83 protein-coding genes and 1 tRNA gene (2 of these 84 cut by a window edge) are annotated in these 115,343 nt (G+C 45.1%); 48 read left to right on the top strand and 36 right to left on the bottom strand.

From position 1 onward, the window contains the following. A protein-coding gene (locus tag CPIN_RS25655) for a hypothetical protein (RefSeq protein WP_012792776.1) crosses the window boundary here: on the bottom strand, window positions 1-231 show its 5' portion. The gene continues 759 nt to the left of window position 1, outside the view; the window shows 231 of its 990 coding nt (coding positions 1-231); its start codon is at window positions 229-231; its stop codon lies beyond the left edge, outside the window. Window positions 232-302: 71 nt separating this feature from the next. Next, window positions 303-677: a DUF7674 family protein gene (locus CPIN_RS25650; RefSeq protein ID WP_012792775.1), complete on the bottom strand. Its 375-nt coding sequence runs from the start codon at window positions 675-677 to the stop codon at window positions 303-305. Window positions 678-839: 162 nt separating this feature from the next. On the opposite strand from CPIN_RS25650, the gene CPIN_RS25645 reads away from it, so the two are divergent. Then, window positions 840-1,499, top strand: coding sequence for a dihydrofolate reductase family protein (locus tag CPIN_RS25645; RefSeq protein WP_012792774.1), 660 nt, complete (start codon window positions 840-842; stop codon window positions 1,497-1,499). A 120-nt stretch (window positions 1,500-1,619) separates the two neighbouring features. On the opposite strand, the gene CPIN_RS25640 is transcribed toward CPIN_RS25645, so the two are convergent. The 5 genes from CPIN_RS25640 to CPIN_RS37025 all read right to left on the bottom strand — a co-directional run bounded on the left by CPIN_RS25640 (window position 1,620) and on the right by CPIN_RS37025 (window position 7,779). Further along, window positions 1,620-2,516, bottom strand: a complete 897-nt coding sequence (locus tag CPIN_RS25640) for a Ppx/GppA phosphatase family protein (RefSeq protein ID WP_012792773.1) — start codon at window positions 2,514-2,516, stop codon at window positions 1,620-1,622. A 57-nt stretch (window positions 2,517-2,573) separates the two neighbouring features. Beyond that, entirely contained in the window at window positions 2,574-3,398 is an 825-nt protein-coding gene (locus CPIN_RS25635) for a hypothetical protein (protein ID WP_272867917.1), read from the bottom strand. A gap of 177 nt (window positions 3,399-3,575) precedes the next feature. Continuing rightward, the gene (locus CPIN_RS25630) at window positions 3,576-6,056 is read right to left on the bottom strand and encodes a hypothetical protein (protein WP_012792771.1); all 2,481 of its coding nucleotides are present in this window, start codon (window positions 6,054-6,056) and stop codon (window positions 3,576-3,578) included. Between the two features lie 155 nt (window positions 6,057-6,211). Then, window positions 6,212-6,775 (bottom strand): PhnA domain-containing protein, encoded by a 564-nt coding sequence (locus tag CPIN_RS25625; protein WP_012792770.1) that lies wholly within the window; start codon window positions 6,773-6,775, stop codon window positions 6,212-6,214. Between the two features lie 254 nt (window positions 6,776-7,029). Then, complete coding sequence (locus CPIN_RS37025) at window positions 7,030-7,779, bottom strand: hypothetical protein (protein WP_012792769.1); 750 nt, start codon at window positions 7,777-7,779, stop codon at window positions 7,030-7,032. A 448-nt stretch (window positions 7,780-8,227) separates the two neighbouring features. Here CPIN_RS37025 and CPIN_RS25615 point away from each other — a divergent pair, with 448 nt between their 5' ends. Both CPIN_RS25615 and CPIN_RS25610 read left to right on the top strand, forming a co-directional pair. Then, complete coding sequence (locus tag CPIN_RS25615; protein ID WP_012792768.1) at window positions 8,228-9,112, top strand: sugar phosphate isomerase/epimerase family protein; 885 nt, start codon at window positions 8,228-8,230, stop codon at window positions 9,110-9,112. A 549-nt stretch (window positions 9,113-9,661) separates the two neighbouring features. Beyond that, window positions 9,662-10,105: a cold-shock protein gene (locus CPIN_RS25610; RefSeq protein ID WP_012792767.1), complete on the top strand. Its 444-nt coding sequence runs from the start codon at window positions 9,662-9,664 to the stop codon at window positions 10,103-10,105. A gap of 136 nt (window positions 10,106-10,241) precedes the next feature. Here CPIN_RS25610 and CPIN_RS25605 read toward each other — a convergent pair whose 3' ends face one another. Further along, window positions 10,242-12,368: a hypothetical protein gene (locus tag CPIN_RS25605; RefSeq protein WP_012792766.1), complete on the bottom strand. Its 2,127-nt coding sequence runs from the start codon at window positions 12,366-12,368 to the stop codon at window positions 10,242-10,244. A gap of 250 nt (window positions 12,369-12,618) precedes the next feature. On the opposite strand from CPIN_RS25605, the gene CPIN_RS25600 reads away from it, so the two are divergent. Then, a complete protein-coding gene (locus CPIN_RS25600) occupies window positions 12,619-13,146 on the top strand; it encodes a hypothetical protein (RefSeq protein ID WP_012792765.1) in 528 nt (175 codons plus the stop codon). A gap of 124 nt (window positions 13,147-13,270) precedes the next feature. Here CPIN_RS25600 and CPIN_RS25595 read toward each other — a convergent pair whose 3' ends face one another. Together CPIN_RS25595 and CPIN_RS25590 are read right to left on the bottom strand one after the other, a co-directional pair. Continuing rightward, a complete protein-coding gene (locus tag CPIN_RS25595; protein WP_012792764.1) occupies window positions 13,271-13,699 on the bottom strand; it encodes an RDD family protein in 429 nt (142 codons plus the stop codon). 15 nt (window positions 13,700-13,714) lie between these two features. Further along, complete coding sequence (locus CPIN_RS25590) at window positions 13,715-14,101, bottom strand: hypothetical protein (RefSeq protein ID WP_148230642.1); 387 nt, start codon at window positions 14,099-14,101, stop codon at window positions 13,715-13,717. A gap of 381 nt (window positions 14,102-14,482) precedes the next feature. Between CPIN_RS25590 and CPIN_RS25585 the strand changes: the two genes are divergently transcribed. The 7 genes from CPIN_RS25585 to CPIN_RS25555 all read left to right on the top strand — a co-directional run bounded on the left by CPIN_RS25585 (window position 14,483) and on the right by CPIN_RS25555 (window position 21,660). Then, a complete protein-coding gene (locus tag CPIN_RS25585; protein WP_012792762.1) occupies window positions 14,483-15,553 on the top strand; it encodes a sensor histidine kinase in 1,071 nt (356 codons plus the stop codon). Window positions 15,554-15,556: 3 nt separating this feature from the next. Then, window positions 15,557-16,303, top strand: a complete 747-nt coding sequence (locus CPIN_RS25580; protein ID WP_012792761.1) for a LytR/AlgR family response regulator transcription factor — start codon at window positions 15,557-15,559, stop codon at window positions 16,301-16,303. A gap of 54 nt (window positions 16,304-16,357) precedes the next feature. Next, window positions 16,358-16,762: a hypothetical protein gene (locus CPIN_RS37020; RefSeq protein ID WP_012792760.1), complete on the top strand. Its 405-nt coding sequence runs from the start codon at window positions 16,358-16,360 to the stop codon at window positions 16,760-16,762. A 231-nt stretch (window positions 16,763-16,993) separates the two neighbouring features. Further along, entirely contained in the window at window positions 16,994-19,036 is a 2,043-nt protein-coding gene (locus CPIN_RS25570) for a S9 family peptidase (RefSeq protein WP_222838152.1), read from the top strand. A gap of 46 nt (window positions 19,037-19,082) precedes the next feature. Beyond that, a complete protein-coding gene (locus CPIN_RS25565; protein ID WP_148230641.1) occupies window positions 19,083-19,841 on the top strand; it encodes a response regulator transcription factor in 759 nt (252 codons plus the stop codon). Between the two features lie 88 nt (window positions 19,842-19,929). Continuing rightward, a complete protein-coding gene (gene mgrA / locus CPIN_RS25560) occupies window positions 19,930-20,964 on the top strand; it encodes an L-glyceraldehyde 3-phosphate reductase (RefSeq protein ID WP_012792757.1) in 1,035 nt (344 codons plus the stop codon). Window positions 20,965-21,087: 123 nt separating this feature from the next. Beyond that, window positions 21,088-21,660, top strand: coding sequence for a cupin domain-containing protein (locus tag CPIN_RS25555; protein ID WP_012792756.1), 573 nt, complete (start codon window positions 21,088-21,090; stop codon window positions 21,658-21,660). Window positions 21,661-21,691: 31 nt separating this feature from the next. Here the strand turns inward: CPIN_RS25555 and CPIN_RS25550 are convergent, their stop codons facing one another. Further along, the gene (locus CPIN_RS25550; protein ID WP_012792755.1) at window positions 21,692-23,563 is read right to left on the bottom strand and encodes a helix-turn-helix transcriptional regulator; all 1,872 of its coding nucleotides are present in this window, start codon (window positions 23,561-23,563) and stop codon (window positions 21,692-21,694) included. Between the two features lie 227 nt (window positions 23,564-23,790). On the opposite strand from CPIN_RS25550, the gene CPIN_RS25545 reads away from it, so the two are divergent. The 4 genes from CPIN_RS25545 (at window position 23,791) to CPIN_RS25530 (ending at window position 26,950) form a co-directional block, all read left to right on the top strand. Beyond that, window positions 23,791-24,768 (top strand): hypothetical protein, encoded by a 978-nt coding sequence (locus CPIN_RS25545; protein WP_012792754.1) that lies wholly within the window; start codon window positions 23,791-23,793, stop codon window positions 24,766-24,768. Beyond that, entirely contained in the window at window positions 24,749-25,438 is a 690-nt protein-coding gene (locus CPIN_RS25540; RefSeq protein WP_012792753.1) for a hypothetical protein, read from the top strand. The genes CPIN_RS25545 and CPIN_RS25540 overlap by 20 nt, the downstream gene beginning before the upstream one ends. Window positions 25,439-25,492: 54 nt before the next feature. Then, entirely contained in the window at window positions 25,493-26,323 is an 831-nt protein-coding gene (locus CPIN_RS25535; RefSeq protein WP_012792752.1) for a hypothetical protein, read from the top strand. Window positions 26,324-26,437: 114 nt separating this feature from the next. Continuing rightward, the gene (locus tag CPIN_RS25530; RefSeq protein WP_012792751.1) at window positions 26,438-26,950 is read left to right on the top strand and encodes a VOC family protein; all 513 of its coding nucleotides are present in this window, start codon (window positions 26,438-26,440) and stop codon (window positions 26,948-26,950) included. Window positions 26,951-27,365: 415 nt separating this feature from the next. On the opposite strand, the gene CPIN_RS25525 is transcribed toward CPIN_RS25530, so the two are convergent. Continuing rightward, a complete protein-coding gene (locus CPIN_RS25525) occupies window positions 27,366-29,066 on the bottom strand; it encodes a GH39 family glycosyl hydrolase (protein WP_012792750.1) in 1,701 nt (566 codons plus the stop codon). 261 nt (window positions 29,067-29,327) lie between these two features. Here CPIN_RS25525 and CPIN_RS25520 point away from each other — a divergent pair, with 261 nt between their 5' ends. From CPIN_RS25520 to CPIN_RS25485, 8 genes are all read left to right on the top strand, one after another. Next, window positions 29,328-29,906: an RNA polymerase sigma factor gene (locus tag CPIN_RS25520; RefSeq protein ID WP_245552143.1), complete on the top strand. Its 579-nt coding sequence runs from the start codon at window positions 29,328-29,330 to the stop codon at window positions 29,904-29,906. A gap of 53 nt (window positions 29,907-29,959) precedes the next feature. After that, on the top strand, window positions 29,960-31,201 hold the full coding sequence (locus CPIN_RS25515) for a FecR family protein (protein WP_012792748.1): 1,242 nt from the start codon (window positions 29,960-29,962) through the stop codon (window positions 31,199-31,201). Between the two features lie 217 nt (window positions 31,202-31,418). Beyond that, window positions 31,419-34,913, top strand: a complete 3,495-nt coding sequence (locus CPIN_RS25510; protein WP_012792747.1) for a SusC/RagA family TonB-linked outer membrane protein — start codon at window positions 31,419-31,421, stop codon at window positions 34,911-34,913. Between the two features lie 12 nt (window positions 34,914-34,925). Further along, the gene (locus CPIN_RS25505; RefSeq protein ID WP_012792746.1) at window positions 34,926-36,428 is read left to right on the top strand and encodes a RagB/SusD family nutrient uptake outer membrane protein; all 1,503 of its coding nucleotides are present in this window, start codon (window positions 34,926-34,928) and stop codon (window positions 36,426-36,428) included. 8 nt (window positions 36,429-36,436) lie between these two features. Further along, complete coding sequence (locus tag CPIN_RS25500; RefSeq protein WP_012792745.1) at window positions 36,437-37,258, top strand: DUF4843 domain-containing protein; 822 nt, start codon at window positions 36,437-36,439, stop codon at window positions 37,256-37,258. A gap of 19 nt (window positions 37,259-37,277) precedes the next feature. After that, entirely contained in the window at window positions 37,278-38,744 is a 1,467-nt protein-coding gene (locus tag CPIN_RS25495; protein ID WP_012792744.1) for a PKD-like family lipoprotein, read from the top strand. A gap of 87 nt (window positions 38,745-38,831) precedes the next feature. Beyond that, window positions 38,832-39,686 carry a peroxiredoxin family protein gene (locus CPIN_RS25490; protein WP_012792743.1) on the top strand — a complete coding sequence of 285 codons (855 nt, stop codon included), beginning with the start codon at window positions 38,832-38,834 and terminating at the stop codon, window positions 39,684-39,686. 4 nt (window positions 39,687-39,690) lie between these two features. Then, complete coding sequence (locus tag CPIN_RS25485) at window positions 39,691-42,204, top strand: zinc-dependent metalloprotease (RefSeq protein ID WP_012792742.1); 2,514 nt, start codon at window positions 39,691-39,693, stop codon at window positions 42,202-42,204. Between the two features lie 82 nt (window positions 42,205-42,286). Here the strand turns inward: CPIN_RS25485 and CPIN_RS39055 are convergent, their stop codons facing one another. Beyond that, complete coding sequence (locus tag CPIN_RS39055) at window positions 42,287-42,457, bottom strand: hypothetical protein (RefSeq protein ID WP_012792741.1); 171 nt, start codon at window positions 42,455-42,457, stop codon at window positions 42,287-42,289. Continuing rightward, the gene (locus tag CPIN_RS25480) at window positions 42,454-43,002 is read right to left on the bottom strand and encodes a glycosyl-4,4'-diaponeurosporenoate acyltransferase CrtO family protein (protein ID WP_012792740.1); all 549 of its coding nucleotides are present in this window, start codon (window positions 43,000-43,002) and stop codon (window positions 42,454-42,456) included. Before CPIN_RS25480 ends, CPIN_RS39055 begins: the two co-directional genes overlap by 4 nt. 169 nt (window positions 43,003-43,171) lie before the next feature. On the opposite strand from CPIN_RS25480, the gene CPIN_RS37450 reads away from it, so the two are divergent. Together CPIN_RS37450 and CPIN_RS25470 are read left to right on the top strand one after the other, a co-directional pair. Then, the gene (locus CPIN_RS37450) at window positions 43,172-43,600 is read left to right on the top strand and encodes an EthD family reductase (RefSeq protein WP_012792739.1); all 429 of its coding nucleotides are present in this window, start codon (window positions 43,172-43,174) and stop codon (window positions 43,598-43,600) included. Window positions 43,601-43,924: 324 nt separating this feature from the next. Next, window positions 43,925-46,294, top strand: coding sequence for a TonB-dependent receptor (locus CPIN_RS25470; RefSeq protein ID WP_012792738.1), 2,370 nt, complete (start codon window positions 43,925-43,927; stop codon window positions 46,292-46,294). Between the two features lie 71 nt (window positions 46,295-46,365). On the opposite strand, the gene CPIN_RS25465 is transcribed toward CPIN_RS25470, so the two are convergent. Next, complete coding sequence (locus CPIN_RS25465; RefSeq protein ID WP_012792737.1) at window positions 46,366-48,744, bottom strand: ABC transporter permease; 2,379 nt, start codon at window positions 48,742-48,744, stop codon at window positions 46,366-46,368. A 655-nt stretch (window positions 48,745-49,399) separates the two neighbouring features. Here CPIN_RS25465 and CPIN_RS25460 point away from each other — a divergent pair. The 4 genes from CPIN_RS25460 to CPIN_RS38725 all read left to right on the top strand — a co-directional run bounded on the left by CPIN_RS25460 (window position 49,400) and on the right by CPIN_RS38725 (window position 52,991). Further along, a complete protein-coding gene (locus CPIN_RS25460) occupies window positions 49,400-49,756 on the top strand; it encodes a BlaI/MecI/CopY family transcriptional regulator (protein WP_012792736.1) in 357 nt (118 codons plus the stop codon). Between the two features lie 6 nt (window positions 49,757-49,762). Further along, complete coding sequence (locus CPIN_RS25455) at window positions 49,763-51,352, top strand: M56 family metallopeptidase (protein WP_012792735.1); 1,590 nt, start codon at window positions 49,763-49,765, stop codon at window positions 51,350-51,352. Between the two features lie 253 nt (window positions 51,353-51,605). Next, window positions 51,606-52,529, top strand: coding sequence for a helix-turn-helix domain-containing protein (locus tag CPIN_RS25450; RefSeq protein ID WP_012792733.1), 924 nt, complete (start codon window positions 51,606-51,608; stop codon window positions 52,527-52,529). A gap of 360 nt (window positions 52,530-52,889) precedes the next feature. Further along, window positions 52,890-52,991, top strand: a complete 102-nt coding sequence (locus CPIN_RS38725; protein ID WP_222838151.1) for an NAD(P)-binding domain-containing protein — start codon at window positions 52,890-52,892, stop codon at window positions 52,989-52,991. A gap of 85 nt (window positions 52,992-53,076) precedes the next feature. Here the strand turns inward: CPIN_RS38725 and CPIN_RS25445 are convergent, their stop codons facing one another. After that, window positions 53,077-53,454 (bottom strand): winged helix-turn-helix transcriptional regulator, encoded by a 378-nt coding sequence (locus CPIN_RS25445; protein WP_012792731.1) that lies wholly within the window; start codon window positions 53,452-53,454, stop codon window positions 53,077-53,079. A gap of 105 nt (window positions 53,455-53,559) precedes the next feature. Here CPIN_RS25445 and CPIN_RS25440 point away from each other — a divergent pair, with 105 nt between their 5' ends. Together CPIN_RS25440 and CPIN_RS25435 are read left to right on the top strand one after the other, a co-directional pair. Next, window positions 53,560-54,303, top strand: a complete 744-nt coding sequence (locus CPIN_RS25440; RefSeq protein WP_012792730.1) for an SDR family NAD(P)-dependent oxidoreductase — start codon at window positions 53,560-53,562, stop codon at window positions 54,301-54,303. Window positions 54,304-54,423: 120 nt separating this feature from the next. Beyond that, window positions 54,424-55,215: an SDR family NAD(P)-dependent oxidoreductase gene (locus tag CPIN_RS25435; protein WP_012792729.1), complete on the top strand. Its 792-nt coding sequence runs from the start codon at window positions 54,424-54,426 to the stop codon at window positions 55,213-55,215. Between the two features lie 195 nt (window positions 55,216-55,410). On the opposite strand, the gene CPIN_RS25430 is transcribed toward CPIN_RS25435, so the two are convergent. Next, the gene (locus tag CPIN_RS25430) at window positions 55,411-56,076 is read right to left on the bottom strand and encodes an SMI1/KNR4 family protein (RefSeq protein ID WP_012792728.1); all 666 of its coding nucleotides are present in this window, start codon (window positions 56,074-56,076) and stop codon (window positions 55,411-55,413) included. A gap of 320 nt (window positions 56,077-56,396) precedes the next feature. Here CPIN_RS25430 and CPIN_RS25425 point away from each other — a divergent pair, with 320 nt between their 5' ends. The 6 genes from CPIN_RS25425 (at window position 56,397) to CPIN_RS25400 (ending at window position 63,138) form a co-directional block, all read left to right on the top strand. Next, window positions 56,397-57,344, top strand: coding sequence for a hypothetical protein (locus CPIN_RS25425; RefSeq protein WP_148230639.1), 948 nt, complete (start codon window positions 56,397-56,399; stop codon window positions 57,342-57,344). Between the two features lie 93 nt (window positions 57,345-57,437). Next, a complete protein-coding gene (locus tag CPIN_RS25420; protein ID WP_012792726.1) occupies window positions 57,438-58,394 on the top strand; it encodes an SMI1/KNR4 family protein in 957 nt (318 codons plus the stop codon). A gap of 322 nt (window positions 58,395-58,716) precedes the next feature. Continuing rightward, window positions 58,717-59,274 carry a hypothetical protein gene (locus CPIN_RS25415; RefSeq protein ID WP_012792725.1) on the top strand — a complete coding sequence of 186 codons (558 nt, stop codon included), beginning with the start codon at window positions 58,717-58,719 and terminating at the stop codon, window positions 59,272-59,274. 42 nt (window positions 59,275-59,316) lie between these two features. Further along, window positions 59,317-60,186 carry a hypothetical protein gene (locus tag CPIN_RS25410; protein ID WP_012792724.1) on the top strand — a complete coding sequence of 290 codons (870 nt, stop codon included), beginning with the start codon at window positions 59,317-59,319 and terminating at the stop codon, window positions 60,184-60,186. 593 nt (window positions 60,187-60,779) lie between these two features. Beyond that, complete coding sequence (locus CPIN_RS25405) at window positions 60,780-61,688, top strand: alpha/beta fold hydrolase (protein ID WP_012792722.1); 909 nt, start codon at window positions 60,780-60,782, stop codon at window positions 61,686-61,688. 649 nt (window positions 61,689-62,337) lie between these two features. Then, complete coding sequence (locus tag CPIN_RS25400) at window positions 62,338-63,138, top strand: DUF5694 domain-containing protein (RefSeq protein ID WP_012792721.1); 801 nt, start codon at window positions 62,338-62,340, stop codon at window positions 63,136-63,138. Between the two features lie 263 nt (window positions 63,139-63,401). On the opposite strand, the gene CPIN_RS25395 is transcribed toward CPIN_RS25400, so the two are convergent. Then, window positions 63,402-64,229: a helix-turn-helix domain-containing protein gene (locus tag CPIN_RS25395; protein ID WP_012792720.1), complete on the bottom strand. Its 828-nt coding sequence runs from the start codon at window positions 64,227-64,229 to the stop codon at window positions 63,402-63,404. Between the two features lie 56 nt (window positions 64,230-64,285). On the opposite strand from CPIN_RS25395, the gene def reads away from it, so the two are divergent. Further along, the gene (def, locus tag CPIN_RS25390) at window positions 64,286-64,903 is read left to right on the top strand and encodes a peptide deformylase (protein ID WP_245552033.1); all 618 of its coding nucleotides are present in this window, start codon (window positions 64,286-64,288) and stop codon (window positions 64,901-64,903) included. 208 nt (window positions 64,904-65,111) lie between these two features. On the opposite strand, the gene CPIN_RS25385 is transcribed toward def, so the two are convergent. From CPIN_RS25385 to CPIN_RS25340, 10 genes are all read right to left on the bottom strand, one after another. Beyond that, the gene (locus CPIN_RS25385; RefSeq protein WP_012792718.1) at window positions 65,112-65,600 is read right to left on the bottom strand and encodes an SUKH-4 family immunity protein; all 489 of its coding nucleotides are present in this window, start codon (window positions 65,598-65,600) and stop codon (window positions 65,112-65,114) included. A gap of 235 nt (window positions 65,601-65,835) precedes the next feature. Then, window positions 65,836-65,908, bottom strand: a tRNA-Lys gene (locus CPIN_RS25380). Between the two features lie 111 nt (window positions 65,909-66,019). Beyond that, entirely contained in the window at window positions 66,020-69,418 is a 3,399-nt protein-coding gene (locus tag CPIN_RS37015) for a carbohydrate-binding protein (RefSeq protein ID WP_012792717.1), read from the bottom strand. 299 nt (window positions 69,419-69,717) lie between these two features. Then, complete coding sequence (locus CPIN_RS37445; RefSeq protein ID WP_012792716.1) at window positions 69,718-72,897, bottom strand: Ig-like domain-containing protein; 3,180 nt, start codon at window positions 72,895-72,897, stop codon at window positions 69,718-69,720. 333 nt (window positions 72,898-73,230) lie between these two features. Beyond that, entirely contained in the window at window positions 73,231-75,771 is a 2,541-nt protein-coding gene (locus CPIN_RS25365; protein ID WP_012792715.1) for a zinc-dependent metalloprotease, read from the bottom strand. Between the two features lie 74 nt (window positions 75,772-75,845). Further along, a complete protein-coding gene (locus tag CPIN_RS25360; RefSeq protein ID WP_012792714.1) occupies window positions 75,846-77,288 on the bottom strand; it encodes a RagB/SusD family nutrient uptake outer membrane protein in 1,443 nt (480 codons plus the stop codon). An 11-nt stretch (window positions 77,289-77,299) separates the two neighbouring features. After that, window positions 77,300-80,548 (bottom strand): SusC/RagA family TonB-linked outer membrane protein, encoded by a 3,249-nt coding sequence (locus CPIN_RS25355; RefSeq protein ID WP_187294691.1) that lies wholly within the window; start codon window positions 80,546-80,548, stop codon window positions 77,300-77,302. Window positions 80,549-80,842: 294 nt separating this feature from the next. Next, window positions 80,843-82,060 carry a FecR family protein gene (locus CPIN_RS25350; protein WP_012792712.1) on the bottom strand — a complete coding sequence of 406 codons (1,218 nt, stop codon included), beginning with the start codon at window positions 82,058-82,060 and terminating at the stop codon, window positions 80,843-80,845. A 75-nt stretch (window positions 82,061-82,135) separates the two neighbouring features. Beyond that, window positions 82,136-82,750, bottom strand: coding sequence for an RNA polymerase sigma factor (locus tag CPIN_RS25345; RefSeq protein ID WP_044219683.1), 615 nt, complete (start codon window positions 82,748-82,750; stop codon window positions 82,136-82,138). Window positions 82,751-82,795: 45 nt separating this feature from the next. Then, the gene (locus CPIN_RS25340) at window positions 82,796-85,696 is read right to left on the bottom strand and encodes a triple tyrosine motif-containing protein (protein ID WP_012792710.1); all 2,901 of its coding nucleotides are present in this window, start codon (window positions 85,694-85,696) and stop codon (window positions 82,796-82,798) included. Window positions 85,697-85,977: 281 nt separating this feature from the next. Between CPIN_RS25340 and CPIN_RS25335 the strand changes: the two genes are divergently transcribed. After that, entirely contained in the window at window positions 85,978-87,207 is a 1,230-nt protein-coding gene (locus tag CPIN_RS25335) for a family 16 glycosylhydrolase (RefSeq protein ID WP_012792709.1), read from the top strand. Window positions 87,208-87,582: 375 nt separating this feature from the next. Here the strand turns inward: CPIN_RS25335 and CPIN_RS25330 are convergent, their stop codons facing one another. Beyond that, entirely contained in the window at window positions 87,583-89,856 is a 2,274-nt protein-coding gene (locus CPIN_RS25330; protein WP_012792708.1) for a hypothetical protein, read from the bottom strand. Between the two features lie 222 nt (window positions 89,857-90,078). Between CPIN_RS25330 and CPIN_RS25325 the strand changes: the two genes are divergently transcribed. Beyond that, the gene (locus CPIN_RS25325) at window positions 90,079-91,095 is read left to right on the top strand and encodes a serine hydrolase domain-containing protein (protein ID WP_012792707.1); all 1,017 of its coding nucleotides are present in this window, start codon (window positions 90,079-90,081) and stop codon (window positions 91,093-91,095) included. A 6-nt stretch (window positions 91,096-91,101) separates the two neighbouring features. Here the strand turns inward: CPIN_RS25325 and CPIN_RS25320 are convergent, their stop codons facing one another. From CPIN_RS25320 to CPIN_RS25310, 3 genes are all read right to left on the bottom strand, one after another. Continuing rightward, complete coding sequence (locus tag CPIN_RS25320) at window positions 91,102-91,722, bottom strand: MarR family winged helix-turn-helix transcriptional regulator (protein WP_012792706.1); 621 nt, start codon at window positions 91,720-91,722, stop codon at window positions 91,102-91,104. 194 nt (window positions 91,723-91,916) lie between these two features. Further along, entirely contained in the window at window positions 91,917-92,183 is a 267-nt protein-coding gene (locus CPIN_RS25315) for a DUF2024 family protein (RefSeq protein ID WP_012792705.1), read from the bottom strand. Between the two features lie 63 nt (window positions 92,184-92,246). Beyond that, window positions 92,247-93,011, bottom strand: coding sequence for a hypothetical protein (locus tag CPIN_RS25310; protein WP_012792704.1), 765 nt, complete (start codon window positions 93,009-93,011; stop codon window positions 92,247-92,249). A gap of 399 nt (window positions 93,012-93,410) precedes the next feature. Here CPIN_RS25310 and CPIN_RS25305 point away from each other — a divergent pair, with 399 nt between their 5' ends. The 3 genes from CPIN_RS25305 to CPIN_RS25295 all read left to right on the top strand — a co-directional run bounded on the left by CPIN_RS25305 (window position 93,411) and on the right by CPIN_RS25295 (window position 96,192). Continuing rightward, window positions 93,411-93,839: a hypothetical protein gene (locus CPIN_RS25305; RefSeq protein ID WP_012792703.1), complete on the top strand. Its 429-nt coding sequence runs from the start codon at window positions 93,411-93,413 to the stop codon at window positions 93,837-93,839. Window positions 93,840-93,859: 20 nt separating this feature from the next. Next, on the top strand, window positions 93,860-94,420 hold the full coding sequence (locus CPIN_RS25300; protein WP_012792702.1) for a group I truncated hemoglobin: 561 nt from the start codon (window positions 93,860-93,862) through the stop codon (window positions 94,418-94,420). Window positions 94,421-94,794: 374 nt separating this feature from the next. After that, complete coding sequence (locus CPIN_RS25295; protein WP_012792701.1) at window positions 94,795-96,192, top strand: aminopeptidase P family protein; 1,398 nt, start codon at window positions 94,795-94,797, stop codon at window positions 96,190-96,192. An 85-nt stretch (window positions 96,193-96,277) separates the two neighbouring features. On the opposite strand, the gene CPIN_RS38290 is transcribed toward CPIN_RS25295, so the two are convergent. The 3 genes from CPIN_RS38290 to CPIN_RS25280 all read right to left on the bottom strand — a co-directional run bounded on the left by CPIN_RS38290 (window position 96,278) and on the right by CPIN_RS25280 (window position 98,515). Then, entirely contained in the window at window positions 96,278-97,132 is an 855-nt protein-coding gene (locus CPIN_RS38290) for a c-type cytochrome (RefSeq protein WP_012792700.1), read from the bottom strand. 143 nt (window positions 97,133-97,275) lie between these two features. Then, window positions 97,276-97,869, bottom strand: a complete 594-nt coding sequence (locus tag CPIN_RS25285; RefSeq protein ID WP_012792699.1) for an inclusion body family protein — start codon at window positions 97,867-97,869, stop codon at window positions 97,276-97,278. A gap of 400 nt (window positions 97,870-98,269) precedes the next feature. Next, window positions 98,270-98,515, bottom strand: a complete 246-nt coding sequence (locus tag CPIN_RS25280) for a hypothetical protein (RefSeq protein WP_012792698.1) — start codon at window positions 98,513-98,515, stop codon at window positions 98,270-98,272. Between the two features lie 370 nt (window positions 98,516-98,885). On the opposite strand from CPIN_RS25280, the gene CPIN_RS25275 reads away from it, so the two are divergent. The 3 genes from CPIN_RS25275 to CPIN_RS25265 all read left to right on the top strand — a co-directional run bounded on the left by CPIN_RS25275 (window position 98,886) and on the right by CPIN_RS25265 (window position 101,122). Beyond that, entirely contained in the window at window positions 98,886-99,638 is a 753-nt protein-coding gene (locus CPIN_RS25275) for a hypothetical protein (RefSeq protein ID WP_012792697.1), read from the top strand. 146 nt (window positions 99,639-99,784) lie between these two features. Further along, window positions 99,785-100,378 carry a TetR/AcrR family transcriptional regulator gene (locus tag CPIN_RS25270; protein WP_012792696.1) on the top strand — a complete coding sequence of 198 codons (594 nt, stop codon included), beginning with the start codon at window positions 99,785-99,787 and terminating at the stop codon, window positions 100,376-100,378. Window positions 100,379-100,519: 141 nt separating this feature from the next. Continuing rightward, window positions 100,520-101,122 (top strand): TetR/AcrR family transcriptional regulator, encoded by a 603-nt coding sequence (locus tag CPIN_RS25265; protein ID WP_012792695.1) that lies wholly within the window; start codon window positions 100,520-100,522, stop codon window positions 101,120-101,122. An 89-nt stretch (window positions 101,123-101,211) separates the two neighbouring features. Here the strand turns inward: CPIN_RS25265 and CPIN_RS38720 are convergent, their stop codons facing one another. Further along, on the bottom strand, window positions 101,212-113,253 hold the full coding sequence (locus tag CPIN_RS38720; RefSeq protein WP_012792694.1) for a Calx-beta domain-containing protein: 12,042 nt from the start codon (window positions 113,251-113,253) through the stop codon (window positions 101,212-101,214). A 330-nt stretch (window positions 113,254-113,583) separates the two neighbouring features. Between CPIN_RS38720 and CPIN_RS25255 the strand changes: the two genes are divergently transcribed. Both CPIN_RS25255 and CPIN_RS25250 read left to right on the top strand, forming a co-directional pair. After that, window positions 113,584-114,615 (top strand): LacI family DNA-binding transcriptional regulator, encoded by a 1,032-nt coding sequence (locus CPIN_RS25255; protein ID WP_012792693.1) that lies wholly within the window; start codon window positions 113,584-113,586, stop codon window positions 114,613-114,615. Window positions 114,616-115,039: 424 nt separating this feature from the next. Further along, window positions 115,040-115,343: the start of a SusC/RagA family TonB-linked outer membrane protein gene (locus CPIN_RS25250; RefSeq protein WP_012792692.1), read on the top strand. It continues 2,663 nt past the right edge of the window; the window shows 304 of its 2,967 coding nt (coding positions 1-304); it begins with the start codon at window positions 115,040-115,042; its stop codon lies beyond the right edge, outside the window.

The following is a 115,343-nucleotide window of genomic DNA, read 5'->3' as shown; positions in this document are numbered from 1 at the left end:
GTCGAATACGATATACGTAAAACCACCGAGAAAGAACAATGCAAGTGTGATAAACAGAAACGATGCAAAGGGGGCTGTCCCAATAACGTTTTGCTCGCCCATCGCCTGGAAGGCGATAATAATTCCGGCGAAGATCAGGGCTAATACGCCTGCTAAAATAAAAAATAGGCCAAAGGGTTGAATGACGATCCTGTCGGATTCAATTTTCCAGCGGGTTTTTGTGATAGACATAAAGATGGTTTAAACGAACATTACTTACGTAAATATATACTTTCTGTTTGATAATACTATTGATGCTGGCGTTAGAACGTCTGGTACAACTTATCTATCTGTTTTACAAGGTCTTCGCCGACTCTTAAAACAAGCAGGTCCCGTATCTGTATATAAATGCTTCTCTTCACCCATTTGGGCATTTCCTTAAGGGTTTCTTCATTGTCTGCAAGATGCTCGTAAAAAGCGACGCCTGCTGCATTCCAGAGGTCTTTTTCCCGTTGGCTGAAACACCATTCCGCAAATGCGTAACAGCTTTTTAGTTTTGCGGTATCCTTTTGCCGGTGGGCGGTTCTTATCGCTGGCAGCAGTTCGAAGAATGCTTCATAGATAGAGCTCCCGGGGTTTTGCAGTTCGGCCCTGTTTTCGGGCATACATTCAATGGCTTTCCTTCTCCATACACTCATCTGTACATATTATCTGGTGGTAAACAGGATGCAAAGATATAATAATATGCATTATCATGTATGAGTCTGCTTTTGTCGTAAAATGCCTGTTACCTGTCTCAATTACCCCGTATAGGGGATGTGGCGATCCTGTAGCTTTGTACCATAAATAATCACACTGTTATGAGAAAGGTTATCGTTACTATGTTTATGACTATGGATGGCGTATTACAGGCTCCCGGTGGAGCGGATGAAGATACTTCCAATGGTTTTGAATGGGGAGGCTGGTCTTTCCCTTACGGAGACGACCTGACAGATCAGCAACTGGCGAAGATCATGTCGGAGCCGTATGACTTATTGTTAGGCAGACGTACTTATGAAATATTTGCCGCGTATTGGCCCTATCATGCCGATAATCCCATCGGGGAAATGTTTAACCGTATTCAGAAATATGTGGTCGCTACAACGCCTGTAGATCTGTCCTGGAAGCATTCAACATTGATCAGTGAAAATGTTGTTGATGCATTAAAGCAACTGAAAAGTGCAGAGGGGCCGGCGTTGTTGGTACATGGCAGCAGCAGACTTGTACAAACATTGCTGGCGGAGCGGCTGATAGATGAACTGCATATGTGGATACACCCGATCACTTTAGGAAAAGGCAAACAATTATTCCAGGAAGGAACGCGTCCGCAGCAATGGAAACTGGTAGAAACAGTAGTTGGCGATAAGGGTATGATCATAGCGAGTTATGTGCCGGACGGGGAAGTGCAGACGGCTTCCATACCGGATGGTGAACTCAATGAGGCCGAAATTGCCAGAAGAGAGAAACATGCAAAGGCTTGACCTACAGGTAGTCTAAAAGCCCGTATGATGACGTCTTTCAGATGGCCTGCTTAATAGTAGTACTTACTTTGAATGGAGCGTCGCCACCGCAGCCGGGCAGTGGACAAATGCTGACATCCATTATAATGAATACAGTACGCCCATCTTCAGGTCATATGTTGACAGACTGAGGGCATTTAGTTTAATTTCTTCCAGGATGTAGTTGGTGAGGATGGAGGCGATGACGATCATGTCTACCCTTAAAGAGATGAGTCCTTTCATGTGTGTCCTTTCTTCGTGCGTAGACGCAATCAGCCGGGTTGCCAGTGCTTTATAACGGTTGATATCCAGGGGTATGGCTGCTATATCGGTCACTTCTTCTCCGTTATTCAGCATGGCGGCAAATGATTCAAAGGCGCCGGCAGAACCGATCAGCATCTCAGGTTGATGTGTTGCGCAGACTGTCTTCAGTTCCAGCAAAGTATTGTCGAGTAGGTCGACGATAGATTGTTGTTCGTCCTGACTGATCGGATCGGAGTGGAAATAAGCCTGCATCAAGCGGGCGGCGCCAATGTTATAGCTTTTCTTCCAGATCTGTCCTTCTTTATTGCAGAGAATAAACTCCGTGCTGCCACCGCCGATGTCCATTACCAGCGAGGTTTGCTGAATGATGCCAGTGGCGCGTACGCCTTTGAAAATATAGGCAGCTTCTTCTTCTCCAGTGATGATATCTATATGGATACCTACTTCCCGCGCACTATCAACAAAGTCCTGTCCGTTTACAGCACTTCTTACTGCGGATGTGGCGGTCGCTTTTATCAATGTTGTATGATGCGCGTCAATGATGCTTTTGAAATTTCTCAGGGTATTGATCCCTCTTTCAAAAGCCTCGGGAATGATCATGTTTTCGTTAATACGGCCCTGGCCCAATAAGACCGGAACAGTGGTTTTATAGAGGATCTTTTTCTCCTCACCGGAAAGATCAGCGATGATCAGGTGGAAGGTGTTTGTACCGAGGTCTATGACAGCAGCTCTCATGAGATGGTTCAGTTTATCGTAAAGCTATTGATTAGTTTATTGCGTTGTGATCATTTATCAGGCCGATAACTGCAATGTGGCGATGGTCTCTTCCAGTTTCATCCTCCAGGTAGGATGGATGCTGGTATCGTTGGCTGATTGTTTATGCAGCTTTTTGAGATCAGGCAGAAACTCTTTGGTACCCAGTTCAGTAATGGCTTCAAATAACAATGTGCCGGCATCGCCCCTTTGTAATTCTTTGCGGATCAGGTCCATTACGCGTAGGTCTTTGCGGAGTGCCAGTCCGACGATCGCCTCCATGCGGGTATCCTCATTCGCTTCATTGGTTCTGGCCCAGAGGGCTTCCCGGATGGCTTTATTATTTCTGCTGATCTGTGAGCCGAGTGCAAAGGTGGCCCAGTCACGGATATCCGTGTCTTTATCGGCGGAGAGCGTAATCAGTGTATCGATAGCGGCAGGTTTGTCAACGCCTTTCAGTGCGCAGGCAACGCCAAACCTTATGACTGCATAGCGATGTGTTTTTAGTGCGGCCAGTTTTTCAGCGCTATGATTGTCCATTCCTGTATTGTTGTGACCGATCGCATGTAATAAGGATTCCAGGACTTTCAGGTCGGTTTCTTCAGGAAGGATACGAACGTACAATGCCAGTGTTTCCGCCTGATAAGGACGTGCTGCGCCACCCAGTTGTGAAAGTACATCTATCCCTATACGTCTTTCGCGTGGGACCTTTGACCTGGTCAGCGTAGCGCAACGTTTAAAGACAGCTTTTTCCGGGCGGGAACACAATGTTTTGATATTCTCCCAGTAGGTACGGGTGGACTGGTTATTTATTAACCGTTCGAACAATTTATCGTTTGTCCAGTCATTTCGGCTCATTCGCAGCAGGTTGTTTGGAATGCGAAGGTACTTGACTTTTGTTTTGTTTATATGGTCAAAAAGGGGTAAATTATTAATAGTAAGACATAAGTGAAGATATAGTTATGCTCCGTTAATGCTGGCTTTTGAAGGTAGCATTAACGGAGCATAAAGCCTATCAGACTATAGAAAGAGCAATATCAGCTACTCTTCATCCGGAACGGAGGTGTCAGAAGTTTCCTTTATCACATCATATTTTTCGCACCAGTCTATCCAGAACTCCACATCAGGGTGTAAAGGCGGAATATTTTCTTCTCCCCTAAATGTATGGGAAGAACCTGCTTTAAGGATCAGCCAGGATTTAAAGTCATCTATCCATTCCTGCCAGAAAGCGATGTCACCACGCTCATTATACAAGTAGTTCCATAATACAGGCGCACGGTCACGCAACAGATGCAGGGCTTCGGTGTTATTTTCTTTGGCGATGGCGAGCATTGCAGCAGCCACTTGTTTCAGCGACGCTTCTTCTTTTTCATCTGCGGCAGTGAAATATTTGGCATTGATACCCAATGCCTGCATCCGCTCTGTGGCCAGATCTATTTCATCGAGGTTCATACCCCCAAGAATATAGGACCTTGTGCCTATATCCAGTCGCAGTAATGCACCATTGACACAAAGCAACTCTTCGTTCTCTTTGCATATAAAAGCTCTGTCGATCGGCTTGTCCTCGTAACTTTCATCCAGTTCGGGACTATACCCCCAGGTGTATTCTGTCACTATATTGAGTGCTGCTACTCTTTCTGCCAGCGGGCCCTCAGTGGAGACTTCTGTGATCAGGCCGTTTGCGATCAGACCGTCCAGCAATGCTACTCTATGTATCGCTTCCGGACTTTGTGCCAGCCCACGTTCTTCACTGTTTTCAGCGAATGTGATGTAGACATAGGCAAAAGGGAAGAGGGCGCCGTGTATTACGCGTGTAAATACTTCATTGGCGATTCCGCGGAATTCATCATCATCCTGGTCATTTCTGAACATCCAGATCAGTGCCCAGAGTTCTTCATTATTGATGACTTTGATGTGCCTGTTATTCCAGCGTACTTTCCGGAAAATGATTGTCTCGACAGCGGTAAACTGTTCTGCGATCCAGCTTCTCCATTTAGGTTGTGCCGGTATCCATTCATCGTTGGCATCTTTCACCAGTGTACTGATGGTCTCGTCCTCTTCCATGTACCACATGAGATAGCGGTTCTTTTCGCTGTTGATCGCGATGAGTGAGGTAGCGACGGGTTCGCCGTCGTCGTCGATGTACCCACCTCTGTCTACGCTGATATACCAGTCGTCTTCGCTGAAAGCAAAGTTGTAGGACTGAGGCCCGAACAGGGGAATATTCATCAGGTTGGCCAGGTCTTCTTTGGTAATGATGTTACGCGAAGGCTGTTCCTTCAGCAAAGGTTTGCCTTCACGGATAACACTGTAATAGACAAACCATTCTTCTTCATCAAACAGCTCTTCAATCAGTTTTTCCCTGATAATGTCTTTATCATTGTCATCCGTAAACTCAAGAATTTTAACACCAGCCAGGTGTGTGAAGTAGAAGTGATAGTCGTCATTGATGACTACAGGACACCACACATACGACTGGGCATACATTTCACCATGGTTGTAGATACCCATGATCATCTCTTCAACAGCGAGATAACCGGTGATGTAGATGAGTTGTCCGCCGACACACATGTTCTTCGCCTTCAGGTTACCGAGTACGATCAGCGAGATAGCGCCATCTGTATCTTCACTGATTATACTGCCTTTTACATGGAGGTCGCCGATAACAATGATCCCCATGTATTCTTCGGTTACCAGATCCAGTTCATTGAGGATGGTCCTGCCTTCATACAGGAGGAATTTTTCCTTTCCCAGTTCCTGTTCAGATTGTTTTTCGGCGATGGCGAAAGGATATTCCTCGTATTCACATTTCAGGTCTTGAATGAGGGGCTTGATCTCTTTCCAGGTGACGACTCTGGCAACAGGGTTATGCTCCGCAGAGAAATTGCCTGCTTCTTTTTTGAAGACAGTGTCCTGGTCCTGCAGCTTTTTCAGCAGGCGGACATCGCCGGCAAAGAGATAATCGTTTTCATCCAGCAGTTCAGCTGCTACTTCCGGTAAGAGGATATCCCGCCAGTCGGTGTAATCTGCACCGCCTTTGATGTGCCATCCGCGGCAATAGGTAGTTGCGTTGGTTTTGCCATAGATGGAGATACCATGATCGTCTACGACCAATAGTCTTGCGTGCAGGTCACCGTCAATTTCAAGGGTACCGTGATTGTAAAAGGCTACGAGTGCTTCTGTGACATTGGCATCACCGCTTACCAGTATTTCTGCACATCCGGATGCCAAAGTATGACAGCTCAGGGAACCTTTTACCTGCAGGAAACAGGAATAGGTGTCAAGCTCGTAGTCGATAATGGTACCATTGACCGTGAGGTTGCCATTTACAATGATGCCGGCTACGTTTTCTTCATAAAAGAGGTCGTACAGGTCAATCGATTCATGCAGAACAGTGTCCCCCTCGTAAATTCTGACAAACAGCTCTTCTGATTCTTTCATGAGGGAGTCGAAGTCGGCCGCCAGAGAGGTTAACAATTTTTGTGCTATTGCGTCTTTGAGCAATAATGTTTTGAAGTTCACAGGATAAAAGTTTAATCGAGGCGTGAAGATAAGGAGAAAGTTGATAGATAGTGATGGCGAAAATCAGGGATGGAGGATGTTTTGCTTGTAGTTTTGTTAAAAAAAAGCCCCGCGAAAATCGCAGGGCCGTATTAGTATACAGTCAAACATTATGGCTACGATTTGCGCACATATTTCGTCAGGATCACAATGGTCTGGTCATTGATCTTTCCTTCTATCTGCTCTACGTTATCCGGCACGAGTTTAATCCTTCTCACGATTGTTCCTTTAGGCGCCATGAAATTGGCTCCTTTTACGTTTAGTCCTTGTGTCAGTACAACGGTATCGCCATGCAGCAGTTCTGTGCCATTGCTGTCACGGTGTAATTCCTTTACCTGAAATGCGCTTAACGCCCAGTTACTAACGGCTTCATCCAGTTCAACGGTATCAATGATCTCAGATGCCCATTCCTGGTCTTTGTGTTTGTAAAGCAGTCTGTAACTTAAAGCCTGTACGCTGGGTTCTGTGTTCCAGATACTTCCTGCGAGACAGTGCCAGTGCATAACGGCGTCCGGATTTTTCATGGCGTCAGCGCAGGTCTGACAGATAGCCACTTCATTTTCAATGACGTCGTTATTTTTAGGGCTTACAGCGAAGGCGATAGTCGCCGCTTCAGTGGTGCAAAGTTCGCAGGTACCGTTGCTACGGTCTTTTAAGGCAGGCGTAATAGTTGTGCTCATTTCAATGTATTGCGGTAAGAAAGCCGCAAAGTTAGGGATAAGGGCGGGGATATGACATACTTAATATCTATATCAGAACTGTCAAATGTCATTTTTTGGATGCTGCAGGAACCAGTAGCAGGTGCAGGCTTAGCGCGGTAATACTTCCCAGAGCGGTTCAAACTGAATATCGTCAAATGGTACAGGCACTGCGGCCGGTTATCCATGTCACCATATGATAAAACTGGCGGTTGGGTTTATTTACGTGTCATTTATTACATCACAAAATCGCCCCAGAACTTCACTTTTCTTACATCCGACTGGTCTTCATACAGGAAACTGGGTTTATATTCTTCGTTCAATACCCATTCCCACTGTTCATTTTCTACATCGTATCTGCGATGACGTATGTCAAGGTGTTCGTTAAATTCGTGTAGCAGGTATTTTCTGAGGTCGAGGCCATAACAGACGATATCTGCTCCCCATACGGACAATACCGGTTTTCTTTCCAGGGTAGCATCTGCCACGAGGTAACGGTGTCCGGTTAAGGGAATGACTTTAGGGGCTGTGTTATATAGTTCGGTGAATACGGTAGTTCTGTCTTCGTCGCTATCGGGTCTTTCTCCCCAGGTCCTGTTATGCCAGAAGCCCATACGTAATACATCATCCAGTATGGTGTTATAAGGGAAGTTTAGTTTTAGGCGGATGGCTTCTTCATCTTCCAGCCAGTTAAACAGGAAGGGCTGCTCGTAGTAATCGCCGCCTGCGTTGTATACTCTTTCCTTGCGGTCGATAGTGTGTAAGATCTTCAGAAATGCCCTGTGTTCCGGTGTAAAGACTACGGCGTATTTTTCCTGTACCTGGTCTATCTGTTCATCCGTCATGCCGATCCATTTAGCGCCCTGTATCCATTCCGGACATAATTTTTCTTCAGGTGACGCATCTCTGTCCTTGTTCCAGTATGTTTCTGTATGTTTCTTAAACCAGTGAAAAAATTCCGTATGATCTGTTGGAATGAGTTGCATTTATTGAGTTCTGATTAAGCGTATATTTTATTTTCCCTGATCTTATCAGCTGACATCTGCAGGAGCAGCAATGAGTGCTTTCGCATTTCATGACTGCGCTGAGACGGGGTATGTTCCAGTGGGCCGCATCCTTTGTGGGTCCTTAGAAAGAAAGAACCCGCGTAAGTGAATACGCGGGTTCTTTCTTTCTAAGTGAGGGTGTGGTATGAAGCCACAACGAGTCTCTCGTTTATAAAGGATTTTACAGCTTAAAGTAATTTCCGGCCACTATTCAGTCTACCTTCTGCGCTAAGAATAAAAGATCATTTGTGGCAAAAATGCCGGGCGGCAAAGATATAATATACATTACACACTGCAAATAGATTTCGACTGATGTGGGTAACTAATCACATATCTTGCATAATATCACAAATACTGTTATCTTCCGCTTCTCGAAAATCGATTAATAATGCATTCAAGAAGATCATTTCTCAAACAGGCGGGTCTCGCTACTGCAAGCGTTTTGTTGTTACCTTCACTGGCCAGCTTTGCCGGTTCAGGTAAGGTAAAGAAGGTGGGTATCCAACTGTATACGCTGCGTGATTTGCTGCCAAAGGACGTAAAAGGTGTTATCGGACAGATCGCAGCTGCCGGTTATAAAGAGGTTGAAACTTATGGTTATAACCCACAATCCGGATTCTGGGGACTGTCTCCTAAGGAGTTCAAAGCGCTGCTGAAGGCAAACGGACTGACCGCCGTAAGCGGCCACGTAAGTATCGACAGGTTCATTAAAGACGGTGATACCGCTGATCTGAAAGCCAATATTGAGGCGTTAAAGATCATCGGCGCTGAGTACCTGGTAGTACCTTGGCTGGGAGAAGAGCTGCGTAGCAGTGCTGACGACTATAAAAAGATAGCTGCAAAGCTCAATCAGGCGGCAGAACTGTGTAAGGCTTCCGGTCTGAAACTGGGATACCACAACCATGATTTTGAATTCACGAAGTATGGCGCTAAAACCGGTTACGATATCCTGTTGGAGGAAACATCTCCAAAGCTGGTGAAATTCGAACTGGACCTTTACTGGGCAGTACATTCCGGCAATGACCCTGTAGCTTTATTCGAAAAACATCCGGGCAGATTCCCGATGTGGCACGTAAAGGATATGGACAAGGCAAACCGCGACCAGAATACCGAAGTAGGTAAAGGTAGCATTGATTACAAACGGATCTTTGCCAAAGCATCCACTTCCGGTATGAAGCATTTCTTCGTTGAACACGAGAATAACTACAAACCGGACGAAATAGGATCTATTAAGGAAAGCTTCCAGTATATCCAGAAGAATTTGTTGTCTTAGGGACATTTCAATAAGCTTATTACAGCTCATTTATAGAGGTCCGTCCTGTGGTGTTCTAACACTAGGGACGGATTCTTCGTTTAGGGGATACTCAATACTTCACACTTTGTGCCTTTAATTAGATTAAAAATCGTACCTTCAATGAATATCAGGCTATTGCCCAGGCTTCTTCTGATTTAGGAATCAATCTTTTTCTTCTTCAGTCTGCGCTTTTCCAGCTGCCGTTTTCACGTATTAAAAAGTAGTAATAAGGACTATTTACGTGTTAATTTAAGCGGCCAGACTACAGAAAGTACTTATCTAACAGCATCTTAACTACGGTTAATAGAGGTAAAGCCCCGTAAAAAAGGGGGGAATATGTGTATATGATTTTAATTATATGTGGATATGTGCAGTAAGGTGTAAGTATTTTGACTGTACAAAAGATAGAAAAACCACATATCTGCAAAAAGCACCATGAGATAGCAAACTGATATTCGTTATTATATTACTTCATCAGGCCGTAGAATGGCCGTCTGCGATATTGCAGGATAATTAAACCAGAAAAATATGAGTGAGTCCTTTTCCAAAAAAGAGTTAAGAAATAAAAAAGCTAAGGCTAAACAAGACAAGGCCCAGAGAAAAGAGGAGCGCAAAGCCAACAATAATAAAGGCAAGTCGCTGGAAGATATGCTGGCTTACGTAGACGAAAATGGTAATCTCAGCCCGGTTCCGCCAAGTGGCAACGCAGGAGAGATCGCTTTGAGTGACATTAATATCGGTGCAACTCCCCGACCGGAGGAGGATCCCACCAGAACAGGAGTAGTTTCTTTCTTTAACCTTTCCAAAGGATTTGGATTCATCAATGATGATAGTTCGAAAGAGAGCGTATTCTTTCATATGAACCAGTTAGCGCATCCTGTAAAGGAGAAAGACAGAGTTTCTTTCCTGCGTGAGAAAGGTCCACGTGGATTTAACGCGATCAACGTTACGAAGATCACCTCCGCTAAATAGTAGGTCCTACACAAAACGAAAGCGAACGCCGGTATGTTTTGTATAGATGTAAGAAAATAATTCATATCCGACTGAGATTGACAGCCGGATATGAAATTATGCAAATCCCATCCTTTTTAAGCATCTGCTGCCTAAATTACTCAGGCTCAGCTATCCCCAGAAAGATCATCACACCATCTCCCCCCGGATTATCGGCCACATCTATAACAGCAGAAGGTTTCCAGTTATTCATACACCACAGATTGCCGGCACCGTCTATATTGGTAGATGTCAGACGCATAATAGGCTGATGACACCGCATCCGAACACTTACCTTTGTCGGCTTTTCATCCACAATGACCGGTCTGGTCTGTGTACCATACAAAGGCTGTCCGTTGGCCAGTGTAACTTCCGCTCCACCTGTCGGCACTGTAAGCAATCTGGCTGTTTCAGGGCGCGCAGGATCGCGTAACATGGTAACGCCAAAAGGCCCCTTTATGTCAAGCGTCTGGTCATCCGTATAATCAGATTTCTCGTGTCCGAAATTGGCAAGGAAAACCGTCCCTTGCCGATCGATCTTAACCCCCCAGGGCGCATAGGTATTACTATCATAATACCCCTTTACATGGGCCAGATCGTGACTGAGTACAGTCGCCCTGCTACTTGCTACACCTACTACGATAACGTCTCCCTGTCCATTTACAGTGACCTGCCGTAAAGATTCAAATCCTCTGTGGTCATTATCCTGGTTATAATAGTCGCTGAACCACCAGTTTTTTACGACCAGCTTTTTACCTTCCAGGGCCATTTTATAGACAGCTGACAGCACACAATTGTCAGGATTGTCTTTATCATAGTTCCCGATACAGGAAACATAGGCATTGCCTGCATGATCAGGTGTTACATCAAAGATCTTGAGATAAGGGGTCCGGGTAAATTCAGGTTCAGACAGGAATTTTTTTTTGACAGGAAACTCGTCGCAGATCACCACATTGTCTGCCGAAGGGTCTCCGTTCAGGTAGACCACTACAGCGCTGGGCTGGCTTTCAAAAGGGTATACGCCTGTCTTGGAGGGAGCAAAGGGATCCTGGCAGCCGACAGAAGCCATCCAGAGGTTACCGGCTTTGTCATAGTCCATACCCTGTACGCGGGAAAGCCCCAGTGTATAGCCATTCGGCGGACTTACCGGTTTACCGTCTTTATAGTAGAACCGCGAAACACTCCCTTCCTGTGGATTGTTCAGTTCTGGTCCCCATCCGAAATTACCAAAGGAGATATACTGTCTGGTAGGGTCTATTGCCACGCCAAATGCCACGCCTAATAGTCCGCCGCCCTGTACAGGGGAAAAACTCGCAGGACTGGCATCATACCTGTACACCGGACAATGTGTGCCGGAGAGGGCACTGCCTGCCCTGAAATTATTCGCTATCCAGGCATTATCATCTGCATCAAATACCACAAATGCGGCGCCCGCAGGAATGAAGTTCTTCGCCCCGGAGGAATTAGCTTTCAGCGTAAGCGTCCATTGATCCGGTACCTGCTTTGCTGCTGGTACGTGCATGGACGTGAGAGAGTCCTGGTAGATCTCTTTTTTGTCAGCCAGCATCCGGAAGATCTCCGCCGCGTTTGTGCCGGGATCATACAGCATGTTCCTGAGTGCCTGGAGAAAATTGTGATTCTGTTTGCCTTTCTCATGCCAGGCGTAATCCAGGAACTGATCGTAAAAGCTTTTGCTCAGCGCGGTCTTTTCATTGATCAGACAATAATAAAACAGGTTGCAGAGCGAATTGAACATCGGGTAGCTGTTCGTCTCAAAACCATTAGGAGAGTTGCGGATTATCTCTGCAATACCGCCTGCCGTCTTGTAAAACTGCTGTTTCATGCCATAAGCGATCTTCATGTTCCTTTCTGTACCCCGCATATGTACCCAGCCTTCATCTGCGACGGTGGTCATACGCGCAAAGGCATAGATGGATGCAATGGATGATTCCGGACAAACGATGACGGAATGAGCAACAGCAGGAAGGAGAAAGGTGGCCAGCAAACTAATCGGCTTATCTTTTACTGTGTGTTGCACATTGTTGTGCCGGTAGCTGTGTATGGAAACGGTGACAGCAAAATAAGCGGCGCTGCTGGTGTCGATGTCAGCGTGGAAACTGTTGCCGTTGAATGCTGTTTGCTGATGGGAGATATGTCCATCAACAGCACGCACAATTTCAAAAGCGCCTGCGGTGATCACAACGTCTTTGACGTTCACATCAAATTGAACGGGTTTGGTAGTCATAGTATATGCTTAGAGGTGTATAATAACGGGAATAAAAACATGCACATCAGACAAACAAAAAAGGGGCTTCAAATCGGATCCGGCAATTTTCAGGGTAACGGACCGGATTTCCGGCAACTAAATATAATCTTTATCTTTGTAACAACTTCCCCCAAAAGACGGGTACCCCTCAAACCGACCGTCATATCTTATTAAACTCCAGGACCACAACGTTTTTTGTAGCATATATCTGTACTTCTAAATCTTGGTTATGAAAAAGAACTATTACCTGTTGCTATTGCTCATGTTGTTCTTTTACATAAGTCCTCTGGAGGCTAAACACCTTTTCATCAGGATATTTGATCAACATGGTTACATGATTGCCAAAGGAAACCTCTTCACCACCACAGACAGCTCTATACAACTCCGGCGTGGCAAAGTCCCGGTGGAAATTTATGTAAGGGATATCGGTACCATTAAAACAAAACGATCTTTCGGGCATCCTATTTTAATCGGAGGTATTGTCGGGACCTTATCGGGTGCAATAACCGGATTGGCGGCACATGAGTCGCTTAACAGCGGCAGTGATTATTTCGATCTTGAGACGTCTGTAGGGGAAGACATGGCGGCTGTTGCGCTGGTTGGCGCTGCCGTTGGTGGGCTAATCGGCACCATTGTGGCGGCCACACAGAAGAGAACAGTCCTCACTATTAATGGAGATATGAATGAATGGCAGCAGCAGAAGAAAGTGCTGGATGCTATGCAGACAAAGTTAATGGAGGAACGAGGTTTGAAATGATAATACCGCCTGGCATGAGCTATGGGAGCTGACGCAGACAAAGCGGAAGATTACGCTTTTGTATGGTGCCAGAGACGAAGCGCACAACCAGGCGGTTGTATTGAAGGGTTTACTTGACAGGTGGTTATTTTCGCTCGATGAGGATCATGACACTGCCAGCCGCCAGGTCATGTATAGCTCTTCTTTTGCTGTTGCTGTGAATCGTCACAAAAGAGATCCATCCCAGCGTCACCTTCAGCGCGTATCTCAGTGCAGCGCGTAAGATATTGATGCCCTCACCGATGTTATTGTTATCCCGTACACGGAGACCTAAAACATAGTTGCCCAGCGTACAGCCAAATGTCACGCAGAGGGGTTCGTATATCACCCATATCAGTATAAATACCGACATGCGCAGCCAGTCGGGTACACTATCAAAACTGCTTAAAATAGCAGAAAAAGCGAAGGTGAGGCCGACGATAAAAACGGTATCAATAAATATCGATTGTACTCTTTTTACCAGTGTGGGGTAGGTAATACCGTCAGGTAAAGGGGCGTTTGTCTGTTCAGACATATAGGTATAGGTTTATTAATGACAGTTGTGATAAAGCGGATTGAATGCCAGGTTGTTGACAGCCGGAGTCGATAGCACTGGGAACGGAGCGCGCAAAATGTCCGACCCGCAGCCGTTGTTGTTACCACCGTTAAGCCCCAGGGCTGCCGTACCTAAAGCTACTACAATATCGGATTTTTCCGGACGATAGGCCAGTATTTTGGGCAGGCATTCATGTTTACCCTGAGAACTGGAAGGATTCCATTTAGCGTCCATAATATCCCGTATACACCAGAGTTCTATGGTGGATTGGCGGAATGAATCCCATACCGCCCGTGGTTTGGCAGTGCCCTGCGTGAAAGTCCATGGGTAGTGGAGGTGTGTAGGGTTGGGAAGGGCTACCGGACGGATTCTTACATTCAACAGGGCATTTAAAATAGGTTCTACTCCCAGGATTTGTTTCCGATTAATATAATCCTTTTCATAATGTTGTTTTAGATCGTTAGTGAATAGAGCAGAAAATAGCCGCAATAATTCTGGAGCTAATAGTTTTTTGCGGTGCAGGGCATTTCCGCATAATAACAGTAAAAAGAGCAAAAGGTTAAAAATTATCCTGTTATGCCGGTTTTTAACCCTCCGGAGCTACCGAATTAGCAGGAATAAGGTTGTTTGTGTCAGTAATCTGGCTGTTGTTGTATAATACTTTACCGGCAACGGCATATGGTCTAATATTGCATCATAAATGTGACTGTAGCGCCGCGCATAGGAGCATAACCGCTAGGGCGCATTTACAGAAAAATGTATATGAGTATAAAAGACCTTAACATACTGGCGCCGGTCAGGAAACATTGGCGGCAGATATTGATCATCCTGGCAATCTATACGACCTGGAGTGTAGCGGTATTCCTTTTTCTGATCGGACTACAGGGGCCCGAAACGACCATCAAACAATTTGGCGGCAGCCAGGCTGTTTATTTCAATTTTGGTCATGCAATCATCAAGGGAACGATCGTTTATTATATTCTGATCTATCACCTGGCGCTGCCATTGGTACAGACCAGGAAATGGAAAAGAGCATTGTTAAAGTGTATACTGTTTCTGATATTACTGACAGTCTATGAGTACTGCTGGCACTTCAAAAAAATTGATCCCGCCATCGGAGAAAACGTACATATTTCGCCGCATACTTTTCTGGTTACTACGGTCATCCTTGATGTCATTATGGTGATGGTATCGATTTATTTTGCCACCCTCATAACGTCCAATGAAGTGCACCGGCGAAAGGAGGAACTGGAGAAGCAAAAACTGCAGGCAGAGCTTTCTGCTATCAGGTATCAGATCAATCCGCATTTCCTGTTTAACTCGCTCAGCTTTATTTATACAAAGACACTGAAGACGAGTCCGGAAGCCGCACACGCCGTACACCTCTTATCAGAGATCATGAGTTATGCACTGGACGACTGGGGAGAGCTGGGTACCGTACCGCTCACGCTGGAAGTGGATCACATGAAGAAGGTGATAGAAATGAACCAGATCCGGTTTAATCACATGCTCAAGATCAAATACCAGGAGCATGTAGAAGAGAGCGAAATGCATGTGCCGACTCTGGCCCTTGTGACATTGGTAGAGAACGCGTTCAAACACGGTGATCTGAATGATGAACAGAACCAGGTGAGTTTTGAATTAAACGCAACAAAAAACCGTATCTCTTTTAAGGTGAGCAACAAGAAGAAAAAAGGCCCGAAAGAACCCTCCAAGGGTATCGGACTAAGCAATGTACAGCAACGCTTACAGCTTATGTATGGTGCGAAGCAGTCATTTGTGATTGAAGAAGACGAAAACTATTATTCAAACGAGATAATCATTAACCTGTAAGTCATGATCAATTGTATTGTCGTAGATGACGAAGCACATGCAATAGAATTGCTGACACTGCATATTGAGCAGACATCGTTTCTGAAGCTGGCAGGTACCGCGACCAATCCTGTGGAAGCCTTGCAGTTGTTGCATCAGACAGAGATGGACCTCATCTTCCTTGATATCCAGATGCCGGGTATGTCAGGGATAGAGCTGCTGCAATTGCTGAACGAAAAATATAAGGTGATATTGACGACAGCTTTCAGAGAATATGCGCTGGATGGATATGATCATAATGTGGTGGATTACCTGCTAAAACCCATTTTCTTTCCGCGGTTTCTGAAAGCGGTACAACGGGCACAGGAAGCAATCGCATCACCCAAAAAAGAAACGGATGATTTTATACTGGTCAAAACCGAGTATAAGGGAAAGCTCTTGAAGATAAATGTGAACGACATCATTTACATCGAAGGAAAAGGACGGTATGTCTGTTTTCATACCCGTGACAAAGAGCAGGTGATGGCACAGCTGAATATCGGCAGCCTTGAAGGGAAGCTACCTGGGGACCGCTTTCTGCGGATCCATAAATCTTTCATCATCGCTATCCCTTTTATCATCATGATTCATGGGAATATGGTTCACCTGGAATTTACAGAAGATCAGATTCCCATCGGACAAACATACCGTGATGTGTTTATGGGGCAGATGCTGGACAAGGTGATCACTAATAAAAACAAAGAAGACGCAGACCCGGGAGCGTCTGTTTAATATAGCAAGCAATAAATTATTTTAAAACCAAACAATCAGTTTACAACTCAAAAAATGAAAAAGTTATCATTATTTAAATCAGGTGTAGTGCTCGTGCTTTCATTGTTAACGGCATGTTCAGGACCTGCTTATCTTGGTAAAACCTATACGCCGACACAGCATGTAGATATTTATCTGGATGCAGCAGATGTGAAAAAGCCTTATGAGGTAATGGGTACATCCGAGGTTGGTCAGGGATTGAGTTCGCTGAACGCGGTACAGGAAAAGGTCATTAATCTGGGAAAAGGAAAGGGCGCAGATGGGGTGATCATGAAACTGACGGAAGAAGTGACGGGTAGCCAGAGGAATGATTTTGGCGCTATCGATAATGGCAAGAAGAAGAATACATATACCGGCGGTTCTGTAACAAACAATATCAAGGTTAAAAAGGTGCAGGCAACTTTTATCAAGTATCAGTAATCTTCCATTTCTCAAGATTAACCTGTTATACCTCAACTATTCCTGCCAGATCTGCAATTAAATACAGGGTATCGGGGCCCCACCCTGTAATCGCAACTCAGCTTTCTTTTATATAAATACTGTTTTCAGAAAGGCTTCTGGAAAAGAAAGGACTTTTATTGGTCAGTAGGAAAGGATCTTGTAGTGTTTTATCAATTTGATTATTAACGAGGCATAAACCCAAAAAGATTTTTGAAACAGCAACTTATTCTTTCATTAATAGGTACGTTTAGTATGACAATCAGTAGTGCTCAGATATCCCACCAGGTGGGAACAACCAGGCCGGGTAATCCGGCCCTGGTTTCTTCTGAGAGCGCATTACAGGAATTGATGGATGCGTCAGCGGGTAACTACAAATATAGTGTAGAAGACTATTTTGCACATCCGCAGTCCGCTGATTTTCAGTTATCGCCAAATGGCAGCTATATTTCCTTCAGAGAACGTGACGAACATGGTAAAAGCAATGTGATGGTCAGAGAAGTGAGTACGGGTAAAACTACCTGTGCGCTGAAAGAAACAGAGAACATTATCATCGGATACGGCTGGGCATCAGATAGCCGGCTGTTATATATGATGGACGATGGCGGTAATGAGAACTATCACTTATATGCCGTGAATACAGATGGTTCAGGTAATATCGATCTGACACCCTACGAAGGCGTACGGGCCACTATACTGAAACGGCTGCCGGAGCATAGAGAATTTATTATCGTCTCTATGAATAGAGACAATCCGCAGAATTTCGAACCTTACAAAATCAATGTTAATACTGGAGCAATGGTCAGATTGTATGAGAATAGTGATCTGACCAATCCTGTGAATCTATATGATTTTGATAAGGACGGCAATCTTCGGGCATTCTCCAGAATGAATAATAGAAAGGAGATGCAGTACTTCTATAAATCGAAAGATGCAAAGGAATATTCGCTGATAAAGACTATTCCCTGGTATAATAAATTCACCATTTTATCTTTTAATTATGCATCGGCTAATCCGGATGAAGCATATGTACTGACGAATCTTGAGGCAGATAAAGCACGTATTGTACTGTATGACCTGAAAGCAGGAAAGATCATCAGGGAGATCTATTCAAACAAAGACTATGATGTATCCAATCTTTCCTTGTCGCGAAAGAGGAACTGGGAAATTGATTATATAGATTATGAAGGAGAAAAGCATATCATTAAACCGGTCAGCAAACATTTCAGCAGTATCTATAAGCAATTGAAGAAGCAGTTTAAAGGCTACCAGTTCCAGATTGCTGCACAAACCGAGAACGAAGAGCAATACCTGGTGAAAGTAAGCAGTGATCGTTTATACGGCAGGTTTTACCACTACGACAGGAAGACGGGTAAAACAGCCTTGTTGTGTGATCTGATGCCACAACTAAGGGAGGCGGATATGGCCGTTATGCGCCCGATCACCTTTAAATCGCTGGATGGATTAACGATACATGGATATATCACTTTACCTGCCAACGCCTCAAAAAGAAAGAAGGTACCGCTGATTGTCGATCCGCATGGTGGTCCTCATGGTATCCGTGATACCTGGGGTTTTAATCCGGAAGCCCAGCTGTTTGCCAGCCGGGGCTATGCCACTTTGCATATTAACTTCCGTATCTCTGATGGATATGGCCTGGACTTTTTCCGTGCAGGTTTCAAACAAACCGGTCGTAAGATCATGGATGACCTGGAAGACGGTGTGCATTATGTCATTGACCAGGGTTGGGCCGATCGCGAAAATATAGGTATTTATGGCGGCAGTCATGGGGGATATGCCACGCTCATGGGACTGATCAAAACGCCTTACCTGTATAAAGCAGGCGTGGATTATGTAGGTATCTCTAACATATTTACTTTTTTTGATGCCTTACCGCCGTACTGGAAGCCCTTAAAAAATATGCTGAAAGACATCTGGTATGACCTGGATGATCCGGAGGAAGCTAAGATCGCGAAGGAAGTTTCTCCGATTTATCATACGTATAAGATCAATGCGGCCTTATTTGTTGTACAGGGGGCCAATGATCCCAGGGTAAATATCCTGGAGTCGGACCGTATCGTTGCCGCTGTACGTAAAAAGGGCGTAGAGGTGCCTTATATGGTGAAGTATGATGAAGGGCATGGTTTTCAGAAAGAAGCAAATCAGCTTGCTTTTTATAAGGCAATGCTGGGCTTTTTCAGCCTGCACTTCAACAAGCCGGCTCCGATTATTTTGGATGATTGGGATGTTTATTAAATTTGCGAACCCCTACACTATAGTGTAGGGGTTCGCAATGCTTGACATGAAAAATAATTCCCATTCAGGTCTCCTGACAAAGAACAAGTTGGACGAAAGCCCGGAAAGCAGCCAACAGGGCCAGCACTACATAGAAGTGGTGAAGGCTTTTGCCCGGCTCACCTACGAGAGCGTATATGTGATTGATTATACGGATATGTCTTTTGAGTATGTCTCGGACAATCCCTTGTTCCTGTGCGGACTCTCAGCGGAAGAAGTGTTAGGGCTGGGGTATGAGTTTTATTTCCGGCATGTGCCCGAAAACGACCTGACATTGCTGACCCAGATCAATGAGGCAGGATTTGATTTTTATGCCAACATACCGTTTGCGGAAAGAAAAGACTACAGCATTACCTATGATTTTCACCTGGTTAATAAAGAAGGGAAGCATATCCTGGTCAACCATAAGCTGACGCCGCTCTTTCTAAGCCCTGAAGGAAAGATGTGGAAGGCCATGTGTATTGTATCACTCTCACATCACCAGTCCGCAGGCAATACACGTATCTATAAGCAGAATTCCGGCGAGACATGGGAACTACATCCCGGTGCTAAAACCTGGCGTAAATCAGAAAAGCCTGTACTCACGGAAAGGGAAGTAGAAGTGTTGCGGCTCCATGCCCAGGGACTCAATATTAACCAGATAGCAGAAAGGATCTTTGTGGCGCCTGATACCGTTAAATATTACCGGCGCCGGATCTTTGAACGGCTGGAAGTCAGCAATATTGTAGAGGCATTGGCCTATGCGGTTAATGCCAAGCTGATTTAGCGTGCATGACTATCCGGAAAAATAGGTGGCATATATGGCCGGAAAATAGTAAACTGAGGGCAGAAAAACTGTTCAAAAAGGAATAAACATGAAATGGACACCTAAAGACGATCGCTACGATCATATGTTATATAATCGCTGCGGGAACAGCGGTTTGCAGTTACCTGCTATTTCGCTGGGCCTCTGGCATAACTTCGGAGACGATGTTGCACATGGTCGTAAAGTAGAAATATGTACGACTGCCTTTGACCTGGGTATCACACATTTTGACCTGGCGAATAACTATGGTCCGCAACCGGGTAGTGCAGAAATTGCCTTCGGTAAAATACTCAGGGAAGAGTTTGCCGGTCTTCGGGATGAACTGGTCATTTCTTCAAAAGCAGGATACCGCATGTGGCCTGGTCCATATGGTGAATGGGGCAGCAGGAAATACCTGATCTCAAGCTGTGACCAGTCCCTGAAGAGATTGGGGGTAGACTACGTCGACATTTTCTACTCACATCGTTATGATCCTAATACGCCGCTGGAAGAAACAATGCTGGCACTGGATCAGCTGGTACGTGCAGGTAAGGCGTTGTATGTAGGCGTATCCTCTTATAATACCGCAAGAACGAAGGAAGCATATGCCATCTTAAAATCATTGGGTACTCCTTTTATCATCCATCAGCCAAGTTATTCGATGTTAAACAGATGGGTGGAAACGGATGGTCTTTTGGATACTTTGACTGACACCGGACTCGGCTCCATCGTATTTTCACCATTGGCACAGGGTATGCTGACAGATAAGTATCTGAAAGAGATTCCGGCTGACAGCAGGGCTAGTCAGGGTAAATCATTGCAGCAGGGATTTTTAAGTGAGGAGAATATGGAGAATATCAAGGCGCTGAATGATATTGCAAAGAGACGTAACCAGACATTAGCACAGCTGGCAATCGCCTGGGTATTGAGACAAAAAGCAGTGACCTCCGCCTTGATCGGAGCCAGCAAACCACAGCAGGTGATTGATTGTGTGGGTGCCCTGAAGAATATCGCATTTACAGATGCAGAGCTCAATGAGATTGATAAGTATGCACAGAACGGACATATTAATATCTGGAGCCAGTCCGCAGAGATTGATAACTAAGCTGAAATAACACTCATTTATCCGCTGTTATTAATAGTAAAGACCAATGCCTGATACCGCTATGAACACCATGGGTATCAGGCATTGTTTTTCTGCACATTTATCATCAATAGACAAGATCATATGGATAGGAAAAAATTCATAGGTATTGTTGGTGTAGCTGTAACAATGCCCATCTCAACACTTTTTGCAACGATCAATATGGAAGCACAGCAATTTTACTTTAAGGATGACGGGAAGATCCCTAACAGCAAATACCCTTTATTACTTTATCGCAATGCGTTTAAACAAAGAGGGAGTGAGGGCGCTGCCTGGCTGGAGGAACAATTTGCAAAGGAAAACTGGACAAATTCCTGGCGGAATGGCGTGTATCCTTTTCACCATTATCACAGTACGTCGCACGAAGTATTAGGTGTTTATTCCGGGGAAGCTTTATTGCATTTAGGCGGAGAAGGTGGTGAAAAGGTAAAAGTGCAGGCAGGGGATATTATCGTCATTCCGGCTGGGGTAGGGCATAAAAATCTGGGTAGTGAAAACCTGGGAATAGTGGGTGCTTATCCTGAGGGCAGGAACTGGGACCTGAATCGTGGAGAACCAGGGGAGCGGCCGAAGGCAGACCGGAATATTGCCTCATTGCCGGTACCGGCGACTGATCCGCTCAATGGGAAAGGGGGACTGCCGCAGATCTGGAAATAAGCAGCCATTGATAATCCAGCAAGCGTGCATATCAGTCAGCTGATCTGGTGCCGTTTGCATTTTCTTTCAGGCTTTGCAGGAAGACATGAAGGTCCTGGTCTTTTTCAAGTCCGAGTTTTTGTTTGATCCTGTAGCGGCTCATTCTGACACTTTTGGCTTCTACATGCATGAGTTGCGCGATCTGACGTGTATCCATCTGAAGATAGAGGTATGTACAAAGCTTCAGATCTAGCAATGTAAGCTTCCGCTGTGCTTTCTCATTCAGTTGCGGGAAGAAGTCTGCATGTACCTGCTGGATCTGTAGTTTGGCTAATTCGAAATCATCATCCAGTATTAATTCTTCCTTCAGTACTTTCTGCATATTCACCTCATTTCCTTCTATCAGCTTGTCTTTCAGATTGTATAACACCTGGTTTTTATGTTCCAGTTGTAAAACATTAGCCATTACTTCTTTTTTCAGTTGTTGCTGTTGCAGCTCCATTAATTGTTGTTCTGCCTTTAGTCTCGCCTGTTCCTCTTTTTCAAGTTTCAGCTGTAGTGCGGCATCCAGTTTCTCCAGTTCCAGCTGTTTTGCACGTTGTATGGAGTAGCGTAATCTGAAATGATAAGAGCGGAACAGGAATAAGAGGAACAGGAAGGATACAATGGTCACGCAGATATATAACCAATTCTTTTGTTGCTGACTTTTCTCCCTTTCTTTTAAAAAGCGCACTTCATTATTCGCTTTTTCTGTCTGGTATTCTATCTCAAGCTGTTGGGACTTTAACGCTTTCTGTTGGTCGAAGCTTTTGCTGCTGTATTCATTGACGAGTTGCTGGAATTGAAAGGCACGTTGGTAATTTCCCTGGTTTTCATAGAAATTCGCCAGGCCCTTTGTTACGTTGATCATGGTGTAATAATAGGGCGGCTGTTGTGTTTGCATGACCTGGTAGGCTTCCAGTAAATAATGCTCGACATCGGCCGGCTTACCATCCCGTTTGGCATATTCGCTGAGTATACCCAGACTGCTGGCGATAACTTCCTGGCTATTGGGCGCGTCTTTCAATACTGTTCTTGCCCTGTTTGCATAGTAAATGCCTTGTGATTGTGCCTTGTTGCCGGAAGGAGTTCCAAACCGCAGGTAATAGCTGGCAAGATTAATACAGCTGATCGCATAGGCATAATTGCTGACCTGTCCCGGATGACGGGTATAAAGTTGTTCCGATTTATTAAGATAGTATAGACTACTATCAAGGGCTGTCTGCTCATGATGCATTTCATAGCTATAGTCATGAGCAGTTGACATGGCATTATAACAATTGCTGAGAAGGTTGTAATCGTTAGTGTTTGAAGCATACTCCATGGCCAGATGCGCATAATAGTAGGCTTTATCACCATTATTCCAGTTGGAATGGATAGCATATAACTGATAATAGATCTTGGCAGCAATATAAGGCGCCGGATTCTTTCCAAGAGCTGTCAGGGCCATCTGGCAATATTCCATGACTGACTCCGGATGATCGAGTGTCTTAAAAACCAGGGCTTGTCCATAATAAGCATAAGCCATCGCAAGCGGTGTTCCCGCTTTTTTGGCCGTTAATAGCAGCGTATCACTCAGCTGTTTTATCTGCCCCAGTTCCTGTGCACTGATCCTGCTGTTCAGTAAAACAAGATAAGCCTGGGCGGCCTCCGTAAAGTTGTTTATCCCAGCTGCAAGCGCGATACTTTCCCGGCTGCTTGTTATCGCTTTCGTATAGTCTTTATTGACCCGATAAAATTCTGCTGACCGGATTAACAAAACAACCTTTTCATGTTTGTCGGTGGAGGCGTGGTCAACAATTGATTGTTGACTATCAGTAGTCCCGGTTTGCGCAAAACTGCTGAACCAGGCCAGAGAAATAAATAGCCACAATAAGGATTTCATAACAGCAAATTACTATAAAGTAGTAAAAAGAACCGGAAATAATTCGGAATAGCGTCTACAAAATCATGTATAACTATTTGTTTAATAGTTAGTTGTTTTATCTGTAGTCGTTTTGTAGACGCCATTAAGGGCGGCTATATTCAGGTGAATGATGGTTATTGGAAAATGACATCCCATCTTTGTAAAGACAGGTAATGAACCTTTGATAATGAGATAAACATATCGCCATGAAACCCGGCTTTGCTATTTCTTTCTGGTCACTTTATACACTTGCATTTACAATTGTATTGCCCACTTTTTTGTATTACATGGCTGACAGTGTTGACAGACAGCCCCAGGAGAGTGCCGCAATGGCCTTTTTTTACCTTGGTTTGGGCGTGGTCAGCTGGTTGACATTGCTCTTTTTATTTGGGCGTTTTATGATCCGGCGGCTATTTACAGATAAACAACGCCTGGAGAAAAGCACCCGGGAAGGTACTTCCATTACTGCAAAAATTGTCGGGAAAATGCAGAAAGGCGTTATGGGGGATGGCAGTGTCGTACTTGAACTAAGACTTGCATTCAGGAACCTGGCAGGAACGGATGTAGAAATGTTATATGAGTTAAATGATAGCAGGCCCGCTGAGAAACGCTTTGAAGCGGGTAGCACTATTGACATGAAGGCGGGTCTGCAAGGGAAGGATGCCACATTGGCGCCGATGCAGATGCAGGTCGCACGTAACAGGAAGATAGTAGTATTATATGTTGTCGTCTTTTTCTTTTTTCTGCTGACAGCCATCATTTACCCGATTTTTTCCTATCGCCAGGAGAGTCAGGGTGCTGGCTGGCGTTTTCTTACGCTTTTCCATCCCTGGATTTCCGTCCCCCTGATTAACATTGGAGCAGGCTTATTTATAGGCAGCTTACTGCACCTGATCAGCAAGGCTTCCGGTGATCCGAAACAACCACTTCGTATGATCATGTATGGTATTAAAACCACCGGTAATATCCTGAATTACAGGCAGACCGGCATGTATATTAACGAACAGCCACAGATACAGTTTGAAATTGAATATAGCGACCAGCTGCATAATCATCATCACATCAACTATAAGAAGATAGTCTCGCTGCTGGATGTGCATAAACTTTCTGTCGGCCCCCAGGAGATTATGTTTCTACCCGAAGAACCTGAGAAAATTGTATTCTATGAAGATCTTAGTGTATAATATACTGATTGTAATGATAACGGCCTTATTGCTGGTGTCATGTAAAGAGATGCGGAAAAGTATCGAGGAAACGATTCATCCGGTATCCGGTGTAAAAGAAAAAGTGCCTGTCAATAGCGAAGAGTCTTCTTCAGTGACTGTTTCCTCCTCTGTCGTTATTTCGTCTACCGCTTCGGCGCAGGTGTTCACCAGTATTTTTGAGGATGCAGAAAGGCTTGACAGTATCCAGCAGGTATTGTATAATATGCCCCATCTTAAAGGGAAAAAACTGTTTTTCCTTGCCGGTATCTATTTTTATGATTATCAGGGAGGAATGATATCGGTCGACCTGCAGGACCCTGATAAACGGGAGAATGTTGATACATATACCTATAGCAATGGCCGCTGGGAGATACAAAAACCAGTTAAGATCAATGCAAACCGGCATTTTCCACTTGAAACCCTGTTGATGCCCCTGAATGAAATAAAATTCAGTACGGCAAAGAAGGTGTATGATTTTGCCCTGGAAAGGTCAAAAGGAATTGAAGGTGCGGAGGGTACGCATCATGTCTATTTCAATCAGCTGAAAGCCGCATCTTTAAAGGAATGGTATATCATAATACCTGCCGCAAGACGTAATTACCGCTTTGTATTTGATGTAGCGGGTAATTTCCTGTCAGTGCATGACTAGCTGATATCCTGGCCGGAATTCCGTAACTTTGCGGCTTTTCAAGCCATCTTTAGCGTGAACACCACAGCCGTCGCGGGAGATTATGCCCGGTCTATAGTTGCAACGGAACCGTCCGTTCCGGAAGCAGCCACTGCCTTCTGTCGTTTCGACGACCAGGAACGGGCGTTAGCGATGGCAGACGGGCTGGTATTCCACCTGGACGATACGATTCATCCCCTTTGTAAAATGGCCGCTGCCGCACTACAGGAACACCTTCAGCAGCAAAATGAATGGACACATAATTTCGGCCTGAACAATGCCGGGAACGGTGCGGTGATCGGTAAGATGTTTGGCGTACTGGTGGTAAGGAATAAGCACGGAGCCGTAGGGTATCTTTCTGCATTCTCCGGAAAGCTGGCCAACGGAAATCATCATAATAAGTTTGTCGACCCTGTATTTGATGGTATGAAAGAAGGAGGGTTTCTCAATGCAGGTATGAGCCGCCTGACAGCAATCAACAGTGAAATAGCTGCCCTGATGGTGACAGATGCTACGGGTAATCAGTCAGAGATCACTCGTTTGAAGGAGTTGCGTAAAACGCATTCCATCGCTTTGCAACGCCGGATTTTTGAGGAATATAATTTCAGGAATAAAGCAGGTCGTTTTAAGAACCTGGTAGACATTTTTACTACCCAGGGCTATAAACAGCCGCCTGCCGGGGCAGGAGAGTGTGCCGGTCCGAAACTGCTGCAATATGCTTTTTATCATCAGCTGGAACCGCTGGCTTTAGCGGAATTCTGGTGGGGCTTATCCCCCAAATCTGCTACCTGGAAACACGGAGAATTTTACCAACCCTGTAAAGAGAAATGTGCCCCCATTCTGGCGCATATGCTTAGCGAAAAATAGAAAATAGCTGCGGCAATTAGTCGCAAATAACCCTGATATTGGCGCAGACACCCCTCCCCGGAGATCTCTCTACGTTCTACCTTAGTGCTGTAGTTTATCTAAATAGAAGCACATATGATTACGAATAGTAAAATAACTGCCGGACTTGAAATGGCCCAGATCTGCTGGGTAGTTCCCGATATAGCTGCCGCTGTTAAATTCCTTGCTGATACATTGGGTATTACCGGATTCCCCCAACCGGAACAGGTGCGGGCACAGGATCTGGATATGACCTATTATGGCAAGGTAGTGGATGCCGGATGGCTGACCACACAGACATATAATGGCGGTTCCTTTCTTGAACTGGTCCAGCCTCTTTCTGGTCAGAGTATGTTTCATGATTATCTTGAGCGTCAGCCTGAGGGAGGTATCCAACACGTTGCATATCGCCTGCCTGTCAGCGATTTCGGACAAATTACCAGTAACCTGCGCGAACAGGGCTATGCGGTGATCAGTGAAGTGGATCATCCTATTGCAAGAATGGCCTTTTTTGATACTTATAAGACATTAGGTGTTGTTACTGAGATTATGGGTATTACTCCGGAAGGATGGACCATTGTCAGACAAATGGAGCAGGTAAAAGCATGACCTTTAAAAGGCATTGTTTTGATATTTGTCATCCTTCGTTCATCAAACGAAGGATGACAAATATCAAAACCTTATAATATAGCATAGTAAGAGGTACTCCCGACACCCTGTTTTAGCCTACTGTGCACACGTTTTTGCGTCCTATGCACACGTTTTTGCGCCCTGTGCACATTGCTTAAAATGCAATCAATAATTGCGCTAATATTGTATTCACAAATGTCGCAAATACTCTATGCTGTTGGTAAAGTGAAGAGGTACCACCGCTTAACTGATCAGCTGTCTATATAAATTTTATCTTTTACTGGTGTAGTGTACAGTGAGCGGACGATCTTTAACAAAGTACACGAAAGCTATTAAGGAATTATGCAAGCTGCCTGGCAGTTAAATCCCCGCCTGGTGCTATCTGTTTATGTTATTACCAGCTGAGTGTCACTAGTGCAACTGCCTGACGCTGCAAACGAAGGGGCAGCTGCACCTCTCCGTTCATGCTTGCTTTTTGTATTGTCTGTACAATCTGTAGCTTTCCTGCTTTTTCCAGTGTACTGATCTGCTTTTTAGTCGGATGCTGTGGAGATCCCATCTTTTTCCATACTTCGTAGGAATTGCTGTGATCACTATCTATAAGATAGGTTTTTATGATTACCTTTTGGGCCGGTACGTCTTTAAAAGTCAGATTCACCAGCTCAGCAGGGCCTTTTTTATCTTCATCATGATAATTCCATACCATTGCCGCTGCTGTGTGAGCTGCTTTGGAAGCCAATGCGCCGATTTCGGTCTGCTGCCCCCTGATACTGGAATCCAGGACCGTTTCCAATGGATACATGCGGCTGGAGGAAACGTTGACCCTGTCGCCGCGCATCATACCAAACATCCGGAATACATTGAGCACCGGTTTATCTACACCATTGGTAGCCAGGTCCCTGAATCCGTAAAACCAGGGTTGGTTTTCAAATTCAAATGACCAGGATACGGCGCCCAGGAAATTGATCGCGTATTGATCGGCCAGCAGGTATTTACGGGCAAAGGAGGCCGCTGTATAGCTGGAATATAGTGTACCGTTGCGATAGGCATTTTCAGGATTGGTAGCCATACCACAGGCAGCACAACCTTCAGGATCTGATTCCCCGATGATCAATGGCAGATTACGCGTCTGGGGATAGGATGCGGCAATACGGAAACCTGCTGCTATATCACGCAGTTGAGGCGACATATTCATCCTAACGATACCATTGACCAGTTTAGGATTTCCTTTGGCATGAAATAACAAGGCATCCAGCGGAGCGCCGGTTTTACCGGTAGCGTAATTGGTCCCGGAAATACAGTGCTCAATAAATTGTGTGGTCCATTCAGTAGCCGTTTTACTACTTGTACCAGCTATATTGATACCGCCGATCCTGGCAGTGGACAGGGCCTTTTTAATGCCATCAGCGGCATAGTCGTATAGTTTGAAGAACTCTTCCCGCGTACCTTTCCAATAGTGACCGTTTGGCTCATTCCAGACTTCCCAATACCAGCTTTCCACTTCCTTTTGGCCGTAACGCTCTACGGAGTGCTTAGCCCACTGATAGGCAAGCTCCCGCCATTTGTCATAGTCTTTAGGCGGATATGCCCAGCCGGTAATAATATCTGTATATGGATCACCGGGTTTCCAGTAGTGCCGGTAGGGCTCAGGATGGGTGGAGAGTGCCTGCGGCATAAAGCCGATCTGTGCCAGCGGTTTCATGCCGCGGTTGATATAGGTGTCGAAGATGCTGTCGATGATTGTCCAGTTGTAAACTGGCTGGCCGTTTGCATCTTCGGTATATACATTGGTAGAACCCCACTTGAGGGCGGCAACACCGTCTCCGCTTACCAGCAGACTATGCGTCCTGACATATACCGGTACCGGACTGAGTGCCGCAATTTCACTGAGTAACTTTTTCCCGTCCTTCATATAGGTATAATTCGGTTCATCGTAACCAAACCAGGCCCATACAGGTTTCATCGGACCAGTTATCTGCCCCAGACGTACCTCAATGGACGCAGGTATATTATCTGTTAAAGTAGTAGGGGTGGATTGGGCGGATAAAGTATCACCCAGGGCTATACAAAGGCTGAACAGTAAGATCTTTTTCATAACGGATACGTTGCTTCGCTAATATAAATATAATTTGATTGAATGTCCTGAAAACACTTATAATGCTTTTAATCCTTTGAGAATAAAGTATAGGTATACAAGCATTATATTAAAATTAGTGTTTCAGGGCATTATAAGAGGGGAATTTTCGGCGGACTGAGTAGGAAAAAGCGCTCTTTTTATGTGATTGTCTATTCCATTTTTTTTAATTTATTTATTATTTTGCGAAATAGACTTTCTAAAAAATCGATTTTGCCAGGTGTGTCACCATATGAGGAGGATGAGTTACTTGCAGCTATAGCAGCCAATGATACCGCTGCCTATTCCCATTTGTATGATGTTTATTATAACACCCTGGTATATTTTTCCCTCAGCATTATCCAGGATCAGCATCAGGCAGAGGACATCGCTACAGAGTCACTGCTTAAGTTATGGCAATCTCCTAACCGATTTGAGTCAATCGGGAAATTGAGAGCATATTTGTTTACACTGGCGAGGAATGCCAGTCTTAATTATCTGAAACACCTCCGTGTACGGGAAAAGCGTTCCCTGGAAATTTCGGAACAGGAACAAGGTGACGACAACAGCATCGCTTCGCTGATGGCGGAATCCGAGTTAATGCGCCTGATTTACCAGGAAATTGCCAGGCTACCGGACAATTACCGGGAGATCGTAGAATTATTATATCTACAGGATATGCCGTCGGCAGATGTAGCTGCCCGGCTGGACATTTCAATGGAAAACCTGCGGCAACGTAAAGCCAGGGCCATAAAAGAGTTAAAAACAGTACTCCTTAAGAAAGGGGTGAGTAGCCAATTTCTATCAATTTTATTTTTTTGAAAAATTTCTGTCACGTTTCGTAATGCTCAGTTGTTATACTGGAAATGACGGGAATGCCAACAGACGACTTTACATCGATGGAACATGCTTTTGACGAGAGGATTGTACGTCTGCTACATCAGCAGCTTACGGGAGAGGTATTGACTACCGAAGAACAACAGGAGCTGGATACCTGGAAAAATACGTCTTTGTCTAACACCGCCTTATACGAGAAAATAAATGATGAAGCCGCGGTACAGCAGATGCTGCAGACCTGGCATCAGATTGAACGTAACCGGGAACAGAACAAAATACGCTTTCTCGCCATGCTGCAACAATTGCAGCCGTCATCTATCAGCAAACGTCCTTTGCTGCGTTTTCTCAACAATCAGGTATTCCGCTATGCAGCTGCTGTTGTATTGCTCATAGGCGTGGTTACTTTCTTCTGGTTCAATCAGCATAAACCCCTTGAACCAGGTAATAAAGTAGTGTCCGTTGATAAAAATATGCCTATAGCACCCGGTCGGGACGGGGCCATACTTACGCTGGCGGATGGTTCTACCATGGTGCTGGATAGTACCGGCAACGGTGTGGTCGCTGACCAGAACGGCACCAGCGTTGTGCTGCAAAACGGACAACTGGCCTATAATACGGGTAACGGGGCATCCGGCGTGGCAGTATATAATACGGTAAGCACTCCCAAGGGCAGACAGTTCAAGCTGATATTGCCTGATGGTACTAAAGTCTGGCTGAACGCTGCCAGCGTTATCAGATATCCGACCTCTTTTGAAGGAAACGAACGTAATATATCCTTACAGGGGGAAGCCTATTTTGAGGTAGCCCGGAATGCCAAAACACCATTTAAAGTAACTACAGGCGAAGCCACCACCATAGAAGTGCTGGGAACCAGCTTTAATATTAATGCATACACCAACGAAAATACCATACGGACCACCCTCCTTGATGGAGCCGTAAGAATTAATGCCTATCACCAGACAGCTACGCTTAAACCGGGACAACAAGCGGCTGTTAAACCATCCAAAGGACAACTGGTGGTACTGAATGCAGTAAATACAGATCAGGTAATGGCCTGGAAAAATGGGCTGTTCAATTTTGATGATGCCAGCCTCGACGAAGTAATGCGTCAGCTGGAGCGCTGGTACGACATAGAAGTGGTTTATGAAAAGGGAATACCAACCGCGCATTTTGGCGGTGAGATTAACAAACAGAACACATTACAAGATGTATTACATATCCTGGAAGGGTCCAAAGTAGACTTTCAGCTGGAAGGCCGTAAACTGATTGTAAAGCCATAATTCCGGCCCATTCATGGCAGGAACCGGCAATATAAAGCCAATGTATGCACTATCGCTAACAATAAATATTCAACCGCAACATGACCTGAGTTTCTCAGGGAAACAGCAGCAAAAAAGCCGGAAGTGCTTGCGACACTCCCGGCCGGAGGCTGGGCTGATCCCTTAACAATTTCTAGGACGAAATGCAATTTTATCAACCCTAACCAACGTGTAAGTTATGGATTTTACTGCTTATCCCAAGCCGTACCTGAAAGCTATGCCTGTTCAGGAACCTGCGGCCCGGGGCTTATCAACCAAATCGCTGTCGATGGACGACCTGATAGTCAAGCCAGGTCGCCAGTACCGGACAGCCACAATATTTCTTGCTATGAAATTGACATTCATGCTGCTTTTTGTAGCACTTATTCATGTCAGGGCTTCCGTGGAAGCACAAACAGTGTCAGTGTCCGGCAACAATATGTCCGTTAAAGCACTCCTGCAAACCATTCGTCAGCAAACCGGCTACGTGGCATTCTACAACCAGGATATGCTCACCAATGCTAAAACGGTCTCTGTTAAAGGCAATATCGCCCTGCCTGAACTGATCAGCATTATGTCCAGAGATCAGCCCTTTCGTATGGAGCTGAAAGAAAACACAAAAACAATTGTCATCACGCCAAAGCCTGTTCCTGCTGAGTTGACAATGGAAAAGGTGAGTGCAGCACCTGGGAAAATTCTCGGACATGTGGCAGACAGCGTATGTAATTGTCCCCTGCCGGGAGCTACCATCCGGGTGAAAGGTAAAACAGCCACCACCTCCACTGATGCGCAGGGTAATTTTACCATTGAAGCTGAACAGGGCGATGTATTGCTGATTTCCTTTGTCGGATACCGGCCTACAGCTTATACTGTGCGCAGGGATAAAAGCATCTCCATCATCATGGCGCCTGCTGTATCTTCTATCAACAATGTGGTAGTAACGGGTATCTTCAACAAGGCAAAAGAGTCTTACACAGGTGCTGCCAAGACGATTACAGCCAAAGAGATCCAGAACTTTCAGGGCAGAAATATCTTTGTCACCATTGGCAACATCGATCCGTCTTTTTACATCGTTCCCAATAACAGCTTCGGCTCTGATCCGAACCATCTGCCTGATATCCAGATGAGAGGAAACAGGAACCTGCCTAATATCGATCAGCTGCAGGATAACACGTCTGCACTTATCAATACACCACTCATCATCATGGATGGTTTCCCGATCACCCTGCAACGTATGATGGACCTCAACACCAATGAAATAGCCTCCATTACTTTGCTGAAAGACGGTCCGGCGACTGCTATCTATGGTTCCAGAGGCGCTAACGGGGTCATTGTGATCACTACTAAAGAACCCGTACCTGGTAAGCTGCGCCTCACTTACAGAGGAGGCTTGAGTCTGAGTGCGCCTGATCTCAGTTCCTATCACCTGTTGAATGCACGCGATAAACTGGAACTGGAGAGATTGTCTGGTTTTTATTATAACTCGACGAAAAGCCCTGAACAGAATATCAGTCTGCAGCAATACTATAACCAGGTTAAAGCACAGGTCGAAAGTGGTGTAAATACTGACTGGATGGCAAAACCTTTACGTAATGGTGTAGACCAGCAGCACTCCCTCCGCCTGGAAGGTGGAGACGCCGCCTTCCGTTATGCCCTGATCGGTGATGTACATAAGATCAATGGTGTCATGAAAGGATCCGACAGAAGAACGATTAACGGAACCGCAGACCTCTCTTATCGTCTTAAAACGTTGAATTTCCGCAATAGTCTGACAGTAGGCAGCGTGAATGCGAATGAGTCTCCATGGGGTGTTTTCGGTGATTATGTGAAACTGAACCCATACTGGAGTCCTTACGATGCTGCCGGCAATATCGTGAAAACATTTACGCCGTTTAACTATGACTACTGGGTACAAAACAATGGCACAGGCGGAAAACCTTACCCTAACCCGATGTATGACGCTACACTGAATACATTCAACAGCAGTCAGTATCTCAATATCATCAACAATTTCCAGGTTGACTGGTCGCCATTCAAACACTTCACCGTAAGAGGTGCTTTTGGTATCAATGCGACCAATCTCAACTCCGATATATTCAAGCCTGCAGAACATTCTGCTTTCGCAGGTTACAGCGATGCAGACATCCTGCGTAAAGGTTCTTACGACTATGGCACCGGTAAGTCATTCAGTTACACCAGTAACCTGAATCTCCAGTATAGTAATCTCTTCAGAGGACTGCACTATCTGAGTATCGGGGCGCAGCTGGAAGCAGCTGAAGATAAAAGCACTAACTACAGTTTTTCTGCAGAAGGCTTCCCTGATGCCAGCATCGATTTCCTTGGTATGGCATTGCAGTATCAGCGGGATGGCCGTCCGGGCGGTACAGAAGCCACTACCAGAAGGGTGAGTGCCATAGGTAACGTGAGCTATAGCTATGATGACCGCTACTTTGCAGACGTGAGCTATCGTTTAGATGGCGCCTCTCAGTTTGGTACGAACAGTCGCTTTGCACCATTCTATTCTTTAGGAGCCGGTTGGAACCTGCATCATATAGATTTTATACATGATAATCTGCCGGTTGTAAACAGGCTGAAAATCCGTGGTTCATATGGTGTGACGGGTAACCAGGCATTTTCTGCTTATCAGCCTTTGGCCACCTATGGGTATATTATCAATGACCACTATAAGAACTGGCTGGGTGCCAGACAAACTTCATTGGGCAATCCTGATCTGCAATGGCAGAAAAACCAGAAATACAATGCAGGGGTAGAAGCGGACTTATTTCGTGGAAGGATTACCATGCAGGCCGATTTCTACAAAGAAAAGACCTCTAATCTCTTATCCTCACTGGAGTTGCCTTATTCCAACGGATTCACCAGCTACATTGAAAATATCGGACAGCTGGAACAAACAGGATGGCAGGCCAGTGCTACATTGATGCTGATACAGGATGACGCACGTCGTATCAACTGGTCTGTAACCGGTAACATTACACATAATACAGACAGGATCGTACAGCTGTCACAAGCAATGAAAGCCGCTAACGAGAAACTGGCATTGCTTACCGATGGTAGCACACCGAATAAAATTATCCGAGAAGGCGCATCACAGAATACCATTTATGCTGTTCGTTCAATGGGTATAGACCCTAGTACCGGCCGTGAATTATTCATGACACGTAAGGGCGAAGTTTCTTACTCCTGGAATGCGGCAGACAGGGTAGCAGTGGGATTAAATCAGCCTACCTATCGCGGTAACTTCAGTACGCTGGTGCGTTACCAGGGGCTTTCCTTTAACGCATCCTTCGGCTATCGCCTGGGCGGACAGATATACAATCAGACCCTGGTAGATCGCGTGGAAAGTGCGGATAAGTTCTTTAACGTAGATGCCCGCGTATTTACAGATCGCTGGAAACAACCCGGAGATAAGGCGTTTTTCAGAGGCATCAATGACTATTCTGTCATCTTTCCTTCTTCAAGATTTGTGCAGAATGAATCAACACTCACCTGTCAGAACATCAACATTACCTATAATGTGCTGAACAGAGCCTGGTTGCAACATGCAGGTCTGCAGGCATTGACGCTTTCCGCTAATACAGGAGAACTGTTCTACCTGTCTACGGTAAAGCAGGAGAGAGGACTGGATTATCCGTTCACAAGGCAGGTTTCATTTAATGTATTTGTCACTTTCTAAACCAGGATGAACATGAAGAAACTAATATCAACAACTATACTATTTAGCGCGCTGGCTTTCAGCAGCTGTAATAAATACCTTGACGTTACACCTCAGGCACAGACCACCAAAGATCAGATATTCAGCACAGAAAAGGGCTTCCGTGATGCGCTGACCGGCGCTTATATTCAGATGAAAAGTAACAATACCTACGGTGGTAGTCTGATGTGGGGGAATATTGAATTCATGGCCCGTAACTGGGATGTGGTATCTGCGAATAACGTCGCATTGAACAGCCTCGCCAACGCTAATTATACGGATGCGGTTGTAAGAAGCTGGCTAGATAATACTTATGCGGATCTCTATAAGGTAGTGGCCAGTGTAAACAGTATCCTGGAAAGAATTGACGCACAAAAGGGCATGTTTACCGGTAACAACTATTCCCTGATTAAAGGAGAAGCCCTGGCTTTACGTGCGTTTAACCACTTTGATGTGTTGCGCATGTATGGTCCTATGCCTGACAACCCTGGTCAGGGCCCCTTGCTGCCTTATGTGAGAGAAGTGACGCATGAGGTCATCACGCCTGTCGGTTATGCTGAATTTGCACAGCATATCCTTTCAGACCTGGATGCAGCAGAAGCATTGATGAAGGATACGGATCCCATCAGGACCTATTCGCTGGCAGAATTAAATCCGCCTACGAATATCAATACGCCTCCGGTAGTAGCAGACAACTTTTACATGTACCGTCAGATAAGGCTGAACTACTATGCAGTGCTGGCCTTGAAAGCAAGGGTATATATGTATCTCTCTACAACCGATCCTGCCAACAAAGTCAATGCAGCAAAATATGCGCAGATGGTAGTTGACGCGAGAGACCATTCTGGTTTACCAATTTTCCGACTTGGCAGGGAGAGTGATCGCGTATCCGGAGACTATCTCATGTCTTCAGAACATATTGCAGCCCTGAGCGTATACAACCTGGATGCTATTGCCTCCGGTACATTCGGCGAACTTGGTTCGCTGGCCCGTAGTGACTTTAACGTACAGGACGGCTTTTACTTTCTTAATAATCTCTTCCCTGTTGCAGAAAGAACTTCTGATGTAAGATGGAAAGAAATGTGGGTGTACAGGGTCAACAACCCTAGTTACGTGATGTACAGGAAGTTTAATCAGCGGGCGTCTAATCCTGTCTTACAGGTGCCTTTATTACGTCTTAGCGAAATGTATCTGATACTCACAGAATGCGCTGCCGGAAAAGAGGATGCAGAGGCTGCCTATGGGGCTTATTGTAACGAAAAGGGTATTCCTTTCCCTACAGGCTTCAATGCCTCCGGTTGGGAAGCAGACCGCAGGAATAAGATCATCCGTGAATATGTACGTGAACTTTATGCGGAAGGGCAGACTTTCTTCACCTATAAAAGGCTGAACGTAAACACCCTTCCTGCCAGCTGGACGGCTGCTTATTATACCGGCACTGCCGCCAGGTATGTCGTACCAAAACCGGATCGCGAAATTAATTATCACAACAACTAATGACGACCATGAAACAGATCATATGCTGCTGCTTTGCGCTGGTAATGGCTGCCGGCTGCAAGAAAGCACCCTATCTTACTTATTCCGACATCGCCCGTATTCAGATGGCTGATACGACTACCCAATCTGCTACTTTCGTATTTGAACCGGAGAATATCGTACAGGATACTGCCTATATCCAGGTGAACACCATCGGTGGCATTGCACCATACGACAGACAGGTGAAGTTTGTTCAGATTACAGACTACTCCTATACCTATAAACGGGACAGCGTTACTAATCAGATTATAGATAGTGTTGCTACCGAAACACCTTTCAGGGCTTTACCCGGTATACACTATGTCAACTTTGATGACAAAAACATGCAGTCTTTGATGGTGGTGAAGGCGAATGAGGCAAGTGCCCGCATCCCGGTAATCTTGCTGAGAGATACGAGTCTGGCCACTAATACCTATCGTCTCCATATCCAATTGGCAGAAAATTCAGAGTTTGGTTTAGGCGAAAGAATAGCACGCGAAAAAATGCTGACTTTTTCTGATCACCTGGAACGCTTCGACTCCTGGCGGGTGGATAGTTACCTTGCACCTGCATTCAGCTGGTTTGGCAAATACAGCGTTGGTAAACATCAGTTTATGATTGATGTACTTAAACAGAACATCGATGATCCATGGTTTAAGGCAGCCAGTAACAATGGTTCCCTGCGACAGTTTGTAACAGTGCTGAAGCAGGCATTAATCGACTACAATGGCAATCCTGACAATATTGCCAGTGGCAAAGCGCCGATACGTGAAACATCTTCACCAGCCAGTTCTGCCATCACATTCCCATAAACTATCAACCAAGCAGCTCATGAAACAGTTTAATATACTCGTCATTTTGCTGATCAGCCTACTGGCATTCAGTTGCCAGAAAGATGACAGTACTGACGCTACTAATCCCCTGCCTGCATTTGAGGTAGGAGGTATTGCAGATACCATCAATCTGTTTACGCACCAGGATACCCTGCGCCTTTCTCCTGCGGTAGCAGATGAAAAGTTATATGATTATTACTGGACGAACATCAGTGCAAACTTTGTCTCGTTAATAGGCAATCAGAATAAAACAGACACCCTGGCATTTACGAAGGATATCAGTTATCCGGTGATGCTCGACCCCGGACAATATTATCTCGTTTTGAACATACGTGATAAGAAAACCGGTGTGGTAAAGTTGAAAAAAATGATCTTTAACGTATCGACACTCAATAATGACGGTTGGTACCTCATTAAAGATAATAACGGCAAAACAGACATAGACTTTATCCATAAAAGAGGCAGAATAGACAACTGGATTGCGTTTTACAATAATGGCAAAAGTCTGGAAGGACATGCGGTAAAAGGTCTGTTTGCAGGCGGTATGCGCCGTACCCTGACTTCTTCTGATCTATACGGTGGTTTGATTGTATTATCAGATAAAGACGCCGGTATTTATCGCGTGAGCAATGGCGTAGAAACATATGCCTATGATAGCATGTTCTTTGGCAAACCTGCCAATCGTCGTCCGCAGAATGTTTTCCAGCCACAGGCCAGCGCGAATCTGATGCTGATCAATGATAACAAGGCTTATTGTATGAATAAGGGAGCATTGTTTACAGATCTGCCGCAAACTTACAAACCTTCACAGATGGCTGTAGTAGGCGCCATGGACCTCGGTTGGGACCTGAATACGAAATCCGTGTTTTGTTACAATGGAACCGCTTACACGGGTCTTGGCAGTAATGCCACTGAACTAAAAAACATGAATGCAGATCTTACCTGGATGGCCGGTTTCCCTGGCGTACGCAGCGTGGCATTTATGCTGTTTAAATTGCCTGATGGCAATGGGGTACTTTATAAACTCAATACCTTGTATGGTTTCCTGCTGGGTTCCGGTGCACTGATTATGGCACGTGATACGATCGCGTCGTCGCATGGACTGATGAATGCCGGTATGATAGCCGGTAACTATGACGCAGACTACATTTACTACTCCATAGGGTCCGATATCTTCATGACAGACATTGCTACTGCAACAGAACGATTACAGTTTACATTGCCGGCAGGCGAGGTCGTTACTGACATACAACATGTAAAATACCCGGTACCTGCAACGAATGTTGTATATACGGCCGATTACCTGGCTATCGCCACCTATAATCAGGGGCGCTACAAGGTATGGTTGCACAGGCTCAGCTCTACTGGTACTATTCAACCGCTATCTCAACCAACATTCGAAGGAGATGGCCGTATAAATACAGTGATCTACATGGAACAGGGACAGGGCAGCCGCGTCTTCTAAATCCAGCCATTATAGCTATTCTACCCGTTGCCGGTGCCTTTGCACCGGTAGGGGGGAATGCATGTATTCAAACGGAAAATAATAATCATGAAAAATATACTGCTACTCACGCTTGTCTGCGGTTTGGGCCTTCATACAGCCGCACAGGACACGACAATGCTTTCAGCACAAAAGAAGGAACTCACAGGTTTCCTGGCTGATGCTGATGCGAAACTGGCGACCTGCCAGCAACAATACTATGATGCACAGAAAGCCAAAGGTCATTATGATACGATAGGTCTTGGAGAATGGCGCTATCAGATGAAGTTGTTGAAATCAGCACGTAAGGCACAGGAGATCAACTTTATCCGGCAGCATCCGGATTATATGGTTAGTCTGGATGCATTAAAAGATGTGATAGGTCCGCTGCCGGACAATATAAAAAGCTATAATGCCCTGTACAATGGGTTGAAAAAGAATATCCGGCAGAGTGAAGCTGGTATCAACACCAAAAAGATGATTGATAAATACATGACCGTACGCGTAGGCGCCATAGCACCTGCATTTACGGCGCCTGATACCAGCGGACAGAATATAAGTCTGAAGGATTACAGAGGTAAGTATGTATTGATTGATTTCTGGGCCAGTTGGTGCGGACCGTGCAGGGAGGAAAACCCTGCTGTAGTAAAAGCCTACCAGCAGTACAAAGACAAAAACTTCGATATTCTCTCTGTATCGCTGGATCAGCCGGGAAAAAGAGCCGAGTGGATCAAGGCTATTCAGAAAGATGGTCTTAGCTGGCAGCATGTATCCGAACTTAAATACTGGGATAGCAATGTCGCGAAACTATATGCGATAAGATCTATTCCACAGAATTTCCTGGTTGATCCCAAAGGAAAGATCATCGCAAAAGACCTGCGGGGAGAAGCACTAGCAACAAAATTGGAAGAAATACTTAAATAGAACCATGCTTAAATACAACATTGCCTTAGCCGCCCTGATGGCTTTGGGCGCCGGTGCCCAGGCACAGAAGAATACACCGGCAAAGAATACGCCACCAGACAGTACCACCAGGAAGACAGACTCATTATCTGCCGGTATCAAGCCCTATGACCAGGTAATCACCGCTAAAGCGACCAGTTATGAGGGTTTGTTCAAGGTACATTACCTGAACAGCCGCTACTATTTTGAAATACACGATTCACTATTGACCCGCGCTATCCTGGTAGTGAATCGTATCGGGAAGGCTGCTACCAGCGCCCGACCTAATATGACCGGTTATGCCGGCGACCAGATTGCTGAAAACGTCATCCATTTTGATAAAGGACAGGATGACAAAATACTGTTAAAAGTAATGCGCTTCCAGGAACGCTCCGGTGATACCACTGAAAATGGTATGTACAGAGCGGTGATCAAATCCAACCTGGAACCTATTGCGGCTGTATTCCCGGTAAAAGCATATAACAAAGCGGCACACACCACTGTCATTGATGTTACGGATATCTTAAACACGGAAAACGAAATATTCCATTTCGGTACACAGGTGAAGACAGCACTGAAGCTGGGTGCGATCCAGTCGGATAAGTCTTTTATCACCGGAATGAAGGCCTTCCCGATGAACATCGAGATCCGCACCATGCGCAGTTATCTGTCAGCCACACCAGGTGCTACCATACCTGACACCTATGAGTTGAACAGCTCTATGGTGCTATTACCAAAGGAACCGATGCAGGCGCGTTATGCCGATGCACGCGTAGGCTTCTTTGCCAGGGGCTATATAGATTTTGATGCGGATCCACAAGGTGTCAAAGCACGCTACCTGATCACACGCTGGCGTCTTGAACCTAAGGAGGAAGATGTTGAGAAATATAAGCGTGGGGAGCTGGTAGAACCCAGACAGCCGATCATCTATTATATTGACCCGGCCACACCTAAAAAGTGGGTACCCTATCTCATTGCAGGGGTAAACGACTGGCAGAAGGCATTTGAGCAGGCAGGCTTTAAAAATGCTATTAAAGCTTTAACAGCGCCTGAGAACGATTCTACCTGGAGTATCGATGATGCACGTCACAATGTGATTGTTTATAAACCCTCTTCGGTAGCCAATGCCAGTGGTCCTCATGTACACGATCCACGTAGTGGTGAAATCATTGAAACACATATCAACTGGTACCATAACATCATGCAGCTGGTACATAACTGGTATATGGTACAGGCAGGTCCGCTGGATCCGAATGCCCGTAAAATGGAATTCGATGATAAGCTGATGGGAGAGTTGATCCGATTCGTGTCGAGCCATGAAGTAGGACATACACTGGGACTTGCACATAACTTTGGATCCAGCTCCACCGTGCCGGTAGAAAAGCTGCGCGATAAGGCATGGGTGGAAGCCAATGGCCATACGCCCTCTATTATGGACTACGCCCGTTTCAACTGGGTGGCACAACCCGAAGATAACATAGGGGATAAGGGTATTTTTCCGAGAATCGGCGACTATGACAGATGGGCTATTCAGTTCGGTTATCGTTGGTATCCACAATTTAAAACGCCAAATGAAGAAGTCGCGTTCCTGAACAGGTTGGTGATTGATAGTCTGGCGGCTAATAAACGCCTTTTCTTTGGCAGCGAAAATGCCGGCAGTGACCCGCGTAGTCAGAGTGAAGACCTGGGTGACAATAACGTTCTCGCGTCTAAATATGGTATCAAAAACCTGCAACGTGTATTGCCGCAGCTCAGGAACTGGACCAGCGTCCCCAATGAAGGCTATGACAACCTGAAGAACATGTATGAGACAGTACTGCGTCAATACATCCTGTTTGGCGCTCATGTAATGAAGAGTATTGGTGGTGAATACCAGACCCTGAAAAGTGTAGAACAGCCAGGTGTACAGATATCTCCGGTGAGCTACCAGCAACAAAAAGAGGCCATGAAATTCCTGAACGACTATGTCTTCACAACGCCTAAATGGTTGATCAATGATACGCTGACTGCACTTACCGGTATTGACGGCGCCACTTACATAGGTGTAGGCCAGTTCAATGTAATCATGCGTCTGATGGCATCTGGTGCTATCATGACGCTTACACGTGATGCGGAGCTCCATAAAGGCACTAAAACGTATACTGCAGGTGAGATGCTTGATGATCTGAGAAATAGTATCTGGAGTGAGTTATACAACAATAAGCCGATTGACCTGTATCGCCGTAATCTGCAAAAGATGTATATCGATCAGGCTAAAAAGGCATTCAGACAGGTAAATGAGATCGTTGGCAGAAACAATGGCAACGGTACCATCTTCTACATAAACCCGGATCCTACCAGCAACGATGCATCTTCATTAATGCGCGCGCAACTGGTAGTCCTGCGTGGTGATATCCGTAAGGCGATACCTGTGCAGACAGGTGTTTCAAAATATCATTTACAGGATATTGAAAACAGGATCACGATGATACTGGAAGGTAAAGAGGCTGAGAATAAGTAATTGCTAACTATTCCTATGAATAAACCGGCGGCTGTGGGGAGACCTGCAGCCGTTTCTCTTACCTGCTTGTCATGCGGAAATATCAAGAAATAAGCACTAAATCAGTTATAGCATAATTTTCCAGCTCCTTACCTAATCTGTCGGGGTAACCACAAAGCGCAAAACCATGGGCTATTGCAAAGACGATCATCACACCTCTCACATCGTCAATTTCCGGATCGGTGTGTCTGACTTTACTTCCTTTTGGTATCATACCAGGCTTTCCCTCCGTTTACTTAAATTAACCGCTCTTTCTATCCGTGGACGGTTGTATCGTTGAAGGAATATAGGATAAAGATTTAGCACGATATTTAATATAAGCAGCCATAGCGACTTGAGAATGCCGAATTTGATGGCCACGAATACATTAAACGGGAGGACTATCAGCAGTATAATTACATGATCTAACTCTGACTTTTTTGTCTTGTAATATAGATTGGTCAGGGATGCGGTGCTTTTTGCTATTGGACTGGATTTTCTAATCACTGCTTCCCAGCCTATAACAACCAGGAATTTTCTGAAAAGATTGATTCCCAGGTATTCGTATATTTTTCCTCGCTGTTCCCATTCCTTTTCATTGTAGTAGGAAGAAGTAAGCGGGCTTTTTTGTATTTCAGTAAAAACAGAGACGCATAGCATCAAAAGGAAGTTTAGGGCCCAGGCGAATGCGAAACCATCCATTCTGACATAAATAGCCAGGGCGTAAATGGCTCCGATTGAGGCTACCGCGATTGAAGTTAAAATTAGGGTCTTTCTCATTTGTTTATCGTTAGCAAGAATATAGGTACAACTATCTTTATATTGCTCTCTCAGCGTCGCTGAAATAGGGTTAGGATGATTGATACTGTAGCAAATTAATCAAAAAAACAAGCCATTTTCTAAAGTACTTTTAAAAGCTTAAATTTCTTACACTTAAAACTAACTTATCATGAAGTGTCAACTAATTTTGTCGTTATTGCTTTTAACCACTTGTTTTGTTGGATTTGGTCAGGAAAAGGGCGCGGGAAAATCAAAGAAACAAAATGCTGATGTAGTTGAAAAGGGCTTAACTAAGATATCCATCTTGTACCCTTATGCCGAGGGTAAAACCTTCGATATGGTGTATTATGAAGCCAAACACATGCCCATGGTAGCCAGTTATTTAGGCTCAAATCTGGTGAAATATACCATTGAAAAGGGACTTTCCGGTGGTGCACCTGATCAGCCTTTACTTTATATGGCTGTTGGCGCATTTTATGTAAAGAGTTTAAGTGAATATCAGGCGGCTATCAAACCAAATTTAGATGCAATTCGGGCGGATTTCGCAAACTATACCAATGTGCTTCCTGTCGTTTTGGTGAGTGAAGTCGTAAAATAACCCGGATCTCCATCGTCATTCCCGCTATATAGCCGCCGAACCTGCGGCAGCATAGACGTATGGGCCACATTATCAATGCATATGATTCTTTTTAAATGGCCGAACACTGTTATGAGGTAAGTGCTGCATAGCAAATATACCCCGTCCCTATAATCCGATGCTGGCCCGGATAAGATGATGCTGTGAGAAGCGTCTATTGGCGGTTAAAATAAGCTTTAAGCAGAAAATGGAAGGAAATTCCCAATTTGATAAAATAAATTCCGTTTTCGATATAACATATATCCGCCGACCTGTGCACTTTTGCAGCCTAATTTATCTTTTTATATGGGAAGGCATCTGGGGAAACTAATTTCAGGACTTGCACTAATATTATCATTTTTCTTATTTAATATACCTGCCATCTATGCCAATTATATAGATGACAAGGCAACGGTCATCTCTGGTATCGTTGTTACCAATAATGGAGAACCTGCTCCGGGAGTGACTGTCATTATTCAGGAGCTGTCAAAGGGGGCTATTACGAATGAAAACGGTTTGTTTAATTTCAAGAATATTCCGGTTGGTACCTATCATCTGAAAGCGTCATTAATAGGTCTGGAGCCTGTTGTGATAGAGGTGAAGGCAGAAGAAGGCAGGGAAAACCATATTAGAATAACATTGAGCGCTTCTTCGCAGAAACTGGAAGAAGTAGTGGTAACCAGTGGTGGTAACCGTTTTGGCAGAAAGGAAAGCGTGGATGTTTCCAAAATGCCCCTGGCCAATATGGAGAATCCTCAGGTATATACTGTTGTCAGCAAAGAGCTGATGAAAGAACAGCTGATCACAGACTATAACAGTGCTTTTAAGAATGTACCAGGCGCCGGTGTAGCAGAAATCAGAAACCAGGGTAGAACGACATTTATTTCAAGAGGCTTTCCGACACCTCAGCTGGTGCGTAATGGGGTGAGCAGCTTTACCTATACAACGATTGACCCGGTGAACCTTGAGCGTATTGAGGTAATTAAAGGGCCATCCGCAACATTATTCGGTAGTACGGTATCTTCTTTTGGCGGTCTGTTTAACAGGGTAACCAAAAAGCCGTTGCAGAATGCCATGGGGGAAATTTCTTATTCGGGAGGAAGCTGGAACCTGAACCGCCTCACGATGGATATCAACTCCCCGCTGAATAAAGAGAAAACTGCCTTGCTGAGGGTAAATACCGCTTTACACAGTGAAAATAGCTTCCAGGATGCGGGCTTCACCAGAAGTTTTCTGATAGCGCCTAGTTTCTCCTATGCAGTGAGCGACAGGCTGACGCTTTCCCTGGATGTAGAGTTCAGCTTAAATAAAGCGACTTCTCCGACGCGTCTGGCACCTTATACCAAAGGAACGGCTAAGAGCATCGGAGACCTACATATTCCTTACAAACTTTCTTTTGCAAACAACACCATCACCTATGGCAGCCAGCAGTATAATATCTTCGCGCAGGCGAAATATATACTTTCCAAAAGCTGGACTTCCCAGACGATTGTTTCCCGTACAAGATCTTCTTCTGATGGTAATGTGGTGCAGTTGACAATGACCTCAGATACTTCATTGCGTCAGTCTGTAACTAACCAGGATTTTCCTTATTATGGAACGGATATTCAGCAGAACTTCATCGGCGACTTTAAAATTGGCGGTTTAAGGAACAGGGTGGTTGCCGGTCTGGATTTTTACAGCCTCAGGTCAACCCGTAATGATGCTACTGTAAATCTGACGCCTATAGATGTCAGAAAGCCAGGTGCGGGATATAACAACTTTACATTAGAAAAGGTAAAACCGCTCTTTGCAAATGCTACATATTCCAATTTTGTAGCCGGCAGAGAAGAAACCTACAGCGCTTATGTATCTGATGTGCTGAATATTACGGAGAAATTACTGGTAATGGCTAGCCTGCGTGTGGACAGGTACATGAATAAGGGTACTTACTATCCTGCCCAGGATTCAACAGCAGGCAATTATAACCAGACAGCTTTGTCTCCCAAATTCGGGGCGGTATACCAGGTCGTGAAAGACAAGGTATCAGTCTTCGGAAACTATATGAACGGATTTAACAACGTTTCAGGATCTGATTTTGAGGGTAATACCTTCAAGCCAACACAGGCTAATCAATGGGAGGGAGGTGTGAAATTCGACCTCAACAAGGTGAGTGCAACATTGAGCTACTATAATATCTCTGTGACTAATGTTACCCGTGATGATCCTGAGCATGCGACTTATTCCCTCCAGGATGGTACACAGTTGAGCAAAGGATATGAGGTAGAAGTAATCGCAAATCCGGTAAAAGGGCTGAACATCGTAGCTGGTTATACTTATAACGATAGTAAATTCACGAAGGCGAATGCGTCTGTAGATGGGTTGAGGCCGACTACTGCCGGTTCTCCTAAAGTAGGAAACCTGTGGATCAGCTACCGTCTGGCGTCGGGAGCAGCTAAAGGATTGGGCTTCGGTTTTGGTGGTATTTATGCCAGTGAGTATTATCAGACGAATACGACTGCTTTCAAATTTACCATTCCTTCCTATACGGTGCTGGATGCGGCTGTTTTCTATGACAAGCCGAGCTACAGAATAGGCTTAAAGGTGGATAATCTGACGAATGAAAAATACTGGTCATATCGTCTGGCGGCACAGAATCCTACCCGTGTTACTGGTAGCGTGACGTTTAAGTTTTAGAGATGTTATTTACAAAGAATATCAGAGGCTGGCCATTGGTCAGCCTCTTTTTTATGTAAAACCATAGGTATTTATTCACTGCGCAAGCTCTTTACAGGATTTATCATGGCTGCTTTAATGCTCTGAAAGCTGACGGTCAGTAGCGTAATGAGTAATGATCCTGCTCCTGCAACTGCAAAAATCCACCAGGATATATTTGTACGATATTCGTATTTTTCAAGCCAGTTTTCCAGAAAACAATAAGATGCTGGTATTGCAATAATAAAAGCAATGATGACCAGCAATGCAAATTCTTTGGAAAGTAAACTCCAAAGGGTGAAGACTGATGCCCCCAATACTTTTCGGACGCCCATTTCCTTCGTGCGTTGTTCGGCAACAAATGAGGCTAAGCCAAACAAGCCTAAACAGCTGATGAAAATTGCCAGAATAGCAAATCCCCAGGCAAGTTGTCCAATACGCTCTTCGACAGCAAATTTTGATGCATATTGCTGGTCGACAAATTTATAATCGAAAGGGCTTCCGGGGTTGAACTTCCGGAAAACAGCCTCGATCTTTTTTAAGGACTCGTTTGCGCTGTTTTGAGGATTTAACTTGATGTTGATGACGCTTGCCCAATTATAATCCAACATGAAAACAGTCTGGTAAACCGGTTCAAACGGTGAACCCATCAACATATCTTTGACGATACCTATTATTTGAAAAGGCTTACCATTCCATTTTACAGTTTTACCCACAGGATCTTTCAATCCCAGGTACCTGGCCGCGCTTTCATTTAACACCATTCCTGAAGAATCAGTGGCGAATGAGCGTGAGAAATCGCGGCCCGCAACAAACTGCCAACCTATTGTTTTGCCAAAGTCATGGCTTATGGCGACCGTTCCCAGTTGCTCTCTGAGATTTGGATCTTTTCCTTCCCAATCAAATCCAATTTGTCTTGATTTTAAACTAGTTGTCGGTGAGGAAGAAGTTGACATTTCAATAACTGCACCTGTTTCAATAAGCTCTCTTCGTAACGCATTATAATGTCCATACAGCTCCGGCGTGTTCATGTCAATCGTGATCAAAGCCTCGCGGTTGTAACCTACAGGTCGGTTTTTGGCATATTGAATTTGACGGAAAACGATGATTGTGCCAATGACGAGTGTAACCGATACAGTAAACTGGATAACTACCAATACCTTCCTTGGTACTGAAGCAAACCGGCCGGCCCGAAATGTGCCTTTCAGTACTTTAACCGGTTGAAATGAAGATAGATAAAGAGCTGGATAGCTACCTGCAATCAGGCCGGTTAGTATACTAAAACTTAAACCCAAAACTCCAAAAAGCGGCTTGTTCCAGGGGAGAGAAAGTTGTTTGTCGGCTATTTCATTGAATAGGGGAAGTACCAGGAATGTTAGAAGCAGTGAAAGTATAAATGCAAAAGCAGTGACCATCAGTGATTCGCTGAAAAACTGACCGACCAGCTGCGAACGTACAGAGCCAACAGCCTTTCGGATACCAACTTCCTTCGCCCGCTTCTCGGAACGTGCTGTCGACAGGTTCATAAAGTTGATACAAGCGAGGAGTAGCACAAATACACCGATGATCCCAAACAACCATACATACTGGATTCGTCCATCTACTTTGCCAGATTTGTCCCACCCTGTATACAGATGCCATCGGCTCATAGGATGCAGGAATATTTCTGGATTGGAGTAAGCGGTTTCGGGGAGGTGAAGTACCCTAAGGTTCTTTATCTTTTTTGAAACGGTAGCAAAATCAGAATTTTTCGAAAGCTGAGCGAGAATTTGCCAGGAATTGTTTTGCCATCCGGCGGTATTCTTGATCCAGGGTTCGGAGGAAGCGTATAATTCCCAGGGCGCAATAAAGGTCATCTCCCGGAACTCAGTATTGTACGGTAAATCCTCGTAGACGCCGGTAACTTTGACACTGAACTTATTGTCGATCTTCATGATTTTGCCAATCGGGTCGATGTCATCGAAGAGCACCCGCGCAACTGATGAAGATAGCATAATCGAAGCAGGCTCTTTTAGCCCATCCATTGTGCCCTGGACCATTTTTAACGTTAACATTTCAGGCGCCTCCGAACTCATATAGTTACCTGTCTTGGTAATCTTTCGATCGCCATAAGCCAGGACGTGATTCTCCATCCAGGCTGCAATAACGACATGTTTAAAATCATCCTGAAACTCTGTTTGCAAAATGTTCCTTAGCGGAAGAGGCATATATTCACCTACTCCAAATTCTCCGTTAACAGAGGCACTTTGCATGACTTTTGCGATCCTGTTATAATTTATATGGTATTTGTTATAGGACACCTCATCATAAATCCAGAGACCGATAAGCATCGCTACCGCCATACCCGTGGCAAGCCCGGTAATATTGATGATAGAATACGCCTTCTGTTTGAGAAGGGTTCTGAACGCGATTTTGAAGTAATTACGTATCATTTCATGGCTTAAATAAGAGGTTGACGGATATGGGCATTGCTGGCCAGATCGGCATTGCTTGAAGCAGGCATGAGCCAGATATTATCAGTTCCGATCAGCAATTGTCCCTTACTGCTGAATCTACAATAAGACCAAATAGCCTGCCTGGATGTTGTGTTTATGTATTATATTGATATATAGCTACTTGTGAAATTTTTGTGCGATTAAAAGTGTCCGGTACTGGACATGCCCTGTCCGTCTACGGAACGCAGTTGCCGGGAAGGAGAGTGGGAAAGAAAATTGCTTAATAAAGGGCGTAGTTAACTTATAATTGATATTATATACGTGTGTATATAACATTCTTTTTTTCTAATTGACGGGTTAAATGCTCGTCTGCCCGCCAGTTTTGAGTTCATAATTACCGTGTGCGTATGGATACTCTTTATTTTTCTCCGTTGAAATTCAATGTGTATGCCTTATAATATTTAGGTCACAATCCATTGTTTCTCTGCAATAATACTGTTATTTGGTTTTCCGTCGATTTCAATCTGTTTTCAAATAGGCCGTTGCGAAAAAATATCTGCCTAAATAGGTGCTTTTCATTTTAATTTGGTGATTTACGAAAAGTTCGTAGATTTACGAATAATCGTAGTTGTTTGTTTCTAAAAGCATGTTTATGGAAAAGCTAACGCAGCAGGAGGAGCTGGCGATGCTCGCAATCTGGAAAACCGGTTCCGGGTCTGTAAAGGACTTTCTGGAGAACCATCCTTCGCCTCAGCCGCCATATACCACATTGGCTTCCACCATCAGAAACCTGGAAAAGAAGGCGTATCTCACAAGTCGCAAGGCAGGTAACCTCTACGAGTACACACCTGCTATTGCAGAAGAAGAGTACAAACAGAAATTCATGAATGGTTTTGTGAAAGATTATTTCGAAGACTCTTACAAGGCGTTGGTTACTTTCTTTGCAAAAGAGAAGAAAATCACACCTGAAGAACTCAGAGAGATTGTAAGAATGATCGAAAAAAAGTAACTGCTTATGCTTATTTATCTGTTAAAAGCCAACATCGTACTGATTCTTTTTTATCTGGCGTATCGCTTTGGATTAAGGCGACTGACCTTTTACACATTGAACAGGTTTTTCCTGATTGGAGGGATTGTATGTGCGGCTGCAGGACCATTGATAGACCCTTCTGTGTTTATTCAGCAACACCATGGACTGAATGCTGTAGCAGAAACGCTACCAGATCTTTCTATGTTTAAGCGGATTGAAAAACCGCTTATGCACGTGGTACTGGAATATATCTTCTGGGGTGGAGTAGGGGTGATGATAACACGATTGGCCATACAACTACTGTCGTTACTGAAGCTGCACCGAAATACAACAAAAACGCTGTACGGTAAAGAACAACTGCGCATTACGGAACGGCATGTCAACCCATTCTCTTTCATGCGTAATATTTATATCAATCCGTCCCTGCATAGCGCTGAAGAGTTGACCTCCATCATCAGACATGAACAGGTACACGTAAGACAGTGGCATACGCTGGACGTTTTGCTGGGAGAATTGACCAGGATCTTTTACTGGTTCAATCCCGGTGCGTGGTTAATGAGTATAGCTATCCGCGAGAACCTTGAGTTCATCACTGACAGATGTATACTCGAGCAGGGAATGGATGCAAAAGCTTATCAATACAGTCTGATAAAAGTAAGTGGGATCCCATATGCGACGGCCATCGCAAACAATTTCAATTTCTCACATTTAAAACAAAGGATCATGATGATGAACAAGAGAAGATCATCCCGCTATCATTTGGTGCGTTATGTAGTATTAGGCGCGGTCATGGGGCTCGCTGTGTTATCACTGAATTTCACCAGAGCAGCTGTAAAGGTGGAGACGTCTGCCAGACACATTGCTACGATGTTCTTTCAGTATGACACTGTTAAACCGGCGCCAGTTCCTTTTTCGGTACCGCCACCTCCACCGCCGGTACCACCCACTTCTGCCGTTAAACATGTAAAGGGTAAAGCAGTGCCGCCGCCTCCACCTCCGGCGCCTCCTGCTGCACCAGCGCAACCTGTTGTAGAAGAGATCAGAATGGAGCCTGTAACAACGCCTATTCCTGCGTCTGCTATGGGATCGCTGGTTGAAGACGTCGAAGAAACGCCGCTTCCCGGCGGAGGTGTGGCATTAAGGAAAATAAACCCGGATGTTAAAATGAAACCGGTGTTTTTCGTAGATGATATCCGCTATGGAGTAGAGCCACCTGCAGGCCTGAATAGTAATGATATCAGCTATATTAATGTCTTTAAGGGGGAAACAGCAGTTAAACTGTACGGCAGTGAGGCTAAAGATGGCGCAGTACTGATCTACACCAAGGCTTATAAAGGGGATGCCAGTATGAAGAATGCTCAGCCGTTAAAAACGGTCACTACTGTTGACGGTGTTAAGATTCAGACAACAGGAACAAATATCCCGGCAAAGGCTGTTGAGAACACCAATTACGATCCAAATCACAGTACCAATTACAACAATAAGCTCAATAATCTCAATGGTCAAAAAGCACAATCCGTAAACGGTGGCACCCATTTGACCAAAGTTCAGGCTACTGATGCAGCTAAACCATAAATTTATATAACGTCATTACTGCATAGGAATTGAATAACAAGGGGCTGCTCATTTTGCCGTGAGCAGCCCCTTGCTCTTTGCGCCGGTGCAAGTGATCCCGGAAACCCGTTTTGGCAATATAAATCCTCAATAAGGCAAAATAAAAGCAGGCATTTGTTCCGAATTTTGAACTTTTATGGCAAACAGATATCATTAATAGCCGGATTAATTGTCAATAGCAATGGTGTCAGTTATTCTCTTAAATTTATAGATCATGAAACAGGGGAAAGCAGTTACAGTAAATACGCGAAATTTGTCAGAGATACACCGGGATTACGGATTGCCTGTTCCCGCACATCCATTGATCAGTTTGATTGAATGGCCCAAACACCAGATACCGAAAAACAATTTCTCCGGAGCTATTGTGTCTGGATTTTACCGTATTACCTTTAATACAGGTTTGAGTGGTAAATCTAAGTACGGCCAGGGCTATTATGATTATTCAGAAGGAGGGATGACCTTCGTAGCACCGACTCAGGTGATCAGTCCCTGTGTTTATGATGTTGCCGATGACTGGTCAATGTACACGCTATTGATCCATCCGGACTTTCTTTGGAATTATCCAATTGCTAAAACCATCAAACAATATGGCTTTTTCTCTTATAACACCAATGAGGCGCTCCATCTTTCAGATAAAGAAAAAAGCACCATCATTGCGATATTTGAAAATATTCAGGATGAACTGAATAGCCGGATCGATGACGTCACCCAGAATGTTATTATCGCCCAGATCGAGTTACTGCTGAGCTATGCTGACCGGTTCTATAAACGACAATTCATAACCCGGAAGGTCGTTAACAACGATTTATTGCAAAAGATGGATGATATGCTGGATGATTACCTGAACAGCGACAAGACCCTCAGCGAAGGTATTCCTACCGTGCATTTCCTGGCGGAGAAGCTGAATGTATCGCCGAGTTATCTGAGTGATATGGTGCGGTCTGTTAATGGACAAAGTGCCTTAGGTATCATCCATCAGAAAATCATCGAAAAGGCTAAGGAAAAACTTTCGGGTACCAATATGTCTGTTAGTGAGGTTGCATATGAATTAGGCTTCGGGCATCCATCATCGTTTACAAAATTATTCAAGACAAAGACCAATCTGTCACCATTGGAGTTCCGAAAGTCGTTCAATTGATATTTTCATCTGCCTGTTTTCAATTGCCTATATAAACCAGAGATGTAGACAGTCTTCCCTCCTAAGTCTCTATAGAGCGCACCCGGCATAATCTATACGTTCATTACACTGTGCAGCTGGGGCATTATTTGTACCCTGTTGCCGAAGGCTTACGTGCAACCAATCGGACGTCGGTGTAATGCTGATGCAATTGGCGCTTAACTCCTTTCTGTTAAAATAATAGCCGTGGCAGCATCAAAGCCAAAAACGGCAATGTAATACCGCAAAATGGCAAAATCTACACGCGGGCATATGCTGAACTTTGTCAGCAAATAAATCAGGTGTGATTTCACACTTATTAAAACAAAATATAGGAATAAGATGAAGATTGGAATTTTGAATACCGGAAATATCGGTTCAAGACTTGCCAGGGCCTGGATGGCAGCGGGACACGAACTGGTCATCGCCCAGGATGGGGATTAAGGACTAGTATAAACATCACCGGAAGTAGCACAAAAAAGGCTTTGAGATCATTGATCTCAAAGCCTTTTTTACATAGGTAATTAGATTATGGCTGAGTGGGCTTGTTTTGAGTATTGTCTTGCCAGTCGCGTACAATGACTTCCCTGTGTTTTTTACCCCAATCGGAAAGGTCGTAAATGAGATTCTGTAGCGACCAGCCATATTCAGTGAGGTTGTATTTAACAGAAACGGGTTGGGTATCTAATACAGTACGCCTGACCAGTTTATTTTCTTCCAGATCCTTCAGCTCTTTACTTAGCTGTTTGTTGGAAATACCGTGAAGGTCATTCAGTATATCGGAAAACCTTCGCTCGTTATAGTAACACATAGACGAAATAATGGAAATTTTCCATTTTCCGTTCAGTACATCCATCGCGTCATGGATCGCCATGATGTCTCTTTTGGGACAAAGCTCTTCTGTCATAAGTTACTTAGTTACTTGAAATATACCGTTACTTTTAGTTACAAAGTAACCAAAATAAATTGATGTGCGCTAAGTTTGCTGGAAATAATAAAACATCTGAAAAAAATGAGTTTAGCAAACAAAAACGTAGTGATAACCGGTGGTAGTACGGGTATTGGATTAGCCACCGCAAAACAGTTTATTAAAGAGGGGGCAAATGTTTTGATCACCGGTAGAAGCGCAGGCAACCTGCAAAAGGCGGCTAATGAGATTGGTAGTCCGAACCTGAAAACGGTGATAGCTGACACCTCAAATTTTGAAGGAATCGAAGCCCTGAAAAAAGCAGTTGCTGAAAGCGGTCAAAAAGTTGATGTTCTTTTCCTAAATGCCGGTGTCGCTTCGTTTGCACCAATCGCGCATGTCAGCGAAGCCGATTTCGATACCCAATTCAATACAAATGTTAAGGGGCATTTTTTTACACTGCAAAAGCTGATCCCACATTTAGCGGATGGTTCGTCCGTCACTTTCACCTCTTCTGGTGTGGCAACTAGCGCTGCTGTAGCTACTGCTGTGTATTCCGCTACAAAGGCTGCATTGAATAAGATCGCAGACATAGCAGTAAATGAACTGGCAGAGAGAAAGATTCGTGTCAATATCGTCAGTCCGGGCCCGATAAAGACACCCGGACTGGATTCCGTAGCGCCTCCCGAAGCACAGGCTTACCTTGCAGCAAGTACCGCGCTTCAGCGTGTAGGTACGGTAGATGAGATCGCAGGTGCTGTTGTGTTCCTTGCCTCAGATGCGGCGGGATATATCAACGGAGCCGATATCGCAATTGACGGTGGTTTCATACAATACCATTTGAAATAATTTTTATCAGGTATACTGAAAATCTTCGGTATACCTGATTTGGCAAAGCATTGCCCTAAAACGGCAAAATGTAAGAGGGTAGCTTTGCTGAGATTTGCCATAACAAATCAAAAGAATGTTATGGCACAAGGAAATGAATTAAAAAATGACAAGATTTTAGCCAATGTAACAGCGCTCGTAACTGGTGGATCACGTGGTATCGGCCGTGCGATTGCAGAGCGTCTTGCAGCTGACGGTGCATTGGTTGCAATTACTTATAATGCAAGTAAAGCATCAGCTGAAGAGGTTGTTGCTGGTATAGAAAAAACCGGAGGTAGCGCTTTTGCACTATATGCTGACCTTGTAGACGCTACGGCAATTCCCGCTTTATTTGAACAGCTGGACAATGAGTTGAAGAAGCGAACCGGCAGCAACGCGCTGCATATCCTGGTGAACAATGCTGGTAACTCCGGCTGGGGTGGTCTGGCTGACGCGACACCGGTAAGTTGGGATACGATGTTCGCTGTCCATGCACGTGCACCTTTTTTCGTAATACAATCTGCTTTGAGCCGCCTCGTTGATGGCGGACGGATCATCAACATTTCATCAGGAGCAGCTACCCGTCCAATGTCGGTAGTGCCTATCTACTCAGCCGCTAAAGCGGCCATTAATAATTTGACACATTCTCTTGCAATCGAGTTGGGGTCGCGTGGTATCACTGTAAATGCAGTAGCGCCGGGCTGGGTAAAAACAGATATGAACGCTGCTGTACGTGAAAACGTGGACATTGTAAAGACTGTCATTGGCGATACTGCGCTGGGCCGCTTCGGCGAAACTTCGGACATTGCTGCCGTAGTTGCCTTTCTCGCCTCGTATGAAGGCCGTTGGGTAACTGCTCAGGTGATAGAAGCGAGTGGTGGCTATAAGCTATAACCATAGAGAATGTCAAAACAATTTATTTTATAGCAAAAAGGACCACAGGTGCTCTCTGACAATTGCATTCCCATAAAATAAAAGCCCGGCTTAGAAGAGTCGGGTTTTTATTTTATGCGCCCTTGTAAAAGAATTCGAACCAGATTATGAGATATTTCGCTAAGCTTATCTGCTCCTCTATTAAATCAGACGCTCTCAACTATACAAATCCAGCTTTTTCAACTGAAATGCTATATCCTGTTTGGCCTTTAGGAATGTTTTTAAGTCTATTTCTCCAGATTCTTTCTTTTGCCTGATACTGAGGAGTTGTTCGTTCAGACTCATTCTTTCTTTTTCTGTTGCTGACAACTCTTTTTGAGGATAAATTTTGTCGAGTTCATCTTCTACATTTGTTGTTTTACTCAATACCTCGTCAAGCGTATTCCCTAAATACACACAACTCTCATCATCTCCAATACATCCTGCCGGAACAAGAAGAATTGAGGGGCCGTTTTGAAGGTTTCTGAAATCATAGACATAAAATTTGCCACCACCATTGAGCGCGATCGGTAAAAGATCTGGCGCCCAGATTAAGAAACCGTATGTAACATACATTTCTCTGATCGCTTCAAGACTGAAAAATCCAAATTCTCTTTCGCCGTTTATGATACCACCGCCATTTGAATATGCTAATAGTTGCTTGTATTCTTCAGGTAATTGTAAATAAGGGGGGATCTGAAAATCAGTTAGTATCTTCCCCTCTGTATAGTTAGAAATACTATTAAACTCTTTTTCAGCGTATGGTTGAAGGAAATAATTATCTTGGATTTCTTCTTTTAATCCTTCTTCTTTGTTAAAGAACGTATATTTTGAGTACCACATTGGCTTGTATGATTATGCGTATTGATAAGAGTTCTTTCAGGCTAGTAAAGATAACCTTCTTTTTGTCAGATTCCTGTTCATGTAAGTATACAAGAAATGATTGTTTTCTTGTTGAAAGTTGTATTGATGGTGTCCATTTGGCGAAAATAATGAAACAGCTAATTGAAGAGCGTTAAAATAGTATAATGGCAGCTCTGGGTAATAACGCTACATATGACCGTCATATTTACTAGTAGTTTGTTAAAATAATGGCTAATAGTTGCTCTGGTCTTGAAAGATTCTATAATTTCCCATTTTCTTTTTCATCTAAAAAAACACAGTTGAAACTCCCTTTCAAATACCTCGTCATTTTTATCCTTATAAATCCAAATACTGTATTTGGACAATTAACAACTGTAGACTCAACAAAACTTTCGTTCATTGCTTATTGTGGCGGAAGAAATGAGAAGCCTGAAGATTCCACTCATTTAGATTGGGCAAAGCTTGACCAGGATATCATAAAAGAAAAAATCAATAAGCTACCAGCGATTGGCTACTCTGTTACTGAGATACAAAGGCTAATCCCTCATTTTTTAGATGGCAAATACAATTGCCTTAGTATAAACGAAGATTTAGGTTATGGTTTGAAATCAACAAAGTATACTATCTACGGAGGCTATGGTTCCTGCAATGTCGACGCTATCTATTGGGGGGACACTGTTCTGAAAATAAGATTGACGATTGACAATCATAGAGAAATAATAGAAAAATATTTGCTCAAAGAGATCCAACTACAATTTGAATGTGTGAACGGGCAAGTCTGTTATGAAAAGGTATATGTCGAAAACGTACAAAAGTATTTAAATGAATCGGGACAGCTAGTTTTAGAATCGGCAGATACCAATTATCGTAGGCAACAAGCGATTAATTATTTTACAGATGTTATGACGGGTGGGACTTTTGTCAAACCATTTTATATAACATATGGCTTAGGTAGTGAAACGTTTAATCATCTTCGGTTTTTTATTGTCAACAAAGATTATAATGCATTGGAAAGCATCCTATTTTCTCCAAGTCCGACCAGCAGACTTTTTGCTGCCCGAACATTGGTATATATGAAGGATAATTATAACTACAAACCTACCTCAATCACAAATAAACGAATGAAAGAAGCTTTAGCGAGTGCTCAATTAGTACGTAGTGGCATACTTAGTTGTTGGATTGGCAAATTTGAATATGATTACTATGATATTGTTGGAGATTTTGAGTGCCTTTTGGCGACGCAGTAACAGGCATATGAGGTGAGTATTATAAATACTGTCAAAAAAATATATTATTCTTACATTCAACCGCAAAATAATACAGCAACTAAAAAGTGCATTATGATATTTAAAGACTTTGACCTTTCTAATTTCTGGGAAGATAGCGAATATGCGTTGCAGGAATATGTTGGCCAGGCACCTTCCGACGAGCTTATTGCGAATATCGAAGAAGAACTGGGTTTTAAACTACCTGCTTCATATATTGAATTAATGAAGTTGCATAATGGCGGAATCCCTAAAAACACCTGTTTCCCGACCAGCGAAAACACTTCCTGGGCGGATGACCATATTGCTATTACAGCAATACTGAGCATAGGGCGGGAAAAACCATATTCCTTATGCGGGGAATTGGGCAGTCAGTTTATGATTGATGATTGGGGATATCCCGACACTGGCGTCTATATTTGTGACTGTCCATCTGCGGGACACGATATGGTAATGCTGGACTACTCAAAATGCGGAAAAGACGGGGAGCCCGAAGTGGTGCATGTTGACCAGGAATCGGATTATAAAAAAACCTTTTTGGCTAAAGACTTCGAGACTTTCATCAGAGGGCTTGTAAGTGAAGATATATACGATACTTCTGCACAAGACCTGATTGACACACTGGAATCTTTTAAAACAGGCCGATTCTCAGATACACTACAGCAATACTTTAAGAAAGAGACGGCAATTAACTTCGATTCTGTTTTAAGGAATCTTTTCACTGAGCTGAGTAAAGAAAAAGGGTACTTCGCTTTGCACGGTGATCCACTTTCTTATCTGGCCTACGATGTTCAATTTTACCTGTTAACGCTAAATAAGGAAATTAAGTCAAAAGCAGCTTTTGTAAAAGCATACCTGCCAATGGTAGCAATGGGAAACAACGAAATCTCAACAGGTGGGTATGCGGATTTTTTCAAGGATTGGTTTGATGAAAGAGTTGGTAATAAGCAAATAGTACAGACAGCGGGTAATTTTGAGTTTAGCGAGGACTACAAAAACCAGTTCTTTGAGCAGGTTAGGAAATATGAATAAGGGTCTGCTCCCAATTTGATCTTCTTCTTCCGGTCTCTTGGTAAAATCCTATCTCCGTTTAACGGGTAAGAATATCGGGTGCTCGGACATAGCCCAGGATTATCAACGGTGTATCCAGGAAAATGGGATTATTGGGAAAAAAACAAGCTCTGGCATATGGAAAGCAATTGCAGCTTTCTATGAATGTTTATTGCTTACGAGTGGAGATAATAAAGTTTGTTGTAACTTAGAACACCCTGTTGTGTCGCAAATTCGTATATCACCCTCGAATAAGGCGCATATGACCCTCATAATGACACCTTAGCCCCAAAATACTGTTACAATGGACACCATAATCATAAAAAGATCTACAGATCCTAATATTGAGGCAAGCCTTGGCTGGCTGCTGGTAGTTGTGATACCGGTTATCTTATTTTCGTATGCATTGTTTACAGCAAGGCATAGGCATGATGCTGTCGTGTATGGCATTATTATAATTGTTTTTCTACTTCCTTCTCTTGTCAATTTTCTTGCTACCCGCATTCCTTTAAAAGCCTCGATAATAATGTCAGATAGAGAATTGCTACTGTCGCCAGGCAAAAGTATTTATAGCAGCTTTGCTTTTTGGCAAAAGATCAGATCCGGATCTGAAAAACGTCTGCTATGGGGAGATATAACAGGATTCAGATTGATGACACGTGATAAAGAATACATAGTGTCTCCTACCGATGGGAGCGGGGCTGCCACATATACAGCAACCAGATGGTACCTTCATGTGGATGGTAAAACGAAAAATGACGAATTTATCTTTTGTATTCATGGTCTGGAAGAGGCTCCTGATAAAATATTGTCACTTTGTAATCATTTTTTAAAGGAGTATGAAGGCGCAGGAAACCGGTAAGCCAGTTTGCTTCAAAGAATCGCTTAAATAACCGCAGCTAATATGAATAACGGAAGGATGACAAGGGTTATCGCCCCAATTGGGGGAATCGGGTTCAGTAGTATTATTCTTGCTGTTGCAAGGATAATATTGTGTATCTATGTGTTAGGTACTGATCCTTTATCTCCTGGATTCGGATATCTCATAGTACTGCTGTTCTGTATTTCGGTAACAAGACATCTTTTTCTTTATTTTAATAAGGTTACACCAGATAACATACTTATTTTTTTTCTTGACCTGTTTACTCCCTGCTTATATGGATTTGTACTATACCATATGCTCTCCGTATATGAAGCTAAGTTTTTGTCGGTTTTAGTCAGTATTTTTCTGCCTGCGGTTGTTTACTACTATCTATTTGCCGGCGAGACTAATCATAGAATGGATAAAGGGATTTTTTTGGCCGGGTTGTTTTGTTATGTGCTGCCGTTTCTGCTTGTATTAAATTATTCATTCGATTTTTCACATCCTGTAATTGAGAGATATTTTCTAATAAACAAGTCTTTAGCAACTACCGGATCCGATACTGAAGGATATAGCGATAATTATTATTTCGACCTTATCCATACTGATAGCATTGCAACGATTGCCCATTGGGAGGATGTAGAAGAGAAGAGTTGTGCGTATTATAGCGATAATTGGATGTATAAAGTGATTAAACTTAGAAATGAAATATTTCTGATATCAGGCAAAACGACGCCACAAAACCGTAAGCCACAATGTTCTTTTTTACTACGGAGAATTAATGGTCCTGTCTTTAGAAAAGTTGCCACAGAACGGCAGTATTCACATTTCGAAAGAGGAGATACTTTGAATATGGAAAAACGTAAAGGGCTTTTGGGTATAGAGTGGTCGCAGCTTTTAATGATCCGGTGATAAAGATACAAACAAAAAGTCCGACTACTTGAAGCTGACCTTTTATACCACCTGGGCATTAGACACCCGAACCCAATATTTAGCGATTTAGCTATGCTGATGTAAGCTTCCGGTAGCCAGCATCTTCGGCATGTTGACGGGAAGATTCGATCCACGCGTGTTCATTTACAATATCGTAGATGAAGAATATTGTCATGCAATGGTGCTAATCCGATGTAAAGATGCAGGTGTTCTGTGAGGAAGATGAAATCGCTCTTTCTATGTTAAAAGAATTGGCAGAAGTAACTCGCCGCTCCTGTAAAGATGCTTCGACGAAAGAATCACATCCAGATCAAACTGTTAGACCGACAATTATTAATACGATACATCCATTTGCAGGGATAATATCGGCATTGGGTGCCAGGATCATTTTTCATTAAGCCGTTAAGTAATCATGTTATATAGATATTCAATCAATGCTTAGTATTTTAATTATATTCGTTTTAATCTAAACGTCTATTATTAAATTTATGTGTATTGACCTTACGACAACTAATTTCAGGGTGCGACATTCTCAGTATATTTCATTCATTCATGCGATAAATCAATTTATCATGAACATGTCAAAGATCGCCACCCTCTTCCTATTTCTCTTACTTACCACCAATCAGGTTTTTAGCCAGTTAAAAACAAAGCCTGACACCACTATTGTGACCAGCGATGGAGTAAAGTTATTTCTGAAGGTTAGTGGACATGGAAAACCCTGCATCTTTGTGCACGGAGGACCGGGTGCATGGAGTAAATCTTTTGAAGCCTTAGGCGGAAATGTGCTGGAAGAGAATCTCGCCATGTATTATTATGACCAGCGAGGGTCTGGCCGATCCACATCCCCGGCAAATAAAGATTATAGTCTCGCCCGGATGGTTGAAGACATTGAGGATGTTCGCCGGGTAACAGGCGCGGATAAGATATACTTACTTGCGCATTCCTTCGGTGGTATCCCCGCATATCAATACGCCCGGAAATATCCTGCGCATGTGGCGGGATTAATCCTGTTGAATGCTACCCTAAGTATCAATCATTCCCTACTTAACCAGATCGGCTATATCAACAAAATCTTGGGCACCAGTTTTACCACTGCTGATACCAACGCCATTGTCCCCACCTATGTCGCTGCAATTACTGCGCTTCGTGAGAAAGGCAGAGGCTTTCAGATGTTGTCAGATAATAGCAGTAATGTAGCACTGCTGGACAGCATAGACAGGTCTGCCCCGAGAAACTACGATTTCGGGCGTGTGGCTCTCTCAATGCCGGAATACTTCACAGATTTCAGACTTTCTACCGCTGATCTTAATGTTCCTGTGCTAGTCATTTCCGGTGCGGCTGACCATAACATTGGCCCTGACCACTACCGGTCTTTCCGCTTCCCTAACCAGCGTCTTAATATCATCCAAGGAGGCCACTTACTCTATTACGAAAAGAACACCGACTTTAAACGCGCAGTCACCCGTTTCCTGCAGTAGCAACTATCCACTGACTCCTGCGGGAGCGCCTTATCGAAAACATCATTCAGCAGGGCTTTCCCTACCGAACAAACAAAGGCAACATTTTTGTTGCATGTTAGATTTTTGTGTCTGAATTTGGATATCAGCATTATGTAAGGAGGAGTAAAAATGCGCAGTTAAGATTTGAATTCTTTTGTTAGGTAATCATGGCATTGTCATGACAAACTGGAACGATTCGAACTGCTTATTGATTGACAAATAGTATTTATACAAAGTCGCGATAAACAAAAACGCTTCAAGTTCAATGACTTGAAGCGTTTTTGTTTATCATGATTCCAGATATGAGGAACTTGAAACCAAATCTTTGATTTATTGCCATCATTAAGTGGCCTGTAATATTTTTTAGTCAAAATAGTACTACAAAAGTTCGAGGTTTATTTTGTGTTTTGAAAAGAAGGTGGTCGCTTTGCTATTGACAATGGTATTTATTATTGTGATTATATCTTAAACTTAATTATTTGTAAATGAAATATTCTTTATCTTACCCCGTATAGCCGAAAGCGATACTAAAAGTTGTATTGATGCCATTTTAGGGCTGGAATAACTAAGTTAACGGCTTCTGATACCCCTGAAACAAAAAAGTAACAACCAAGACACAATAAGATATATGAAATTAATACCGTTGATTTTTGCTTTAACTTCCGGGCTTACAGTATTCGGACAAACGCACAAAACAAAAATTTTATTAATTGGAACTATTCATTTTGAAACCCCGCATACAGATGAATTTGAATTAAAAGTGGGCGATTTTCTTAGTGCTAAGCGACAAAGCGAATTAGAAGACTTCACTGACGTGTTGTCTCAAACAAAAGCTACTAAAGTGATGATTGAAAGACCGATTGGAAATCAACATGCCACCGACAGCTTGTATGATTTATATTTAAAAGGTCTTTATAAACTTACAGTTTCAGAAAGAGAACAAATTGGCTTTAGGTTAGCGAAAAAATTAGAATTGAACCAGGTAAACTGTATAGACAAGTTCTATGGAATGTCACACGATAGCTTAATGGCTGCGACCGCAAAAGAAAATAACCAACTTTTTTTGCTAAAAGATTTAAGCACCAAGGCAAATGCAATGCTAAATGATTATGATAATAAATTGAAAAACGGCACACTAACCGATGTCATAAAATACTTGAATAAACCTGAACAGTTAAAAAGAAATTTATCGCTGTATCTAAAATTCTTGGCAAAAATTGGAGCAGGTAAAAATTTTGTAGGAGCAGAATCAGTATCAGATTGGTATTTAAGAAACCTTGCTATTTATTCAAATATTATAAATCAGGTTGAGCCTTCGGAAAAATATGTTATTCTAATCTTTGGCCAGGGACACATTCCGATATTAAAGCATTTTTTAGAAAATAATGATGACTTTGATGTTGTGGAACTTAATAACGTATTGAAATAACAGCGGCTAACAACCATTGTGCTCGTTGCGCAACTAGCCGGCACTTCCTACAAAACAAAAGCCCGACCTCTATTCGAAGCCGGGCTTTCGTGACGCCAGGTATCGGAAACTCGAACCAGATTATTGATGAATTAACTACACTCAATAGTAATTGGAACCAATGAGTTAAAATAGTATGAAAAAAGTTCGAGGATTACGCCTGGGGATTAATGCAATTAAGTTCTAGCAACTATCAGAATAAGTCGCAGCTATTTCAGCTAATTTTAATTACCACTTTTCAAATACTCCATCGGAGATTTTCCAGTTATCCTCTTAAACTCTTTTGTAAAATGAGTCTGATCATAATAGCCATTATCAATAGCAATCATAAGCAGGTCCTCTCCTTTGCTTGTTACAAGATCTGAATATGCGTTTATAAATCTTTGGAGCCGGGCAAATTCTTTTGGGGAAATTCCTATGTAGTTTGAAAAACTACGTTCCAGCCATTTATAATTCACTTTCAGGGATGATAACATTGTCTGTATTGACACTTTTCCCTTTTCTCTCATTATATATGATATAGCCTCTTCGAATACAAAATTCCGAGGCCATGTATTCCTGTCAAGTTCAAGCATAAAATGCTCTATTTTTCTAATTTTATCTTCAATGCACTTTGTTGTTAAGACGATTTGACATAATGCTTTAAAGTCTTCTCCTAATTGATCCAGCTCCCATGCATATTGATAGCATAGCGCCTTCGCATTAAGGTTAAATATTCGATGAAAAGCTATTGGATTAAAACGTATTATCAGTACAGGCTCCTTACTACATGAAGCTTTAATTTTAACGTTTTCAAGCACCCTGCAGCTTAGCCACGCCGATTGAATGCGATATAACCCACCTTCACCAGTAACTTCAATAAAGTCATTCTCGCCAGTCAAAAATGCAATAGTTGGAATGCCATCATTAAAGGCCAGACATTCACCGGTAATTTTATCCGATGGTAATAATATAAATGATTCGATAAACGCCTTTACAGCATCTACCGGAACCCTGGTAAACGAGGATCCATTGCTATTTTGTATAATATAATTGAACAAAGCGATCGGCATTGTACGAATTTACTTAAATCAGCCTTAGATAAAATGTCTAAAATTTACTACGCGCCATGAAGGCATTTCCTGAATTTTACCGAAAAGATGTTATGATAATGCCAATCGTTCCATACGGGTCTCCTATATTAAGAAAGCAATGCAGCCCTGTAGACAAAAATTACGATGGACTTGACAAATTAATCGAAAATATGTGGCATACACTCGAAAATGCAAACGGCAGCGGATTAGCTACGCCTCAAATAAATCTTCCCATAAGGATATTTATTATTGACAGCGAAACAAGCTTCAATACCATGAATCCTGAAGAACGAAAAGTACACTTTGAGGGGGATAATGGAATACGGGAAGTATTTATAAATCCTGAGATAACTGAGTATTCAGAAGCGAAATGTGACGACCTGGAGGGATGTTTAAGCATACCCGGTGTCGCCGCAATTGTTTCCAGACCCTATGCTGTTAAAATAGAATATTATGATCGCAATTTCCAAAAACATACAAAAGCGTTTAATGGGTTAACTGCAAGGATAATTCAACATGAATTTGATCACATTGAAGGTCGGCTATATCTTGATTATCTGTCATCATTGAAAATGAAGTTGCTTACTAAGAAATTGGCGCAAATAAAGAAAGGTAGGTATGCGTGTGAATATCCTATGCGTAGAATTAAGTAGCTGCCAGTTGATATAAACTATTCCCCCAAAAAAAAGCTCCAAGTCTTTAAACTTGAAGCTTTTTATTTTCGTGACTCCAAGTATTGGAAACTCGAACCAGATTATACAGGAATTAACAGAAATTACGGATATAAGCTTACTTCGGTTCGAGGTTTTTTTGGGATATTAAGCAATTAAGTTCAAGTAATTGACTGTTAGATCACCCCGCCTAAAGCAGGTCATCTTCTACCTGCTCCAATATCATGCTCCACCAATTATTTTCGTCTTGGATGGCCGCTGCGTCATTTTGTTTAAAGAACTGCTTCATGGCTTTAAACTCCCTTTTTCGATCAAATTTTTCCTTTTTTTGAGCCAGTGGAATTATAGTTCTATTCTTTATTTCCTGCAGTCGTTTTAGCATCTCATCACGGGAGTAGGTAACAATGGGTGTTTCGACTTCTGATTTACGTTCCTGGTATTGTTTATAATACTGCAGAAAAGTCAAAAAAGCTTGTAGGTCAGTATTGATAAATACCCGTGGTGTTCCTTTGGCAGTATTGATGTTAAAAACAGCTCCGGAATCTTCTTCCAAAGCAATAATGCTGACGGGCTCCCATTCGTATCCGATTTGCCAGCAGCTCTTTCCATTAAACTGAAGTTCCTCCAAGCTGCCTGGGAAATGAATGCCTAATACGATTTCTTCTGATGTTGCAGGCAATCCATTTTTTTCAGCCAGTTTTTAGTCGCAGCTGGCAGTCCTAGTGAAGGCATAAACCAATTGAAAAGAAAAACGTTCCATTAAGATTTGAGTCCTTGGGCTAGGTAATCGTGGAATTATCAAAGCACACCAATAATGACTCAAACTGCTTACCTATTGATAAATAATGATTTATATAAAGTCGTTAAAAACAAAAACGCTTCAAGTCTTTGAACTTGAAGCGCTTAAAATCCTGTGATCCCGCTGGGACTCGAACCCAGGACCCATACATTAAAAGTGTATTGCTCTACCAACTGAGCTACGGAATCATTCCCGTTGAACGGGGGTGCAATATTACATTACATATTTATAAACTCCAAACAAAAAATAAAAAAGCTGCCCCTTACGAGGCAGCTTTTCCCTTATAACCCTTGTCAAACCTACATCTTCACGAATTTCTTCGTTACAGGTTTTCCATTATTGGTGAATTTAAGTACATAAACACCTGGTGTCAGGTTGCTTACGTCAAGTATACCATTGGTCGCCTTGATGATGATCGTCTGTGAGGTAGCGACATTGGTAATAGTGAACAGACCATCGCCTTTCACGTTACCTACTGTCAGCAGATTCACAACCGGGTTTGGATACATTCTGATAGAAGGTTTCTGTTCTACTACGGCTGATGTTCTTGCCGCTTGTGTCGTAGCAGCGAATTCAATCCAGTTCAGGTTGAAGTCTGCATGTGACGCATATACACGTAATGTCTGTTTACCTGCTGTCAGGGAGACTGTTTTAGTGATAGTAGTCCATGCCTGCCATCCGCCGGTAGCTGGTACGTCAACAGTAGTCAGGATATTAGCGCCTGCCTGCAGCTGCAGCTGACCACCACCTGGTGCGCTGGCTACGCGGAAGGATGCGTTATAGCTACCTGCTGCGGTAACGTTAACGAAATAATCCATCCAGTCGCCGGTATCTACCCAGCCGATGTTTTCACCACCGCCGGTATCTCCGCAACCTTCTGTCTGGATGCCGGACATGGCATCAAAGCTTTCTGCTTCGATATGTCCTGGTACTGTTTTTTCAACAGCGGCAGCGGTTACGTTGATGGCGACAGGAGTGGAGGTAGCTGTCATCTGTGTGTTGTCGGTTGCTTTTGCAGTGATGCTGTAAGCGCCGGTGGCAACGCCTGTCCAGAGGAACTGGTAAGGAGCAGTTGTATCTTCTCCGATTTTAGTAGCACCCTGGAAGAATTCCACTTTTCTGATAGATCCGTCTGAATCTGCAGCATTTGCTTTCAGGAGGATATCGGAATTGGTGACAAAGGTTTCGCCATTCACAGGAGCGGTGATGTTCACGGTTGGTGCGTTACCGATTGCCAGATCGAAAGTGAAGTAGTTAACGTTGAAGTCATTTGCTTCCAGTACAATACGGAACACATGTATGCCGGCAGGCAGTGACTGTGTGGTAGTAGTTGAAACGGTCTGCCATGCCTGGAAACCACCGGTTGTTGGTACTGTTACGGTGCCGGTGATGTTAACGCCATCCATTTCTACGTGGAGGGTCTTGGCAGTACCCGGATTAGCGATGCGGGCCGAGAAGGTATATTTACCGGTAACGGTTACGTTGGCCGTATATTCCAGCCATTCACCGTTGTTGACATAACCGATATTGAAACCACCTTCAGCGCAGTTTTCGAGGTCTACGCCTTCAGTGGTACGGTATTGATTACCCTGATTGGCAGCGCTTTCGTCATGGTAGGCAATGCCTTCGCCACCATAGTCGAAGTTTTCGATCTCGATTTTACCTGGGATAGTGGAAGGTACGGCCGGGTCAGGGTATGGATTCTGACGGGAAGCACCTGCTTTATAGGTAGCACGGAAAACGGTATCTTTTGCTGGTACACGGATGGACTGTAATGCATCGCCGCCATGTGCCCATGACACGAAATCGTAGGTCGTGTCGCCGAGCAACTGTGGGGTAACTGCCTGCAGTGTAGTCAGGGAGTTTACCACCATTGTTTTGGTGAACGGTGTTACCTCTTTTGAACCCAGTACCAGACTGATACCAGGAATATTGCTGGCAGCAGTAACCTGTACTTTGTTTGGATAAACGTCAACGGAGTCTACGCCGGTACGGCCGTTAGAATCTTTTACAGTCAGCATCAGTCTGAACCAGATATTCGGAGAAGACTCACCAAGGTTGTCAGCAGTGAAGCTGCCTGTTTTTACGCCTTTCGTCAGGGTCGGACCAGGATGCCAGTGCTCACTGGTAGGGGTGTCTTTATGATAGAAACGTGCCTCCCATGTGTAAGCGGAATCAGGTAAGGTACCGTCTTCAGCATCGGTAGCTGTTGCAGAATAGTTAACGATGGTACCTACGTTCCAGGTCAGGGTAGCTGCCGGTGTAAGGATCTTCGGAACTGGTCTTGCATTGAATGGCAATACGGTCAGCTTCGCAGAATTACTGTTGATGGTGCTGATCGGATTGGTCACTACACAACGGTACTGACCTGAGTCAGCCTGTGTGGTCTGTGCAATGCTGTAGGTAGCAGCAGTAGCGCCGGCAATGTTAACGCCGTTTTTCTGCCACTGGAAAGATAATGGCGTACCACCGGAAGCAGTAACGGAGAAAGACACCGCGTCTCCCGCTGTAACGGTTTTATTTTCAGGTTGATTGACGATAGATGGCGCCTGGTTGTTATTGTATTCAATTCTATACAGACTACCATCTCCCGCATAAGAGATGTAATAAATGTTACCATCTATACCAACGCTGGTACCCAGGATCCTGGTGAAGTTCTTCGCTGAGAACTCGGTAAACTGAGAAGAAGGCTTCAGACCATTGATGTCCACAAACCTGTACCAGTCACGACACCAGTCTGAGAAGAAGAACTTATTCAGATACTGTGGCGGATAGTTGGTAGCAGGAGGATTGAAGAACACACCTGATGTGATAGCACATCCGCCTTTATCTTCACTGTGGTCATAAAAATAAACCGGAGGGATCGTCGTAGTGGTATCCGGCTGATAACCTGTTTTGTGATTCTGGTCCCAGCCATAGTTATATCCTCTGGCAGGATCAGGATTGGTAACATCGTTAATTTCTTCATAGTCACCGCCTACATCCACCACAAAGATTCTTTGAGACACCGGGTCCAGAGACATCCTCCACGGATTTCTCATACCGCGTGCCCAGATACTTCTCTGCTGACGGGTGGCGTTAGGGGTGTCATAATAAGGATTGCCCGGAGCTGGTTGTCCGTCTTCTGTCAGACGAAGGATCTTACCACGGTAAGTCGTCAGCTTCGGAGATTCGATCGCTTCATTGCTCTCGCCGATCGCTACATACAGCAGGTTTCTGCGGAATAACAACGCGCCACCATTGTGCGCGCCGTTGATGATCTGATCAAATTCCATTACTCTTCTGACAGAGTCGACACCGTTAGCCTGGTTGATAAACAAGATGTCCAGGTAATGACGTGTCATTTCCCTATTGGTGTAGAAAATGTAACAACGACCATTACTGGTGAATTGAGGGTGAAGTGTGATACCCAGTAAACCTTGTTCTGCATCGGTTACTGTTTGAGCGGTATACACGGTAGATACGGTTCCATTCTGATAAACTTTCACCTTACCTCCACGTTCAGCCATGAATATTCTGCCATCAGCAGAATGTGCCATTGCAGTAGCTTCAACGATGGAATTGTCGGTTAGTTTTTTCAGCGTAAAGCCAGTAGGCACCTGGCTGTAGGCACGGTCTGTGCTCGCTGCGAGCAGGGCGATTCCAAAGCAGGCCGTAAAGAACCGCTTATGAAATGTTAGCAGCAGGTTTTTCTTCATTGTCTTAAATGGTTTTTTGTTGAATACTAGGTTTCCCAGGTTTTTAAAATTGTTCTTCTGTAGATGCTAAGTCCAAAAAAAGGGAGTGACGTTGATCAAAAAGCGGGATAAGGTTTTCAAAAAAATTTTAACGATGAAATTTACAAACATTATTGGATACTCCTAGTGATTACTCATATTATTTTTATGTTGTACTTATACAAGTACGCACTGGGGCTCAAATACTATAAAAAAAAATAGCCGGTTACGTATGTCTAACGGAGACAGGTAAACGTACCGGCTATTTAAGTGATTGATATTTATTGTTTAACAAACTTCAGCAATAATGTCTGCTGCGCGTTGTTCTTTAACTGAATGAAATAAACGCCTGCTGGTAAACGACTTACATCTACACCATAGGTAGACGATACCTTGCCTTCCTGCGACAATTGCTGTGTCGACCAGGTACGTCCGTTGAGATCTACCACCCTGATTTGCTTCACTGCCTCACTACTGAGTAACTGTACCCTGTCATTGACTACCGGATTTGGATACAACGTTGCTTTCCAGGCCGTAACTGCAGATTGTTGTGTTGCAGGTGCAGTACGGGCGAGTAAGGAACTTCCTGTCCGCAGACTACCATACGCTTCCAGCTCAAAAATGGAATAGCCATACACTGTCGTTCTCGCCGTACCATAGATCCGCAGATAACGACCGTGGCCTGTCAGACCGGTAAACTCATTCACCAATGTACTGTTGTTGGTTACCGTACGCAACGGACTCCAGTTGATCGTATCATTGGAAACCTGTATGATGTAGTCTTTGCCGGCTGCCGTTTCCCAGGTGATCTTCACGCGGTTGATATCATAATCAGCACCCAGGTCAACCCGGATCGATTGTGGATCGCCAAAGCCACTGGACCAGCGGGTATTGATATTACCATCCACTGCATACTTTCCTTCCATAGCAATATTCTCGTTGGAAGTCGTACGGGTAGGTTTGTTCAATGCCAGGTTGGTCTGCGTAACCGGAGGATCTGAAGTCACGTAATAGATGTTGTCTATATAGAAACTCGCCGCTGCCGCCGGTGCATCTCCGGAGAAAGTAAATGCCTGCGACATCGTCGTCAGGTTGACATTGGTCAGCGAACTCACAGGAATGGTCACCTCATGCCATTGTCCGTCCCTGAGTAATCCCAGTTTCTGTTCGCCGGCCGCATAGTTGATCATCTGCTCACCGTTCTGTGAAATAATACTGAAACGGAATTGACCCTGGTAAGATGTTTTGAAGTGGAACTTCAATGAGCCATTGGCAAAATGCGTCAGATCGCGTACATCATGTGCCACGCCTAAACCAAACCAGTTGCCGGCTGCTGCCGTAACAGCTATTACCTGTGACCCCTCATAAGGCGCCGCACCACTGATCGTGGCCAGGTTATTCCAGATATACAGGTTCGCGTCCAGTCCGTAGGTCATCTTCTCAGTGATAGAAGCATCTTCGCTGTAGATACCATATTTGCTGGAAAGGATCTTGTTGTCCTGCACCGTGATCGTCACCGGGGCAGAAGTCGTACTCAGCTTGCCATTATCTGTCGCTTTCGCCGTGATGGTATACGTACCCTGCGGCACATTCTCCCACGTATAGTTAAATGGTGGTTGCGTCAGTGTCGCCAGTAAGGTACTGCCGTTGAAGAATTCCACTTTGTAGATAATGCCGTTGTCAGTAACATTGGTATTGATCATCACCTTGGCCGGTTTGCGATAAGGCGTACTGGCAGTAGGGGAAGTAATATTGATCTGCGGTGCGGTATTACCCGGTGCCGCTACCAGTACGGTGACCGGCTGCGAAGTGGTCATTTTATTTTGATTGTCAGTCGCTTTGGCAATCAGCTTGTAGATACCCTGTGTGGAGGTATTCCAGGTGTAATTGAAAGGAGCGGTGGTTGTGGTGCCCAGATAATAGGCGCCATTATAGAAATCCACCTTGCTGATGCTGCCATTCGGGTCGCTGGCATTCGTCTGTATCGCAATAGCGGCAGGTGTGGTATACACCGCCTCATTGGCAATATTGGTAATGGCGACCTTCGGCGCCGGATTCGCAGATACACCGCCGGTGTAATAGATATTGTCAAAATAGAAATCAGCTGCCGCCGCCGGTGCATCACCGGAGAACATAAACAACTGTGTGACCTGCATCAGATCCAGCGCACCGAATTCACTCACCGGAATCGTGACTTCATGCCATTGTCCGTCTCTGACAAGACCATGCTCATTACTGCCGTTAAACGTGATCCAGCCTTCCGCGCCATCCGAAGCAATACCTACTTTGAAGGTAGCGGTGGAACTGGTCTTCATATGGAACTTCAGACTACCGCCCGAATAGTTACTCATATTTTTCATGTCATTCGCCACACCCAGACCATACCAGGCGCCGGCATTGGCATGAAAAGCCCATACATTGCTACCCTCAAACGGTGAAGGGGTAGGAGAGGTGATGTTGGTGATGTTGTTCCAGAGATACAGGTTAGCGCCCTGACCAAAAGCAACTCTGTCGCTGACAGTGGTATTGTCAGTGAAAATACCATAATTGCCCTCCGGTGCATTGTTGCTCGCCAGTATCAGTTCTTCTCCCTGCCGGGGATCCTGATAAAGCCTGATGTAATCAACCTCCATCCGTCCGGGTAAGGGCGCAGTAATCCCTGCTGCAGAATGAATACCAGGATAATTACCGCCGACAGCAAGGTTCAGCAGGATGTAAAACGGATTATGAAAGGCTTCAAAGCCGTTTCCGCCGTTGATCGCAATTTTGTAATACGGACTATTATCCAGGAAAATAGTCAGGAATTGCGGATCCCATTCCAGTTTGTAGAGGTGATAATCGTCGCCCAGGTCAACGCCTGTAGCAACGGTATCTTTTGCATAGGTGGCATGACCGGTATAGCCACCCGGATTTTCCGTCCACCAGTGAGTAGCTGCACTCACCGTGTTGTTTGGTCTGCCGGCTGCAATAGCGCCCGCAAAACCCATTTCGAGGATGTCTACTTCACCGTTGTGCGGCCAGGTGCCACCTGTGGCGCCCAGCAACCAGAAAGCAGGCCATAAACCGTTCCCGACCTTCGGTACTTTGATGCGTGCTTCCAGTGAGCCGTAGCGGAAAGTAACCCTGCCGGCTGTTTTGATACGACCGGAAGTAAAAGGCTTACCGCCCATATCTTCCCGCCGCGCTTCGATCACCAGGTGACCGTTTTCAATTCTGACATTTTCTGTGCGGTTGGTGTAGTATTCCAACTCCGCATTGCCCCAGCCACAATTGCCCTTGGCACAACCATCACCTGTCTCATAGGTCCAGGTTTGCGCATTAAGGGTTGGACTGGTAAAACTTTCTTCCCAGACGAGGGTTCGCTGGGCATACGTGGAAACTGGTAAGAGTGAAAGACAGAGCACAGTTGCAAGCCATGGACTCTTTTTCACCTTTTTGTTTGGGTAAACCGGGTTCTTCATTTGGTCAATTTTAAGGTAACGTGAACGTGGTATCTAAAATTTTTAGGTACAGGATAACACTTTTCATAACATGGAGGAGGGTAGATGTACAGGGCTTAAAAAGCCGCTATCTGCTATACAAATTTAAGCATTTTAAGGCAGAATAAGTAATCCTTTTGGGTGAAAACAGCAGTAGTTACAGGTTAGCCGCAATACCGCAGCAGTCGTGTAATAGCCGGAGTTACAGCAGCCTGGATATTGATATAAAACCAGTTGTATATAAATAAAAAACGCGCGATAGAAATCGCACGTTTACAGTTTCAGAATAGAGCTCAGTATACTCGTTTACCATATCTATTTCCTGGGATGTAACCCATTATCAAGCCTGTCGTAAAGGTCCTGCAGATGACTGCGTGTCATCTCGTCTGTCGTCAGCGGAATGCTTGCCTTGATATGCTCTGCCAGTGCTTTCGCATGGGCTTTGATCAGCGGCAGGGCATCGCCGTCTTTGCTCAGACTTGGCGACGGCATCAGCGGATTTGATGGTCCTGATATCATCATCATGAGCAGCCTTTCTACATATACACGCTGTAAACCACGACGATAAGTATCGATCGTTTTATGTGCAGCGAGTTCGGAGAAAATTCCCTGTTTCAGTTCGCGTAAAAACTGCATAGCAGTGTAAGCATTCGCACCCTCTATATTCTCCTGCAATGACAATCGATCCAGCACATCAGGACTCAGTAACTGGAACAGCACCTTTTTCTGTACGTTGGTCACCACCGCAAAACTTGTTTTTGTCAGTCCAGCCAGTTGTGTGTCATTCAGCCACATCGGCGTAGTGAACAACTGCTCCTGCAGGAACGTCATTGCACGTTGTTGTTTGCTCTTAGCCGGGAACTCATATACGGGTCCTGCCTGTTCTACGGTCTTCGGTGTCGTCAGGATGCCGCCAATATTCGCCGCTGCATGTCCCATATAAAGATCAAACTGTTTTACCAGTTCGTTGTACATCTCACCGGCTTTGCTGTAATCCTCGTTCGGCTGACGGGTCCAGTCCATGAGATGTTTTTCTATCCGCTTCAGATTGGCGATACCATAAGCACCCGCTTTCATCGCATCATCTCCCAGGTCTTCGCGCTGATTGCGTGGATCGTATTGTGTCGCTGCTTCCCAGGGCACTCTTTCAATACCAAAGAAGTACTGTTTGCCGGACGCTAATTTTTCAATCACCAGCTTGTTCAGCAAAGGTGTTTCTTCTTCCGGTGTTTTAATTGCCGGTAACACACGGTATGCCCATTCAATCGCCCATTTGTCATAAGCGCCGATGCGTGGGAAAATACCTTTCGGACCAATATTATCTTCCGGCTGCGCTACATAATTAAAACGTGCATAGTCCATGATGGAAGGGGTATGGCCATTTCCTTCTACCCAGCGTTTACTACGCAGACTGTCCACCGGAACAGTGGATGATGCCCCCCAGTTGTGACGCAGACCCAGCGTATGTCCCACTTCATGTGAAGACACAAAACGGATCAGTTCTCCCATTAAGGAATCCGGTAATTGCGGCGCCTGCGCCCTCTTATCGATCGCGCCCGCCTGGATGAAATACCATTTGTACAACATATCCATCACATTGTGATACCAGTTGATATGCGTTTCCAGTATTTCACCGGTGCGCGGATCCTTAATGCTCGGTCCCATCGCATTGGCCATAGAAGATGGTTTGTATACCAATACAGAATGACGCGCATCTTCTATGCTCCAGGTACTGTCATCTGCCGGTGCCTCTTTTGCGATGATGGCTTCTTTGAAGCCTGCTGCTTCAAACGCCGACTGCCAGTCGTTTACGCCGGCAATAAGATAAGGTACCCACTTCTTAGGTGTCAGTGGATCAATGTAAATAATGATCGGTTTCTCCGGTGTAACCAGTTCTCCGCGTTTGTATTTTTCAAGGTCTTCTTTACGTGGTTCCAACCTCCATTTCCAGATCAGACTTTCGCTTTTGATGCCCTGTGGGTTGTCGTCAAAATCGATATATTCATCTGCAAAGAATCCCACTCTCGGATCAAAAAATCTTGACTTCATCGGAATAGAAGGAAGCAGTACAATAGAGCTGTTCAACTCAAAACTGTAGGTCTTCACTTCATTCGTAACAGGCATTGGTCTGCCGGTATAGGTGCGTACGCTCTTGATCTCGATGTTCATCGGATAGGCATGCACATCCCCGATATAAGAACGGTCCGCCGCCATCATATTCAGTCCTCCCAGCGCTTTGATACCTGCGTCAAAGAAGAAGACAGAATTATCATTGTTCAGATAGTCCGTCACATCGATCACACTACTCTTGCTGCTGTCGTTCACCGCCTTTACAGCAAACGCGGCCTGGATGGGTTGCAGACTGTTATTCATCAGGGAGCGGTACAGGCCATTCGAAGAACTGTCCGCCGCTCTTTCTCTGTAAGAGATGGTCTGCAGGAAGATCTTATTGCCGGTGCTTTTCTCAAAGCGGATCACCTTTTCTCCGATCTGATCGCCTGCATACGTAGGCAGTATCATCGGACGGTATTCTGAAGAGCCTTTGGAAATTCTGCTGACAACCAGCAGATCCCTGCCCAGTAATGAATCGGGTATTTCAAAATAGTACTTGTCGGCCGACTTATGTACCTTGAATAAACCACTGCTCGTGATCGCATTCGCAGGAATGACATCCCTGTAAGGCTTCAGTGTTTCCTGTTTCGCCGGAAACGCCACTTTCGCCAGCGCCGCGGCTACACTGTCTTTGTTGGGCGTCGCAGTATCTTTTCCCTTCTTGTGCTTCTGCGCGTTTGCTGGCAATGCTGCCGTCAGGGCACACAATGCCCCAAGCAAAACATGGGTTGTTGCTGATTTCATTGTAATGAATACTAGTTTACTGTGATGATGGCATATTCCCTTTGTGGGAGGGTTATGATAAAGGCTGTTTGTGATTAATTATACCCCGGATTCTGTTTCAGATTCGTATTGATCTGTGTTTCGCTGTACGGAATAGGCAGTATCTTATAATTGCTGTTCCATACACCTCCTTTCAGCGGCGTCAGTACACTCATGATAGAATCTACCTTATCCGTACGGATCAGGTCAAACCAGCGGTGTCCCCATTCTGCGAACAATTCTGATCTGCGCTCTGCCGCTACCACTTTCAGCATATCCGGCTGATTCGCAGCCTGTGTGTCAGGTAGTCCTGCTCTTTTACGGATCACATTGATGTCGGAGGCTGCACTGTTTGCGCCGGTTACATTCCCCAGTTTCGCCCTGGCTTCCGCGCGTATCAGGTACTGCTCTGCAAGTCGTAATACCAGCAGTGCTTCCGGTGTAGTGCTCAGGTTCTTCTGATATTTGAAAGGGAAGTAGTAATCCGTATTATTGATGGTAAAGGTGTCAATCCAGTTGGTACGACGGGCGTCTCCCTGCTCAAAACTGTCAAAGAAAGAAAGGCGGATCGCCACAGGACTCTGCGCACTGGTGCCTGGCGCTACCCTGGTCAGCATAAAATACTGTCCGTCAAAAGTCGAATAGTTGGTGGCCAATACTGTTTGCAAATACCAGATCGCTTCCTTGCTCGTGCTCACAAACACCTTGTTCAGATCTGTTTCAAGGGAATAGGTACCATCGTTGATGACACTCGTTGCTGCCGCTTCCGCATTCGCCCATTGTTCCATATATAGGTATGCCCTGGCCAGCAAAGCGCTGGCTGCCGCTTTATTGGGTCTTGCTCTCTCTGTGGTGCCTGCTGTAGTGCCTTTGAAATAGTCATTGCCCATCAGTGATTCCGCATCTTTCAGATCGGCAACAATCTGCTCATACACCCTGGCTTTGGGTGTACGAGACAGCGTGTTGTTAATCCTGTAGTCGGTGGTCAATGCCAGCGGCACATCACCGTACGTGTTCACAGCGTAGAAATAGATAAAGGCACGAAAGAATTTAGCTTCCCCCAGTAATTGCGCACGTACGGCATCTGATATGCCTGTAGAAGCAGTAACGCCTTCTATCGTGGCATTACAGGTGTAGATGCGCTGGTAGAATTCATTCCAGAAATATGGATTGGAAATATTGTATGTATTGGTATAAAATTCTGTCAAAGTAGCATCCTGTGAAGCAGGTAAGTAATTTACCAGTTCGTCCGAAGCCAGTGATTCCCTGGCGGTAATACTTCTGTTGCCGGATACAAAGTTCTGCGCCCCACTCATCATGTTACTATACATACCCGTCATCACCGAGGTGGCCGACATGTCATTGACGAATGCCTGTGAACTGACGATCTGTGTGCTGGGTGGATCTACCTCCAGCGCTTTTTTACAGCTGGCTGTCATTAACAAACCCAGTGTAAGTCCTGTATATAGTAAACGGAGTGGTTGATATGATAATGTCATGTTGTTGCTTTTTAGAGATTTACTTTAAGACCGCCGGTGAATGTTTTCAATGGTCCGAAATTGATCGCATCAGCTTCCGGATCGAAGTCACGGAATTCTTTTTTGGAGAATGTCAGCAGGTTCTGTCCCTGTGCAAAGACAGATACCTGTTGCAGCCGCAGTTTCTTCATCAGAGAAGCTGGCAGCTGATAAGCAATAGAAACATTCTTCAGGCGGAGGAAAGGCGCTCTGGAATAAGCCAGGTCACTGTTCTTTGCATATAAAGCCCATGGCAGGAATCCGAGAATGCTCTGTGTGTATTTCGGGATATCAGTGACATCGCCTGGTTGCTGCCAGCGGCCCAGTGCACGGCTCTTCAGCTGATTACCCTGGAAACCGGGAGGGAACGTACCATTGATCAATGGATTCCTGACAGTATGGTCCTCAAACTGTAACAGGAAATCTGCTGTCCAGCCTTTATAACGCAGGCTGTTCTGAAATCCGCCATAGTATTTAACGCTTACCGCGTCTAAGATCTTTGTTCTGTCTACCGGTGACGTTACTTTCTTACGCTCTTTATCATAGAAAGTGTATACGCCTGTCTGGGGATCTACGCCTGCATATTCATATACCCTGATCGTACCCAGTGGCTTACCGATGATGAAGGTTGGATCATCTGGTCCTACGCCCGGATAAGATACCAGTGTATTACGTGGCAACGCGATATTCAGGGAAGTACTCCAGTCAAAATCTTTGCTTTTGATATTCGTGGTGCGCAATTCAAATTCCCATCCGTTGTTACGGATAATAGCCGGGATATTACTTCTGATAGAACTAAATCCGGTGACTGCGGATAATGGCAGATTCTGTAACTGGTTGTTACTACGGTTGGTATAATAGCTGGCCGTCACAAGGATCTTGTCTTCAAGGAAACCCAGGTCAATAGCTCCTTCTATCTTACGGGTCGCTTCCCACTGTAATGCGGCATTAAACAGCGCCTGTGGTTGTAAACCATTGGAACCCTGATATGGGTAAGGAATAGAACGATACAGGTCAAGGAACGCATAATCGCCCGCAGCATCATTACCCGTCGTACCATAACTACCTCTCAGTTTACCAAAGCTCAGGAATGGCACGAGTGCTTTTACTGCTTTCTCCTGGGTGAATATCCATGCACCACCGGCCGACCAGAAGAAGTGGAACCTGTTTGCCGGACCAAAACGGCTGGAACCATCATAACGGCCATTTAAAGTCAGGATATATTTGCTGTCCCAGGTATATTTCACCCTGCCGAATGTAGCGTTGTAAGCATTCTCTGACATCCCGCTGCTTTCATTGATTAGCGTGGCCGCTGCTGCAGGATTTTTCAACAATGCATCACTCACATAATTACTACCGCTCTGTATCAATGATTCATTCAGTTCGTGTCTGAATGTTTCCCCTAACAAAGTTTCAACATTCCCTTTTCCAAAGCGGAAATTATAGGTAACCTGTGGTTCGATGTTCCAGATATTGTAATTGCTGGTGCCATAACGGGCGGAAGCAATCTTGTTGCCTGTCAGGTAAGGATTGATAATGTATAATGGCGTACCTGTATATTCTTTGATCGCGGTATTCTGATAACCACCAGCTACCTTAATGTCCAGTCCTTTGATCGGTCTGTAGCTCAGTGTAATGTTACCGTTGATGTTGTTACTGCGTCCCAGATAAGGTTGCAGTAGCGAAGAGTACGGATTACCAAAAGTGCCGTTCTCCCAGTTAAGCGTACCGTCGTGATTGAATGGTTCCGGTGCGTTCGGCGGCAGGTCTCTTACGGATCCTGTCGGATCGATGGGAGGGATGTCGTTGTTATTAGATACATAATAACCGCCTGCATTCACGCTGAATTTATTATCCTCACTGGTACCGGTGATATTAAAATGTGCGGAACCTTTTCTGGAAGATCCGTCAGTTGGCATTACCGGACTTTCCCTGTGATAACCGCCGCCAACAAGGTATTGTACCTGGTTATTACCGCCGGATACGCTTCCCTGTACATCAGAGACATGTGCGTTGCCACCCATAATGCGCTGCTGCCAGTCAGTGTATTTTGTAGTGTCCCAGGTGCCGTTTACGTCGTAGTCCGCCGGACCAGGACGCACGCCATCATTCGCCATCGCTTCTCTGCGCATCTGCAGATATTCCTGCAGGTTCATATACTCAGGCTTACGGGTTACTTTACTGATACCGGTATAGGCTGTTACATTAGAACGCATACGGCCGGGTTTCCCTTTTTTCGTAGTGATCAGGATAACGCCGTTGGCGCCGCGTGAACCATAAATGGAAGTCGCATCTGCATCTTTCAGTACGTCCACACTGGCGATATCTGCAGGGTTCACAAAATCCAGCAGGTTACCGCCGTCTAATGCAAAGTTGATTGAACTATAACCACCGCCCTTGAACGGCACACCATCAATGATATATAGAGGAGCTGAGCTACCGGAGATGGAGTTGAACCCTCTTAACTGTACATTGACGGCGCCACCTGGCAAGCCATTCACCTGATTGATCACCAATCCGGAAACTCTTCCAGCTAATGCTAGCAAGGGATTGCTGACAGGACTTCTTTCAATCTCCGCTGCCGTAACTGTGGCAACGTTTCCGGTACTGAAACGCTTGGTCGTAGTACCGTAAGCGATCACCTGTACCTGGTCCAGTTCACTGGTAGAAGCTCTGAGATATATTAATGTTGGCATGGCGTGTTTGATACGTGCCACTTTCGTGATGAAGCCTGTATAAGAGACAACTACTTCAGCACTGTCACCCGCCAGCTCACTGCGTATTTCGAAATAACCATTGGCATCAGTAGTAGCTCCTTTATTCGTGCCCTTCAATGACACTGTTGCTCCCGGCAACCGTACGCCTGTCATATCCGTTACCCAGCCTTTGATGACCTTGGGCGGTTCTGTGCCCATGATTAATGAGTTGGCAAGGCCGTGCAGCAGCTTTGGGTCTCTGGTAATGACGATAACATTATTGACTACTGAATAAGCCAATCCCTGCTTATTCAGCAGTTCCGGCAGAAACTCGCTGATCTCTTTATTTTTTACATTGACATCTACCGGAAAGGTATTTGCCAGTAGATTAGGATTCGCGATAAACTCACGTCCTGTCTGTTCACTGATAGCCTTGAAAATATCAGTTAATGCCGCCTTCTTTTTGTTGATCGTGACCTTCTGGCCATAACTGGCGCCGCTTACATGTAACACTGCCACGAGCATCAACGGAATGATTAGCTTCATAATCATAAATAATTTGGAAAAAGGAATTGGCATACCTTTGCCAGGTACAATGTTGTTCATACTTGTACATTTAGGGATTTACTGATTAAATGACGTAAGAGACATTTGAAGTAGCCCGCACAGGAGGGCCCCAGGTGCAACTGGGGTCCTCACTATTTTTAGTAATAGGACCTACAACTGCTGTTTTCTTGTTTGCTGATTTTTGGTTGTTGCTGTTTGTTTGTTTCTACTACATATGCGTTTGGTTGGTTGTTGATGTAAATGAGCGATTAGTTTCGGTTGTTTGTTCTCTGTTTATTTTTCAGCGCCGGGTATGACGCTGATATGATCCCCTGTTATACGGAAATGTACTTCTCCTGTTGCTGCGATTGTTTCCAGTAATGCCTGCGCGGTTACTTTGCGGGACAGCACACCCTGGAATTCTATATTGTCTACGTTCCCCTCGTAACTTACTTCTACGTCGTACCATCTCGATACCTGCCGCATAATCTGTTTGATGTTGGTCCTGCTGAAACGGAACTGTCCGTTTTTCCAGGCCAGTACCTCATCCAGATCCGGTTTGCTGATTGTGAAACCAGCGGCGCCTGTCTGTAGACTGGCCTGTGTACCTGGTGTCAGTATCGTTGTTGTTGCGCCTGCCGCAACCTTTACAGATCCGTTGACCAGCGTTGTACGTACAACATTTTCATCGGCATAAGCCATAATGTTAAACCCTGTCCCCAATACATGTACGTCCATTTTGCCGGTTTTAACAGTAAATGGTTGGGCGGCGTTTGGGGCTATCTCGAAATAGCCTTCTCCGGTAAGTTCCACATTTCTTTCAGTCCCCGTGAATGCGGTCGGATAGCGGATAGATGATGCTGCATTCAGCCATACATGCGATCCGTCTGGTAATGTTAGCTGGAACTGTCCACCTCTGGGTGTCGACAGCGTGTGGTATTGTATATTGCCTCCTGTGCCACTGTAAGCGATAGCACCGCTATCTGCTTTAATAACTGAGACGCCGCCTGATTCGGAAATAGTGCCTTTTTCGGCGTTATCTAATATGATCTGTTGCCCGTTAGCCAGCGTTAAAACCGCCTTATTGCTACCCGGCGTAAGCGTTGTTTTTTGTACGATCGCAGCTGGTTGTGGTCGCTGCGTACGTATCATCCATACGGCAGTACCGCCTCCCAGTAAAAGGAGGGAAGCCGCCGCAACCCACCAGTAATTACGTCCCCTGATCTTCCGGATATTATTGTCCTGCCCCCTTACTGCTGCCAATGCTGCTGTTTCTTCCTGATAGTAGGCCGTCAGCCGGCTATATATATTATTGACAATCTCCCGGTTATCATATACAGGCACTTCCTGCAGGCTCATCAGCACTGCTTCATGCGCCCGCGCAAGCGCCTGTAATTCTTCATCTGTTGCTTCAGTCAGGGTCCATAGCCTGAAAGCGGCTACTCGTTCTTCACTGACCGGAGTACCCTCAGCCAGTTTCGTCACGATAGTGATGGCTTCAGTTATATTCATATATGACATATATAGGTAAAGACGGTTCTTAATTCCGAATTTTCACCAGGACAGTAAAAAAAATTAAAAAAAATTTCAGGGCTGAAAGAAAAGTATCAATAGAAGAAGGGTAAAACTAATGCCATTGCGGGCCAGATAGTCTTTGAGCTGTTGGGTAGACTGCTGTAATGACTTGTGAACGCCGCCAACGGACATGCCCTCTGCATCCGCTATCTCCTGAATGGTCATTTCATCGCGTGTACGCAGCAGGAAAATACGACGCTGCTTTTCCGACAGTATATCCAGTCCCGAACGGGCAATGGATTCATACTGATCCGTGATCAGTTTATCGTCCGCACTATAGTGTGGTAAAACATAGTCTTTGCTGTAACCGGCCTGCTTCTGAAGTAATGCCTGCCGGGCTTTCAGGAAGTCGTTCAACGCATTCCTGGCCATGATAAATACATAGTTCTTAAAAGAACGTACCGTAACAAGTATTTCCCGCTTTTTCCAGACTTTCAGAAATACTTCCTGGCCGATTTCCTCTACGTCATGTTTGTCAGTAAGATAAACCTGCAGATAATGTATAATAAGAGGGGAATAGGCTTCATAAAGGCGCGTAAATGCCTGCCAGTCACCTGTCGCAACATTACTGAGTAGATGTCTTTCCTCTTCTTCCGTTATACGTATATGAACATTAAGCGCTGACAATGAAAATAATGGTAAAGGAGTAAGCCACAAATATAACCGTTTTCCTCATGATTGTGCCGGTCTTACCTGATCATCCGCCACCGCCAGCAGAAAGTCATATAGGCTGACCTCCGCCGGTAATTCCAGTTTCTTGCGCAGCCGGTATCTGCTTGTTTCTACTCCACGGACAGAAATCCCCAGTGACTGTGCAATTTCTTTCGTCGTCAGATTGATGCGCAGATATGCACAGAGTTTCAGATCAGTCGTACTCAGCTCCGGGTAACGACGTTTCAGCTTAAACAGGAAATTGTTATGCACTTCATCAAAATGCCGGGAAAATTGCTCCCAGTCCTCTTCATTGTTTTCCGCCTCTTCAAACAAACGCATTACTTTTTTAAAAGCCCCTTCCGGTGAGTCTAACTTCTTCATAGCACTCAACAGTTCTTCCTTGATATTCGATAAGACCTTGCCCCTGTGTAGCAGGTACATCGTAGCCGTCGCCAGCTCCCTGTTTTTAAAACGAACTTCCGCTGTCAGCTTTTCATTCTGCAGACTGATCAGGTCTTTCTCTCTTTGCTCTTTTTCAAACCGGTACCGTAAGATCAGCTGCTCCTGTTTCTGCTGATAACGCTTTCGCTGACGGATGAATTTTTTCTTCTGATAGATATAGCCCCAGAGCAGTAAGGCGAGTCCGCTCAACACATACAGACTTTTAGCGAGCCCTGTCTGATACCAGGCAGGTAATATCCGGAATGCATATACTGCCGGACGGGATACATTCCCCAGGTTGTCCTTCGCCCGCACAGAAAAAGCGTAATAACCATGCGGCAGATTGGTGTAGTCTTTTTCCGTTTTTACCGACCACTCACTCCATCCCTGGTCAAAACCGGCCAGCCGGTAACTGTAGAAGATGGTATTCCCCTGACTGTATATCGGTGAAGCATACTCAAAGTGAAAACCCGAAAATGCATTGGGCATCGCCTTGAAAGAATGCTTTCCCGGGGGATGATACCCGCCGAATAAAAGACTGTCCCTTTTCCCATGTGCGCTGACCTGACCAATCAGCACAACCGGCAACTCCCTCGAATGACGGTAATGCTTATAGTTAATGTGATACATCCCTTTCTCCGCACCCACAAAAATGTTCTCGTCGTCATATGGATAAAGGAACTCAAATCCGCTCACCACCTGACCTTTCAGTTCCGGGAAATACACAATACTATAAGGGTGCTCCGGTAACGGCTTGTGAAAATCAATTACACCCGGCATCTTATCAGAAACAAACCAGACATTACCCGTAGCATCTTCCGCCAGGTGTTGTAAAGGAATATTCTTTAGTACAGGATATAACCAGGGAGAAGGGACAAAATGCCGCTTCCTGGCATCATATTCATATACCCCTGCCTGTGTGGCCACCAGGGTCCGGTTCCTGATCCGGAATACAAAATTGTTATAGTCGGAAGGCAGACCGTCTTTGCTGGTAAAAAGCGTGTACTGTAGCAGACTGTCTTCTGCTACATGCATCCTGAATACCCCCCTGTAAGGATGCGAAGACCAGACAATACTATCGTCTTCCACTGTCAGAAAGCGGAACGATTCAAACAAACCTCGTACCCTGACAGCGCCACCTAGCTGACTACCATCCTCTTTGATCAATTGCAGTCCGTTATATCCTCCTGAGAGTATATGGGAAGAGAAGGGGCGGAACAACCAGCTTCCTGTCAGTTTGGAGACTAATCTGGCGTCCTGTCCGTCAATCTCAAAAGCGCCTTCATGATGCCCCATTAGTAAATGTGAGCCTATCTGACTCAGGTTCCATACCTGTCCCTGCGTATGTCTGATCCGCCGGAAATTTCCTTCCTGAAAACTCAGGTCTTTCCGGTTACCCAGCGGTGTCGCAAAAACGCCATCCGAAGTACCTATATACAACTGCTCCTTAAATATCGCCGCCGTATAAGAAGTAAGATATCGCTGGCCATCCGGCAGAATCTGTTTCACCGCCGTATTATACCGCACCATATCAATACCATTATCCAGCGTTAGCCAGATATTCCTGGCAGGATCTGTAAAGATCTTCAGTACACTGTTATGCTGTAAGCCTTCATCCACCGTAAACCGTTGGATAATATGCCCTGTAGTACTATTAATAATATAGCAACCACCATAGGAGGTGCCTACAAGTAATTGTTTGTCACTATCGCCCCAGTTCTTCGCACAGTAGATTTGTTTTTCGGTAAATATGCCATCCGCTGCTGTCCGGAACGGTAACAGCTCACCGCCATGTAATTTGAATAGACCGTTTTTTAAGGTGCAGATCAATAGGGTGTCCTTTCCGTAATCCAGGATTTCCCTGATCAGCAGGCGCTGACTGGCGATCGCTGTACAGACAGGTTGCCATTGGCCGTTCCGGAATCGTAATAATCCCCTGGCTGCATCCTGGGCATATAGTTGTCCGCCGGCACGGCGTAACACCTGCCATTCCGCCTGGGCGGGATAAACATGTAATGTTTTATGATCGTAGTGAAAGATCTTGTTAGTGCTTCTGAAGAAGATTCCGCTGTCGTCGATCACAATATCCCAGATATCGGCAAATTGATCCTTCCGGTTCCTGACGACCGGTTTGAGGGAGGTATACCGTAACACGCCATCCGCATCCGCCAGGTAATAACCGAAATCATCCTGTGCGCCGATATAGATCCGGCCGTCTTTAGCTGTTTTGACAGCCCTTAGCCGGGTATGGTTAGGAACGGGCAGTAATTTCCAGGAATGACCGTTGAAGGTCATCAGCCCTTCATTGTTGGCAAAGTAAAGGATGCCATTCCGGTCCATATCCAGGTCCCAGGTTTGCCCGCCACCAGGATATTGCTGACGGGTATAATTGATCACAGGCGGTAGCCCGATTATTTGTTGTGCGATGAGCAGGTTGCTCCATAGGATAGACAGCACAAGCAGAAAAAGCTTGTTCATTTTCCATAACGTTTCGCTAAAAATAGGGAATAATCCAGCGCGAAGTAAGGGTGACGTAAATAAGGTTTATTGATAATCAATAGACTACGTTATGCTTGTAGTAGATTAGACGTACCCCTTAAAAGAGGCAGGATAAAAATTAACCTCATCTTTGCGCTGATCAAATTAACCATTCGTTTCCGCGTTATGACACCTTGTTACTGAAACAGGCGTATTATTTACACCTGTCCGGCAGCGATAAGGCTATACCGTGGAAACAATGAAAACCAGAAAATTTAATTATGAAAAGGCAAACCCTCTCCACGTTGCTTAGCGTACTGCTGTTGTCAGGAGCAGTAACATCCTGTAAAAAAGAAAACAAGGCAGACCAGACGCCTAAATTGTCAGCTGATGACAACACCCTTGGCGCTGTATCGGCTGCCGCCAGATCTTACAACCTGATATGGTCTGATGAATTTGACGGTACCAGCCTGAATACTTCCAAATGGGGGTATGAAAATGGTAACCTCGGTGTCAACAATGAAAAGCAGTTTTACCAGACGCAGAACGTTGCTGTCAGCAATGGTAACCTGGTCATCACTGCCCGTAAAGAAAGCGTTGCCGGACAACCCTACACTTCCGGCCGTATTAACAGTAACGGTAAATTCTCAACCAGGTATGGTCGTATTGAAGCCCGTATCAAGCTCCCTGCAATACAGGGCTTATGGCCTGCATTCTGGATGCTGGGTAACAGTATCAGCACCGGCGCCGGCTGGCCTGCCTGTGGTGAAATTGACATCATGGAGCATGTAAACACCGGTAATACCGTGCTGGGTACGATCCACTGGTTTAACACCGTTTATTCCTATTATGGTGGTAACACGAACACCACACCGACTGACTATCACGTGTACGCGGTAGATTGGGATGCATCCGCTATCCGCTGGTATGTGGATGGTGTACAGTTTCATGAAGCAAACATCCTGAACAACATCAACGGTACAGAAGAATTCCATGCGCCTTTCTTTATCCTGCTGAACGTTGCCGTAGGGGGTAACCTGCCAGGTAACAATATCAACGATGGCGGACTGCCTGCTTCCATGCTGGTGGACTACGTAAGAGTGTACAGCATCACCGATACACCTGGTGGTGGTACTGCTCCGATCGGTTCTACTATCACGATCAAAGGCAGCAACGGTCTGTTTGCCAGCGGTGAAAATGGTGCACAGGCCATGACCTGCAACCGTCCGACCGCACAGGCATGGGAACAGTTCACCGTAGTAGATGCCGGCGGTGGTAAAGTCGCACTGCGTAGCCAGGGCATGTATGTTTCCTCCGAAAACGGCGCTCAGGCAATGACTTGTAGCCGTCCGACCATCCAGGATTGGGAAAAATTTAATTGGATTGATAATGGCGATGGTACTTTCTCTCTCCGTGGCAATAATGGATCATATGTCTCCAGCGAAAACGGTACCCAGGCAATGACCTGTAACCGTCCGACGATCCAGGGCTGGGAGAAATTCACCCGCTAGTTAATATTTTCTTTTCCCTCGATTAAACCCTTAGCTGGCCGTAACTATGCCGTTATCTCTACGTTCATGAACGTAGAGATAACGGCATAGTTACGTAATAATGGCGATGTAATGGGACATTCAGGGCAGTATCAACGAAGGGGAGGGCGTTTGGCCGGATTTTGGGTGATCCCCAGGTGATCAAGTCCACCTATACGTCGTGTATAAAGCATGTATGAAGCATGTATACGTCGTGTAGGACGTATGAAATGCTGGTATAGTCCTGATATAGGTTTACACGCTTGTTAAATAATCCTGTTTGAAGTTTACAAGTACAAAAAAAAGCGCCGGTACTGGACCAGCGCTCATATTGTATAATGTAAAAGTTTAATAAAACTAGTGTATAAGCTGAACCCGGATGGCCCTTAAACCAGATACCCCCTGAAGATCCTCAATATCAAAACGTTCGATTGTTTCGCCCAGTACGGCGCGTGATTGCAGCATTTTTATATACCCCAGGTATTCTTCCTCCTCTACCGCACTGGAATACACAATAGTGATCTTGCCCGACTGCGTGATACGCTCAGTGGTATCTTTGATACATGCCTTATCTATGCGCTTTTTAACGATCTCAAAACGGGCATTATAGCTCCCATCCACATCAAACCGCTTTTCATCCATCCTGAACCGGATAGAAATAGTAGAATTATATACTAAAATTAGTGTGGTAACATCCAATTGATAGGGAAGTTCTGGTTTCAGATGATGATGGGCGATTTCCATTTTACACAAGGTCTCCAGTTGCCAGAGCCGCAGCGTATATAGTCGCTGGATATCGAACTTAACTTTGGGGGCAATAGAAGCGCCGATATACAGGTTATGTTCCACGCCGTCGGTTTTGAACCGTTCAAAGTAATGGGGGAATGAACGCTGTGCTGCAAGTTGCTGTTTATCAATGATGCCGGTCATCCGGTCATTGATAGCAGCAATAGTCGCCTCATATTTCCGGCGATGCAGGTGAAACCGGCCATATGCCTTATCATTATCTGAAAAGTACGCCTCTACCTGCGGATCGGCCATAAAGGGATGTAGTTTAGGATGCACCTCACTCACTACATAAGCCGTGATATATTGTTCTGTGCCTGCCCTTAAAGGGAAAGACAGCTCTATCAGGTATTCCCTCAGCTGCTGCTGTATGGTATCAAAACCACCCAGTTGTTTGAGTATTTTGGATAGAGTCTTTACCTGTAATAAGAGGTCTTCCTGTACGCTGTTATTACGTACCTCTGAGGAGCCCTTTATATCGATCTGTCCATATAGCGGGTATACGTCGCGGAATACGATCTCATGTGGTTTATACTCTTTTCCTGCATGATGATGCGCGATGAATCGTTCTGCTTCTTTCCTGAATTTCCAGTATACACTCTCGTGAATAGCGGTATAATTATTCTGGATCACGGCCTGTACCTCGTTCTGCATCTCTGCCAGCAGTCTTTCCACAGTATCAGTCAGGAAAGGCATCACGACTTCAAGTTTGTTGGCATTGATGCTGTTGAGCTCTTTGGTCCTTACCGAGGCCATCTCCATAACGCCCAGCAATTGCCCGTTCTTCACCACCGGCGCCAGGATAAAGCTTTTAATCCCCTTTTTTGAAAGGAAACCGGCGAGGCGGTTTTCCGGATCAGCAGCCAGAAACTCAGGTACATTAGACACGGCGAAGTATTGTTTATGCTTCACCACACAGCTATACGAACTCGTACATAAAAGCTCACGCGCCTCGCTGTGTTTATGTCCCTGTACCAGGAAACTGTCCATCTGTTGTAAGCCGAAAGGATCGGCGGTAAAATGATCGTCTTCCGGGTTATAAAGTGTGAAACCCACCTTTATATCGGGGATGCGGTAAATAGACCGGAAGATAGACTGTATCTTCTCTTCAAAGCCTTCAGTATTCAATCCTAACAGCTTCTCCTTGAAGATAGATACGGCGTTTTCCACTGTCGCATCATACAGCGTCATGATGGCAAACCCTTTCAGGATCCAGCTTTCTTTCGGAAATTTGGATTTCCACAGGGCCAGGTCATCATAGTTATTCAGCAGCAGATCGATTTCCTCCTGGCTAAGCGTCGGTGCTTTATCCGTTGGGATGATATCGAGAAAATCTGCATTGTATAATATCCTGTAATGTTTGATAACGCCATCCGCAGTAGGAATGTCGTAGAAAAACGGTCTGCCGAAATCCAGGGACGTGCCGTAAAACTCATTGAGAATGATACAACAACTCAGCACATATGCCTGGTGTTCATCAAAGTCCCTGATGGCAAAGCTAAAGCCAGGACCCGCGGCCCGCAGTATGTTTTTAAACCGCTCTGTGTGATTGAAGATGAGATCTGCATAGGGCAGGTTAATGGCCTTTATCTCATTCATCGTGAGGGCTTCAGGGAAATAGTCCGCCAACAGGCGGCGTATCAGTCCTTCGCTTTTTTCTATCTGATCAGCTGACGTAATACCTTCGACCAGTTCTGGACTTTGCGCAATTTCTCCCAGCATGGCTTTGGCACGGTTGGCCGCCTCGCCTGCCGGTCCTGCTGCCTGTTTTTCCAGTCGCTCGGCTAACTGGTAAAAACTGAGTTGAATCTTAAACGGACTGTCCGGAATCGAATGCAGGTTCATGTTCTTATTATCTTACCGGTATAAAATTAATCATAATTTCCTAGCATTCAGGTATCCCGGGAACGCAGCCGGTATATTGCCTTTGCCTGCTGCTGTAAAGGCGGCACAGACCACGTGTTTCTGTGCAGCCGGCAGAAATATTTTTTAACGGCCGTTTAAATATCCCGCTAATTTCACGCAACTTGCAGTCAGAAGAAGTCTTCATGCCTAAAACTCCACCCGATGACCCAACGTATCCTGTTCCTCATTGCCATCTTATTTTCGTTCAACCATTTATTTGCACAGCAACAAACCATTAAACGTATTGACTCACTGCTCAGTGCTACGTCTCAGACGCCCTTCAACGGCGTAATTGTACTCAGTACCGGTGGAAAGACCTTTTACAGGAAAACAGCTGGTTTTGCCAACTTTGATCAGAAAAAAGCCATTACTAATGAGAGTGAATTTATTATCGGTTCCATCAGTAAACAGATCACGGCAGTGATCGTACTACGGGAACTGGATAAAGGACATTTGCGCCTGGAAGATCCTATCCGCAGATACCTGCCCCAGCTGACAGAAAAATGGGCAGATACCGTCACGATTCATCATCTGCTGACGCATACGCATGGTATTACAGCGTTAGATAAACCACTGGCGTTCAAACCTGGCAGCCGCTTTCAGTATGGCTTTCTCGGTTATGACCTGCTGTCGCAGATCGTAGAGAAAACATCCGGTAAGTCCTTTCCGGACCTTTGTAATGATTTGTTCCGCTTATGCGGGATGCAACATAGTTCGCACCCAAGGGGCCGATCTTATAAAAACCTTTGTAAGGGATATGTGCTTGAAAATGGAGAAAGGAGGGAAGAGCCGTCTTACCTGGATGTGTTTGCTGCTGCCGGCGGACTGGTATCCTCTGGAGAAGATCTCGTAAAATGGAATAATAACCTGCATGGCGGGAAACTACTGGTCGACAGCACTTACCAGCTCATGATCAGCAAAAAAGAAAATGCCTTTCGCGACCATGTTATTTTAGGGACGATCGATTACGGTTATGGTATAACGATTCCGTATCAGTTCAGCGTTCCTGAACTGGCTGTGACAGGCGTGGCACAGGGTTTTATCTCGCTGGATACGTATTTCCCTTTTACAAAAACAAGCCTGGTCATATTGGAGAATGTGGCTACCGATATGCAGGAACTGAAGAATAGTTTCTATTACCACGAACAGATCCTGAAGATCGTAAGGGAGGCACTGTAAAAGGTGCTATCCCGCTTTCTTTTGTTCATGCTCCGGACAATCCAGCCGAAGCGTATCCGCTACCAACGGGATACGCAAGAGATTACAGAAGTGTTTGTTGCCACTACCTGAGTAATGCGTACAGGTAAAACACATGCGCTGCATCGTGATGATCTGCTCATTGTGCAGCTGGAAGATAAGATTGAGTAATACTATTTTCAGTCCGGCCTTCTGCGTATCCGGCAACTGACTCACATACTTCAACAGCGTATTGGCGAAACCGCCCGCAGACTCCGCAATCCTTTTGCCTGCTGCCGTTAATTTGAGTACCTGTGCACGACTGTCCGCCGGATTATCCTTCTTCACCACCAGCTTCTTTTCTACCAGCACTTTTATCACATCGCTGATCGTGGCTTTGGTAACATTAAACTCCCTGGACAGATAGGTGACTGTCGCCATTGATTCATCGTGGGTATGCAGGAAGATCAGCGACTGGATCTGTATCGGACTCAAACCATGTTCCTTTGCCTGTTCCCACAGCATCACACGGAAAGATTCGCCTACCCGCTCCAGTGCCGCTACGATTAAGGCGTCATTAGATGTATTCTGTACATCCGGATTGAATGGTGTCGTGTTTGTATTACTCATTGTCTGTATAACTTATGCTTCCTGTATCGCCACGTAAGTCTTGCAGGGGAATACCTGACCGCGTGTAATTGATCCGCCGGAATAACAGGAGCAAACAGGCGCTGTTATCAGCACAGAGATGCGAACCACTGGCCCGCATCTCCGGAATGTACCTGTATCCTGGCATTCTTTTACGAAGGATAAAATTACATTCTTTAGTTATTACATTCCTGCATTTCTATAATGGAATATCCCTGGCGGTCAATATCGGCTACCACATTGTCATCTGCCTGTTCGATATGGCAGAAACGGCATTCATTGGTACTGAGCGTTTGTCCTTCCTGTCCTTTCTGTGCCAGATACTGACGTCCGTAGGTATGTATCTTTTCCAGGTCTTTAAGATCAGAAGGAACTAATATGTCAAAGTGCATAACAGCACCGTTTTTCTTCTGGACATACGTGTCGAAAACTGAAACTTTCATGATCGTTAGTTTTTATAGCAGTAAGCGGAGCGGAGTACACGCCGCTTACGATGATGTAATTGTTTATTTTACCTGGTAGGGAAGGGAGAGGTTCCTGGAAAGTACACTATATACTTTGTAGACGCCCAGCATAGGCATTTTACCACCCTGCGTATGGTCTCCTGCTTCTCCTGTTACGACCTGCATATAGGCTGCTACTGCATCGTATTTGAAATTGGTTTTGAAACGTACTCTGTAATCAGGTACCACGATCCTGATCGCCTTCCCTTCGGTGACTACCTGGAAGCCCGGAGAGTCCATGTACATCGGCATACCCGGATTGGTCTTTGGTAATACAACGGATTTATCAGCAGGATCAAATTCTTTTACGGATAGTCCGCCGGGAACACGTTTGTCCTCCACTAACACCACCCAGTGCGGATGCCATACGATTTTGTCATTTGTATAATCGCCATCACCGTTTTCATCCCATAAGGGAGTGTCATCAAAGTCAGGATGCGCTGTCAGTGCCAGGGCAAGAATTCCGGCTGTTTTACTGAACCCGACATCCTCCGGACTAAGCGTGGTAGGGAATACATAACCATCTACCGGAGCGCCGTTCATCTTACCCGCAGGTTTGGAGGTACTCTTACCTGCCTGTCCCTGCACGATGATCTCAAATTCAAGCTGTCCCCATTTTTTATTGTGTGTAACACTGGCGGATACGATCTTATAATCTGCTTCATTAACAGTAGACTTAGGTCTTTTACAAGAGTCACAATCCGGTCCTGCAAAGGCAGATAGTACAGTGAAAAGAACCAGTGCTACTGTAGCTGTAATGTGTTTCATGATGCTATGAATTAGTGTGATTGATTTTGATAATGCAAATATAGGTAGGAATCCTAACAATATGATATCTGGGTTTTCTATAAGTATATAGGACTCCTTTATAACTGTTATTCAACAAGTGATTATGAAATGGAAAAATCCGGATGCGTGTTATTTACGTAGTCATGTTTTTCGGCCAAGAAGTCCGCTATGACTCATAATAGTAGCTGAAAAATTCTTTCCTGTTTTTAAAACCAGTTGAAATAAATACACGTATCTAATCATGTACCGGTTCCAGACAATAGACATTGTACAGACTAACTCGCTGGAACCAGATAAGGAAGCAGATATAATATACATGCCAGTAATCCTGTCAGTGCACATGCACAGGACCTCACGTTAATTAATCAAGACCTTTTTATGATCACAAAAAAACTAAAGCAGATCCTGCTATGGGCCGGAGGTATATCCGTGTGTCTCATAGTAGTGCTTGCGGTGCATATCTATATGGTAACGCGACCCAAGCCACCGGGCGCTAATACCCGTATCATGGCCAGAATTGATATCAGGCAGGATATTTCGCAGCAGGATGCGGATAAGATTTCCGCATGGTTGTATCAGCAGAAAGGCGTGGACAGGGTGATGGTTAATCCCGCTACAGCGATTGTAGTATTTACCTTCTTTCCTGTGAAAACCAATGCAGGTAATATTGTCAGCGATTTCCAGACCACCTTTCATTATCCTGCACAACGTTATGTACCCAGTGAGGAAGAGATGAAAAGTGGTTGTCCGGCTATGGCACAATCATTTACTGCGAAGTTGTCTGGCGTATTCAAACATATTTTCTAATGGCTAATCAATAATATCATATGAAAAAATCAGCGTGGTTATTTATGCTTGGGCTTGTTGCCTTCGTCGGACTTATGGAATCCTGTAAAAAGGACGACGATGCCCCTATGGTTACAAAAATGTCTCTTTATGATTCCCTTGGCGGTTCAGCAATGGTAAATGATCCTGCCAATGCAGGCATGAAGATCGAACAAGGCAGACTCGGTATCCGTTCTGTGGTAGACAGCGCCATCTTTGTGATCGCAGGAGATGCAAAGATCAATGGTTTCTTTACTGTACTGCTGGCGGAAGTAACTACCGGTAACACCAGTGGTTTTGAAAGACTCAGTAAAAATCTGACAGACTTTATCTGCGTAGCTACCGGCGGAAAAGGCTTTACTTATGGTGGCCTGAATATGAAAGATGCACACGATCCTGCTAAGAATCCACGTATGAATGGAAAAGCTTCCAATGCAGATTTCGACGCCTTTATCGCTGACCTGGTAGTGGCTGCAAAAAAGAACGGTTTATCTGATCAGCTGATTGGTCAGGTAGGCGCCCTGGTAGAAACCCTAAGACCAGTGGTGGTACAGAAGAGTTAAAAAATTAAGAATAAAAAGGTAAGAATTAAGAATTGCGGAATAATTCCCGGTATAAGAATATATAAAACGTCTGGAAAAAGAAGTATAATATATAATTCTTAGATTGTTCAGGGCTTCGTCATTCGACGGAAGCCCTGAATCAGTTGAACATAACCATGCCGTGAGTAATGATGGCCGCTGATAATATCTCACCGGTTTCTGTAACATATCTGCCGCTAAATAATTAATCGCTGCTAAATCGTAATTCGTAATTTTTTTCTCATTTCCACCGCTATCAATTCTTCAATATTCCGCCCCTTCAAACCAATTCTTAATCCTTAATTCTTAATTTTTAATTTTTTTTCTCCTAACTTCGTCCGTCACTAAGAACATCTATGCATTTACATTTGTTTGATGAACTCGTTTACACCAAACGTAGACAAAAGCTCTCCGCTAATGTAGGAGACGGTCTGATTCTCCTGATGGGAAATGAAGACAGCAGCATGAACTACGCGGATAATACATATCCTTTCCGCCAGGATAGCACTTTCCTTTATTATGCAGGTATTGATATAGCCGGACTGGCACTTGTACTGGATACGGAATCCGGAGAAGAGACACTTTTCGGAAGAGAAGCTGGCATAGATGATATCATCTGGACGGGCCCATTGCCTTCTTTACAGGATCTGGCAACCAAGGTAGGTATTGCAAAGACAAAACCTTACGCCCAGCTGGGAGATGTACTGAAGAAAGCAAAAGATACAGGACGTCGTATACATATCTTGCCTCCTTACCGTCCGGAAAACAAGATTAAGCTGGCAGAATGGTTGCAGTTATCTATAGCCGGTTTGCAGGAAGTCGTATCCCTGAAACTGATCAAGGCAGTAATCGCACAGCGTGAGTGTAAAGATGCGAATGAGATAGCAGAGATGGAAGCGGCGGTATCTGTGAGCGTGGATATGCACCTGGCTGCTATGCAATATACCAGACCAGGCATGAAAGAATATGAGATCGCAGCGAAAGTGGAAGAAGCAGCATTGGCAGCAGGCGGTCGTTTATCTTATCCTACTATTCTGACAATCAATGGTCAGGTATTACATAATCACTTCCATGGCAACCAGGTAGCAGAAGGACACATGGTACTCTGTGATGCCGGTGCGGAAACAGCCATGCATTATGCGGGCGACCTCACAAGAACGTTCCCGGTAGGCAAACAGTTTACCACCCGTCAGCGTGAAATGTATCAGGTCGTACTGGATGCGCTGGATCACGCAGCTGGTTTGCTGCAACCAGGTATACAATATAAAGAAGTACATACACAGGCTTCTGTTAAACTGTTGGAAGGATTAAAGAACCTCGGACTGGTAAAAGGAGACCCCGCGGAAGCAGTGGCGGCAGGTGTACATACCTTGTTCTTCCAGTGTGGTCTGGGACATATGATCGGACTGGATGTACATGATATGGAAGATCTGGGTGAACAATACGTAGGTTATTCCGATACACTGAAAAAAAGTACAGAATTTGGCTGGAAGTCACTGCGGCTGGGTCGTGAACTGCAAACAGGTTTTGTATTAACAGTTGAACCGGGCATTTATATTATTCCTGAATTGATAGATCGTTGGGTTGCTGAGCATAAACTTAGTAACTTTGTTGATTATAACACGCTCGCAGGCTATCGCGATTTTGGTGGTATCCGTATAGAAGATAACTTTGTGATTACGGAAACTGGTAGCAGAAAGTTAGGTAAGGAATTACCAAAAACAATCGCAGCCGTTGAAGCGTTAAGACAATAGACTACAGACTAACCCATATATTATATCGTAAAGGAGTCCGCCGGTGGCGGGCTCCTTTCTTTTTGCAGGTGATAGGATGGCGGTATTACGAACGATGCAGATAAGCAATAGGTTCTGCAACAGGCGACGGGCTGAGACAGGCGATCACTACCAGTATCAATGCAATGACATTGGCTATTGTACGGATGGTATGCAGGTATATCCAGGGTTGCTCAAACTTAATCCGCATAGTTGCAAGATCTGCGCTTGTGGCGCCGGATAGTTGGACGGCATCCAGCATATTGTTCAGCGGTACATTGCCAAACATAGTCACCCCGAAAGTACCTCCCAGGTAAATAAGCGAGGCCAGTAACAGGAGCCAGAAACGGGCAGATAACACCGGACCATATTGTAGATAGGTACACAAGGGTAGCAGGAATACAGTGCCCATGAAACTCAGAAAGAATACAGGGTTGAGTATAGCCCTGTTCATCTGTTGCATGGCTTCCAGGTAGGTGCTGTCGGACACCTTTGCCAGACCAGGAATAACAGAACAGGACCATGCGTAGAACAACCCACTGATTAAGGCTGTTGTAACGGCAGTGGCGATCATGATGATATGCGGGAAGGTAAACATGGGATTAGTTTTTCTGCTTGTCATATAGCTGGTTCTAAAGCTTTTAATATAGTTGGCAATGGCTGTCATCTGATCGGGGGTGATGCGCTTTCTGAAAGCGGGCATAATCCGTCGGCCATTACTGATCTGCAGGAGAATAGCGCTATCAGATAACTGGCTTTTCTGCAGGTTCTTCGCCCCAAACAGGCCCCTTGCTCCATCCGTACCATGACAGCGTGCACAATGGTGGTCATAAAGCGCGCGACCTTCTTCCTCAGAAGCAGTGAAGGCGGCTGTCAGCAGCAGGCATAGTACAAAGGAGAGGGTAAGTCGTATTGGCTGCATTTCTTTTTTTCTCAAAATTAGGGCGGGGCAGAGGCGGAAAATAGAACAAAACCGTCAGGCATCAATTAAATGCAAAAAAGCAGTCCGCCCAAGGCGAACTGCTTTCTTAATACGTCTGTGTATGTGATGTGGAAGACCAGGGATTAATATACCGTGATGGTTGGATCCCACTGGCAGTAACTCCAGAGCTTCTGTGTCTGTGTACCGGCATCGAATAAGTAAAGACCGAATCTGATCACGAAATTTTCTGTGCCTTTAGCTTTCACAGTGGAAGTCAGTGCATAGATGTTACGTGCTTCTGTAGTTGCAGGTAATCCGTTAATGCTACCGGAAGGAATAACGCCACCAGGTAACAATGTCTGGTTCATGACAAAAGGATTAAATACATCGTCGGTAGGACCCAGGTTTGTATTTTTTTCTATATCATAGATGATGATGGCATCATGACCATTGTTAGAAAGAGAAGACCCCCAGAATGCTACCGTAGACTGGTTAGGTACGGAGAAGGAAAGGTCAGCAGTTCCTTGTTTTGATGGTTTATTGACGAAGGAACAGGCCATTACTTCTGAGTTGTGGTCAATAGGCATCGGTTTGGTGGGGTCGGTGCTGATGCCGGTTGTGTACTTCGCATAGATGTAAGCGGTATCTACCAGGAACATTACATGAACGATCTGGTCATTCACGTCCAGGATATTGCCCTGCGTTGCGCGACTGGTAGCTGTAGCGATTTGAGACATAAAATGTGGTTTAAAATTATTACCTACTCTTTTCAGGCTTTTCGGTATACGCCATTTAAAATTTGAGGGAAGCAGACAAACGAAGGACTGTATTTCCTGTAGGGAAACAACATATTACAGTGCGGGCAAACTGAGCTCCTGTCAGATAGTGCACTATCTGAACATAAGGGCTGCAATGCCATATAGGATCCTTTAATTAAGGAAAGGTAGCGCTGTGGTGTGCTATGTTTGTCATGATTGTCCTGGTGATTGTGGTCTTTTGCTGAATAAAAAACTGGTTATCTGAGTAATAGTTAACTGATTAAATAGTGGTCTCACAGCATTAATAACAGGACGAATGTAGTTTTGTTCGATGGCGTGCTTATAAATTCAGAAAATAGGTACAGGGAAGAGGACATCACTATTCTTTACTTGGCGTGACTTCATACAATCTGTTGGCAATTTCCTGTTCAAGAGATACCGGTACGGTAGACGCCACGTCACCTACCGGTGCATATCGCAATGTTTCTTCATCCCAGGCAAAAATGTATGTCTCACTGCCATTAAAACTTACATTATAACGTTGCTCATCATTAAAGGAAAATGGTTCCGCTTTCACCATGTAAGGAACACCGTCAACTAATAAGTTAAATGATAATTTGTTCATAGTTATCCATTTTCGGTTATGCACACAAGAATCAGACCTTAATGACAGCCCCGGCCGTTCCTGCCAGGATGCCTACTAAAACAAGTATTGACATATTTCCTCACAGTGAGATAAGGAGCGAGCCCTAAAGGCAACACGTTAAAGTAGAATTAGTTAGCACGCCTAAGGGAAATATTTTTGGCGTGTTGCGGTATGATAATTGCTGTTGGGATTGCGCCCCCGCGATGCACCGGCAGACGCATATTGAAGCCATCTATTCTAACTGAAAGACTGTAACCTTTTTCCGGCATCTCAGGGGAGGAATAACGTATCAACTGAAAGACCTTTCTTACCTCAATTTTTATTGGAAACACTTAAACCGATTTCACACATGAAAAAATCATTTATTCAGTTGTGCACAACTGTGACCCTGGTTGCTGCATTATTCACTGCGTGTTCGAAGCAGTCTTCTGATGAAACTGTAGACCCCGCAAAGCAGGAGGGTAATGCCACTGTCAACTATCAGATCCAGGCAGTTAATCCTACTGGTTCTATTGATGGTTCAGGGGCAGAGCGCCTGGGTAGAATCATTAATGACCCGTCTGCAGCATCTTTCCCCTCTTTAAGATTTGACCTGACCTGGGATAGTATCAAAGTAAGGTTCAGGGAACTGAAATTCGCTGCTAAAAGCGGAGCAGACGAAATTAACATGAGCATTAAGACAGACCGCTTTATCGATATTCTCGATAGCACATCATTGGGTAGCATCATGCTGCCGGTCGGCAACTTTGATCATGTAAAAGTTTATTTCCGTGCCCAGGGCGATAAGCAGAAACCTGCTATCCTGATGAAAGGCCGGATCACCTGGCAGGGTAATGACATCCCTGTTGAGGTAGTCATCGTAGGTAAAATTGAATTGACTGCAACGGGCAATGACGTGGCTATCGGCGCCGATGGTCTTTCGTTTGACGGCAAACTCAAACTGGACCTGAACCTGGTAATGTCTAAACTGCAGATAGGAGACTTTACCGGTACCTTCACTGGTGGTAAGATCGTGTTGAGCATCGATGCAGACGTCGATACCAACAACAGACTCAAATCTGCGCTGGAAAACAGCATGTCAGTTGAGCATAAGTTAAGATAGTCATGTAATTATAACCATTTTGGTAAAGAAAGGTGATGGCCGTCCACTTTTATAGTGGGCGGCCTTTTGTATGCCTGTCCGGCTCACAATTATTTGTCTAATCAGACTAATTAGTCTAATTTTGACAGAATCAATTATCTCTGGAGATGAAAAAGTCAGAAAGAACGAGGCAGTTGATAATAGAACAGGCTGCGGACATATTCAACGAAAAAGGCGTTGCAGGTACTTCTATTGATGAAGTGCTGCAAGCGGCTAAAGTGGCCAAAGGCTGTCTCTATGGACATTTTCAGAGTAAAGATGAACTGGCCCTCGCCAGCGCGGCATACCTGCTCGATAAGGTGGCTGCCCGCCGGATGAATATATTACAACAGCATAAAACATCCATAGACAAGCTACTGGCTTATGCTGAGATGAATGCCAATCCGCTGGATAACTCTTTTGTACACGGTGGCTGTCCCATTCTTAACTTTGGAGTGGACACAGATGATACCAATCAGGCCATCCGCGAAAAGGTACATTCAGTGATCAAAGCGGCTAACAGGAATCTGGTCACTATTATCAAAGAGGGTATTACAGCGGGGGAGTTATCTCCGGAGATCAATCCGGAAGAATTCGCTATCAAGCTCTTTGCTACGATGGAGGGCGCTTTCCTGATGTCCCGGGTGATGGGATCACCGCTACCCATGAAGACCGCAATCAGGGCAATGAAGAAAGAAATTATAGCATATAGTCTTATTTAATAGTATGAAACAGCCCGCCGATGGCTGTTTTTTTATTGCTTATAAAAAGACTAAATGGTCTATATGTATAAAAAGGATCTATATATTTTTTTATTATAAAATAGACTGAATAGTCTTAATACTACCACTAATATCATCGTCATGGAAGCTCAAGATAAAAAATCGCGACTGAAAGAAGAGATCCGTGCCAGTATACTGGACGCTGCATTCACGCTGGCAAAAGAAAATGGCTGGGAAGCTGTCAGCATGAGGAAAATAGCTACAATGATCGCGCATACCGCGCCGGTTATATATGACTATTTTCAGAATAAAGAAGCCATTATGAGAGAACTCGCCCGCGCTGGCTTCAGATTATTGGCCACTGCTACCACCGCCGCACAGCAGGAACAGGAACAACCGGAACAGCAACTGCAATCAATGTGGATGGCTTACCTGCATTTTGCGCAAACCGAAAAGGAATATTACCAGCTGATGTTTGGGATGGGTATTCCACTGAGCGCAGACAATAGCTCTTCTCCGGAAATTGACATATTTGCCGGACTGGTACAGGACGTGATCAGACAAACGGCCAACGGAGAGATCATTTCTACAGAGGAAATTGCCCGCAGGTATTTCCTTCAGTGGTCAGTCGTACATGGTCTTATCGGACTGGGACGCATTTACAAAGAGAATACCGATGCATTCAACGAGAGAGTAGTGCTGGATATGCTCAGACAAACTGCAACCGTCGCCTCAGCCGCATAATCCATTCATCATATTGTACAGCAAATGAATTAAAAGAAGAAGGGCTCCCCATTTGGAGAGCCCTTCTTCTTTTATAATAGCGTAAGTACTTATCTGATGATAATGAAATCACCTTTATACACTACTACGCCTTCCGGTTTCTTCACTTCGGCTACATAGATGTAGCCGCCCATTGGCAGATCCAGTGCTCTCCAGTCATTCTTATAATCGTTAGACTGATACACCAGTGAGCCCCATCTGTTGTAAACAAGCAGCTTGGACCCAGGGTATTTTTCAAGTCCCACAATCACAAAACGATTGTTTGCACCATTGCCGGGTCTGAATGCATTGATAAAGGCCAGGTCCTTAATAGAAGCAGCCGCGGTAGCAACTGCTGTATTGTTGGACAGATCGGTCTCCGTTTCATCTGCCTGCACATAAGCAGTATTGATGATCTCCTTATTATTAACACGGCAGGTGATAGTAATGGTGACATCCTCACCCGGCAACAGCTGATCAACACTTGTGACCACCTTTTTGGCCGCCGGACTCGCAATGATACTACCCTTGCTGCTGATATAATAAGTCGGCATGTCCAGTGACGCAGGCAGGGAATCCGTAATGGCGATGTTGGTAAATGTCTTCTCACCCACATTGCTCACCACAATCTCATAAGTGATATTCTCGCCCAGTATATAATGCTGACCATTGGTTGGCTGATTCACCGCACTTTTGCTGATCACCAGGTCGCCCTGTGGTTCACGTACAGGAACAATCGTCTGGTTACTTCCGGTACAATTTGGATCGGAAGGATCACATGCTAGGGTATTCAATGTAGTCGTACCATCGCTGATCTGTGCCACGTTGGTAATCTGCTGTACCCCGTTAAGGTTATCGTAAGTCTGTACAATAAAGCTCACCTGGCTGACAGCATTTGGTTGCAGGTCAACAATACTGAAATGTACATTATTGCCTATCAGCGCACCACCACTTACATAAGAAGTATAAGCAGGCACCGGATCCTGTACAGACAGCCGAGGGATATTGATATTACCCGTATTGCGGATGAAGATGGTATAAGTGATCTGTTCACCCTGACCGATCTTACCGTCTGTATTACCAGCAGGCAGGGCGGCTGTTTTCCAGGTTTCAAATCTGACAACACTATTGTCATCATCATTGATATTGACAGTCGCCTGTGCATTGGTCGTACTGATCGTCAAGGTACCCAGTGTAGCAGCAGACGCGCCACTCAGATTCACCATCACCGTTTCAGTACCCTCCATCAATCCGTCGTCAATAACAGTTACCGGCAGGGTGACGCTATTCTGTCCGGCAGGGATAATGAGACTGCCGGTTAAAGTAGCATAATCAATACCCGGTGTTGCCGTACCACTGGTATTGTAAGTAACGGTAATGTCTTCTACCGCAGTAATACCTGTTGGTAAGCTGATAGTGAAATTACCCGTAGTACCTGGTTCCGCAGCATCATTCAGTGTGGTAATGCTGATAGTCGTATTCGCCGCTGTGTTGTCGTCATCGCTGATCGTAACCGTAGCGGTATTATTGGTCATGCTGACAGTAAATGTACCAAGTGCAGCACCCGTACCGCCGGTAATAGTGGCAATCACGGTTTCATTCCCCTCAATGAGCTGATCGTCATTTACCATCATATCGATGTTCGCACTGTTCTGTCCTGCAGGGATGATCACTGATCCGCTGAGCGTCGCATAATCAGTACCCGCTGTAGCAGTACCACTGATGGTATAACTTACGCTGATGTTTTCAGTGGCGCTGATACCGGCCGGCAGACTTACCGTGAAGCTGCCATTAGTAGCAGGTTCCGCTGCATCTGCATTCCTGGAGATACTGAGCACTTTATTAGTAACCGTATTTTCATCATCAGCAATGATCAGGGTAGCGCTGGCAGTACCCGGGGTATAAGTACCCAGTGTAGCAGTCATTCCCCCTGTGATGGTAATAACCACCGTTTCATCTCCTTCCATCAGCAGGTCGTCGTTGACTACGATCGGCAACGTTACGCTGTTTTGGCCAGCAGGAATGGTGACGTTTGTACCGCTGGTGGTATAATCTGTAACCGTAGTAGCAGTACCCGCTAAAGTGTAGCTAACGATGATGTCTTCGGCAGTAATAATACCCGCAGGCAGACTGATCGAGAAATTACCATTCGTAGCAGGCTCGCTGCCATCATTCGTGTTGATGACATTCATGATCCTGTTGGCCACTGTATTGTCGTCGTCGCTGATATTTGCCGCTGCACTTGCATCGGAAGTGCTGACGGTGAAGGCGCCTGTAGTAATACCTGTACCACCTGTTACAGTAACGATCACGGTTTCTGTTGATTCAATGACCTGATCATCAAGTACCGGGACCGTCAGTATAGCACTGTTTTGTCCTGCAGGGATGATCACCGTAGTGCCTAAGCTGCTGTAGTCAGCGCCGGCAGTAGCCGTACCGGCAACGGTAAAGTTCACCGTTACATCTTCATTAACGCTTACACCTGTCGGCAGACTGATTGTAAACGCCCCGTTAGTAGATGGTTCTGCACCATCATTTGCAGCAACGATACTGATCACTTTATTGGCAGGCGTGTTATCATCATCGCTGATGTTCACAGTCGCTGTATTGTTTGTACCGGCAGTGAATGCGCCGGCGTTGGCAGCTGTACCACTAGTGATAGTAACGATCACAGTTTCTGTGGCTTCAATAGCCTGGTCATCTCTCACCGGAACAGCGAGTGTGATGCTGTTTTGTCCGGCAGGGATGATCACTGACGCGCCCAGGGCGGTATAGTCAGCGCCAGCGGTAGCAGTACCGATCACTGTGAAGTTGACGGTGACATCTTCATCGACGCTTACACCCGCCGGCAGACTGATTGTAAACGCCCCGTTAGTAGACGGCTCCGCACCATCATTCACAGCAACGATACTGATGACTTTATTGGCAGCAGTGTTATCGTTATCGGTAATGTTGATGGTAGCCGTTGCATTGGTGGCACTGGCTGTAAAGGTACCCGCCGCAGTAGCCGTACCACCGGTGATTGTAGCGATCACTGTTTCTGCGGACTCAATGATCTGGTCATCCAGTACCGGAACACTCAGCGTTACGCTGTTCTGACCCGCCGGAATGGTGATAGTGGTAGCCAGTGTGGTATAGTCAGGACCAGCAGTAGCGGTACCCGCAGTTGTAAAGTTGACAGTGACCGCTTCGTTGACAGTTACACCTGTTGGCAGACTGATTGTAAACGCCCCGTTAGTAGACGGCTCAGCCCCATCATTCGCAGCTACAATACTGATCACTTTATTAGCAGGGGTATTATCGTTATCGTTGATATTGACGGTGGTTGTCGCATTTGTTGCGCTGGCAGTAAAGGCACCAATACTGATCGTTGTGCCACCTGTAACAGTTACGATGACAGTTTCTGTTGCTTCAATGATCTGATCATCCAGCACCGGCACCGTCAGCGTCACACTGTTCTGGCCAGCCGGGATGATTATTGAAGTACCCAGCGCGGTATAGTCAGTACCGACAGTAGCTGTACCCGCTACGATGTAGTTGACAGTAATGTCTTCAGCAGCTGTGATACCTGTCGGCAAGCTCACCGCGAAGCTACCATTTGTAGCAGGTTCTGATCCGTTTGTTACAGGATTGATGCTGATGACCCTGTTGGCAGTTGTATTGTCTTCGTCAGCGATGATCACCGTAGCAGAGCTATTAGTGATGCTGACAGTGAATCCGGTGATCGTTGTGGCAGCAGCATTGGCGATACTTACAACAACGCTTTCAGCGCCTTCTATGATGTCATCGTCAGTTACTATCACAGGCAGAGAGATGCTGTTCTGTCCAGCCGGTAATATGATCGTACCGTTTAAGGCGCCGTAGTCAGTTCCATTGATTGCGGATCCCGCTATGTTGTAAATAATGTTCAGGTCTTCGCTGATACTTACACCCGCCGGCAGGCTGATACTGAATGCCCCGTTGCTGGAAGGCTCAGAGCCGTCGGCAGTGCGGGTAATGCTGATCACTTTATTGGCAGCGGTGTTGTCATTATCGGTGATGTCAACGGTGCTCGTCGCATTCGTCGCGCTGGCCGTAAATGCACCAGCCGCAGTAGCGGAACCACCTGTAACGGTAACAATGACTGTTTCTGTAGCTTCTATTACCTGGTCATCCAGGACCGGTACATTGAGGCTTACGCTGTTCTGTCCAGCCGGGATAATCACCGATGTCCCCAGCGTCGTGTAGTCCGTACCAGCAGTAGCTGTACCTGCCACGGTGAAGTTGACAGTGACCGCTTCATTCGCCGTTACACCTGTTGGCAGACTGATAGTGAAAGCAGCGTTGCTTGCCGGCTCAGCGCCATCATTCGCAGCGGTAATGCTGATTACCTTATTAGAAGGAATGTTATCATCATCGCTGATGTTGACAGTAGCAGTGTTGCTTGTACCTGCGGTAAATGCACCTGCGTTGGTAGCAGCACCCGCTGTTATGGTAACCGTGACGGTTTCTGTTGATTCAATAATCTGATCATCGAGTACAGGCACGGTCAGCATTACGCTGTTCTGTCCTGCCGGAATGATAATGGACGTACCTAAAGCTGTGTAGTCAGTACCCGCGGTAGCTGTACCTGCTACGGTGAAGTTGACAGTGACAACTTCATCTGACGTCACACCAGTAGGAAGGCTGACAGTGAATGCAGCATTGGTAGCAGGCTCGGAACCATCATTCGCAGCAACAATACTAATGACTTTATTAGCCGCTGTATTGTCGTTGTCAATGATATTGATGGTAGCGGTTGAATTGGTCGCACTTGCCGTAAATGCACCCGCATTAGTGGCGGAACCACCTGTTACGGTTACAATAACGGTTTCTGTAGCTTCTATAACCTGGTCATCCTGGATAGGGACATTGAGTGTTACGCTGTTTTGTCCAGCTGGAATGACGATGGAGGTTCCGAGAGATATGTAGTCGGTACCCGCAGTAGCTGTACCAGCCACCGTAAAGTTGACTGTGAGGTCTTCATCTACAGTTACACCTGTCGGCAGACTGATAGTGAAGGCTGCGTTGCCCGCTGGTTCTGCGCCATCATTCGCAGCAGCGATACTGATGATTTTATTGGCAGCGGTATTGTCATTATCGTTGATGTTAACGGTAGCGGTATTTGCCGTGCCTGCAGTAAAGGTACCCGCAACTGTAGCCGTACCGTCTATTATAGTCAAGATGACTGTTTCTGCTGCTTCGATGATCTGGTCATCCAGTACAGGGACAGTCAGTGTTAAGCTGTTCTGTCCTGCGAGGATGGTAGCAGTTGTACCGATTGGAGTATAATCAGCACCTGATGTAGCCGTACCAGCGATGGTAAAGTTGACAGAGAGGTCTTCATTCACTGTTATACCGGCTGGCAGACTGATTGTAAAGGCTGCGTTAGTGGCAGGCTCGGTACCATCATTCGCAGCAGCAATGCTGATCACTTTGTTAGTAGCAGTGTTGTCATCATCATTGATGTTCACAGTAGCTACATTGTTGGTACCAGCGGTAAATGCACCGGCAGCTGTAGCCGAACCGCCTGTTATTGTAACAGTAACGGATTCAGTTCCTTCAATGATCTGGTCATCCAGTACAGGCACTGCCAGCGTTACGCTGTTCTGTCCCGCCGGGATGATGATGGAAGTACCCAGGGCAGTGTAGTCAGTACCCGCAGTAGCGGTACCGGTCACTGTAAAGTTAACAGTGACGTCTTCATTGACAGTAATGCCAGTCGGCAGACTGACAGTGAATGCGCCATTGTTGGAAGGCTCATCGCCATTATTAGCAGTAGTAATACTGATGACTTTATTGGCCGCAGTATTGTCGTCATCACTGATGTTGACAGTAGCGGTCGTATTCGTTACACTGGCCGTAAATGCACCCGCATTCGTAGCGGATCCACCTGTTACCGTCACGATCACTGTTTCAGTCGCTTCTATTTCCTGATCATCGAGTACCGGAACTGTGAGTGTAGCGCTGTTCTGTCCAGCGAGGATCGTAACAGCGCTACCGATTGCGGTGTAGTCAGTACCTGCAGTAGCTGTACCCGCCAAAGAGAAATTGACTGTAACATCTTCATCAACCGTAACACCTGTCGGGAGGCTGACAGTAAATGCAGCATTATTACCCGGCTCTGTACCGTCATTCGCAGCAGCGATACTGAGAACTTTATTAGTGGCAGTATTATCGTCGTCGTTGATATTGACGGTAGCAGTAGCATTGATCAGGTTTGCCGTAAATGCACCTGTATTCGTAGCGGCACCACCTGTGACAGTCAAGATAACCGTTTCTGCTGCTTCGATAATCTGGTCATCCAGTACAGGGACAGTCAGTATTACACTGTTCTGTCCAGCAAGGATGGTAGCAGATGTACCGATTGTTGTATAGTCAGCACCTGATGTAGCCGTACCAGCGACGGTGAAGTTGACTGTGACATCTTCATTTACCGTTACACCAGCCGGAAGACTGATTGTAAAGGCTGCATTGGTAGCAGGCTCCGTACCATCATTCGCAGCGGCAATGCTGATCACTTTATTAATAGCCGTGTTGTCATCATCGTTGATGTTCACAGTAGCTACATTGTTAGTACCAGCAGTAAATGCACCGGCATTCGTAGCGGCAGCACCTGTTATAGTAACAGTAACTGCTTCAGTTCCTTCAATGATCTGGTCATCCAGTACCGGAACAGTGAGCGTTACGCTGTTCTGACCTGCCGGGATGATGATGGAAGTACCCAGGGCAGTGTAATCAGTACCCGCAGTAGCGGTACCGGTCACTGTAAAGTTAACAGTGACGTCTTCATTGACAGTAATGCCAGTCGGCAGACTGATCGTGAATGCACCGTTATTGGAAGGTTCATCGCCGTTATTAGCAGTAGTAATACTGATGACTTTATTAGCAGCCGTATTGTCATCGTCATTGATGTTGACAGTAGCGGTCGCATTAGCAATGCTGGCAGTAAATGCACCTGCATTCGTAGCGGCACCACCTGTTACGGTTACAATAACTGTTTCAGTCGCTTCTATTTCCTGATCATCCAATACAGGAACAGCGAGTGTAGCGCTGTTCTGTCCTGCAAGGATCATAACAGCCGTACCGATTGCGGTATAGTCAGTACCTGCAGTAGCTGTACCAGCGACAGAGAAATTGACAGTTACATCTTCATCGACTGTTACACCAGCCGGGAGGCTAACAGTAAATGCAGCATTAGTACCCGGCTCTGTACCGTCATTGGCAGCAGCGATCGTGATGACTTTATTTGTAGTAGTATTATCGTTGTCATTGATGTTAACCGTAGCCGTATTGGACGTACCGGCGGTAAATGCACCAGCAGTGGTAGCAGTGCCACCTGTTACGGTTACAATAACCGTTTCTGTAGACTCTATAATCTGATCATCCAATACCGTAACAGTCAGCGTTACGCTATTCTGACCCGCCGGGATGATAGTGGAAGTACCGAATGCGGTGTAGTCCGTACCCGCAGTCGCTGTACCCGCTACAGTGAAATTCACTGTGATAGGTTCTGCTGCCGTTATACCAGCTGGTAAACTGATGGTAAACGCACCAGCTGTCCCAGGTTCTGTGCCGTCATTGTCAGTTGCAATGCTGATCACTTTATTGGCGGCCACATCATCGTTGTCACTGATGTTTACAGTCGCAGCAGCATTGGTTGTGCTTGCAGCAAATACACCGGCGGCAGTAGCGGCACCACCTGTAACCGTCACAATAACTGTTTCAGTTCCCTCTATCAGCTGATCGTCCAGTACTGGTACAGTTAGTGTTACGTTGTTCTGTCCCGCCGGGATAATGATGGAAGTTCCTATTGCCGTATAGTCTGTACTGGAAGTAGCAGAACCCGCCACGGTGAAGTTGACAGTAACAGGTTCATTAACGGTTACACCAGTCGGCAGACTGATAGTAAATGCAGCATTTATAGCAGGTTCGGAACCATCGTTCGCAGCAACGATGCTGATCACCTTATTGGCAGCATTATTATCATCGTCGTTGATGTTCACTGTGGCAGTAGCATTGGTAGCACTTGCGCTAAATGCTCCCGCCGCAGTAGCAGAACCACCTGTAACTGTCACAATAACTGTTTCAGTACCCTCAATCAGTTGATCATCCAGTATGGGAACAGTGAGGGTAACGCTGTTTTGTCCGGCAGGAATCGTAACGGAAGTACCTAAGCCTGTATAGTCAGTTCCTGCCGTCGCTGTACCTGCGACAGTAAAGTTGACGGTTATGTCTTCAGTATTTGTTATACCTGTCGGCAGACTAACATTAAATGCACCATTGCTGGATGGCTCGGAACCATCATTCGCAGTAGTGATACTGATCGTTTTGTTCGCAGGCGTGTTATCATTGTCCGTAATATCAACAGTGGCAACATTACTGGTACCCGCTATAAACGTACCTGCTGTTGTTGCCGATCCGCCGGTGATGGTAACAATAACTGTTTCTGTTGTTTCTATGAGCTGGTCATCCAGTACGTGAACAGTCAGTGTTACGCTGTTTTGTCCCGCCGGGATAATAGTGGAAGTACCCGGTGAAGTATAGTCATTACCTGGTGTCGCAGTACCAGCTACGGAGAAGTTAACAGTTACGTCTTCAGTAAGTGTGACACCTGTCGGCAGATTGATTGTAAATGCGCCATTAGTAGCAGGCTCGCTGCCATTGTTTGCATTCACGATGCTGATCACCCTGTTGGCAGGGGTATTATCATCATCGGCGATATTCACGGTAGCTGTCGCATTGGTCGTACTTGCCGTAAATGTACCTGCTAGCGGTGCAGTGCCACCGGTTACAGTAACGATAACTGTTTCTGTACCCTCGATCGCCTGGTCATCAAGTACCGGAACAGTCAATGTTACACTGTTTTGATTAGCAGGAATGACGATGGAAGTAGCTAAGGCGGTATAGTCAGCGCCGGAGGTAGCCGTACCGGAGACAGAGAAGTTTACGGTTACAGGAGTGGCGGACGTGATGCCAGCCGGCAGACTGATTGTAAATGTTGCATCTGTAGCTGGCTCAGCACCATTATTAGCAGCAATAATACTGATCACTTTATTTGTAGCAGTATTATCATCATCTGCAATAGTATTTGTTGCAGTGCCGCTGCTCGTAAATCCGGTAATATCTGCAGATGCGCCGGAAGTTGCCGTGACGTCGATTGACTCCGTGCCTTCAATAATGTTATCATCTATTACCGGTACGGTGATCTGCACGCTGTTTTGTCCGGCAGTTAAGATAACAGACGTACCTATACCTGTATAATCGCTGCCAGGAGTAGCGGTCCCTCCGACAGTATAGTAGAAGGTAACATTCTGCGAAACGGTATAACCTGCCGGCAGACTCACACTGAAAGATCCGTTTGTGGATGATTCAGCTGCAGGTGCTGTCGGCGTGATGGTGAATGTTTTGTTTGCCGGAATATTATCGTTGTCATCAATGGCCATAACACCCGTAGCTACGTCCACACCAAATGCACCCAAAGTAGGTGTTGTACCACCTGTAAGTTGTACGGTGAACTCCTCTCTGGTCTCAATGATCTGATCATCGATAGGTGAATAGGGAACGTTAACAGCGTTCTGTCCTGCGGGAATGACAACAGTACCTGTTAAGTTGTTAAAGTCAGTGCCGGGTGTTGCGGATGTCGTCCCTGCACTACTTGATGGCGTTATAGTATAGCTAACCGTGATTGGCTCTGAAGCACGTAATGTACCCGGGAGTCTTATCTGGAAAGCACCGGCGGTGGAAGGCTCGGCAGCATCCATACCAATGTTGTAAACAGAAAGCCTTTTGTTAGTGGCATTACTGTCATCATCAGCGATGATCACCGTAGCTGCAGTATTCGCCGGGTCAGGTGTAAATGCACTGAAAGAAGGAGCGGAACCACCGGTCAGTGTCATTATTACCGTCCTGTCATTCTCAATGATATTGTTATTGTAAGGCTGTGCGGTTACCGCTACATCCACACCGTTTTGTCCGGCAGGGATGGTAGCGGTAGCTGGAATAGCGGTATAATCTGTTCCGCCGACAGCGGTACCACTGATAGTGTAGTTGACAGTAATAGCTGCCGGATAACTGACGCCTGCCGGAAGACTGATCCGGAAGTTACCATTGCTGGCGCCTTCCATTGCATCTATGGTTTTGGTGACGCTCAGTCGTCTGTTGGCTGGAATGTCATCATTATCTGCAATGTTGATGTTTGCTGTTGTGCCAAAAACGATTGCGAAGCCACCCAAGGTTGCACTGGATGCCGCAGTTGGTGATACGGTCACTGTTTCTGTACTTTCTATCTCGTTGTCATCGATCACCTGTACCGGAACTGCAACCGAGTTTTGGCCAGCCGGAATAACAAATGTGGAGCCTAATACAACATAGTCGGTTCCCGGGGTAGCAGTACCGGTAACGCCGGCAGTCACGGTGACGTCTTCAGAAGCAGTGATACCGGTCGGCAGGTATATTCTGAAGCCGCCATTAGTAGATGGCTCAGCAGCATGTGCCGTTCTGGCGATCCTGATGCTTTTATTGGTCCAGTTGTTATCATCATCAAGAATATTCACTGAGGCTGTAGCATTACTTAGATTCGCCGTAAAAGCGCCGAGTGTAGCGGTTGTACCACCGGTAATGGTTACCGTCGATGTTTCGGTACCTTCAATTATCTGATCGTTCGACACTGTCAGTGTAACCGTTGCACTGTTCTGCCCTGCGGGAAGGGTGAAGGTAGCAGGGAGCGTATAATCCGCACCGGCTGTAGCAGTTCCACTGGTCGTATAGTTGACAGTGATACTTTGGGCAGAAGTAACACCGGCCGGTAGGCTGATGGTGTAGCTGCCATTGGTAGACGGTTCTGCACCATTACCACCTGGGGCAATGCTCAGGATCTTATTCGCAGCAATATTATCATTGTCCGTAATCGTCATCGTCGCACTAGGATCAGTTGCACTGATCGGAAAACCAGGACGCGTGGTGGAGATCGCATTGGTGATAGTAGCTATCACTGTTTCGTTGCCTTCAATAATCTGATCATCGATCACGGTAAGTGGAACGTTGACACCTGCTTGCCCTGCGGGGATGACTACTGAGCCGGCCAGTGCTGTGTAGTCCGTACCGCTCGATGCTGTACCGGAGGTGCTATAGTTAACGGTGATATCTTCTGTGAAGGTGATACCTGACGGCAGACTAAATCTGAAGCTGCCGCCTGTTCCCGGTTCTGCGGCGTCAGTGACTTTAGTGACACTGACCGCTGGTAGTAAAGCATATACTGAAAATTCCCATAGAGAGAAACCATAGGTACTTCCACGGGTTTGACCAGTCATACGTACATACCTGGCATTACCACTGACGTCGAGCGTATTGTCTCTCATATAGTTGCCCGTCACTGTTTTTACAGTGGTCCAGGCAGTACCATTGCTGGAAATATCGATCGTATAGTCTCTGCCATACGCCGCTTCCCAGTTCAGTACCACCCTGCAAAGGTCATAGTTGGCGCCCAGGTCTACATACATAGACTGGTTGTCGCTATGCGCACTTTCCCAGCGGGTGCCCATGTTGTTATCCACCGCGAAATTGCCGGTATTGCCATTTACTACAGAGGAAACAGTAACAGGACGTAGCTGCGCTACGTTGGTATTTGAACAATAGTTGATCGGTTCAGTTCCGATCACTATAAAGTCATAGAGAGAGAAGCCATAAGCAGAACCCCTGGTGAGACCTGTCATACGTACATAACGTCCGTTGGCAGATACGCTGTAGGTCTTGTTAAGCCCTGCGTTGGCAGTCTCAGTGACAAGGTTCGTCCAGGATGTGCCGTCCGGAGATACTTCTACCGTATAACCGGTGGCCAGTACCTGCCAGTTCAGTGTAATGGTACAAATGGGATAGCTTTGCCCAAGGTCCACCATGATCCACTGGTTGTTGCTCCAGGCACTTTCCCAGCGGGAAGTGGGATCGCCATCGGTTGCCCTTGTGGGAATGTTGCCTGCCGTAACGGAGGAGGTGGTAACTGCTTTGCCTAATGCCAGATCTTTGTTACAGGTCTGTGCAATGGCCAGCGGACTTAAAAAAGCCACTAATAGGAATGTAAATAAAAGCCTAATCATTGTGTAATGCATAGGTTAGGGAATAGGTTGCCCGCGCAACCAGGTATATTACGTTTTCTCGTTTACGGTTTGTTCACCGGAAGGACATAAGCCGCTGGTATTTAACACAGGGTACGAACTTCTCATCAATCAGCAGTTCTGAGGGAAAAATGTTGAGGTGTTTCGGTATAGGAATGCTGTTGGCTAAAATTATCTATGTGCAAAAATATTAAAATGATTAATTATTTTATATTAAATATATAATATACGATAGGCATGAATTATTAGTTTCCTGCTTTGTCAGCTATTTTTTCTAATTTGGTCGCTGAGCCTATTTAAACAACTTTAGCAATGGATCGCGTTGATATTAAAAGGTTGGCTGAAAAACTTAATTTGTCTACTTCCACGGTTTCCAGGGCATTCAGGGGCAACAGCGACATCAATCCCGAAACAAAAGCCAGGATCTTATCCATGGCGAAGGAGTTCAACTACCAGCCAAATCACTATGCCAGCAATCTGCGGGAGAAGAAAAGCAAGACAATTGCCATCATCGTTCCGGAACTGGCTAATAACTTTTTTTCCCAGGCCATACATGGTATTGAGCGCGTAGCCAGAGACAAAGGCTACCATACACTGATCTATGTAACGGATGATGAGTACCAGAAAGAAGTCGCATTTATCGACAAACTATACAACGGCCGTGTAGACGGTATTATCATGTCTGCATCCGGTGAGGCCAATGATCACCAGTATCTTAACCGCCTGGGGAATAAGCATATTCCACTGGTGTTTTTTGATAGGGTATACGATGATATCAATGTGCCGAAAGTGACTACGGATGACTATGAGAGCAGTTTTGCCGCTACCCGTCACCTGATAGAAGTGGGCTGTAAGAAGATCGCTTTCCTGGTGGTGAACAAGAGCCTGTCCATTGGTAATGTACGTATGCAGGGCTATCATGACGCATTGAAAGATGCTGGTATTCCATACAACACCCACCTCGTGATAGATTGCTCCAACGACTATGACGAGAACTTCGATATTCTCTCAAAAGCATTAAATGAACAGCACCCGGATGGTATCCTTGCTTCGGTAGAACGTCTGGCTATTTCCAGCTATTACGTTTGCCATAATCTGGGTATCCGTATTCCGGATGACATTAAGATTGTCAGCTTTTCCAGTCTGGAGATCGCCTCCCTGCTGAATCCAGCATTATCCACCATCACACAGCCGGCTTTCGACCTGGGCACAAATGCCGCAGAACTGCTTTTCAGAGCCCTGGAAAGTGATGCGCCGGTAAATGATCACCTTGTACTAAGCTCAAAATTGATTCCCAGAACTTCCAGCACCGGTGTAAAAACTCATATAGGAGGGAAGGGATAGCCGAAAAGAAACAAAACGAAAGTCCTCCACTAAATAATCTTACATGTGATATTTATCAAATTGTTGACAATCAATCATCAGATTGATTGTCGCCTGAGTTTTTCATGCGATTTCCTCGCTATCTTTTAACTTTTTTTTTAAAAAAGTATTTCAAAATGTTACAGTTTTCATAAAAAGGTATACTTTAGCAACATGTTCCACACTCCGGGAACGTTCCCGGAAAATAGAAAAACGTAACAAAAATGAATCCTACTTAAAGTTTTACAGCATTCAAATCACCGGAAGACAGAAAATCAGTCTCTGGTTTCCACGATTACAACAAAAACAAACTAAAGGCAATTGAATCCGAAAGGATTCGAAAGGGGGCTTTTTGCTCAAAAAGTACCTGCAGTGAACTTATTGTGAAACTATTAATCAACGTTAAATGAAAAAAACACGCTTTGCCCGGTATGCATTTCTGCTGTGCTTTGTGTTGATCTCTCTGTTTACCTATGCGCAATCAGGCAGTATTAGTGGGAAGGTGACAGACGATGCAGGACAACCAATTCCAGGCGCCACCGTCTTCATCAAAGGGACCAGTAAGAACGCCACAGCTGATGCGGAAGGTAAATTCACCATCACGGGCATTACGCCTGGAAACATCGTAGTAGTAGCCCGTATCATGGGGTATGAAACATTCGAAATGCCTGTTAATGCAGGCAACAGCACAGAATCTATCACTTTCCAGC

The organism is Chitinophaga pinensis DSM 2588, assembly GCF_000024005.1.
Classification (GTDB): Bacteria; Bacteroidota; Bacteroidia; order Chitinophagales; family Chitinophagaceae; genus Chitinophaga; species Chitinophaga pinensis.
Note: the sequence above shows the minus strand (reverse complement) of the source record. Positions and strands in the feature narration are given on the sequence as shown.

Excerpts from the sequence above, each read along its gene's own strand:
- CPIN_RS25270 (WP_012792696.1), top strand. The coding sequence starts at position 99,785 with ATGAAAAAGTCAGAAAGAACGAGGCAGTTGATAATAGAACAGGCTGCG.
- CPIN_RS25305 (WP_012792703.1), top strand. The coding sequence starts at position 93,411 with ATGATCACAAAAAAACTAAAGCAGATCCTGCTATGGGCCGGAGGTATA.
- CPIN_RS25280 (WP_012792698.1), bottom strand. The coding sequence starts at position 98,515 with ATGAACAAATTATCATTTAACTTATTAGTTGACGGTGTTCCTTACATG.
- CPIN_RS25285 (WP_012792699.1), bottom strand. The coding sequence starts at position 97,869 with ATGTCTCAAATCGCTACAGCTACCAGTCGCGCAACGCAGGGCAATATC.
- CPIN_RS25490 (WP_012792743.1), top strand. The coding sequence starts at position 38,832 with ATGAAAAATATACTGCTACTCACGCTTGTCTGCGGTTTGGGCCTTCAT.
- CPIN_RS25495 (WP_012792744.1), top strand. The coding sequence starts at position 37,278 with ATGAAACAGTTTAATATACTCGTCATTTTGCTGATCAGCCTACTGGCA.
- CPIN_RS25480 (WP_012792740.1), bottom strand. The coding sequence starts at position 43,002 with ATGAGAAAGACCCTAATTTTAACTTCAATCGCGGTAGCCTCAATCGGA.
- CPIN_RS37020 (WP_012792760.1), top strand. The coding sequence starts at position 16,358 with ATGAAAAAGTTATCATTATTTAAATCAGGTGTAGTGCTCGTGCTTTCA.
- CPIN_RS25350 (WP_012792712.1), bottom strand. The coding sequence starts at position 82,060 with ATGAATATAACTGAAGCCATCACTATCGTGACGAAACTGGCTGAGGGT.
- CPIN_RS25410 (WP_012792724.1), top strand. The coding sequence starts at position 59,317 with ATGAATAACGGAAGGATGACAAGGGTTATCGCCCCAATTGGGGGAATC.
- CPIN_RS37450 (WP_012792739.1), top strand. The coding sequence starts at position 43,172 with ATGAAGTGTCAACTAATTTTGTCGTTATTGCTTTTAACCACTTGTTTT.
- CPIN_RS39055 (WP_012792741.1), bottom strand. The coding sequence starts at position 42,457 with ATGATACCAAAAGGAAGTAAAGTCAGACACACCGATCCGGAAATTGAC.
- CPIN_RS25615 (WP_012792768.1), top strand. The coding sequence starts at position 8,228 with ATGCATTCAAGAAGATCATTTCTCAAACAGGCGGGTCTCGCTACTGCA.
- mgrA (WP_012792757.1), top strand. The coding sequence starts at position 19,930 with ATGAAATGGACACCTAAAGACGATCGCTACGATCATATGTTATATAAT.
- CPIN_RS25585 (WP_012792762.1), top strand. The coding sequence starts at position 14,483 with ATGAGTATAAAAGACCTTAACATACTGGCGCCGGTCAGGAAACATTGG.
- CPIN_RS25275 (WP_012792697.1), top strand. The coding sequence starts at position 98,886 with ATGAAAAAATCATTTATTCAGTTGTGCACAACTGTGACCCTGGTTGCT.
- CPIN_RS25650 (WP_012792775.1), bottom strand. The coding sequence starts at position 677 with ATGAGTGTATGGAGAAGGAAAGCCATTGAATGTATGCCCGAAAACAGG.
- CPIN_RS25515 (WP_012792748.1), top strand. The coding sequence starts at position 29,960 with ATGCCAACAGACGACTTTACATCGATGGAACATGCTTTTGACGAGAGG.
- CPIN_RS25430 (WP_012792728.1), bottom strand. The coding sequence starts at position 56,076 with ATGTGGTACTCAAAATATACGTTCTTTAACAAAGAAGAAGGATTAAAA.
- CPIN_RS25400 (WP_012792721.1), top strand. The coding sequence starts at position 62,338 with ATGAAATTAATACCGTTGATTTTTGCTTTAACTTCCGGGCTTACAGTA.
- CPIN_RS25640 (WP_012792773.1), bottom strand. The coding sequence starts at position 2,516 with ATGAGAGCTGCTGTCATAGACCTCGGTACAAACACCTTCCACCTGATC.
- CPIN_RS25470 (WP_012792738.1), top strand. The coding sequence starts at position 43,925 with ATGGGAAGGCATCTGGGGAAACTAATTTCAGGACTTGCACTAATATTA.
- CPIN_RS25435 (WP_012792729.1), top strand. The coding sequence starts at position 54,424 with ATGGCACAAGGAAATGAATTAAAAAATGACAAGATTTTAGCCAATGTA.
- CPIN_RS25310 (WP_012792704.1), bottom strand. The coding sequence starts at position 93,011 with ATGAAACACATTACAGCTACAGTAGCACTGGTTCTTTTCACTGTACTA.
- CPIN_RS25415 (WP_012792725.1), top strand. The coding sequence starts at position 58,717 with ATGGACACCATAATCATAAAAAGATCTACAGATCCTAATATTGAGGCA.
- CPIN_RS25500 (WP_012792745.1), top strand. The coding sequence starts at position 36,437 with ATGAAACAGATCATATGCTGCTGCTTTGCGCTGGTAATGGCTGCCGGC.
- CPIN_RS25335 (WP_012792709.1), top strand. The coding sequence starts at position 85,978 with ATGAAAAGGCAAACCCTCTCCACGTTGCTTAGCGTACTGCTGTTGTCA.
- CPIN_RS25600 (WP_012792765.1), top strand. The coding sequence starts at position 12,619 with ATGAAAAAGAACTATTACCTGTTGCTATTGCTCATGTTGTTCTTTTAC.
- def (WP_245552033.1), top strand. The coding sequence starts at position 64,286 with ATGAAGGCATTTCCTGAATTTTACCGAAAAGATGTTATGATAATGCCA.
- CPIN_RS37015 (WP_012792717.1), bottom strand. The coding sequence starts at position 69,418 with ATGAAGAAAAACCTGCTGCTAACATTTCATAAGCGGTTCTTTACGGCC.
- CPIN_RS25365 (WP_012792715.1), bottom strand. The coding sequence starts at position 75,771 with ATGAAATCAGCAACAACCCATGTTTTGCTTGGGGCATTGTGTGCCCTG.
- CPIN_RS25330 (WP_012792708.1), bottom strand. The coding sequence starts at position 89,856 with ATGAACCTGCATTCGATTCCGGACAGTCCGTTTAAGATTCAACTCAGT.
- CPIN_RS25460 (WP_012792736.1), top strand. The coding sequence starts at position 49,400 with ATGGAAAAGCTAACGCAGCAGGAGGAGCTGGCGATGCTCGCAATCTGG.
- CPIN_RS25580 (WP_012792761.1), top strand. The coding sequence starts at position 15,557 with ATGATCAATTGTATTGTCGTAGATGACGAAGCACATGCAATAGAATTG.
- CPIN_RS37025 (WP_012792769.1), bottom strand. The coding sequence starts at position 7,779 with ATGCAACTCATTCCAACAGATCATACGGAATTTTTTCACTGGTTTAAG.
- CPIN_RS25510 (WP_012792747.1), top strand. The coding sequence starts at position 31,419 with ATGGATTTTACTGCTTATCCCAAGCCGTACCTGAAAGCTATGCCTGTT.
- CPIN_RS25545 (WP_012792754.1), top strand. The coding sequence starts at position 23,791 with ATGAAACCCGGCTTTGCTATTTCTTTCTGGTCACTTTATACACTTGCA.
- CPIN_RS25540 (WP_012792753.1), top strand. The coding sequence starts at position 24,749 with ATGAAGATCTTAGTGTATAATATACTGATTGTAATGATAACGGCCTTA.
- CPIN_RS25465 (WP_012792737.1), bottom strand. The coding sequence starts at position 48,744 with ATGATACGTAATTACTTCAAAATCGCGTTCAGAACCCTTCTCAAACAG.
- CPIN_RS25455 (WP_012792735.1), top strand. The coding sequence starts at position 49,763 with ATGCTTATTTATCTGTTAAAAGCCAACATCGTACTGATTCTTTTTTAT.
- CPIN_RS25395 (WP_012792720.1), bottom strand. The coding sequence starts at position 64,229 with ATGCCGATCGCTTTGTTCAATTATATTATACAAAATAGCAATGGATCC.
- CPIN_RS25420 (WP_012792726.1), top strand. The coding sequence starts at position 57,438 with ATGATATTTAAAGACTTTGACCTTTCTAATTTCTGGGAAGATAGCGAA.
- CPIN_RS25525 (WP_012792750.1), bottom strand. The coding sequence starts at position 29,066 with ATGAAAAAGATCTTACTGTTCAGCCTTTGTATAGCCCTGGGTGATACT.
- CPIN_RS38725 (WP_222838151.1), top strand. The coding sequence starts at position 52,890 with ATGAAGATTGGAATTTTGAATACCGGAAATATCGGTTCAAGACTTGCC.
- CPIN_RS25255 (WP_012792693.1), top strand. The coding sequence starts at position 113,584 with ATGGATCGCGTTGATATTAAAAGGTTGGCTGAAAAACTTAATTTGTCT.
- CPIN_RS25355 (WP_187294691.1), bottom strand. The coding sequence starts at position 80,548 with ATGAAGCTAATCATTCCGTTGATGCTCGTGGCAGTGTTACATGTAAGC.
- CPIN_RS25320 (WP_012792706.1), bottom strand. The coding sequence starts at position 91,722 with ATGAGTAATACAAACACGACACCATTCAATCCGGATGTACAGAATACA.
- CPIN_RS25505 (WP_012792746.1), top strand. The coding sequence starts at position 34,926 with ATGAAGAAACTAATATCAACAACTATACTATTTAGCGCGCTGGCTTTC.
- CPIN_RS25325 (WP_012792707.1), top strand. The coding sequence starts at position 90,079 with ATGACCCAACGTATCCTGTTCCTCATTGCCATCTTATTTTCGTTCAAC.
- CPIN_RS25645 (WP_012792774.1), top strand. The coding sequence starts at position 840 with ATGAGAAAGGTTATCGTTACTATGTTTATGACTATGGATGGCGTATTA.
- CPIN_RS25405 (WP_012792722.1), top strand. The coding sequence starts at position 60,780 with ATGAACATGTCAAAGATCGCCACCCTCTTCCTATTTCTCTTACTTACC.
- CPIN_RS25605 (WP_012792766.1), bottom strand. The coding sequence starts at position 12,368 with ATGACTACCAAACCCGTTCAATTTGATGTGAACGTCAAAGACGTTGTG.
- CPIN_RS38290 (WP_012792700.1), bottom strand. The coding sequence starts at position 97,132 with ATGCAGCCAATACGACTTACCCTCTCCTTTGTACTATGCCTGCTGCTG.
- CPIN_RS25300 (WP_012792702.1), top strand. The coding sequence starts at position 93,860 with ATGAAAAAATCAGCGTGGTTATTTATGCTTGGGCTTGTTGCCTTCGTC.
- CPIN_RS25445 (WP_012792731.1), bottom strand. The coding sequence starts at position 53,454 with ATGACAGAAGAGCTTTGTCCCAAAAGAGACATCATGGCGATCCATGAC.
- CPIN_RS37445 (WP_012792716.1), bottom strand. The coding sequence starts at position 72,897 with ATGAAGAACCCGGTTTACCCAAACAAAAAGGTGAAAAAGAGTCCATGG.
- CPIN_RS25530 (WP_012792751.1), top strand. The coding sequence starts at position 26,438 with ATGATTACGAATAGTAAAATAACTGCCGGACTTGAAATGGCCCAGATC.
- CPIN_RS38720 (WP_012792694.1), bottom strand. The coding sequence starts at position 113,253 with ATGATTAGGCTTTTATTTACATTCCTATTAGTGGCTTTTTTAAGTCCG.
- CPIN_RS25485 (WP_012792742.1), top strand. The coding sequence starts at position 39,691 with ATGCTTAAATACAACATTGCCTTAGCCGCCCTGATGGCTTTGGGCGCC.
- CPIN_RS25450 (WP_012792733.1), top strand. The coding sequence starts at position 51,606 with ATGAAACAGGGGAAAGCAGTTACAGTAAATACGCGAAATTTGTCAGAG.
- CPIN_RS25610 (WP_012792767.1), top strand. The coding sequence starts at position 9,662 with ATGAGTGAGTCCTTTTCCAAAAAAGAGTTAAGAAATAAAAAAGCTAAG.
- CPIN_RS25555 (WP_012792756.1), top strand. The coding sequence starts at position 21,088 with ATGGATAGGAAAAAATTCATAGGTATTGTTGGTGTAGCTGTAACAATG.
- CPIN_RS25360 (WP_012792714.1), bottom strand. The coding sequence starts at position 77,288 with ATGACATTATCATATCAACCACTCCGTTTACTATATACAGGACTTACA.
- CPIN_RS25440 (WP_012792730.1), top strand. The coding sequence starts at position 53,560 with ATGAGTTTAGCAAACAAAAACGTAGTGATAACCGGTGGTAGTACGGGT.
- CPIN_RS25595 (WP_012792764.1), bottom strand. The coding sequence starts at position 13,699 with ATGTCTGAACAGACAAACGCCCCTTTACCTGACGGTATTACCTACCCC.
- CPIN_RS25315 (WP_012792705.1), bottom strand. The coding sequence starts at position 92,183 with ATGAAAGTTTCAGTTTTCGACACGTATGTCCAGAAGAAAAACGGTGCT.
- CPIN_RS25550 (WP_012792755.1), bottom strand. The coding sequence starts at position 23,563 with ATGAAATCCTTATTGTGGCTATTTATTTCTCTGGCCTGGTTCAGCAGT.
- CPIN_RS25625 (WP_012792770.1), bottom strand. The coding sequence starts at position 6,775 with ATGAGCACAACTATTACGCCTGCCTTAAAAGACCGTAGCAACGGTACC.
- CPIN_RS25340 (WP_012792710.1), bottom strand. The coding sequence starts at position 85,696 with ATGAACAAGCTTTTTCTGCTTGTGCTGTCTATCCTATGGAGCAACCTG.
- CPIN_RS25565 (WP_148230641.1), top strand. The coding sequence starts at position 19,083 with ATGAAAAATAATTCCCATTCAGGTCTCCTGACAAAGAACAAGTTGGAC.
- CPIN_RS25265 (WP_012792695.1), top strand. The coding sequence starts at position 100,520 with ATGGAAGCTCAAGATAAAAAATCGCGACTGAAAGAAGAGATCCGTGCC.
- CPIN_RS25295 (WP_012792701.1), top strand. The coding sequence starts at position 94,795 with ATGCATTTACATTTGTTTGATGAACTCGTTTACACCAAACGTAGACAA.